The following is a 113,431-nucleotide window of genomic DNA, read 5'->3' on the forward strand; positions in this document are numbered from 1 at the left end:
AGGATGCCCGCCACCATCCAGTGCGCCCCGGTGCGCGGGGACCAGTAGACCGCCCCCCGCTGGAACCAGTTGTGCGAACCCCCGCTCGCGGTGCCCGCCTCGTCGCTGACCGGATAGCCCAGGGCGCCGCGCTGACGGCCCTGCGCGTTCCAGCTCTGGAAGATCCCCGCCACCACCGAGTGCGCGCCGGTGGACGGCGACCAGTAGACGGCGCCGCGCTCGAACTCCTGGAATGCCCCGACGCCGTCGCCCACGGGACGCTCCGGTCCCGCGGGGAGGCCGAGGGCGGAGGCCTGACCGCCGTCCCGGTACCAGGCATCGGCGATGGCCATCCGCACCGGCGCCACGTTGATCATCACGTGCGGCCGGGCGTCGGGCCGCAGCCAGCGCAGGAGGGTCTGCAGGGCCCCGCGCTCGATCGCGACGCAGCCGGCCGTCGGGGCACCGTTGGCCACGTGGAGGAAGATCGCCGACCCGGCGTCCGGGACGCGGTCCAGGTTGTAGCCGATGTTGACCGCGTAGTCGTACACGGCCCCGGCGCGGTACAGGTTCTCGCTGGCTCCCCCGGGGCTCGTGGCCCGGCGCACGTGCGAGTTGTAGGTCGGCGAGGCCGAGTTCCCGTCCCACCAGTCCGAGGTGTCGGACTGGAAGTACGGCATGTCCGTCCCCGGGTCGGCCTGTCGCCCGAAGGCCTCGGTGAGCGGGAAGGTCCCCGCCGGCGTCGTCGCGCGCCCCTCCCGGGCCGCGCCGACGCCGTTGCTGCCGACCCACGCCGGGATCGGGCCCAGCACCAGCCGCCAGCCGCCCGCGCCCCGCTCCCAGGCCCGCAGCACGCCGGTGGTCGCGCCCGGTGAGGACGTCTCCACGGTGACCAGCTGCTGCGTGCCCGCGGGCGGGGGCGTGGCGTGCGCGGGCGTCGGCCGGGACACCGGGACGAGCGCGAGCCCGGCCAGCGCCACGGCGATGACGGCGAGGCGGGCGACCGCGGCAGGGCGACTGGCCGGCCGACGATGACGCCCCGTGGTCCTGCGATACCGATCAGTCACACGACCTCTCTAGCACCGGGTCCACGCCGGCGCCGGGAGCCCCGGCCCCGGCGTCCCCCACGCTCCCCACCGGGCTCGCTGGTCCCGCCCGGCGCAGCGGCGGACCGGCGGGACCGGCCATCCGGCGGCTCGTTACAGTCCGACCGGTCCACGAACGAGGGAGTCGTCGGTGCAGAAGGTCCTCATCGCCAACCGCGGGGAGATCGCGGTCCGGGTCGCCCGCGCGTGCAGGGACGCCGGCCTGACCAGCGTCGCCGTCTACGCCGAGCCCGACCGCGACGCGCTGCACGTGCGCACCGCCGACGAGGCCTTCGCCCTCGGCGGCACCACGCCCGGCGACTCCTACCTGGTCATCGACAAGATCCTCGACGCCGCGAAGCGGTCCGGCGCCGACGCCGTGCACCCCGGCTACGGCTTCCTGTCGGAGAACGCCGGCTTCGCCCAGGCCGTCCTCGACGCCGGGCTGACCTGGATCGGCCCCTCCCCCCAGGCGATCGTCGACCTCGGTGACAAGGTCGCCGCCCGGCACATCGCCACCAAGGCCGGCGCGCCGCTGGTCCCCGGCACGAAGGACCCGGTCGGCGGCGCCGACGAGGTGCTCGCCTTCGCCCGCGAGCACGGCCTGCCGGTGGCCATCAAGGCCGCCTTCGGCGGTGGCGGGCGCGGGCTGAAGGTCGCCCGCACCGAGGAGGAGATCCCGGAGCTGTTCGAGTCCGCCGTGCGCGAGGCCGTGGCCGCGTTCGGGCGCGGCGAGTGCTTCGTGGAGCGGTTCCTCGACAAGCCGCGGCACGTCGAGGCGCAGGTCCTGGCCGACACGCACGGCAACGTGATCGTCGTCGGCACCCGCGACTGCTCGCTGCAGCGGCGCAACCAGAAGCTGGTCGAGGAGGCCCCGGCGCCGTTCCTCACCGACGAGCAGCGGGCGCGCATCCACGAGTCGGCCAAGGCCATCTGCAAGGAGGCCGGCTACCACGGCGCCGGCACCGTCGAGTACCTCGTGGGCACCGACGGCTCGATCTCCTTCCTCGAGGTCAACACCCGCCTTCAGGTGGAGCACCCGGTCTCGGAGGAGACCTCGGGCCTCGACCTGGTGCGCCAGCAGTTCCGCATCGCCGAGGGCCTCCCGCTGGAGACCACCGAGGACCCGGCCCCCCGCGGGCACAGCATCGAGTTCCGGATCAACGCCGAGGACGCCGGCCGCAACTTCATGCCGGCACCCGGCCCGGTGCAGCGCCTGGAGATCCCGCAGGGCCCCGGCGTGCGCTGGGACTCCGGCGTGGAGACCGGCGGCGAGGTGGCCGGCGCCTTCGACTCCATGCTGGCCAAGCTCATCGTCACCGGCGCCAGCCGCGAGGAGGCCCTGCAGCGCGCCCGCCGCGCGCTGGACGAGCTCGTCGTCGAGGGCATGCCCACGGTGATCCCGTTCCACCGTGCCGTCGTCCGCGACGAGGCCTTCACCAGCGAGCCGTTCACCGTGCACACGCGCTGGATCGAGACCGAGTGGGACAACCGGGTCCAGCCGTACTCCGCCGCGCCGGCCGACGCCGACGAGGAGACGCCGCGCCAGACCCTCGTCGTCGAGGTCGGCGGCCGGCGGCTGGAGGTCTCGCTGCCCGCGGGCCTGGCCGCCGCCGGCGGCGGCGCGCCGGCGGCCGGTGGGGCCAAGCCGCGCAAGCGGGGGTCCGGGCACGGCGGCTCCGGGGCGTCAGGCGACTCCCTCGCCTCGCCGATGCAGGGCACGATCGTCAAGGTCGCCGTCGCCGACGGCGACCCGGTCGGGGCCGGTGACCTCGTCGTCGTCCTCGAGGCGATGAAGATGGAGCAGCCGATCACCGCGCACAAGGCGGGCACCGTGACCGGCCTGTCGGCCGAGGTCGGCGCCACCGTCACCAGCGGCGCGGTGCTCTGCACCATCGTCGACGCCGGGTGACGGCGGGCCGGGGTGCGGGAACGCCGCCCCCCGGCCCCACCGTCAGGACAGGACGACCCGTCCGGAGCGTGGATCGACCGTCAGCGTGCCGCCCTGGAAGCGCTGGACCGTGCCCGCCGGACCGGCCGAGGCGCCGGTGACGGGATAACCCAGCAGGCCCTGCTCCCAGCGCTGCGCGGCGAAGGCACCGGCCACCGCGCCGGTCACCGCGTGCGCACCCGAACCCGGCGACCAGTACACCGTGCCGCCCTGGAAGGACTGCAGGCACCCGCCGTCGCGCAGCCCGCACAGCTGGGTCCCTGCCGGGTAGCCCAGCGGACCCTGCTCCCAGCGCTGCCCGGCGAAGGCACCGGCCACCGCGCCGGTCACCGCGTGCGCACCCGAACCCGGCGACCAGTACACCGTGCCGCCCTGGAAGGACTGCAGGCACCCGCCGTCGCGCAGCCCGCACACCTCGGCCGCCGCGGCCGCGCCGAGCGGGCCGCCGCTCCCCCCGAGCGAGCGCCAGAGGACGGTGATCGGGCTGTCGGCGGGAGGACCGTCGGCCGGCGTCGTCACCGAGACGGTCGCACCGGTGCCCGACGCGGCGACCACGCGGACGGTCAGCGACCCGCCCAGCGTGACCTGGCCGCCTGCCGGCAGCACCGTCTGGACGTCGGCGTCCCACTGCGCCCGGGGCGACGGCGTGCCGTCGAGCAGCAGCGACGTGTCGCTGCGCGTGCCCGGGCCCGCCCGGTGCACCAGCACCCCGGTCTGCAGGCCGCGGTTGCGCCGCGGGTCGCCCAGCCAGCCGTCCTGGCCGACCGCGGTGCGGTGCTCGACCCAGTACCGGGTGCCGTCGGCGGCGGTCAGCGCGAGCACCCGGGTACCGGTGCGCCCGCCCAGCGGAGCGAGCGTCCACGTGCCGCCGGGGGTCGAGGCGCTCACCGGCACCTGCGCGGAGGCGGGCAGCAGGCCCAGCCGGTCGGCCTGCGGCGCGTTGAGCGAGCCGACCTGGCCCCAGGAGTAGCCCATGACGTCGTAGAGGTCGGCGTAGGCGTCGGTCTCGCACGGCTCGGTCTCGGGCGAGGCGTCGCACTGCACCGCCGAGGAGTGGCCCAGGCCGAAGTTGTGGCCGAACTCGTGCGCGAGCACCCCGGTGTCGACGGCGCGGACGTAGAGGGAGCCGCCGGCACCCCGCGAGCCGCCGATCGTCGCCAGGCCGTACGCGCAGTCCGGCATGCCGGCCGGGTAGCCGGGGACGTAGAGGAGCAGGTGCCTGCCGGGCCCGGGGGTCCACGACGTCAGCTGCCGGTCGACGTCGTTCCAGAGGGACGACGTCGAGGTGCACGGCACGTCGCTGGTGAGCCACCCCTCCTGGGCGGCGGTGGCGTGGATGCGCACCGCGCCGTCGCTCTGGGCCTCCCAGAAGTCGGCGACCGGCCCGTTCACCTGGTCGACCAGCTGCTGCACGGTCGTGGCGTCCGGGGACGTGCCGCTGGGTGCGACCAGCACCGCGGTGACCTCGTTCGTGTACGGCGCCGAGGCCGGCGCCGGGGGGACGGTCTCCGCGGGCGCGACGACGTCGGCCTCGAGGACCTCGCGGGCCGGCTCGTCGCTCCCCGCCGCCCCGGGCTCGTCGGGCACCTCGGCCCCGAGGGTGACCTCGACGGTGGCACCGACCGGGACGTCGGCGACCCCCTCGCTGTCCACCCGGACGCTGGTGCCGTCCTCGGTGCTGACCCAGCTGAGCAGCGCGTCGTCGGCGTGCGCGGCCGCCTCGTCGGCGTCGGCGTGCTCGGCCCAGGCCTGGACGAGCTCGCCGACGACGGTGTCGCCGGCGGCGGGCTCGTCGTCGGCCATCGCCGGGGTCAGGGCCGGCCCGCTCCCCAGCAGGGGGACGAGGACGGCGGTGAGGACCACGACGGCGAGGGACCGCGGGCGGGAGGCGAGGTGCACGGACTTCTCCTGGTCAGGGGCCGCAGACGAGCGGCACTGCTCCCTCATCGGCGCGTCCGGGTGCGGACTGGACCCTCCCTGCGAGGGAGTCAGCCGCGGCGCAGGAGCGGGAGGACCCGCCTGCCGGCCAGCACGGTCCCGCCCAGGCCGACCACGCCGCCGGCGGCCAGCGCCGGGGTGGTCCAGCCGCTGCCGGCCGGCTGCGGAGCGGCGGCCTCGGCCGGCGCGGCGGCGACCGGTGCGGGCTGCCCGGCCGCGGGGACGGGAGCGACCGGAGCCGCCTCGGCGGGGACCGACGGCGCGGCCGGGGCGGCGGCGGGCGCCGGGGAGGTCGCGGTGCCGCCGGTGCCCGGGAGGACCGCGGGCGCGGGGGCGGCCGGGGCCGGGGCGGGGACGGCGGCGGTCCGGGGCGTGCGGACGACGGTGACCGTGGCGCCGGCCGGCGTGACGGCGCCGACGGTGACGGTGAGCTCGCCGCCGGCCACGGTCACCGGCACGCCCGGCCGCAGGGCGGTCTGCAGGTCGGCCTCCCAGCGGCCGGGCGCCGACGGGCTGCCGTCGAGCAGCAGCGAGGTGTCGGGCAGGTCGCCGGCGCGGTGCAGCAGCACGCCGCTGTCGAGCCGGTAGCGGTTGTCCGAGGCCAGCCAGGCGTCCCGGCCGACGGCGGTGCGGTACTCGAGCCAGTAGTCGGTGCCGGCCGCGTCGGTCATCCGCAGCGCGCGGGCGCCGCCCCCGGCGCCGACGGGCGCGAGCGTGGCCGTCGTCGTCCCGGCGCCGGCGGTCTGCGTGGCCGCGGCGGGCAGCACGCCGAGCCGCTGCGCCTGCGCCGCGGTGAGCGTGCCCATGCGGTCCCAGGAGACGCCCATGACGTCGTAGAAGTCGCGGTAGGCGGCGGTGCGGCAGGCGCCGTCCCCGACGGATCCCTCGACCGTGCCGTCGCACTGCAGGCCGCTGGAGTGACCCAGGCCGAAGTTGTGGCCGAGCTCGTGGGCGATGAGGGAGGCCAGGTCGTCGCGGACGTAGAGCCGCCCGCCCGACGCGGTCCCGGTGCCGACCTGGCCGAGGGCGTAGGAGCAGCCGGGCAGGTCCCGCGGCTGGCTGCTGACGTAGAGCAGCAGGTGGCGGCCGGGGCCGGGCTCGAAGCCCACCCGCGTGGCGACCTCGTCCCACAGGGCGGTGGGGTCGGCGCAGCCGGCGGCGGTGGTCAGCCAGTCGTGGGCGGCGGTCACGCCGACGGTCACCGCGCCGCCGGTCTGCTCGGACCAGAACGCCGCGACGTCGTCGTTCACCGTGTCGACGACGTCGGCCAGCCCGGTCCCGTCCGGGACCCCGCCCAGCGGCGCCACCATCGCGACGGTGACCTGGTTGGTGACCGAGCCGGCGGGCACGGTGGCCGCCGGCCGGGCGGCCCGGACGACCTGCGTGTCGAGCACCTCGACGGCCGGCACGTAGCCGTCCGCGGCGGCGTCGTCGTCGGTGCTGTCGCCGTCGGTGCTGTCGCCGGCGGTGCTCCCGAGGGTCACCTCGACGGTGCTGCCGACGTCGATGCCCGCGACGGCCGACGCCGGGACGCGCACCGAGGTGCCGTCGGCGCCCTCGACGAAGGTCAGCGGCTCCTCGTGCGACTCCCCCGCGTGCTGGCCCTCGAGCGAGGTCTCCGGCCAGGCCTGCACCAGCTCCCCGACCACCGTCGTGGCGGCGTCCTCGGCGTGCGCCACGCCCACCGGGCCGGCGCACAGCGCGGCGACGGCACCGGCGAGGGCCAGTGCCCGCGAGAGGGACCGCGACGGGACTCGGCAGGTGTGCATCCCTCCCGGCATCGGCGGTCCGGGATCCCAGGTGCACCACCCGGGAACCCTCCCGTTCCAGCCGTCACAGGGGCCCCGTCCCGCCCGCCCCGGGCGTCACACCCGTCAGGCGAGCGCGTCTGCCCTCATCAGCCTCCGGCCGGCCTCGGTGATCGAGCCCGACATCGACGGGTAGATGGCGAAGGTCTGCGCGAGGTCGCTCACGGTCAGGCCCTTGGTGACCGCCAGCGCGATCGGCAGGATCAGCTCGCTCGCGCCGGGCGCCACCACCACTCCCCCGACGACGACGCCGGTGGCCCGGCGGGCGAACAGCTTCACGAAGCCGGCGTGCAGGTCGCTCATCTTGGCCCGCGCGTTGGTGGCCAGCGGCAGCCGGACGACGTCGAGGTCGTGGCCCTCGGGCAGCGTCTTCTCCTGGACGCCGACCGTCGCGATCTCCGGGTGCGTGAAGACGTTGGCCGAGACGGTCTTGAGCCGGATCGGCTGCACGGCCTCGCCGAGCGCGTGCCACATGGCGATGCGGCCCTGCATGGCCGCGACGCTGGCGAGCTGGAAGACGCCGGTCACGTCGCCGGCGGCATAGACGCCCGGCACGTTGGTGCGCGAGACCCGGTCGACGACGACGTGGCCGGACTCGCTCAGCTCCACGCCGCACGCCTCCAGGTTGAGGCCGTCGGTGTTCGGCACGGTGCCCACCGTCATGAGCGCGTGCGAGCCCTCGACGGTGCGCCCGTCGGTGAGCTCGACCAGCACGCCCTTCTCGGTGCGCGTGACGCCGGCGGCCCGGCTGCGCTCGGCGATCCGCCCGCCGCGGGCCTGGAAGACCTCCTCGAGGACCTCGGCGGCGTCGGCGTCCTCGCCGGGCAGCACCTGGTCGCGGGAGGACACCAGCGTCACCGGCACGCCGGCCTCCAGGTAGCCGGAAGCGAATTCCGCACCGGTCACGCCCGACCCGACGACGACGAGGTGCTCGGGCAGCTCGTCGAGGTCGTAGAGCTGGCGCCAGTCGAGGATGCGCTCGCCGTCGGGCTCGCTGCCCGGCAGGACGCGGGGGTCGGCGCCGGTGGCGACGAGGACGACGTCGCACTCCAGCGTCTCCTGCACCCCGCCGTCGCGGTCGAGGACCTCGACGCGGTGCTGCACCAGCCCGCGGACGTCGTCGGCGAGCCGGCCCTGCCCGGAGACGAGGCGCACGCCCTCGGCCTCCAGGCGGGCGTGGATGTCGGCCGACTGCGCCACGGCCAGGCCCTTGACCCGGGCGTTCACCGTGGCGAGGTCCAGGCCGACCGTGGCGAGGTCCGTGCCGCGCAGGCCCAGGACGCTGGAGTCGCGGACCGACGTCATCGTGCCGGCGGCGGCGATGAGGGTCTTCGAGGGCACGCAGTCGGTCAGGACGCTGGCCCCGCCGAGGCCGTCGCGTTCGACGACGGTGACCTGCGCGCCGAGCGAGGAGGCCACCAGCGCGGCCTCGTAGCCGGCCGGGCCGCCGCCGATGATGACGATGCGGGTCATGGGGTCTCCTGCGTCGTGGTGCGGATGCAGACCCATCCTCCCAGGCCGGGGGCGCTGTGTCGGCAGGCTCACGGGTCGCACCGGCCACACCGCCCGTAGGCTCGGGCGGCGATGGTCCTCTACGCCGCCTACGGGTCCAACATGGACCCTGCCCAGATGCTGCGCCGCTGCCCGGCGTCGCCGCACGTGGGCACCGGCTGGATCCGCGGCTGGCGGCTCGCCTTCGGTGGCGAGGAGTACGGCTGGGAGGGCGCGCTGGCCACCCTCGTGCCGGCCGAGGACCGCGAGGCGCCCGGCGTCTTCGCCGCGCTCTACGACCTCACGCCCGCCGACGAGCGGGAGCTCGACGCGTGGGAGGGCGCCGACCGCGACCTGTACCGCAAGCTCAACCTGCGGGTGCACACCCTCGGCGGCGACGTCGTCGCCTACGTCTACGCGCTGGACGCCTTCGAGGGCGGGCTGCCGTCGGCCCGGCACCTGGGCGCGATCGCCGACGCCGCCGAGGCCGCCGGCGCCCCCGACGACTACCTCGCCGAGCTGCGCGCCCGCGACTGCCGCTCCGCCTTCTGACGCCCCTCTTGCCCGCGATCATGGCGCGGTGACTCCCGCGGGGCCCCTGAGGTGGTCACGGCGCCGTGATCACGCGGCGAGGGACGTTGCCGAGGTGGCGCTGCACCGTCGCCACCATGCGCTCGTGCTGCCGGAAGACGTCGACCGCCGTGAAGTGCAGCAGGCACCACCCGCGCTCGGTGACCCAGTCGTGCCGGTCGCGGTCGGCCGCCGGCTGGGACCGCGTCGTGTGCGCCTCGAGACCGTCGAACTCCGCGCCGACGCGCTGGTCCTCCCAGCCGAGGTCCAGGCGGTGCCGGCGTCCGCCGTCGCGGAGCTCCACCTGGACGCGCGGGACCGGGAGCCCGGCGACGAGGAACCGCCAGCGCATGCGTGACTCCATGGGGGACTCCGTTCCGGGATCGGCGAGCGGCACCAGGCCGGTGAGCCGGGTCCTGCGCGTCGGACACCTCCGGGCCCGGGTCGAACGGCGCCGCGTCGGTGACGGTGCCGCCGGCCGGCGCGGCCTGCGCCGCGGCGAGGTGCTCCTCGAGGTACGTCCGCGCGGTCGACCACTCGGCGGCGACGTCGGCCGCGGGGTCGGACTGCTGCAGCGGCGTCAGCCTCTCCCCGAGGCGGTGACCAGGTCCTCCTCGGAAGATGCCGCCTGCACCGGCCCGAAGCCGGCACCGGTCGCGCCGGCCGCCCGCAGCTGCCCGCAGGTGGCGCCCTCCACCGCGGGCTCGTCCCCGGCCGGCGACGAGCCCGCGGACGACGCCCCGGTGGACGACGCCGCCTCCCCGGAGGACCCGCAGCCGGCGAGCAGCAGGGCACCGGCGGTCGCGGCGAGCAGCGGACGGAGGGCGGGCGGGCGGGCGAGGGGGGCAGACGCACCGGGCGAGGTCAGTCAGCCGCCGCGGCGTCCCCGAGGAAGGCCTCCAGCAGCCGGCGCGCCGCCAGCGCGGGGGTCAGCTCCCCGGCCAGCACCGCCTTCTCCAGCTCCGGAGCCGACGACCGGACCGCCGGGTGCGCCCGCAGCCGGTGCTCGAGCCCGTCGCGCACCAGCTGCCAGGTCCAGCGCACCTGCTGCGTGCGGCGGCGCTCGTCGAACGCACCGGAGGCGCGCGCCCGGTCCTGGTGCTCGACCAGCTTCGCCCACACCTCGGCCAGCCCCTCGCCGGTCAGCCCGGCACAGGTCAGCACCGGCACGTCCCACTCGGAGTGCCCGCGCAGCATCCGGATCGCCCCGGCCAGCTCGCGGGCGGCCTTGCGCGCGTCGCCGGCGGCGGGCCCGTCGGCCTTGTTGACGGCGATGACGTCGGCGATCTCGAGGATGCCGCGCTTGATGCCCTGCAGCTGGTCGCCGGTGCGGGCCAGCGTGAGGAACAGGAACGAGTCGACCATCTCCGCGACGGTGACCTCGGACTGCCCCACGCCGACGGTCTCCACCAGCACGACGTCGTGGCCGGCCGCCTCGACCACGACCATCGACTCGCGCGTCGCCTGCGCGACCCCGCCGAGCGTGCCCGACGTCGGCGAGGGCCGGATGAACGCGGCGGGGTCCACCGCCAGCCGCGCCATGCGGGTCTTGTCGCCGAGGATCGACCCGCCCGAGCGCGCCGAGGACGGGTCGACGGCGAGCACCGCGACCCGGTGGCCGGCCGCCGTGAGGTCCACGCCGAGCTGGTCGATGAACGTCGACTTGCCCACGCCCGGCACGCCGCTGATGCCCACGCGCCGCGCCGCCCCTGCGTGCGGCAGCAGCTCGACCAGCAGCTCCTGCGCCCGCTCGCGGTGGTCGCCCCGGCGGGACTCGACCAGCGTGATCGCCCGGGCCAGCGACCGGCGGTCCCCGCCGAGCACCCCCTCCACCAGCGCGGGGACGTCCGGAGCCGCCATCAGACGGCTCCGGAGGCGGCAGGAACGGCCATCCCTGCCGTCGTGAGCAGGGGCATCAGTGGCCGAGGCGCTGCGACAGCGTCCGCAGCAGCTCCTGCGCCGCCTCGGCGATGACCGTGCCCGGCGGGAACACCGCGGCCGCGCCCATCTCCTTGAGCGTCGGGACGTCGTCGGGCGGGATCACGCCGCCCACCACGACCAGGACGTCGTCGGCACCGAGCTCGGCGAGCGCGTCGCGCAGCGCGGGCACCAGCGTGAGGTGGCCGGCGGCCAGCGACGAGACGCCGACGACGTGCACGTCGGCCTCGACCGCCTGCCGCGCCACCTCCTCCGGCGTCTGGAACAGCGGGCCGACGTCGACGTCGAAGCCGAGGTCGGCGAACGCGGTGGCGATGACCTTCTGCCCGCGGTCGTGGCCGTCCTGGCCCATCTTGGCGACCAGGATCCGGGGACGCCTTCCCTCGGCCTCCGCGAACGCCTCGGTGAGGCGGCGGGTCTCCTCCACCGGCCCGGAGCGGCCGGCCTCGTCGCGGTACACACCGGAGATGGTGCGCACCTGGCCGGCGTGCCGCCCGTAGACCTCCTCGAGCGCGTCGGAGATCTCGCCGACCGTCGCCTCGGCCCGCGCGGCGTCGACGGCCAGCTTGAGCAGGTTGGAGTCCAGCGAGCGGTCCCGCCGTCCCTCGGCCGCCGCGCGGGCGGCGTCGGTGAGCCGGCGCAGCGCCTCGGTCACCGCCCCGGCGTCCCGGGACGCGCGCAGCTGCGCCAGGCGCGCCTTCTGCTGGGCGAGGACGTCGGCGTTGTCGACGCGCAGCACCTCGATCGCCTCGTCGGCCTCCACCCTGTACTTGTTGACGCCGATCACCGGCTGGCGGCCGGAGTCGATGCGCGCCTGGGTGCGGGCGGCGGCCTCCTCGATGCGCAGCTTCGGGATGCCGTCGTCGATGGCCTGCGCCATCCCGCCGTGCTCGGCGACCTCCTGGATGTGCGCCCAGGCACGGCGGGCCAGGTCGTAGGTCAGCTTCTCCACGTACGCCGAGCCGCCCCACGGGTCGATCACCCGCGTCGTCCCGGACTCCTGCTGCAGCAGCAGCTGGGTGTTGCGGGCGATCCGCGCGGAGAAGTCGGTGGGCAGTGCCAGCGCCTCGTCGAGGGCGTTGGTGTGCAGCGACTGGGTGTGCCCCTGGGTGGCGGCCATCGCCTCCAGGCAGGTGCGGACGACGTTGTTGTAGACGTCCTGCGCGGTCAGCGACCAGCCAGAGGTCTGCGAGTGGGTGCGCAGCGAGAGCGACTTGTCCTCCTGCGCACCCGCCTCCTTCACCAGGCGTGCCCACAGCAGCCGCCCGGCACGGAGCTTGGCGACCTCCATGAAGAAGTTCATGCCGATGGCCCAGAAGAACGACAGCCGCGGCGCGAACGCGTCGACGTCCATCCCGGCGTCCTTGCCGGCGTTCAGGTACTCGACGCCGTCGGCCAGCGTGTAGGCCAGCTCCAGGTCGGCCGTCGCCCCGGCCTCCTGGATGTGGTAGCCGGAGATGGAGATCGAGTTGTAGCGGGGCATCTCCGCCGAGGTGAAGGCGAAGATGTCGCTGATGATCTGCATCGACGGCTTCGGCGGGTAGATGTAGGTGTTGCGGACCATGAACTCCTTGAGGATGTCGTTCTGGATGGTCCCCGTGAGCCGGTCCGGCGTCACCCCCTGCTCCTCGGCCGCCAGGACGTAGAGCGCCAGCACGGGCAGCACCGCGCCGTTCATGGTCATCGAGACGCTCATCCGGTCCAGCGGGATGCCGTCGAAGAGCTGCCGCATGTCCAGGATCGAGTCGATCGCCACCCCGGCCATGCCGACGTCGCCGACGACGCGCGGGTGGTCGGAGTCGTAGCCGCGGTGGGTGGGCAGGTCGAAGGCGACCGACAGCCCCTTCTGCCCGGCGGCGAGGTTGCGCCGGTAGAAGGCGTTGGACTCCGCCGCGGTGGAGAAGCCCGCGTACTGGCGGACCGTCCAGGGCTGGGTCGTGTACATCGTCGGGTAGGGGCCGCGCAGGTAGGGCGGCAGGCCGGGATAGGTCCGCAGGAAGTCCAGCCCGGCGAGGTCGGCCGGGGTGGCCAGCGGCGGGACGGCGATGCCCTCGGGGGTCTCCCAGGTCGCCTCCTCGACGCCGCGCCCCGTCGTCTCCTTGAACGCCTCGGCCCAGTCGTCGGCCGTCGTCCGTGCGGCCGGGCGGCCCAGCTCGACGCCGCCGAAGTCGGGGATCCCGCTCATGCCCGCTCCTCCTGCTGTGAGCCGTCAGCGCGATGGAGGCCGTCCGGGACGGCGAGTTGGTCGTGCACCGTGCGGAGCACGTCGAGCGCGTCGCATCCGGCGTACACGTACCCGTCGACGCCGTCCACACCCAGTGCCGGCTTCCCGGCCAGCCACACGTGTTCGGCACCCGCCGCCCGCAGCTCCGCGGCCAGCGCGGCCGCCGACTCCGCGTAGTCGCCGTCGGTGCCGCAGATGCAGGCGACCGTCGACCCGGCGGCGGCGAACCCGGTGGCGCCGTCGCCGGCCGGGGTGGCCACGCCGCCGGCCTGGAACAGGTTGCCGGCGAAGGAGGCCCGCGCGGTGTGCCGCGCGGCGGAGCCGATCGTCGCCAGGTACACCTGCGGCCGCTCTCCGCCGTTCGATGCCATGGCGGCGTCGGCGTGGTCGCGCAGCACCTCGTACTCCTGCGCGGCCCGCACGCGCGGCAGCCCGCCGACGGGGTGCAGGTCGGCGGCCGGCTGCCGCGCGGGCAGCTTCTCGGCCAGGTGGGGGAACTCGCTGACGCCGGTGATCGCGTCGGCGCGCGTGGCCAGCCGCCGCGCGCGGGCGTCCCAGGCGGCGGCCAGCCGGTCGCGGACCAGCCCCGACGACAGCGCCGCGGCCAGCCCGCCGCCGCGCTCGATCTCGGTGAACCGAGCCCAGGCGGCCTGCGCGAGGTCCTCGGTCAGCGACTCGACGTACCAGGAGCCGCCGGCCGGGTCGAGGACGCGGGCGAGGTGCCCCTCCTCGACCAGCAGGCTCTGCGTGTTGCGCGCGATCCGGCGGGAGAACGCGTCGGGCAGGCCGAGCGCGGCGTCGAAGGGCTGCACCGTGACGACGTCGGCGCCGCCCACGCCCGCGGCGAAGCAGGCCACGGTGGTCCGCAGCATGTTGACCCACGGGTCGCGCTTCGTCGTCATCACCGACGACGTCACCGCGTGCTGGCGTGGGGCACGGGCGTCGGGCGAGGCGCCGCTGACCGCGCCGACCCGGTCCCACAGCCGGCGCGCCGCGCGCAGCGCGGCGATCGTCGTGAACTGGTCGGCGCTGGCCGAGTAGCGGAACTCCATCGCGGCGAACGCCTCGTCGACCGACAGCCCGCCGTCGGTGAGCGCGCGCAGGTAGGCCACCCCGGCGGCGAGGGAGCAGCCCAGCTCCTCGACCGCGCTGGCCCCCGCGTCGGCGTACACGGTGGCGTCGACGACGACGGTGCGCCAGCCCGCGGGGGCCCGCCGCGCGACGCCGGCCAGCCCGGAGAGGTCCTGCTCCTCCCCCGAGGCGGCGTGCACGCCCAGCGGGTCCAGCCCCAGCGAGCCGCCCGGCGCGAGGTCGGTGCGGTCGCCGGCCAGCGACAGCAGCGCCTCGGCGGCCGGGAACCCACCGGAGACCGCGACCGGCGCGAGGTCGAGGTAGACGTCGGCCAGCACGTCGGGCAGCGACTCCACCGGCACCGCGCCCTCGCCGAGGACCAGCCACAGCGAGGTGACGCCGTTCTCCAGGTCGGCCGCGATCGCCTCGCGCGTGGTGGCGACGTCGGGGTGCGCGTGCCGCTGCCGGACGTCCCAGCCGGCCGGCACGCCGCGCTCGGGAGCGGCACCCGCGTGGGCGCCGCGCACGAACGGCGGCAGCCCGGGCACGCCGACCGCCGCGGGCAGGTCGCCGGCGTCGTCGGCGGTGTACAGCGGCGCGACGTCGACGCCGGTGGCCACCGTGCGGCGCAGGGCGTCCTCGACCGGGTCGGGCAGCTCCTCGCGGCCGGCCTTCCGCAGGACGCCGGCCACCAGTTCGCGCCACCGGTCGCGGTCGACGGGCGCGAAGTCGCCGGCCAGCGACAGCTGGTCGGGCACGGCGTGCTCGGCGGGGACCTCGTCCTCGCCTGGCGAGGCGGTGCCCGTGTCGGTGGCGCTCATCGGTGAACTCCTCCCAGTCGAGGACCGTTCTACCGGCGCTCTCCCTGCCGCGGACGCGCGGGGTGGCCCGCGGCGGGCGCACCGGCGGCGGGCGCGGAGGTGCCGGCGTCGGCGGCCAGCGCCTGCAGCGCGGTGCGCACCATGAGCCGGACGCCGACCCCGATGGCCCGCTCGTCGACGTCGAAGGTGCCGCGGTGCAGGTCGAGCGGGGGGCCGCCGCCGTGCGTGCCCAGCCGGGCCAGCGCGATCGGCAGGACGTCGGCGAACCAGCCGAAGTCCTCCCCGCCCATGCTCTGCGGCGACTGCCGGACGTTCTCGCTGCCCACCGTCTGCAGCGCCGCGGTGCGCAGCAGCGCCACCGCCCGCGGGTCGTTGACCACCGGCGGGACGCCGGGCACGTACTCGACCTCGACGCCGGCGCCGGTGGGCGCCACCACCTGCTCGACCAGCCGGCGCAGCAGGTCCTCGGCACGCTTCCACTCGTCGCGGTCGAGCACCCGCACGGTGCCGCGCAGCGTGCCCCGCTGCGGGATGGCGTTGGCCGCGACACCGGCGTTGACCGCGCCCCACACCAGCGAGAACCCGGCGCGCGGGTCGACCTGCCGCGACAGCAGCCCGGGCAGCCCGGTGACCAGGCGACCGAGCGCGTCGACCAGGTCGACGGTCAGCTGCGGGCGGGCGGTGTGCCCGCCGGGGCCGGTGAGCGTGACGTCGATGCGGTCGCAGGCCGCGGTGATGGAGCCGGTGCGCAGGCCGACCGTGCCCACCGGGATCGCCGGGTCGCAGTGCAGCGCGAACGCCCGGGACGCGCCGTCCAGCACACCGGCCGCGAGCACGTGCGTGGCGCCGCCGGGCACGGTCTCCTCGGCCGGCTGGAACACGCAGCGCACGGTGCCGGGCAGGTCGTCCATGCCGGCCAGCGCCAGCACCGAGCCGAGCGCGACGGTGGTGTGCACGTCGTGGCCGCAGGCGTGGCACATGCCCTCGCGGGTGGAGGCGTACGGCACGTCCTTGAGGTCGGCCAGCGGCAGCGCGTCGATGTCGGCGCGCAGCACCACGGTCGGCGACCCGGACCCCACCTCCACCACCAGCCCGGTGCCGCTGGGCAGCCGGTGCGGCGCGAGCCCGGCCTCGGTGAGCCGCTGCTCCAGGTAGGCCGTCGTCTCCACCTCGGCGTAGGCCAGCTCCGGGTGCATGTGCAGGTGGCGGCGGACGTCGACCAGCTCGGGGAGGTGCTCCTCGACCCAGGCGTCGAGCCCGGCGGCCAGCTCCTCGGGGGTCCGCGTCATGCGGCGTGCCCGCCGGCACACGCCGCCGGGCCGGGCACGGGACCGTCGGGACCGGCGGCCGGCCCGGAGGTGGGGAGGCCGTTCCGCAGCTCGGCCAGGAGGGAGTCGACGACGGCGCGCAGGTCGCCGCCGGACGCCAGCGCCGCGGCACGCTGCCGCTGGTAGGAGGCACCGACGGCGAGCACCCGCTCCACCCCGGCGAGCTCCGCCTCGCAGCCCAGCCGCCGGGCCGTGGGCGTGAGGTCCTCGGCGAGGTCGAGCAGCGCCTGCCGCACCGGCCGCACGGTGCCCTTCTCGTCGACGACGACGTCGGCGTCGAGGCCGTAGCGGGCGGCCCGCCACTTGTTCTCCCGCAGGATCCAGCTGGGCGGGGTGGGCAGCGTGTAGCCGCGGTCGAGCTGGGTGTCGAACTGCTCGACCAGGCACTGCGAGAACGCGGCGACGACGCCGATCTCCTCGAGGGTGGGCAGGCCGTCGCAGATCCGCAGTTCCACGGTGCCGAAGCCCGGGTGCGGGCGGATGTCCCACCACACCTCGCGCACGCTCTCGATCGACCCGGTGGAGATCAGCGTCTCCATGTAGGTCTCGAAGCCGGCCCAGTCGGGCAGCTGGGTCGGCAGTCCCGCCGTCGGCATGGCCTCGAAGACCTTGCTGCGCGAGGAGGCCAGCCCGGTGTCGCAGCCGACCCAGAACGGCGAGGACGCCGACAGCGCCAGGAAGTGCGGGACGTACTGGGTGAGCGCGTTGACGATCGGCATCGCCTTGTCCGGCGAGCGGACGCCGACGTGCACGTGGACGCCGAAGATCTGCAGCCGCCGGGCCAGCCACTGCATCCGCTCGACCAGCTGCAGGTAGCGCTCCTTGGGCGAGATCAGCTGCGTCTGCCAGTCGGTGAACGGGTGGGTGCCGGCGCACAGCAGGCCCAGGCCGCGGCGGTCGGCGGCGGCGGCCACCTCGGCGACCGTGCCGGCGAGGTCGGCGGTGGCCTCCTCGACCGTGGTGCACACGCCGGTGATGACCTCGATGGTCGACTGCAGCAGCTCGTGCTTGGCCTTCGGGTGCTCCTCGGCGCCGTCGGGGCGCATCTCCTCGAGGATCTCGATCGCGCCGGCGGTCAGCTCCCGCGTCTCGCGGTCGACGAGTTGCAGCTCCCACTCCACACCCAGGCTGGAGCGCTCGGAGGAGGAGAAGGGGATCTGCACGCTGTCGAGGATAGGGAGATCGCGCGCTCCCCACCCCTCAGAGCGGCACCGTCCACCCGTTCAGACCGCGGCGTACTCCGGCGCCTCGCTGGCGGGCCGGCCCAGCAGCGTGGCGGCCGGGGCGCGCTCGAGCACGGCTGCGACCGCGCGGGAGCCGTAGCGGTCGGGGTGTACGCGCACGCAGCACAGGTCGCGGCCGACCACCGAGATCCCGCGGCCGTCGTCGGTGGGCACCACGGCCTCGACCCGCGACCAGGGGATGCCGTGCACGTCGCCGTCGGCGTCGGCGTGCGCGAGGCCGTCGTCGGAGACCACCAGCGCCACCCGCGCCGACGCGTCGAACAGCCGGCGGACCAGCGACGGGCGGAACAGCGTGCCCTCCGGCAGCTCCGGGAGGGTGCCGCACAGCGGGCGGCGGGCGACGCCGGCCGGGCCGTCCCAGGGCGCGGTGTCGGGGACGGCGAGGACGGCGGTCGGCTCGGCCCGGCGCAGCGCCGCGGTGACCTGCTCCGGCGTGACCGCGCGCCAGGCGGCGAGGGTGTCGGCGGCCGGGCGGTACGACAGCCCGGTGGCCGCGCAGTAGGCGGCGTCGGCCAGTTCGGCGCCGACGGCGTCCTCGTCGTCGAGCTCGGCCGCGAGGCCGTCGACGGCGTGCGCGACCTCCGCCGGCGTCGGCCCGGCGGCGCACAGCTCGGCGAAGACGTCCCACAGCAGGCCGGCCACCTCGGCGTCGTGACCGGTCCGGGCGTCGACGACGACGGCCACCTCCCGCCGGGTGGGGGCCAGGTCGAGGGAGAGCGAGTCGACGGCGTAGGACAGCCCGCGGTCGTGCCGGGCGCGCTCGCGCAGCCGCTCCTGCACGACGTCGACGCCGACGGCCAGCGCGGCGTCGGCGGGGACGTCGCTGGTCAGCAGCAGGCCGACGCCGGGTGCGTCGGTGTGCGTCCAGACCGGCCCGTCCTGCGGGCGCGGGCGCGGCACCCGGCGCACCGGGCGCGGCCCGTCGGGCAGCGGCAGCCGCAGCCCCTCCGGCAGCGGGCCGTGGCACCACAGCGCGGCGTTGGAGCGGACGAACCAGCGTGCCGCGTGCGCCCGGACGGTCTCCTCGTCCAGGTACTCCGCCCCCGGCCCGGCCGAGACGGTCAGCCCCGGCCCGGTCAGCCCGTAGCGGGCCGCCCACAGCGCGCTGACCGTGGAGGAGCCGCTGCCGCAGCCCTCGGCCTGCAGGACGCCGGCCTCGGCGGCCATCCGCTCGGTGGGCAGGTCGGCCAGGGCGCGGCAGACCCCCTCGAGGAAGGCGCCGACGGCGGCCGGGCGCCCGGTGGCGAAGAAGGCGGTGCTGTCGACGTCGGTGACGGCGTTGCAGCGCAGGTGCGTGCGCGGCAGGGCGGCCATCGCCAGGTGCTCGACGAGGTGGGTGACCTCGATGGTCGCGAACGTCTCGTCGCGCAGGCCCACGCCGAACACCAGCGCGGCCGTCGCCCGCTCCCGCCCGCCGGCGGTGAAGACCGGGACGCCGTCGATCCGCGTTCGCTGCACCGCGCCATGGTCGGGGAGCGCGCAGCCGCCGTCCCCGGCCGACACGCGGCCGGGGACGGCTGGGACGGGTGGGTCAGCGGGCGGGGGGACCGCCGCGCTGCGTTAGCGTCGCCGGGTGAGCGCACCCGATCCCGCGGCCACCGCCGCCGCCGCAGCAGCCGCCCTGACCGCAGCCGTCGGCGACGGCCACGACGTCGCCGTCGTCATGGGCTCGGGATGGGCGCCCGCCGCCGACGCCTTCGGCGAGCCGGGAGCCTCCGTCGGCATCGGCGACCTGCCCGGCTTCGCGGCCCCCACGGCGGTGGGCCACGGCGGCCAGGTGCGCTCGGTGCGCGTGGGCGAGCGGAAGGTGCTGCTCTTCCTCGGCCGCACCCATCTCTACGAGGGCCGCGGCGTCGAGCCGGTGGTGCACGGCATCCGCACCGCCGCCGCGGCCGGTGTGCGCACCGTCGTCCTCACCAATGCCGCCGGCGGGCTGGCGCCGGAGCACCGGGTCGGCCAGGCGGTGCTGGTCAGCGACCACCTCAACCTCACCGCCCGCTCCCCGCTGGTCGGGGCCACGTTCGTCGACCTCACCGACCTCTACTCCGCGCGGCTGCGTGAGCTGGCCCGGTCGATCGAGCCGGACCTGACCGAGGGCGTCTACGCCGCGCTGCCCGGCCCGCACTACGAGACGCCGGCCGAGATCCGCATGCTGCGCACCCTCGGCGCCGACCTCGTGGGCATGTCCACCGCGCTCGAGGCGATCGCCGCCCGCGCCGCCGGCCTCGAGGTGCTCGGCCTGTCCATGGTCACCAACGCCGCGGCGGGCATCACCGGCGAGAAGCTCGACCACGAGGAGGTGCTCGCGGCGGGCAGGGCCGCGGCGGGCCGGCTGGGCGAGTTCCTCGTGCAGTTCATCGGGCGGCTCCCGTGAGCGGTCCGGTCCTCCTGACCGGAGCGGCCGGCCAGATCGGCACGGTGCTGCGCGAGGGGCTGCCCGAGCGCGGCTGGCCGGTCCGCAGCCTCGACCGCGTGGAGGTGGGCGAGCCCCGGCCCGGCGAGGAGGTGCTCGTCGCCGACGTCACCGACCTCGACGCCCTCACCGCCGCGGCGCGCGGTGCCGCCGCCGTCGTCCACCTCGCGGGCATCCCGAGCGAGTCGGACTGGGCCGCCATCGCGCACGCCAACGTGGAGGGCACCTACTGCGTGCTCGAGGCCGCCCGCCGGGCCGGCCTCGGCCGCGTCGTGCTGGCCAGCAGCAACCACGCCACCGGGTTCACGGAGCGCCCGGCGGCCGGACTGCTGCGCGAGGACGACGGCCCGCCGCGGCCCGACACCTACTACGGGGTGTCCAAGGTGACGCTCGAGGCGCTCGGCTCGCTGTACGCCGACCGCTACGGCCTCGACGTCGTCTGCCTGCGCATCGGCACCCACGCCCCCGAGCCGCCGGACCTGCGCGCCCTGGCCACCTGGCTGTCGCCGCGCGACACCGTGGCCCTGGTCGACGCCGCGCTGCGCGCGCCCGCTCCCGGCTTCCGCGTGGTGTGGGGCGTCTCGGCCAACACCCGCGGCTGGTGGGACCTCAGTGCAGCCCGGTCGCTGGGTTACGACCCGCAGGACGACGCCGAGGCGTACGCCGACGCGCTGGGAGCCGCGCACGGCGAGGCCGACCCCGCCGACCCGGTGCACGCGCGGGTGGGCGGCCCGTACACGCTGCCCGGGTACGACGCCGAGGGAGCCCGCCCGTGACCGTGACCGACAGCCTCCTGGACACCGCCCGCGCCTGGGCCGCCGCCGACCCGCACCCCGGCGACCGCGCCGAGATCGAGGCGCTGGTCGCGGCCGGCGACACCGCGGAGCTCGGGCGCCGCTTCGCCGGGCCGCTGACCTTCGGCACCGCCGGGCTGCGCGGGCCGCTGCGCGCCGGGCCGGCCGGGATGAACGCCGCCGTCGTCACCCGCGCCGCCGCGGGTCTCGGCGCGTGGCTGACCGGGGCCGGGCACGGCGGGGGCGGCGTCGTCGTCGGCTTCGACGCCCGGCACCGCTCCGACGAGTTCGCGCGGGTCACCGCGTCGGTGCTCGCCGCCGCCGGGTTCGTGGTGCAGGTGCTCCCCCGGCCGCTGCCCACGCCGGTGCTGTCCTCGGCCGTCCGGTCGCTCGGCTGCGCGGCCGGCGTGATGGTCACCGCCAGCCACAACCCGCCGCAGGACAACGGCTACAAGGTCTACCTGGCCGACGGCGCGCAGCTCGTGCCGCCGGCCGACCGGGAGATCGAGGCCGCGATCGCCGCCGTCGGCCCGGCGCGGGACGTGCCGACCTCCGGCGACTGGACCACCCTCGGCGACGACGTCGAGGCCGGCTACGTGGCCGCCGTGGTGCGGGCGCTGCAGCCCCACCGGGTGCCGGCCGCCGACCGCGCCGCCGTGACGGTGGCCTACACGGCGATGCACGGCGTCGGCGCGGCCACGACGCGGGCGGTGTTCGCCGCCGCCGGGTTCGCCCCGCCGGTGAGCGTGCCCGAGCAGGACGCGCCCGACCCGGCGTTCCCGACGGTCGCGTTCCCCAACCCGGAGGAGCCCGGCGCGGTCGACCTGCTGCTGGCCCTGGCCGAGCGCAGCGGCGCCGACGTCGCCGTCGCCGAGGACCCCGACGCCGACCGCTGCTCGGTGGTCTGCGACGGGCGGCAGCTCACCGGCGACGAGGTCGGCGCGCTGCTCGCCGACTGGCTGCTGCGCCGCGGCGCCCGGGGCACGTACGCGTCCTCGCTGGTCAGCGGCTCGCTGCTGCACGCGCTCACCCAGGCGCACGGCGTGCGGTTCGCCGAGACGCCCACCGGGTTCAAGTGGATCATCCGCGCCGGCACCGACGCCGAGCCGCTGGTGTTCGGCTACGAGGAGGCGCTCGGCTACGCGGTCACCCCCGAGGTCGCCCGCGACAAGGACGGCATCTCCGCCGCCCTCGCCGTCGCCCTGCTGACCGCGGAGCTCAAGGCCACCGGCCGCACGCTGGTCGACCGGCTCGACGAGCTCGCCCGCGAGCACGGGCTGTTCGCCACCGGCCAGCTGTCGGCGCGGGTGGAGGACCTCACGCTGATCTCCGACGCGATGCGGCGGCTGCGCGCCGACCCGCCGTCGCGGCTGCTCGGCCGCCCGGTCACCGCCACCGACCTGCTCACCGAGGACCCGCCGGTCGACGCCGTCCGGCTGCTCGGCGACGGCGTCCGCGTGGTGGTGCGGCCCAGCGGCACCGAGCCCAAGCTCAAGGCCTACCTGGAGACGGTCGTCCCGGTGCACGACGACGCCGGGGTGATCGCCGCCCGCGGCCGCGGCGAGGACGAGCTCGACCAGCTGCGCGGCGAGATGGCGCACGCCCTGGGGTTGTAGTGGACGTCGGCGCGCTGGTCCTCGACGTCTTCGGCACCGTCGTCGACTGGCGCGCCGGCGTGGCCCGCGAGGCGGCGCGGCTGCTCGGCCCCGACGTCGACGCCGCCGCGTTCGCCGACGCCTGGCGGAGCCGCTACCAGCCGTCGATGGAGCGCGTGCGCAGCGGCGGGCGGCCGTTCGTGCCGCTCGACGTGCTGCACCGCGAGTCGCTGCCCCCTGCGCTCGCCGAGGTGGGGGCCGACGCGGTCCCGGACGACGTCGCCGCGGAGCTCGTCCTGGCCTGGCACCGGCTCGACCCGTGGCCGGACACGGTGCCCGGCCTGACCCGGCTGCGGAGCCGGTTCGTCCTCGCGCCGCTGTCCAACGGGGGCGTCCGGCTGCAGGTCGACCTGGCGCGGCGGGCCGGGCTGCCGTGGGACCTGGTGCTCGGCGCCGAGGTCGTGCGCCGCTACAAGCCCGACCCCGAGGTCTACGACTCCGCGCCGCGGCTGCTCGGACTGCCGCCGCCGCGGGTGCTGATGGTCGCCGCGCACGTCGAGGACCTGGCCGCCGCGCGGGCGCGGGGACTGCGGACGGCGTACGTGCACCGGACGCTGGAGTTCGGCGGGGACCCCGCGCCGCCGGAGACCGACCCCGGCGCCGACCTGTCGGTCGGTTCCCTCGAGGAGCTCGCGGCCGCGCTCGGCTGCTGAGGTCAGCGCCCGTGCCGGGGCCGTTGCCGCGGCACGCCGCGCCGGGCGGCGGCCACCGAGAGCACGGCGGCGGCCAGGGCGGTGAGCAGCCAGCCGATCCCCGCGAAGAGCCCGCCCTGTCCTCCGACCGCGCCGGGGCCGGCGTCCAGGGACCGGACCCAGGTGACGGCGGCCGCGGTGCCGGCCAGCCACAGCAGCACCGGCAGCGGCCGCCACCGCCGCAGGTCGGCCATCACGACGACGGGCGCCAGCACCACGGCCCCGACCAGCACGATGATCACGCCCGGAGTGTGCCCGACGGGCCTCTCACCTGCGGCGTCGCCCCGGGCGGGCCGGCGGGGGGCGCCACTGCACGGTCCACGTCTCCCCCACCGGCAGGGCCCGCCACCGCCGCCCGGCGTCGGCCAGCGCGGCCGCGGCGTCGGCGAGCCGCGCGGGCGCCAGGTCGAGCGCGGCGGCCTCGCCGGGCAGCACCGTGGCCCCGCGCGCCGACCGGGAGACCAGGTCGGCCACGCCCTCCGCCCGCTGGATGGCCGCCGCCCGCTCCCTCTTCAGCCGGGCCGAGCGCTCGGCGGCGTGCGGGGGCTGCCGGCCGGAGACGTGCCGCATCGTCGTCCAGACGACGCCGTCGGCGATGCAGCCCCAGATGCCGTCGGTCATGCCGAGCTCGGTCTCGACGAGCGCGTGCACCAGGTCGTGCGGCAGGTCGGCCCCGCCGCCGGCGCCGCGGAGGGAGAAGACGACCCCGTCGTCGCGCTCGACGCGCGTCTCCACCGGACGCCGGTCGGCCAGCCGGGAGAAGGTCATCCGCACCCCTCCAGGCTGACCCGTCCGGTCAACCGCTTTCCCCGGGTCCGGGCCGCCGCGGTGCGGTCGCGGTCGGCTCAGGCCGGGACGGACTCCCGGCAGCCCGAGGCCAGGGCCCGCTCGGCGGTCGCCAGCACGACGACGACGTCGCGTCCGAAGCCGACGTCGCACGGGTGGGCGCCGCCGGTGAGCGCCGCGGCGCCGAGCTCGTCGACCGCCGCGGACAGCGACTCGACCGGGCTCTCGGTGTCGGGCAGGAGCACCAGCCGGCCGGCGTCCCCGTGCACGCTGAACTCGACGCCCGTGGCCAGCGGCGCGACGGTGTGCGACAGCGTCAGCGTGGAGGCGACGCCGGGGGTGGCGTGCTGGAGCACCAGGTGCACGGTGTCGCCCGCGCCCGCGCCGGCCTGCACGGAGACCACCGGGCCCAGGGCCGGGACCAGCAGCGACAGCGCGTGCGGGCCGATGTCCCACAGCGCGCCGTGCCGGCGGCGCCAGGCCGAGTCGAAGGGGCTGCCGGCCAGCGCGGACAGCCACGAGCCGGCGCCGCCGGCCAGCCGGGTCCGGGCGGCCTGGGTCAGCCAGGTCGTCGTCGCGGCCTGGAAGCGGAAGGTGAAGAAGACGACCGAGGCGACGCCCGTGGACCGCACCGCGCCCACCACCCGGTCGGCCTCGGCGACGGTCAGGCCGATCGGCTTCTCCAGCAGCAGGTGCCGGCCGGCGGCGGCCGCCTGCTCGGCGAGGGGCACCTGGACGTCGGGCGGGACGGCGACCGACACCGCGTCGACCTGCTCGAGCAGCGCGGCGAGGTCGTCGGTCCCGGGGACGTCGAACTCCGCCCCGACCTCGGCGGCCTTGGCGGCGTCGCGGCCCCAGATCCCGGCCAGCTCGGCGGTGGGGTGCGCGGCGATCGCCGCGGCGTGCACGGTGCGGGCCCAGTGACCGGTGCCCAGGACCGCGAAGCGCACGGTCAGACCGCGCCGAACTGGCGGTCGCCGGCGTCGCCGAGGCCGGGGACGATGTAGGCCTGCTCGTCGAGCCCCTCGTCGACGCTGGCGGTGAAGACCCGCAGTGGCAGCCCGCTCTGCTCGAGGCGCTCGAGCCCGGCCGGCGCGGCCAGGGCGCAGAGCACGGTGATCTCGGTGGCGCCGCGCCCGGTGAGCAGGGTGCAGCAGTGCACCAGCGACCCGCCGGTGGCCAGCATCGGGTCGAGGACGAACACGTGCCGACCGACCAGCGTCTCGGGCAGGGAGGCCATGTAGGCCTCGGGCTGGAAGGTCGTCTCGTTGCGCGCCAGGCCGACGAAGCCCATCTGCGACTCCGGCAGCATCCCGTGCGCGGTGTCGGCCATGCCCAGCCCCGCGCGGAGCACCGGCACGATCAGCGGCGGCGCGGCCAGCCGGTAGCCGGTCGTCGTCGTCACCGGGGTGGTGATCGGCTCCTCGGCGACGGCGAGGTCGCGGGTGGCCTCGTAGACCAGCATCTGGGTCAGCTCGCGCAGCGCGGCCCGGAAGGCGGCGTTGTCGGTGCGCTCGTCGCGCATGCGCGACAGCCGGGCACGGGCGAGCGGGTGGTCCACCACGGTCAACTGCACGCGCGACACCGTAGCGGTCGCCCCGCCCGGCCCAGGGTGCGACGGCCAGGGTGCGACGGCGGGGAGGGGGAACCGGGAGAATGGCCGGCATGACCCACGTGCTCGACCCCGGGACCCTCGAGGCCGGGACCCGGCCCGCCCCCGGGTCCGGAGCGCCGTTCGACGACGTGACCCGCTCGGACGCCGCCCTCCGCGCCTTCCTGCACGGCCTGCCCGGTGTCGACCAGGTGGGCGCCGAGCAGCGCGCCGCCACCCTCGGAACCCGCTCGATCAAGACCACGGCCAAGGCCTGGGCGATCGACACCGCCATCTCGATGGTCGACCTGACCACGCTCGAGGGCGCCGACACCCCGGGCAAGGTCCGCTCGCTGGCCGCCAAGGCCCGCCGTCCCGACCCGACCGACACCACCGCCCCCGCGGTCGCCGCCGTCTGCGTCTACGGCGACCTCGCCGGCGTCGCGGTGGAGGCGCTCGAGGGCTCGGGCATCCACGTCGCCGCCGTCGCCACGGCCTTCCCCAGCGGCCGCGCCAGCCGGGAGGTCAAGCTCGCCGACGTCCGCGACGCCGTGGGCAACGGCGCCGACGAGATCGACATGGTCATCGACCGCGGCGCCTTCCTCTCCGGCCGCTACCTCGAGGTGTTCGACGAGATCGTCGCGGTGAAGCGGGAGTGCGGGGACGCGCACCTGAAGGTCATCCTCGAGACCGGCGAGCTGGTCACCTACGACAACGCCCGCCGCGCCTCCTGGCTGGCGATGCTCGCCGGCGCGGACTTCATCAAGACCTCCACCGGCAAGGTCTCCCCCGCCGCCACGCTGCCGGTCTGCCTGGTGATGCTCGAGGCGGTCCGCGACTTCCGCGCCGCCACCGGCCGCCAGGTCGGCGTCAAGCCGGCCGGCGGCATCCGCACCACCAAGGACGCGCTCAAGCACCTGGTGCTGGTCAACGAGACCGTCGGCGCCGACTGGCTGTCCCCCGACTGGTTCCGCTTCGGCGCCTCCAGCCTCCTCAACGACCTGCTCCTGCAGCGGCAGAAGCTGCGCACCGGCCACTACGGCGGCCCCGACCACGTGAGCATCGACTGATGGGCACCGACTGATCATGACCAGCCTGTTCGAGTACGCCCCCGCCCCCGAGTCCCGCTCGATCGTCGACGTCGCGCCGTCCTACGGGCTGTTCGTCGACGGCGAGTTCGTCGACGGCTCCGGCGAGCCGATGAAGACGGTCAACCCGGCCACCGAGGAGGTGCTCAGCGAGATCGCGGTGGGCACCGAGGCCGACGTCGACCGCGCCGTGCGGGCCGCCCGCCGGGCCTCCACCCGCGTGTGGGGGCCGATGCGCCCCGCCGACCGCGGCAAGTACCTGTTCCGGATCGCGCGGATCCTGCAGGAGCGGGCCCGCGAGTTCGCCGTCCTGGAGTCGCTGGACAACGGCAAGCCGATCCGGGAGTCCCGCGACGTCGACGTGCCCCTGGCCGCGGCGCACTTCTTCTACCACGCGGGCTGGGCCGACAAGCTCGGCCATGCGGGCCTGGGCCCCGACCCGCGCCCGCACGGCGTGGCCGGCCAGGTCATCCCGTGGAACTTCCCGCTGCTGATGCTGGCGTGGAAGGTCGCCCCGGCGCTGGCCACCGGCAACACCGTCGTCCTCAAGCCCGCCGAGACCACCCCGCTGACCGCGCTGCTGTTCGCCGAGGTGTGCCGCCAGGCCGACCTCCCGCCCGGCGTGGTCAACATCGTCACCGGGGCCGGCGACACCGGCCGCGCCGTCGTCGAGCACGAGGACGTCGACAAGGTCGCCTTCACCGGCTCGACCGAGGTGGGCCGCTCCATCGCCCGCGCCGTCGCCGGGACCCGCAAGGTGCTCACCCTGGAGCTCGGCGGCAAGGCGGCCAACATCGTCTTCGACGACGCCCCGATCGACCAGGCCGTCGAGGGCATCGTGCGCGGCATCTTCTTCAACCAGGGCCACGTGTGCTGCGCGGGCTCGCGGCTGCTGGTGCAGGAGTCGGTGCACGACGAGGTCATCGCCTCGCTGCAGCGGCGCATCGGCACGCTGCGGGTGGGCGACCCGCTGGACAAGAACACCGACATCGGGGCGATCAACTCCGCCGAGCAGCTCGCCCGGATCCGGGAGCTGTCCGACGTCGGCGAGGCCGAGGGCGCGCACCGCTGGCAGCCGGTCTGCGAGCTGCCCGAGCGCGGCTTCTGGTTCCCGCCGACGGTGTTCACCGACGTCTCCCCCGCGCACCGCATCGCCCGCGACGAGGTGTTCGGCCCGGTGCTGTCGGTGCTCACCTTCCGCACGCCCGACGAGGCGGTGGCCAAGGCGAACAACACGACCTACGGGCTGTCGGCCGGCATCTGGACGGAGAAGGGCTCGCGGATCCTCGCGATCGCCGACCGGCTGCGCGCCGGCGTGGTCTGGGCCAACACGTTCAACCAGTTCGACCCGACGTCGCCCTTCGGCGGCTACAAGCAGTCCGGCTACGGCCGGGAGGGCGGCCGGCACGGGCTCGCCGCCTACCTGAAGGAGAGCTCCTGATGTCGGACCGGCTGGCCGTCCGCAAGACCTACAAGCTGTACGTGAACGGGGCCTTCCCGCGCTCGGAGTCCGGCCGCACGTACGAGGTGACCGACGCCCGCGGGGCCTTCCTCGCCAACGCCGCGCACGCCTCCCGCAAGGACGCCCGCGACGCCGTCGTCGCCGCGCGGGGTGCGTTCGGGAAGTGGTCGGGGACCACCGCCTACAACCGCGGGCAGGTGCTCTACCGGGTCGCGGAGGTCATGGAGGGCCGGCACGCGCAGTTCTGCGAGGAGGTCGCCGCGGGCGAGGGCCTGTCGGCCGGGCGTGCGCGGGCCGTCGTCGACGCCGCCGTCGACCGGTGGGTCTGGTACGCCGGGTGGACCGACAAGCTCGCGGCGGTCCTGGGCAGCGCCAACCCGGTGGCCGGGCCGTACTTCGACTTCTCGCTGCCCGAGCCCACCGGCGTCGTCGCGGTGCTGGCGCCGCAGCGCTCGTCGCTGCTCGGCCTGGTCAGCGTGCTGGCGCCGGTGCTGGCCGGCGGCAACACCGCCGTCGTCGTCACGTCGAGGGAGCGGCCGCTCCCGGCGATCACCCTCGGGGAGGTGCTGGCCACCAGCGACGTCCCCGGCGGCGTGGTCAACCTGCTCACCGGTGACGCCGGCGAGATCGGCCCCTGGCTGGCCGAGCACGACGACGTCGACGCCATCGACCTCACCGGCGCCCCCGCCGGCCGCGCCCTGGAGCTCGAGCGGCTGGCGGCCGGCAGCATCAAGCGGGTGCTGCGCCCGCCGGCGGAGGAGCCGGACTGGACCGCCGACCCCGGCACCGGCCGGATGACGCGGTTCCTCGAGACCAAGACGGTGTGGCACCCGATCGGACTGTGAGCCGGCGGGTGCCCCGGCCCTCCGCGAGGAGGCCCGGCGCACCCGCCCGGCTCAGGCCAGGCAGGTCAGCCGTCGGCCGCCGTTGTAGGTGACCATGTCGCCGAGTGCGGCCTCGAGGTCGATCGGCGCACCGCGCTCGGCACCGTCGAGCTCGGCGTAGGCCCGGTGCAGGTTGCCGACGATGCGCTCGGCGTCCGACCACTCCGCGTACTCCCCGAGGTCGCACTGCCGTGCGGCCTCCAGCGGTGACAGGCCCGCGTCGCGCCCCTCCCGCGCGGTCCGCTCCAGGAAGCGGAGGTAGCCGAGGATCTGCGGTACCAGGGAGCCGTCCGCGACCGGCCCGTGCCCGGGCACGATCGTCGTCGCCTCGAGCGGGGCCACGACCTTCTCCATGACCTCCAGCGACCCCGACAGCGACCCCATCAGCAGGAACGGCGTGCCGCCGTTGAAGAGCAGGTCGCCGGCGAAGAGCGTCGACCGCTCCGGGATCCACACGATCGAGTCGTTCGTCGTGTGGGCGGGCGTGCCCACGTGGCGGACCTCGCAGCGCAGGTCTCCCGACCAGAGCGTGACCCGGTCGGTGAAGGTGAGGAACGGAGGAGCGAGCTCCAGGGCGCCGGTGTCGAAGTGCGTCCAGTACGGCAGCGGCCCTTCCGGACCGGGGACGCCGGTCTCGATGACCGCCTCCCGGGTGAGCTCGTGCCCGACGATCGTCGCGTCGGGGAGCAGGTAGTTGCCGTGCGTGTGGTCGCCGTGGTGGTGGGTGTTGACCAGCGTCCGCACCGGGCGGGTGGTCACCGTCCGCACCGCGTCGAGGAACTCGCGGGTGCGCCGCTCCGTCGCGCACGTGTCGATGGAGACGGCGCCCCGGTCGTCGACCAGCAGGCCCGTGTTGTTGATCCACCAGCTGCCGTCGGGCTGGATGTAGGCGAAGACGCCGTCGTTCACCTCCTCGAGGCGCGACGGTCCGAGGTCGTGGTCGCCGTGGGACGAGCTCATGGGGGGTTCCTCTCCGGTCGGGGCGCGACGATGCGCCGGTGGGGGCCGGGATCCGGCCGGTCCCCCTCAGCGGGCAGGGGGCACGCGTGGTGCGGCGGGGACGGGGACGTGGGCGGTGCCGAGCTGGCGCTTGAGCACCTTGCCGACGGCGTTGCGCGGCAGTGCGGGGACGGCGACGACCCGCTCGGGGACCTTGTGGGCGGCGAGCCGGTCACCCGCCCACGCCAGGACCTCCGCCTCCGTCGCGTCGTCCTCCGGGCGCAGGACGACGAAGCCGACGATGTGCTCCTCCCGCTCCGGGGTGCTGACGCCGACGACCGCCGCGTCGAGCACCGAGACGTGCTCGAGCAGGACGCGCTCCACCTCGGCGGCCGAGACGTTGTCGACGCCGGGCTTGAGGACGTCCTCGGCACGCCCGAGGAACTCCAGCGACCCGTCGGGCAGGGCGCGCAGGTGGTCGCCCGTGGCGAGCCAGCCGTCGCGGAGGATCCGGCGGGTGTCCTCCTCGCGTCCCAGGTAGCCGGCCATGAGCGAGTGGCCGGGCACCCCCTGCACGAGCAGCTCCCCCGCCCGGCCCGGTGGCACCTCGACGCCGTCGGTGTCCACCAGGCGGGTGTGTACCCAGGGTGTGGGCCGGCCGACGGTCCCCGGCACGGCCGGCCCGTGGACCGGGTCGGACAGCGTGGGCGCGAGGGTCTCGGTCAGCCCGTACACCTGCACCAGCCGGGTCGCGAAGCGTTCCTCGAACACCGCCCGCTCGTGCTCGGTCAGGTGCTGGGCGAAGAGGGTGAGCCGCAGGCCGCTGGTGTCGACGCCGCCGGGGCTGGCCCCCAGGACCGCCCGCACGTGCACGGCGAACAGGCTGGCCACGGTCGCCGAGACGTCCCGCGTCTGCTCCGCCCAGCGGGCGGGGTCGAACGCCGGCACGAGGGCGGCGGACGCGCCGGTGACGAAGGCCGACATCACCGAGTAGAGCAGCGCGTTGGCGTGCGAGAGCGGCAGCGTGACCAGCCAGCGGTCCTCGGCCCGCAGGCGGACGAGCTGGGCGACCGCCTCACCGGCGAAGAGCAGGTTGCCGTGGGTGAGCATCACGCCCTTGGGCCACCCGCTGCTGCCGGAGGTGTAGAGGACGGCGAGCAGGTCCCGGGGCCCCGGACGCGCGTCCGGCAGCTCCCCCTCGGACAGGCCCGGACGGACCTCCTCCCAGCAGACCGCGCCGTCGGCCGCTCCGCCGACGGTCACGACCTGGGCGAGCTCGGGGACCATCTCCGCGGCGGCGGCCACCACCGGCATCCGGTCCAGGGCCGTCACGCTGACCCGGCAGCCCGCGTGCGACATCACGTAGGCGACGTCGTCGACGGTCGACGACGGGTGCGTCGGCACGAGCACGGCGCCGAGGTGCGCGACGGCGAACAGGCACACCAGCAGCTCGGGCACGTTGCCGAGCTGGACGTGGACCGTGTCGCCCCGGCGCACGCCGAGCTGGGTGAGCAGGCGCGCCATGGCGCGGGACTCCAGCCACACGTCCCGGTAGGAGAGGACGGTCTGCTGCCCGCCGGGGCCCACCCGCACGAGGAAGGGCCGGCGCGGGTCGACCCCGGCCTGCCAGGTGAGCCTGTCGCCGACCGACCCCGACCGCCCCGGGGGGCTCATCCCCGCGCTCCCGGCGCCACCGCTGCCTCCGGTTCCGCGGTCATGTCCAGGCCGACCGACTCGTAGGCCACGATCTCCCGCTCGATGGCGGTCCGGACCTCGGCGGGCCGTCCCGCCAGCAGTGCGCCGACCAGCGACCGGTGCACAGTGGCCAGCTCCTCCCGGTCCAGGCCGTCGCTCACCGCCAGCCGGTAGCGCGACGCCTGGTCGCGGACGACCCGGGACATGTTCCGCAGCCGCGTCGAGGGACAGCCGCCGGCCGCCGCCTCGTAGAAGGCGCGGTAGGCGAGCTCGCGGGCCACGGGGGTGGCGGTGGCCTGCTCCAGGGTCGCCAGCAGGGTCCCCGACGTCGCCTCGACGAGCGCCCGCCACTCGGGGCCGCCGTGCCGTGCGGCCTGGGCCGCCGTCTCCGGCTCCAGGAGCTTCCGGAGCTCGGCCAGCTCGTCCCGGTCGCGGGCCGACAGCGGCGTGACCCGCGCACCCCGCTGCGCCGCGAACTCGACCAGGCCCTCCCCCGCCAGCCGCTGCAGTGCCTCCCGCAGGGGCGTCGGGCTCACCGAGAAGCGCTCCGAGAGGGTGGCGGTGATCAGGCGCTCGCCGGGGGCGAGCTCGCCGTCGAGGATGGCCTGCCTGATCTGGGCCTCGACCCAGTCGATCCGCGTCAGTGGAACGTCGTTCACGGGCACCGGACTGAACCCTCGCGTCTCGCGACATCCTTCACACCCGCCTCGCGACTCTCGGGACCGCGTCGAGCAGTGCCCGGGTGTAGTCCTCCTGCGGGTCGGACCACACCCGGTCGGCGTCGCCGGTCTCGACGATCGCGCCGCCGCGCATGACGGCGACGCGGTGGCTGACGTGGCGGACGACCGCCAGGTCGTGGGAGATGAACAGGTAACTGACCCCGAGCTCGCGCTGGAGGTCCTCGAGCAGCGTGATGATCGACGCCTGGGTCGAGACGTCGAGGGCCGACACCGCCTCGTCGCAGATGATCAGCCGGGGGTTCAGCGCCAGGGCACGCGCGATGGCCAGCCGCTGGCGCTGCCCTCCGGAGAACTCGTACGGGTAGCGCATCGCCGCCCGCCGGTCCAGGCCCACCTGGTCCAGCAGCTCGGCGGCCCGCCGGTGTCGCTCCCGGCGGCCGAGCCCGGAGTGGTACCGGAGCGGCTCGGCGATGACGTCGGCGACGATCCAGGACGGGTCGAGGGAGGAGTAGGGGTCCTGGAAGACCATCGCGACGTCGCGGCGCAGCTCGCGCAGTTCCTCCCGGCCGGCGGCCGTGACGTCGCGGCCGCCGAGGACCACGGTGCCGGCGTCGGGCTCGATCAGCCGGGCGATCAGGCGGCCGGTCGTGCTCTTCCCGGAGCCGGACTCGCCGACGAGACCGAGGGTCCGGCCGGCGGCGAGCTCGAAGGAGACCGCGTCGACGGCGGTCAGCCGCTCCCGCGGCCGCCCGAGCGGGTCCCGCCGCGTGACGAAGGTCTTCGTGAGGTCCCGGACGACCAGGAGCGGTTCCGGGGACGCCGGTTCCGCGACGACCTGCAGCGGCTCGGACATCAGGAGATCCCCCGCAGCTCGATGTCCCGCGCCAGCAGGCAGCGGGTGTGGTGCCCGGCCAGGACCTCGTCGAGGCCCGGCGGGGTGACGTCGCACACGCCCGCACGGGCGTGGTGGCACCGCGGGTGGAACCGGCAGCCGCCGGGGAGGTCGAGCGGACCCGGCACCAGCCCGGGGATGCCACGCAGCCGCTCCCGTCCGTGCTCGGCGGGCAGGCAGGCGAGCAGGCCCTCCGTGTAGGGGTGCTGCGGATGCCAGAAGACCTCCTCCGTCGACGCCTGTTCCACGACCTGCCCGGCGTACATGACGACGACGCGGTCGCTGATCTGCGAGATGACGCCCATGTCGTGCGTGACGAACAGGACCCCCATGCCCAGGCGCTCCTGCAGGCCGGCGAGGAGCTCGAGGATCTGCTTCTGCACCGTGACGTCGAGCGCCGTGGTGGGCTCGTCCGCGATGAGCAGGTCCGGCTCGCACGCCAGGGCGATCGCGATCATCACGCGCTGCCGCATGCCGCCGGAGAAGGTGTGCGGGTAGTCGTCCACCCGCCGGGCCGCGTCGGGGATGCCGACCAGGTCGAGCAGCTCGACGGCCCGCCGGCGCGCTGCGCTGCGCGAGGCGCCGCGGTGGCGGCGCAGGACCGCGGAGATCTGCTCGCCCACCCGGAACGCGGGGTCCAGGCTCGTCATGGGTTCCTGGAAGATCATCGAGACGGCGTTGCCGCGGACGTCGCTGAGCTCGGACTCCGACAGTCCCCGCAGCTCGCGGCCGTCGAGCCGGATGGAGCCCGCGGCGATGCGGGACGACCGGGGCGGCAGCAGCCCCATGACCGCCAGCGAGGTCACCGACTTCCCGCAGCCGGACTCGCCCAGCAGGCCCAGGGTCTCCCCGCGCCCGATGGTGAAGGACACGTCGTCGACCACCCGGGCCCAGCCCTGGGCCGTCGCGAACTCCACCGCGAGGCCCTCCACCTCCAGCAGCGCGCCGGTCCCCGAGCCGGTCCCCGAGCCGGTCCCTGCGGCGGTCACTGCGCCGGTTCCCGCGTCGGTCACTGCGTCGGCCTCCTGATCTCCCGGCCGAGGGAGTCCCGGACGCCGTCGCCGATCACGTTGAAGGCGAGGACCGTCACGAGGATCGCCAGGCCGGGGATGAGCACCAGGTGCGGGCTCTGCTCGAAGAAACGGGTCGACCGGCCGAGCATCGAGCCCCACGAGGAGTCGGGCGGCTGCACGCCCAGGCCCAGGAAGCTGATGCTCGCCTCGAAGAGGATGGCGAAGCCCATGGCCAGGGAGATCTGCACGACGAGCGGCGACAGCGCGTTGGGCAGCACGTGGCCGGTGATGATCGCGCGCGACGTGCCACCCACGCTCCGGGCCGCCTCGATGAAGGTCTCCTCGCGGACCGCGAGCGTGCTGGCCCGGGTGAGCCGGAAGAACTGGGGCGCGTAGACGACCCCGATCGCGATCATCGCGCTGGTGAGGTCCGGCTCCAGGATGCCGACGATCGCGAGGGCCAGCAGGAGCGCGGGGATGCTCATGACCGCGTCGGCGATCCGGCTGAGCACCACGTCCACCCAGCCCCGGAGGTACCCGGCGGCCAGGCCGAGGGGGACGCCGAGGGCGATCCCGATGGCCGTCGCCTGCACGGCCGCGAGCAGCGAGATCCGGCCGGCGTAGAGCAGCCGCGAGTACACGTCCCGGCCGAGGTCGTCGGTGCCGAACCAGTGCTCCCCGTTGGGCGCCTGCAGGCGGTCGGACAGCACCTGGGTGTCGGGGTCGTGCGTGGCCAGGAGCGGTGCCAGCAGGGCGGCCAGGGCGATGAGCACGACCACCACGAGGGCGACGACGGCGGGGCGTTCCCGGCGGAACCGGCGGACGAACCGCTGCCGCGGCGACTCGGGCCGGTCGGTCAGCGGTTGCTCCTGCGCCCCGGGCGCGGCCGTCGGCCGGATGGTCGTCACTGCACACGCACCTTCGGGTTGACCAGGCCGTAGCTGACGTCCACGACGAGGTTGACCAGCAGCACGATCACCGTGATGAGGAGGACGCAGCCCTGGATGACCGGGATGTCCCGGTCGAAGACCGCGTCCACGGCGAGGGCACCGACCCCGTTGAGGTTGAAGATGATCTCGACGATGGTGGCCAGGCCGAACAGGCGGGCGATCTGGAGCCCCGCCACGGTGATGACGGGCATGGCCGCGTTCTTCAGGGCGTACCGGCGGACGATGGTCGCCGGCCGGAGGCCCTTGGCCCGGTGGGTCCGGATGAAGTCCCGCTCCAGGACGTCGGACATGCTGGCGCGCATCTGCCGGGCGAGCTCGGCGGCCACGGCCGTGGCCAGCGTGACGGCCGGCAGGGTGATGCTGCGCAGCCACCCCGCCGGGTCCTCCGTGAAGGGCACGTACCCGCCGGAGGGGAACCACTCGAGCTTGAGCGCGAAGAAGGTGACCAGCAGCAGGCCCAGCCAGAAGTTCGGCACCGCCAGGCCCACCGACGTCGTGACGGTGAGGATCCGGTCGGTCAGGCGCCCCTTCTGGTTCGCCGCGAGCATGCCGATCGCCGTGCCCACGACGACGGCCAGGGCGAAGGAGACGAAGACCAGCGACAACGTCACCGGCAGCCGGTCGGCGAGGGCGTCGGTGACCGAGTAGCTGGTGTACAGCGACGTCCCCAGGTCGCCCTGGACCGCGGCGGCCAGCCAGCGCCCGTACCGCACCGGCACCGGGTCGTCGAGCCCCAGGTCCTCCCGGATGGCCTCGACCTGCTCGGGCGTCGCGGAGTCACCCGCGATCGCCAGGGCCTGGTCCCCCGGGATGACGAGGACCAGCCCCCAGACCACCAGGGTCACGAGGAAGACCAGCGGGACGAGGGCGAGGAGCCTCCTCGCCACCAGGCGGATCATGCGCTCACCGTCACCCCGCGGAAGTCGAACAGCCCGGTCAGCGTCGACTCCAGGCCGGAGACCTGCTCGGTGTGGACGAAGGTGTTCGTGGCGTTGCAGACGACGATCTGGGTGGCGTCCTCGACCATGACCTCGGACAGCTCCTGGTAGGACGGCGCCCGGTCCTCCTGCGTGGTGGCCGACAGCCCCTCCACCGCCAGGCGGTCGATCTCCGGGTTGCTGTACCCGCCGGGGTTCAGCGTGCCCTGCGGCGAGAGGAGCGTCGCCACGGTCTTGGCCGGGTCGGTCGCGCCGGGCCAGTTGCTGAAGTACATGTCCGCCTCGCCGCCGACGAAGCGCGACAGCAGCTCGGTGGGCTCCAGCGACGTGACGGTCAGGTCGACGCCCACCTCCGCCAGCTGGGCCTGGATGGCCTCCAGCTGCGCCGTGTAGAAGGGCACGTTGATCACGACGGCGTTCAGGGCCAGGTCCTGCTGTCCCGCCTCGGCGAGCAGCTCCCGGGCGCGGTCGGGGTCGTACTCGGGGGCCTCGATGTCGGGGTTGTGCGCCCAGTAGTCCTCGGGGAACAGCTGCGTGCTCGGCGTGCACCGGCCCGCCTGCAGCGCGTCGCTGATGCCCTGGCGGTCGATGGCCAGGCTGATGGCCTCGCGCACGCGCTGGTCCGACAGCGCCGGGCCGCTCTTGTTCAGGAACAGGGTGAAGGACCCCAGCGACGGCGCGGACTCCACCGTGATCCCCGGCCCCTCCGCCGCCTCGACCTGGTCGGGGTTGAGCTGGGTGGCGTCGGCCTGACCCCCGCTGACGGCGCGCAGCCGCACCTCGGGGTCGAGCTGCATCTGGATCTCCAGGCCACCGAGGGTCTGCACGTCCGGGGCCCAGTAGTCCGCGGACCGCTCGTACCGGATGACGACGCCGGGCTGGTGCTCGGTCACGCGGTAGGGGCCCGTCCCCACCGGCTGCAGGTCGAGGTCCGGGTTCCCGAAGGCGGCGGGGCTGACCATCATCCCGGCGCGGTCGGCCAGGAGCGCCGGCAGGGAGCCGGCGGGGGCGCCCAGCCGCAGGTCGACGGTCCGCTCGTCGACGACCACCACCTCGGTCACCGCCGCGAGGTCGGCCTTGAGCGAGGAGTTCGGGAGGCTCTTGGCGCGGTCGACGTTGGCCTTGACCGCCTCGGCGTCGAACGGCGTGCCGTCGTGGAAGACGACGCCCTCGCGCAGGGTGAGCCGCAGCGTCCGGTCGCCGTCGGTGAACTCCCAGGACTCGGCGAGCATGGGCTGGAGCTCGCCCTCGGGCGTCACGTCGACCAGCCGGTCGTAGACCGGGTAGAGGTAGACGTTCACGAACTGGTTGGTCGTGGTCGCGGGGTCGTAGTTGCTCCCCGCCGGCGTGCCGAACGAGAAGCGCAGGACCGCGTCCTCGTCCGCCGGGCCGGCCGACGACCCCGAGCCCCCTCCGGCGGTGGAGCCGCCGTCCGATCCGCCGCACGCGGCGGTCACGAGGGCGGTGGCCATCACCACGGCGAGCATCCGGATGCGCATCTCGTCTCCCTTGACAGGTGTGATCCAGGCCATGTTTATATTCAATTGATTGTGGAGGCAAGACCTTCTTCACCGCCCGGTCCACACACCCCGGGGAGTCCTCACCGTGCAGCCACGAGAGCCGAGCCGGCCGTCCTTCGCCGGCCTGTGGTCACGGGCCGTGCGCGACCACGCGGCCCGGCCCTTCCTCGTCTTCGAGACCGAGGGGGGCTCCGCCGTCACGTGGACGTACGCGGAGTTCGACGCGGTGGTCGGCAGGACGGCGTCCGGACTCGCCGCCCGCGGGGTCGGCCCGGGCGACCGGGTGCTGCTCGTCCTGCCCAACTCGGTGGCCTTCGTGGCCGTCTGGCTGGCCTGCTCGGTCCTGGGGGCGACGTTCAGCAGCAGCGACCCGCGGGCACGCGCGCCGGAGCTCGCGCACCAGCACGGACGCCTGCGGCCGCGGCTGGTCGTGTGCGGGACCGAGCAGGCGGACCGGGTCCCAAGCGGGGCACTGGACGGCCGGACGGTCGTCGTGTCCTCCGGCGCCGACGCGACGGTGGGCGGCCTGGCCCGGGACGGCGACCCGCCCGCGCCGGCGGTCACCGCCGAGGACGTCCTGAGCGTGCTCTTCACGTCCGGCACCACCTCGGCCCCGAAGGGGGTGGTCGTCAGCCAGGGGGTCTACGCGCACACCGGCCTGGTCATGGCCGAGGCCGCCCGGCTCGAGTCGCGGTCCCGCTTCCTCGTCGCGCTGCCCCTGTTCCACGCCAACGCCCAGTACTACTGCTTCGCGGCGGCCATCGCGGTCGGCGCCTCCGTCGCCCTGGTGCCCGCCTTCTCCGCGACGAGGTACCTGTCGCAGCTCGAGCGCCTCGAGGCCACGCACGCCTCGCTGTTCGCGGCGCCGCTGCGGATGGTCCTGGCCCGGGGCGGGGACCGTCCGCTGCGTCGTCCGCTGGAGCACCTGTGGTTCGCGCAGGACCTCACCGCCGACGAGTACGCCCGGGTGACGCGGCTGGTCGGCTGCCGGCCACGGCAGCTCTACGGCATGACGGAGACCGGCCCCGCGGTGCTCAGCCAGCCACCCGGGGGAGCCGGCCCGGCCGGCCTCGGGGGCGTCACGCCGGGCTGCCTCGTCCGCCTCGGCGACCTGCGCTCCGGCGCTCCCCTCACCCCGCCCGGCCACGGCGAGATCCAGGTCGGGGGCCTCCCCGGCCGCACCGTCTTCACCGGCTACCTCGACGACCGCCGCGCCAGCGACGGGGTGGTCGCGGCGCGGGAGCCCGACGGGGGGATCTGGTTCCGCACCGGTGACCGGGCCACCGTGGCCGCCGACGGCACGTGGTCCTTCGCCGGACGGAGCAGCGAGCAGCTGAAGGTGGCCGGCGAGAACGTCTCGGCCGTCGAGATCGAGCAGGTCGTCGCCCGGCACCCCGGCGTCTTCGAGGTCGCGGTCACCGCGCGCCCGGACCCGATCCGCACCGAGGTCCCGGTGGCCCACGTGGTGCCGGCCGGCGTGCCGGCACCCGACCTCGTCGAGTCGGTCCTCGCCTGGTGCGCCGCGAACCTCTCCCCCGCCAAGCGGCCGCACGAGGTCCACCTCGTCGAGGAGCTCCCCCGGACCTCGGTCGGCAAGATCCGCAAGTTCCTGCTCACGGCCGACCGTCGGCCGGAGCCCGGACCCCAGGAGGCACAGCCATGAGATGGGTGACCTACGACGCCGACGGCACCGACCGCGTCGGCCTGGTCGTCGACGACCGGATCCACGGGCTCGAGCCGGGGACCACCCTGGTCGACCTGCTCGGGGACGACGGATCGCGACTGCAGGCGGCGGCCGAGCGCGCCACGTCCGCACCCCAGGACACCCGCCCGTTCCAGGGCGCCGTCCTGCGGGCGCCGCTGCAGCCGCCGGCCATGCGGGACTTCCTGTGCTTCCTGCAGCACATGCGCAACTGCCGCGCCGGACTCGGTGCCGCGGCCCAGCTGGATCCCGAGTGGGAGCAGATCCCGGCCTTCTACTTCACCAACCCCGTCGCGGTGGTCGGCCCGCACGACCCCGTGCCGGTGCCCCCGGGCTGCGGGCGCTTCGACTTCGAGCTGGAGGTGGCGGCCGTGATCGGCCGGGCCGGCTCCGACCTGGACCCGGCCACCGCGGCCGACCACGTCGCCGGGTACACGATCTTCAACGACTGGAGCGCCCGGGACCTGCAGGCCCGCGAGATGCGGCTGAACCTCGGCCCGGCCAAGGGCAAGGACAGCTCGACGACGCTGGGGCCGGTGTTCGTCACGGCCGACGAGCTGGCGCCGCACGCCAGCGGCAACTCCTTCGCCCTCGACATGCGTGTCTGGGTCAACGACGAGGAGGTCGGCGGGGGCTCCATGGACCAGATGGACTGGTCGTGGGGAGAGATCGTCGCCTACGCCTCCCGCGGGACGACGCTGCGCCCGGGCGACGTGCTCGGATCCGGCACCGTCCCCACCGGCTGCCTGTTCGAGCACTTCTCGATGAGCGGTGGTGACGCCGGTCAGGGCTTCCGGGGGTGGCTGCAGCCGGGGGACCGGGTGCGCATGCGCGTCGAGGGGATCGGTGAGATCGAGAACGAGGTGGTGCCCGGTCCGGCCGTGCACCCCCTGCGGACCGGGTTCTGAGGCGGCGGCGATGGCCGACCTGGAGTTCACCCGCGGGCTGCACCACCTCGCCGACGGCTGCCACGCCTGGCTCGAGCCGGACGGGAGCTGGGGCTGGAGCAACGCCGGCCTCGTCGTGGGCTCGGACGAGTCGCTGCTCTTCGACACGCTCTTCGACGTCCCCATGACCCGGTCGATGGTCGAGGGGATGGCGGAGGTGACGGCGTCCGCGCCGATCCGGACGGTCGTGAACAGCCACTCCAACGGCGACCACTGGTTCGGCAACCAGGTGTTCCCCGACGCGCGGATCGTCGCCTCGTCGGCGACCGCGCAGGAGATGCAGCACGCGGGGCCGGACCTGATCATGGGCCTCCGGGACGCGCCGGGCGGTCCGGGCCGCTTCGCCCGGGAGATCTTCGCGCCGTTCGACTGGAGCGACTGCAGTCCGCGCCGGCCCACCGAGACCTTCGACGGGCGGCAGGTCCTCGACGTGGGCGGGGTCGAGGTGCAGCTCCTGGAGCTCGGACCGGCGCACACCGCCGGCGACAGCGTCGCGTGGGTCCCCTCGGCCGGGGTGCTGTACACCGGGGACCTGCTCTTCATCGGGGGGACGCCGATCATCTGGGCCGGGCCGCTGCGCAACTGGGTCCGGGCCTGCGACACGATGCTCGGGCTCGAACCGGTGCACGTCGTCCCCGGACACGGGCCGGTGACCGACACCTCCGGGATCCGGCAGGTCCGGGACTACCTCCTCTTCGTCGAGGAGGAGGCCACGGAACGGTTCCGGGCCGGGATGAGCCCGACCGAGGCGATGCACGACATCGCACTCGGGCGCTTCGCCGAGTGGGCGGAGTCCGGACGCATCGCGCAGAACGTCATGGCGGTGTACCTGGAGCTCGACCCGTCGCTCGAGCGCCCCGACACCCGGGAGATCTTCGCCCGGGTGGCCGCCCTCGAGGGCTACCGGGACTGAGCTCCGGCTCCGCCTGCACCGGCGGCAGCCCCGGGACCGGCGGGACCTCCAGGGACTGCCGGCCCCCGGGACTCACCGTCCCCGGGGACGTCCGTCGGAGCGGTCGCGGGCGTGCAGCAGCTGCGCGGCGGTCGTCGCGACCACCAGCTGCTCGTGCGACGCCGGGTCGTCGACCGGCCGGCCGAGCAGCGTCTCGATGCGGGCCAGCCGCTGGTACAACGACTGGCGGTGCACGTGCAGCGCCGCCGCCGTGCGGGTCCGGCTGCCGCCGCCGCGCAGGTGCACCGCCAGGGTGTGCACCAGGTCGCTGCCGGTGGCGGCGTCCCAGGCGGTGAGCGGGGCGAGCGCGTCCTCGACCAGCCGCCGCAGCGCGCGGTCGTCCAGCCCGGCGAGCAGCTGCGGCAGGGTCAGCTCCCGGGTGGGCACGGTCCCGCGGCCCAGCAGCGTGGCGGTCGGCAGGGCCGCGTGCGCCTGCCGCAGGGAGTGCCCGGCCTCGGGCAGCGGCACCGCCGGCCCCACCGTCGTGACCGTCCCCGTCGCGGGCAGCAGGCCGGTCAGCCACCCGACGGGATCCGTGCGGTCGGGTGACCCCGGGACGGCGACCAGCCCCAGCGCCTCCCCCCGCACCCGTCCCGCCAGCAGTTCCAGCCCCTCGCCGTGGGTGGCCCGCGCCCACCCCGCCAGGACCGGGCGCGGGTCGGGGGCGCTGGCGGCCAGGCCGACCACCGCGGCACCCGGAGCCGGGTGGAAGTCCGCCAGCCCCGCCCGCAGCAGCAGCTCCCTCGTCCCGGGCACGGTGTCGGTGAGCAGGTCCGCCAGGAGGGTGGCAGCCGGGTCACCCGCCGAGCCGGCCCCCGACTGACCCACCGCCACCGCGGCCACGCGGGCCAGCCGCGGCGCGAGCAGGTCCAGGCCGGCGGAGTCGGTCGCCGAGCCCGTGCCCAGCGCCACCGCGCCCCAGTCGACGTCCCAGACCCGGACGGGTGCCGCCGCGGCCGGTCGGCGCAGCAGCCGGTCGGTGGCCCGCTCGTCACGGACCCCGGCCGCCGCGACCACCCGGCCCGACCGGGTCACCAGTGCCACCGGGCCACCGGTGACGGCCGCGGCGGCGGTGACCAGGGCCGGCGTCCCGCCACCGGCGGCCAGCGCCGCGTGCACGTCGGCGAGGACGGCGTCGACCATCCGGATCCGCCGCGCGTCGGCGTCGAGGATCACCGCGTTGGCCTCCCGGCAGACCCGGATGAAGGGCACCACCTGGCGCAGCACGTACAACGGCAGCCCGCGACGGCGCGCCTCGTCGAGCAGCTCCCCCGGCAGGTCGGGCAGCGAACGGCCCAGCTCCACGGCGACGGCCGTGACCCCGCGGCCGGCCAGCTCCCGCACCCAGTGGCGGCGGGCCCCGGCATCCACGCCGGCCAGTCCCAGGCCCGTCGTCAGCAACAGGTCGCCGGCCGACAACAGCGGACCGATCTCGTAGATCTCGCTGGAGTGCACCCACCGGACCGACGTCTGCGGCGAGGACGGCGCGACGGCCTCCTCGGGAGCCGCGTCCCGCACGGCGGGGAGCGCGAGGAACTCGGCGATGGTGAGCACCCGACCTCCTTCCCGGCCTGACACGACGGCGTGGATCCCCGCGCCGATCCCTGACGGATTGATCGTTGCGCACGCCGGGCCGCTCGCCCAGCCTCGACCGCAGCCGTCGCCGCGGCACCGGTCGCGGCCCGAGTCGCGAGGAGGCCGTCGATGGCCGCTCCCCTGACACCGCTGGACCCCGCCACCGCGCGGGCCTGGCTCGCCGTCGCGCTCGAGGAGGCCCGGGCCGGGGGCGCTGCCGGCGGCATCCCCATCGGTGCGGCCCTCGTCGGCCGCGACGGCGAGGTGCTCGGTCGCGGGCACAACCGGCGGGTCCAGGACGACGACCCCTCCGTGCACGCCGAGACCGCGGCCTTCCGGGCTGCCGGCCGGCAGCGCTCCTACCGCGGGACCACCATGGTCACCACCCTGTCGCCGTGCTGGTACTGCAGCGGGCTGGTGCGCCAGTTCGGCATCTCCCGCCTGGTGGTGGGCGAGGCCCGGACCTTCTCCGGAGGCCACGACTGGCTGGCCGAACACGGCGTCGAGGTGGTCGTGCTCGACGACCCGGAGTGCGCCGAGACGATGAGCGACTTCATCGCCGCCCAGCCGCAGCTGTGGCACGAGGACATCGGCACCGACGAGCAGGACGCGCAGGTGCGGGCATGAGCAGCGCCCCGGCCCGGAACGACGCGACCGCGCCGGAGGTCGTCGACCCTGATTACCCGATCGACCCGGTACCCGCGGCGGCGCGCCGGTCACTGTTCTCGCTGGCGATCGTGCTGCTGGGGTTCACCTTCTTCACTCCGACCATGCTCGCCGGCGCGCAGATCGGGGAGGCGTTCCCGGCGACCACGCTGTTCTGGGTGCTGCTGCTGGGCAGCGCCGTCCTCGGCGTCTACGTCGCGGTGATCGGCGGGATCGGGGCCCGCACCGGCCTGACCACCGTCATGATGTGCCGCTACACGCTGGGCCGGAGGGGGGCCAAGCTCGCCTCACTGCTGCTCGGCGGCACGCAGGTGGGGTGGTACGGGGTCACCGTGGCGACCCTGGCCGCACTCACGGCCAGCGCGCTGGGCTGGGAGGGCCGCGGCCCGGAGGTCGCGCTGATGCTCGTGGGCGGCGCGGTCATGGGCGTGACCGCCTACTACGGCTACAAGGGCATGTACGCCCTCTCCCTCGTGTCGGTGCCGCTGATGCTGGTGCTCGCCGGCTGGGTGACCTGGCGCTCCCTCGAGGAGGTGGGCGGCTGGAGCGGTCTGACCGGCATCGAGCCGTCCGGGTCGATGACCGTGGCGGTCGCCGTGACCGTCGTCGTCGGCACCTTCGCCTCCGGCGGGACGCAGGCGCCCAACTGGACCCGCTTCGCCCGCACCCCGCGCGCCGGCTTCTGGGCCTGCGTGATCGCGTTCCTGATCGGCGAGCTGCTCATGCTCGGCTTCGGCGCCATCGGTGCGCTGGCGTTCGGTGAGGGGGACTTCGTCCTCGTCCTCTACCAGCTCGGGCTGGTGGGCTGGGGGCTGGTGTTCCTCGTCGCGAACCTGTGGACCACGAACGACAACACCGCCTACAACGTCGGCGTCGCCGGGGCGGAGATCGCCGACTCGCCGTCCAAGAAGCCGTTCGTGATCGGCGGCGTGGTGCTCGGGACGCTGCTGGCGGTCACGGGCATCTACGACAACCTCATCGACTACCTGGTCTGGCTGGGGATCCTGATCCCGCCGCTGGGCGGCGTGGTCATCGGCGACCACCTGGCCCGCTGGCGCGGCGGCATGAGCGGCGGTACCCAGCACCTGCCCCCGGTCGAGTGGCGCAACGTCGCGGTCTACGGGGTCGCCGCGGTCGCCGCCTGGTGGAGCAACGAGGTGCAGTGGTTCATCCCGCCGGTGGTCGGCGTCCTGGTCGCCGTCGCCGGCGTGCTGGTCGTCCAGCGGGGCCGGCGTCCGGCGACCCGGGCCGCCGGCTGACGCCCGGGAACGCACCCCGGAGCACGACCGCCCCGGGGTGCGTTCCCAGGCGGACCGGGCAGGATGGGCCCGTGGCCAGGCCCAGCATCGTCCCGATCGCGCTCACCGTCGACGACCGAACCGGCTACACCCTGTGGGCCCCGCCGTGGGAGGAGGACGGCGAGGAGTGGCAGGCCTTCCTCGGGACCTCCGAGGGCGAGACCGCCTCGGTGCACCTGTTCCCCACTCCGGCGGCCCTCGCGGCGTTCTGCCGCACCAGCACCGACCACGACCTCGCCGACCACCCGGTGTGGCCGGTCGTGGCCGGTCTCGGCGCGGAGGACCTGACCCCCGACGACGACCACCGCTACGACCTCGACGGCGTCTACGACATCGCCGCCGAGAACCCCGACCGGTGGGCCGTCGAGGAGCTCGCCGCCACCCTCGACATCGTCAGCCGGCTGGCCGAGTGCCTGGACACCGCCGGCGTCGAGGACGAGGACGGCGCGACCCCGGCCCGGTCCGCCGACGACGACACGGACGACGCGGACGACGACGCGGACGCGGTGGCGGACGAGGACGCCGACGAGGACCTGACCGACGACGACGAGACCGAGTTCCCCGCGCTCGCCGAGCTCGTGGCCCGGCCCGAGATCGGGTCGCTGGGCCTCGGCGTGGAGGCGTTCGTCGGGCGCTCCGGCGAGGACGCGTGGATCGGCGTCGGCGGGGCGCTGGACGACCTCTGGGAGGACGTCATCGAGGAGCTGTCGGTGCACCTGGACTGGACCGGCGCCGGCACGACCACCCTCGAGGCCTACCCCTCGGGGAGCGACGAGGACGACGCCGACGAGGACGCCGACGCCGACGCCGACGAGGACCCGGCCGGGCGGACGGCCGTCCCCGTCGGCGCCCCTGCCCGCGGCGCGGAGGCCACCGTCGCGCGCGGCTCGGACGGCTCGGGCAACCGGCCGGCCGCGGGATCCACGGCGGCCGCGCCGGAGGAGGCGGCGACCGCCGGGGTGAGCACCATCCGCGGCGGCAGCCGGATCACCGCGACCCCGGCCGCCGTGGCCGCGGCGGCGGAGTTCTGGGAGGCCGTCGGCATCCTGCCGGTGGAGCTGGTCGTCCCCGAGGGCTCCGGCGTCACCCTGCGCTGCTACGTCGACGACGTCGCCCGCTTCCTCGGCCGCGACGGCGAGGTGTACCTGTTCGACACCCCGGCCGACCTCGCCCGCTTCTGCGCCGGCGACGAGCAGCACGACCTCACCGAGATCGCGTCCTGGCCGGAGGTCGCCGACACCGACACGATGCCGCTGCCGGCCGAGCAGGACCGCTACGACCTCACCGAGCTGTCGGAGGTGCTCACCGAGGTCGCCGACGGCGCGGCGGGCCTGGTCGGCCACCGGGCGTTCGCCCAGCCCGTCGAGGGTGTGCGCGACGTCGCCGAGTACGCGGGCCTCACCCGGGTCGACGAGCTGCTGGCGCCCACGGAGCCGCTGGGCCGCACGGTGGCCCGCGCCGAGCGCGAGCCCGAGGCCACGCTGCGCGCCGAGGACGCCGCTCCGCTGCGGGCGGCCTGGGACGAGGTCGTGGCGCAGGTCAGCGGAGCGCTGGTCTTCCGGTCCTGACGCCCGTGCCCTGCCCACAGCCATGGGCAGGGCACGAGCGGGCACGCACGACGACGGCGGCCGGCCCCGGGAGTCCCGGGACCGGCCGCCGTCGTCTGTCAGGCCCCGTCCCGGGCCCCACCCCGAGCATGCGAAGGGTGGGGAGGACGGGGTCCCTGCTCAGTCGCGCGCAGGTGCCGGACGGTCGCCCCGCCCGCCGCGCGAGCCCTCACCGGGGCCGCGGTGGCGGTCACGGTCGCCGGAGGGCCGACGGGGACGCTCGCCCTCCCGGCGGGGACGGTCGCCACCCTCGCCGTAGGACCGGCGGGGACGGTCGCCGTCGCGGCGCGGACGCCGGCCGGCGGGACCGCCGTGCGGACGGCGCGACTCGCGGGCCGGCCGCTCGATCGGCTCGACCGCCACGCCCGTGGCCACCAGGTCGGTGATCGGGGCGTCGCCGGGGCGGATGCGGTCGACGCTGGGGTCGACCTTCGCCTGCCGGAACCGCCGCTTGGCCTGACCGACCTGGTCGGGCAGCAGCAGCGAGACCACGACACCGGCGGCGCCGGCGCGGGCCGTGCGGCCCGAGCGGTGCAGGTAGGTCTTGTGGTCGGCCGGCGGGTCGTAGTGCAGGACCAGCGAGACGTCGTCGACGTGGATGCCGCGGGCGGCGACGTCGGTGGCCACGAGGACCGGGCTGCGGGCGTCCATGAACGCCTCGAGCGCCCGCCGCCGGGCCGACTGCGGCAGCCCGCCGTGGATCGCCTCGGCCTTGATGCCGACGGCCTGCAGGTTCTCGGTCAGCCGGTCGACGCCGAGCTGGGTGCGGGCGAACACGATCGTCCGGCCGGGACGCGCGGCCAGCTCCTGGGTCACCGGCACCTTGTCGCGGAAGGCGACGGTGTAGGCGAGGTGCTCGGCGGGCGGGGCGTCGTCGCCGGCCCGCTTGACCTCGTGGCGCGCCGGGTCCTTGAGGTAGCGGCGGACCAGGCTGTCGACCTCGCCGTCCAGCGTGGCCGAGAACAGCAGCCGCTGGGCGTCGGGGCGGGTCTGGTCGAGCAGCTCCTTGACGACGGGCAGGAAGCCGAGGTCGGACATGAAGTCGGCCTCGTCGACGACGCTGACCTCGACCTCGGCGAGGGTGGCCTCGCCCTGGCTGATCAGGTCCTGCAGCCGGCCGGGGGTGGCGACGACGACGTCGACGCCGCGGCGCAGCTGGGTGATCTGGCGGTACATCGAGGCGCCGCCGTAGACGGTGGCGAACTGGACGCCCATGGCCTGGCCGAGCGGCGCCAGGGCGTCGGAGACCTGCTGGGCCAGCTCGCGCGTGGGCACGAGGACCAGCGCGCGGGGAGCGCGCGGGCCGCGGCGGGCGGTGAGGCCCAGGCGGGCCAGCATCGGCAGGCCGAAGGCCAGCGTCTTGCCCGAGCCGGTGGCGGCCTTGCCCAGCACGTCACGCCCGGCGAGCGCGTCGGGCAGGACGGAGGTCTGGATGGCGAAGGGCGCCCGGATGTCGCGCCGCTCCAGAGCGGTCACGAGCGGCTGGGGAAGGCCCAGCTGGGCGAAGGTGGGGCCGGTCGGCTCGGGAGCCGGCGGGGGGGTGCTCTCGAGGTCGAGCTGGGTGTCGAGCTGGGTGTCGAGGACGTCGACGGGGTCGATCAAGGACATGCGGGTGTGGGACTCCGATACAGCTCGGGCGCGTCCCGTGGTGATGGGCGGGCGCCGTCGATCGGCGTCCTCACGGCGGCCACCGGCCCGGACGGGGCGGTCGGCCTGCACGGATGCGCTCATGCCCGGACGGACCGTCCGGGAGGATGACCGGCGAGTGCCGGCACACTGACGATAACAGCGGTGGTCACCGCGCCGTTCCGGCTCCCGCGGTGGCCGTGCTCACCCCGCGCGCAGCGCGTCGTATCCCGGCCGCACGACCTCGGTGAGCAGCCGGGTCCGCGCGACGTCGTCGAGGAAGGCCGCGGCCAGCGCCCGCTCGGTGACCGTCTGCACGTCGTCCCACCCCCAGCCGTGGACGGCGGCGACGTCGGCCACCTCGCTGGTGACCGAGACGCCGCTCATCAGCCGGTTGTCGGTGTTGACCGTGACCGTGAAGCCGAGGGCGTGCAGCCGGGCGATCGGGTGGGCGGCCAGCGAGGCGTAGGCGCCGGTCTGCACGTTCGACGACGGCGCGACCTCCAGCGGCACGCCCTCGTCGAGGACCCGCTGCGCGACGGGGCCGAGCGGGCCGTCGTCGGGCACCTCGTCGGCGATCCGGATGCCGTGGCCCAGCCGCTCGGCGCGGGCACCGTCGAGGGCGGCGCGGATGCTGTCGATGCCGGCGGCCTCCCCCGCGTGGATGGTGCGGTGCGCGCCGGCCCGGTCGAGCAGCGCGATGGCCTCGGGGTGCCGGTCGGGCGGGAAGCCGATCTCCGGCCCGGCCAGGTCGAAGCCGACGACGCCGGCGTCCCGGTACCGCACGACGAGGCCGGCGACCTCCTCCCAGCGGTCGTCCTGCCGCATCGCGCACAGCAGCGCGCCGACGGTGACGGGCGTGCCCGCGGCGGCGGCCTCGGCGCTGCCCGCGGCGAACCCGTCGAGGATCGCCTCCACGGCCTCCTCGATCGGCGTCCCGCCCGCGGTGAGCAGCTCGGGCGCCATGCGGACCTCGGCGTACACGACGCCGTCGGCGGCGAGGTCGAGCGCGCACTCGCGGGCCACCCGGCGCACGGCCTCGGGCCGCTGCATCACGCCGACGGTGTGCGCGAACGTCTCCAGGTAGCGCACCAGCGAGCCGGAGTCGGCGGCCTCCTGGAACCAGGTGCCCAGCTTCGCCGCGTCCCCGGCCGGCAGGTCGCGGTAGCCCGCCTCGTCGGCGAGCTCGACCACCGTCTGCGGCCGCAGCCCGCCGTCGAGGTGGTCGTGCAGGAGGACCTTGGGAGCGCGGCGGATCGAGTCGGGCGTCAGCTGTGCAGGCACGCCGCGACGGTATACAGCCACCGCTCCGGAACCGGGGACGGCTGGCGACCGGGACACGGGGAGGGATCCAGCGCAGGAGGGGGCCGGCACCTGGCCGCGATCGGAGCCCGGAGGGCGACCGTGCTACCGCGTGCCGCGTTCCTGCCAGCGGAAGGTCAGGACGCACAGCACCAGCCCGGCCAGGCACCAGGCGCCCAGCACCAGGGCGACCCGGCCGAGCTCCCAGGTCCCCGCGGGCTCCTGCGCGGCGAGCGCGTCGGGGAGGAACACCGAGCGCAGGCCCTGCGCCATCCACTTGAGCGGGAAGAGCGAGGCGACCGTCTGCATCCAGACCGGCACCTGGCTGAACTGGAAGAAGACGCCGGAGATGAACTGCAGCACCAGCGCGATCGGCGTGACCGTGGCCGACGCCGACCGGCCGTTGCGCGCCAGGCTCGACACCGCGATGCCCAGCAGCGTGCACGCCGCGGCACCGAGCGCGGTGACCCAGGCGAAGGTCAGCCAGTCCGCCCCGGAGGGGAGCTGGACGTCGTAGAACACGGCACCGACGAGCAGCAGGATCGCGATGATCAGCACCGTGACGGCGAGGACCTGCACGACCTTGCCGACGAAGTAGGCGCTGCGCGGCATCGGCGTGCCGTAGAGCGACTTCAGCGTGCCGTCGGCGCGCTCGGTGGCGATGGAGATCGCCATGTTCTGCAGGCTCGCGCCGAGGATGCCCGCGGCGATGACACCGGCGACGAAGTACTGGGTGAAGCTCACCCCGCTGCCGAGGTCGTAGTCGAGCACCGCCCCGAACACGACGAGCAGCAGTACGGGGAACACGAGGGTGAAGACCACCGACTCGCGCTGCCGGAAGAACTCCTTGAGCTCCACCCCGGCGCGGGAGCGGTAGACGGCCGCCAGGGAGGGCAGCGCCGTCCCGGGCCGGGTCGTCGTCCCCGTGGTCTCGGTCGTCGGCACGGCACTCACGCGCGGTCCTCCCCGATCATCTGCAGGTACACGTCCTCGAGGGTCGGCCGGGCCACCGCCAGGTCCGGCACCTCACCGGGGAAGCGCGCAGCGAGGTCGCGGACGAACGCCGTGGGGGTCGCGGTGGCCTGGGAGCGCCGGGCGCCGTCCTCGGACCAGGTGACCACCGCCGGTGCCCGGCCCCGCCCGCCGAGCTCCGCGGGGACGGCGACCTCCGCGAGCCGGCCGCGGGCGATGACGCCGACGCGGTCGGCCAGCGCCTCGGCCTCGTCGAGGTAGTGGGTGGTCAGCAGCATCGTGGTGCCGAGGTCGCGCAGCGAGCGGATCAGCGACCAGAACTGCCGGCGGGCCTCGGGGTCGAAGCCGGTCGTCGGCTCGTCGAGGAACAGCAGGGTGGGTCGGCCGACGATGCCCAGCGCGACGTCGAGCCGGCGGCGCTGGCCACCCGACAGCGACCGGCCGCGCGAGCGGGCCTTCTCCGTCAGGCCGACCAGCTCGAGCACCTCGTCGGGGTCGCGCGGGTCGGGGAAGTAGGACGCCTGGGCGCGGAGCAGCTCGCGGCAGGTCAGCTGGCTGTCGCCGGCACCGGACTGCAGCACGATGCCCAACTGGGCCTTCCAGCGGCGCCCGCCCGAGGCCGGGTCGGTGCCCAGCACGCGCACCTCGCCGCCGTCCCGGTCGCGGAAGCCCTCGCAGATCTCGACCGTCGTCGTCTTGCCGGCGCCGTTGGGGCCCAGCAGCGCGAAGATCTCCCCGCGCCGGATGTCGAGGTCCAGGCCGTCGACGGCGGCCGCGGCGCCGTAGCGCTTCACCAGCCCGCGGACGGAGATGGCCGCGTCCGGGTCCGGCTCTCCCCCGGGTACCGCCGCGAGCTCGCGAGGGGTGGGGAGGAGGGAGTCCTGCTGCACGAGGATCCAGTGTCCTCCCCGGTTGCGGACCGGCGCCGACCGCCCCGATGACCGCGCACGTCCGCGGAGATGACCGCGGCATCTCCGCGGACGCGCACGGGTGGGGTCAGACGGAGATGCGGTCGACCAGCAGCGGCAGCGGCTCGTCGCCGGTGTCGACGCCGACCGCATCCTCCAGCGCCTCCAGCGCCCGCGGGATGCGCGCGGCGTCGTCGGTGTGCAGTTCCAGGAGCGGCTGCCCCTCGGTCACCTGCTCCCCCACCGTCGCCGTCCAGGTGACACCGGCGGCGGCCGAGACCGGGTCCTCCTTGCGCGCCCGGCCGGCACCCAGCCGCCAGGCGGCCACCCCGAGGGCGTAGGCGTCCAGGCGGGTGAGCGTGCCGGTGGCCGGGGCGGTCACCACGTGCCGCTCGGCCGGCTGCGGCAGCGGCGCGTCGGGGTCCCCGCCCTGGGCGGCGATCATCCGGCGCCACACGTCCATCGCCCGGCCGTCGCGCAGGGCGTCGGCGGGGTCGACGTCGGGCCGCCCGGCGCCGGTGAGCATCTCCCGCGCCAGGGCCAGGGTGAGCTCGACGACGTCGGCCGGCCCGCCCCCGGCCAGCACCTCGACCGACTCGGCCACCTCGACGGCGTTGCCCGCGGCCCGGCCGAGCGGGCGGTCCATCGCGGTCACGAGCGCCACGGTGGTGACGCCGGCCGCCTCGCCGAGCCCGACCATCGTGCGGGCCAGCTCGCGGGAGGCCTCGGCGTCCTTCATGAACGCCCCGGACCCGGTCTTGACGTCGAGCACCAGCGCGTCGGCGCCCTCGGCGATCTTCTTGCTCATGATCGAGCTGGCGATCAGCGGGATCGACTCGACCGTCGCGGTCACGTCGCGCAGCGCGTAGAGCTTCTTGTCCGCCGGCGCGAGGTCGTGCCCGGCCGCGCAGATGACCGCGCCCACCTCGGCCAGCTGCCGCAGGTAGGCCTCCTCGTGCACGTCGGCGCGCCAGCCCGGGATGGCCTCGAGCTTGTCCAGCGTGCCGCCGGTGTGGCCCAGACCCCGGCCCGACAGCTGCGGGACCGCCACCCCGCACGCGGCGACCAGCGGCGCGAGCGGCAGCGTGGTCTTGTCGCCCACCCCGCCCGTGGAGTGCTTGTCCGCCGTCGGCCGGCCCAGCGAGGACAGGTCCTTGCGCTCGCCGGAGTCGATCATCGCCTGGGTCCAGACGGCGAGCTCGCCGCTGTCCATCCCGCGGAAGAACACCGCCATGAGCAGCGCGCTCATCTGCTCGTCGGGGACGGTGCCGTCGGTGTAGGCGCCGATCACCCAGCGGATCTGCTCGTCGGTCAGCCGCTGCCCGTCACGCTTGGCGCGCAGCACGTCGATGGCGTCCATGCTCACCCCTGCCCCCGCCCGGCCGCGGCCACGAGGTCCTCGGGGCCGAACGCGTCGGGCAGCACCTCGCGCATCGGCACGATGCCGAGCGACACCGTCTCGATGAGCATCCCGGCGCCGCCGTGCTCCCACAGCAGCTGGCGGCAGCGCCCGCACGGCATGAGCGGCTGCCCGTCGCCGCCCACGCACGCCACCGCGACCAGCCGGCCGCCGCCGGTGCGGGCGAGGTCGCTGACCATCCCGCACTCGGCGCACAGGCCCAGCCCGTAGCTGGCGTTCTCGACGTTGCACCCGGTGACCACCCGGCCGTCGTCGACGAGCCCGGCCACCCCGACGGGGAACCGCGAGTAGGGCGCGTAGGCGTGCGTCATGGCCTCCCGGGCCGCCGCCCGCAGGGCCTCCCAGTCGACGTCCTCCACTAGTGCTCCCCTCGTCGGTAGACCAGTCCGTCGGCCTTCGGCATCCGCAGCCGCTGCGAGGCCAGCGAGAGCACCAGCAGCGTCGTGAGGTGCGGCGTGAAGGACACCAGGCCCGGCGGCAGCTCCTCGACGGTCAGGAACCCGACGAGAGCGGCCGCGGCGACGACGGCGGCGATCCCCGCCGGCAGCAGCTTCCCGCGGCGGGCCTGGACGACGGCGATCACGGCCAGCCCGATCGCGACGAGCAGGAACAGCGCGACGACGGCCGACCGGCTGCGCAGCTGCAGGGCGTCGGTGTAGCCGAACAGCAGGGCACCGGAGGCGAGCCCGCCGGGCCGCCAGTTGCCGAAGATCAGCGCGGCGAGGCCGATGAACCCGCGGCCGTTGACCTGCCCCTCGCGGTAGATCCCGGCGATGAAGACCAGGAACACCCCGCCGAGGCCGGCCAGCGCGCCGGAGATCAGGACGGCGACGTACTTGAGCCGGTACACGGGCACGCCGAGCGAGTCGGCGGCGGCCGGGTTCTCGCCGCACGAGCGGAGCCGCAGGCCGAACGCCGTCCGCCACAGCAGCAGGTAGGACGCCGGGACCAGCAGGACCGCGACGAGCGTCAGCAGGCCGATGCCGCTGGTGAGCCCGCGCAGGATGCCGGCGAGGTCGCTGACGAGGAACCAGTGCTGCCGCTCCAGCGAGCCGAGCAGGTCGGGGCCGGAGGACAGCACCGGGACGGAGAACGACGGCGGTGTGCCGGCGACCGGCGGGGACTGGGTGACGCCACCCCCGGCGGGGTTGTCGGTGTAGACCAGCTCGGAGAGGAACCGCACGACGCCGCCGGCGAGGATGTTGATCGCCACACCGGAGACGACGTGGTCCACGCCGAAGGTCACCGTGGCCACCGCGTGCAGCAGCCCGCCGATCGCGCCGAACAGCAGCCCGCCGATCACGGCGGCACCCCAGCCCCACTGGTAGCCGGCGAACCCGGCGCCCCAGGTGCCGAGGGTCATCATGCCGTCGAGGCCGATGTTGACCACGCCCGCGCGCTCGGAGAACAGGCCGCCCAGCGCGGCCAGGCCGATCGGGACCGCGAGGAGCAGCGTCGCGGCGATGGTCGAGGAGCTGGTGAGTGCCTGCTCGCCGCTGATGACCCGCACCACCGAGAACAGCACCAGGACGCCGACGAGGATCCAGGTGAGCCGGCGCGCCCGGCCGCCGCCGGTGAACAGGTCGGTCAGCGGGCCGCGGCCGGGCCGGGTGCCACTGCCCGGAGAGGTCGCCACGGAGCTCATGCGCCGGTCTCCTGCCGCTCGTCGCTTCGCTGTCCGGCGCCGGTGGTCCGGCTCACGCCGGCCCCGGTGCCCTCGCCGCCGTCCGCCGCGCCGCCGGGGGAGGCGGCGCCGGAGGCCGCCTGCCCGGGCCCGGTGCTGCCGTCGCCGGCGACCGCGGGGCCCGTGGCCGAGCCGCGCTCGGCCGAGCGGCGGGCCACCCGGCGGGCGACCTCGTTGGCGACGACCACGGCGAGCACGATCGTGCCCTGGATGATCGTGACCACCGAGGCGGGGAAGTCCTGGATCTGCAGCGGGACCAGGGACCGGTCGAGGAAGGCGAACAGCAGCGCGCCGAGCGCGATCCCGACCGGCTTGTTGCGGCCGAGCAGGGCGACGGCGATGCCGAGGAAGCCCAGCCCGGTGGTGAAGTCGGTGCTGTAGGCGTGCGTCGAGCCCAGGAGGTCGGGCATCCCGACCAGCCCGGCGACGGCGCCGGAGAGCAGCATCGTCTTGATGACCATGCCGCGGGCGTCGACGCCGCTGGCGCTGGCCGCCGACGGCGACAGACCGGCGGCCCGGAGGTCGAAGCCGAAGCGGGTGCGGTTGAGCAGCACCGCGATCAGCACGCCGACGACGACCGCGACGACGAGGAACCCGAACAGCTGGCGCGGTGGGTTGGCCAGGCCGAGCAGGCCGAAGACGCCGTTGAGGCTGGGCATCCACCCGGACTCGGGGATCTCCGCGGTGCTGACGATCAGCGCCCCCTCGGGGCTCCCCCGGAGCGGGCCGGTCAGCAGGTAGGAGGCGATGCCCAGCGCGATGACGTTGAGCATGATCGAGCTGATGACCTCGCTGACGCCGCGGGTCACCTTGAGCACGGCCACGATCCCGGCCCAGATCGCCGCGACGGCCATCGCCACGACGACGATGAGCAGCACGTGCAGCGGCCCGGGCAGCGCCACGGCGGCCCCGACCGCAGCGGCGAGGATGGTCGCCAGCCGGTACTGGCCCTCGACGCCGATGTTGAACAGGCCCATCCGGAAGGCGATGGCGACCGCCAGGCCGGCGAGGAACAGCGGCACCGCCCGGTTGAGGACCACGACCAGCGCGGTGACCTGCTGGGACGGGGTGTCGCCGAAGTCGACCATGACCGCGAACACCCGGAACGGGTCCACCTGCAGGGCGGCCATGACCGCCGAGGAGATGACGAGCGCGACGACGACGGCGAGGACCGGCGCGAACAGCGCGAAGCCGATCCGGCGGAGGACGGTCACGCCGCACCCGCCGTCGTCCGGGCCCCGGTCATGTACCCGCCGAGCTCCTCGGGGGTGACCGCGGAGGGGTCGAGGGTGGCGACCAGCCGGCCGCGCAGCATGACGTGCAGCGTGTCCGACAGGCCGATGAGCTCGTCGAGGTCCGCCGAGATCAGCAGGATCCCCATCCCCTCCGCGCGGGCCTCCTCGAGCAGCCGCCAGATGGCACCCTGGGCGCCGACGTCGACGCCGCGGGTCGGGTGGGCGGCGAGCAGCAGCCGCGGCGCGGCGCTCATCTCCCGGCCCACGATCAGCTTCTGCTGGTTGCCGCCCGACAGCGCGACGGCCAGCGTGTCCGGGCCGGGCGCGCGGACGTCGTAGTCGCGCATGATCCGGGCGGTGTCGGTGCGGGCGGCGCGGCGGTCGATGAAGGGGCCCTTCACCGCCGGCGGGCGGGTCTGGTGTCCCAGGATCCGGTTCTCCCAGAGCGGCGCCTCGAGCAGCATGCCCTGGCGGTGCCGGTCCTCCGGGATGAAACCGAGGCCGGCCTCGCGGCGGGCCCGGGTGCTCCAGGCGGTGACGTCGTCCCCGGCCAGCAGCACGGTGCCGGCGGCCAGCGCGCGCAGCCCCATGACGGCGTCGACGAGCTCGGCCTGGCCGTTGCCCTCCACGCCGGCGATCCCGACGACCTCGCCCTCGCGGACGGTGAGGGTGACGTCGTCGACCGGGGGGCGGCCGGTGGGCGCGGCGACGGTGACCTCGCGCAGCTGCAGCACGGGCGTCTCGCGGACCGTCGAGGTGCGGATCTCCGGCGAGGGCAGCTCGGAGCCGACCATCATCTCGGCGAGCTGGTGGGCCGTCGTCGTCTTCGGGTCGGCGGTGCCGACGGTGGTGCCGCGGCGGATGACGGTGATCGAGTCGGCCACCTTCCGCACCTCGTCGAGCTTGTGTGAGATGAAGATGACCGTCAGGCCCTCGCGCTTGAGCTCGGCGAGGTTGCCGAACAGCTCGTCGACCTCCTGCGGCACGAGGACCGCGGTCGGCTCGTCGAGGATCAGCGTCGTGGCGCCGCGGTAGAGCACCTTGGCGATCTCGACCCGCTGCCGGTCGCCGACGCCGAGGTCCTCGACGAGGACGTCGGGGTCGAGGCCCAGGGCGTAGGCGTCGGAGATCTCCCGGATGCGGCGGCGGGCCTCGGCGCGGTCCAGGCGGCCGCCCCTCGTCGGCTCGCTGCCCAGGACCACGTTCTCCAGCACGGTGAAGTTGTCGGCGAGCATGAAGTGCTGGTGCACCATGCCGATCCCCGCGGCGATCGCGTCGGCCGGGCTGCGGAAGTGCACCTCGCGCCCGTGCAGCAGGATCTGGCCCTCGTCGGGGCGGTGCATGCCGTAGAGGGTCTTCATCAGCGTCGACTTGCCGGCGCCGTTCTCCCCCACGATCGCGTGCACCTCGCCACGCCGGACGCGCAGCTCGATGTCCTTGTTCGCGACCACGCCGGGGAACCGCTTGGTGATGCCGCGCAGCTCCACGGCCAGCGGCGCGCTGCCGCCGTCCGGACCGCCGCCGTCCTCCGTCAGGCCGGTCGGCACGGGACCGTCCGAGGTGCCTGCTGTGGCCATGGTGGGCCCTTCCTGCGTCGCTGCGGTCCGCGGGTGCGCGGGCTCGCGTCCACTCTGCTGCACCGGGGCCGCGGGATCGACCGTGACCCGGTGTCGTGCCCCGGGTGGGTGCACCGCCGCCGGGCCCGTGCGGGCCGGCGCCGGTCAGGCATTCTCCCCGGCGCCGTCGACGGCCGGGTGTCCCCCCTCACGACGACGGCGGGCCCGGGGGCGTGTGCTCCCCCCGGACCCGCCGTCTGCGTGTGCTCCGCGGTCAGCCGGCGCGGTGGCCGGCCGGCGTCACGGGGTGGTCGGGACCTCGATCTCGCCGTCGACGATCTGCTGGCGGTAGTCGTCGATCGTGTCCTGGATGTCGTCGATGAAGCCGCCCGAGGTGGCCAGGCCGACGCCGTCCTGCTCCAGGTCGTAGGTGATGTCCGTACCGCCCTCGACGCTGCCGTCGACGTAGGAGTCGATGAACGACGACACCGCGGTGTCGACGCGCTTGAGCATCGAGGTCAGGATGACCGCCTGCAGCGCCGGGTCGTCGACCGTCTGGTACTGGTCGGAGTCGACGCCGATGGCCCGCTTGCCGGCCGCCGCGGCCGCCTGGAAGACGCCCTGACCCGAGCCGCCCGCCGCGTGGTAGACGATGTCGGCGCCGGCCTCGTACATGCCCTGCGCCACGAGCAGGCCGCGGTCGGGGGCGTTGAAGCCGGAGAAGTCACCCTCGGGGGAGATGTACTGCCGGTCGATGATGACGTCCGGCTTCACGGCCTGGGCGCCGGCCACGTAGCCGGCCTCGAACTTCTGGATCAGCGTGGACTGCACCCCGCCGACGAAGCCGATGTGGCCGGTCTCGGACTTCGTCGCCGCCGCGACGCCGGCGAGGAAGGAGCCCTGCTCCTCGCTGAACAGCAGGCCGGTGAGGTTGTCGGCGCCGACGGCCTCCGCCGAGGAGTCGATGATGGCGAACGTCGTGTCGGGGTACTGCTCGACGACGTCGCCGATGACCTCGCCGTAGGCGAAGCCGACCGCGATGATCGGGTTGTAGCCCTCGTCGGCCAGCTGGGTCAGCAGGTCGGCGCGGTTGGAGGCGTCGGCGTTGGGGCTGAGGTCCTGGAACTCGCCGCCGTGCTCCTCGACGGCGGCCTCCAGGCCGACGACCGCCGCGTCGTTGAACGAGCGGTCACCGCGGCCGCCGGTGTCGAAGGCCAGGCCGATGCGCAGTTCCTCGGCGCTGCCGCCGCCGCCCTCGCCGCCACCGCCGCCGCCGCTGGGCTCGTCACTGGCACAGGCCGCCAGGGCCATGCTGCCGGCCAGCAGCAGCGCTGCGGCCTTCATCTTCCGCGCTCGGCGCAAGACGATCTCCTCTCTGGAGGGAGCTGCCCGCACAGACGCGGTGGGCGCTCCCGTGGGTCCTGGTCGCGGCCGCCCGGAGGCGCCCGCCCGGACGTGGACGACTCGGGCACGCTAACCGCGCTCCCCGGCCGGGCTGCCCTCCGTGCGGCGGACCGAGACGCGATCGTTGCGAACCGGCGCACCGCGGCGCCCCGCGTCGCGGCCTCCGACCGCCCCGCCGGCTGCGCTCCCGGCCGCGCGGCTACCGTCCCGGACCGTGCGGCGACGAGGGGGTGCGCGGCGCGTCCTGCTGGCCGCGCTGGTGCTCCTGCTCGCCGTCCTCGGGGCCGTTCCGGCGGCCGCCGCGCCGGGCACGCCGCGCCCCACGGTCGACCCCGCGGCCCCGACCCCGACCGCTCCGCTCCCGGGCGGGCCGCCGCAGGGCTCCGGCCCCGGTGGGGTCACCGTCGGCGGGGAGGGTCTCGACACCCGCGGCACGGTCGTCGTCGACGGCGCCCCGCCGGTGCCCGACGGCGTCGTCGCGGCCGGCTGGCTGGTGGCCGACGCCGGCACCGGCGACGTGCTGGCCGCCCGCGACCCGCACGGCCGCTACTACCCGGCCAGCACGCTCAAGACGCTGACGCTGCTCACCCTGGCCCACCGGCTCGACCCCGCGCTGGTCGTCGAGGGCACCTCCGAGGACGAGCAGGTGGAGGGCAGCCGGGTCGGGATGGTCACCGGCGGCCGCTACCCGGTGTCGCTGCTGTTCCAGGCGCTGGTGCTGCAGTCGGGCAACGACGCCGCCAACGCCCTCGCCCGGGCCTTCGGCGGCACGCAGGCCACCGTGCAGGCGATGAACGCCACCGCGCTGGAGATGGGCGCCTTCGACACGGTCGTGGGGACGCCGTCGGGCCTCGACGTCGCCGGGCAGTCCTCCTCGCCCTACGACCTGGCGCTGTTCTTCCGCGCGCTGGTCGCCGATCCGCTCACCGCGGGGATCCTGGCCACGCCGCTCGCGGAGATGCCCGGCGTCGAGGGCCGGTCCGCCGGCTTCCAGATCCAGAACCAGAACCCGCTGGCCGGCTACCCCGGCGGCCTGGGCGGCAAGACCGGCTTCACCGACGCCGCCCGGCACACCTTCGTCACGGCCGCCGAGCGCGACGGCCGCCGGCTCGTCGTCAGCCTGATGGGCACCGAGAACGTGCCGCTGCGCGCCGCCGACCAGGCCGCGCTGCTGCTCGACTGGGGTTTCGCCGTCCCGCCGTCGCAGGGCGGGGTGGGCACGCTGGTGGGCTCCGCGGCCGACGTGGCACCGCCCGCGCCGACGCCGTCCGCCGCCCCCTCGCCCGCTGGCCCCGCCGACGTCGCCGCCGGCCCGCCCGCGCCGTCGCCCCCCGCCTCCGACGGCCCGCCGGCCCTCGGCGCGGTGGCGCTGGGCGCGGCGGCGGTCGCCGTGGTGGCCGCGACCGTCATCGGCCAACGGCGGGCGATGCGCCCGAGGCCGCGCCCGACCGTGCGCCCGCCCGTGCCCCCGACCCGGCCGGCACCGGGGGCTCCTCCTCCGGGGCGCCGGGGACCACCGGCTGGAGGGACGGGAGGGTCGCCGTCCACGCGGCCGTGAAGAACGCGAAGCGGATGACGAGGTTGATCCAGACCAGGATGCCGACCGCTCCGCCGAAGGCCGACGAGGTGACGCTGCCGGAGATGAGCGAGAGGTAGAGGCTGCCCAGCAGCTTCATCACCTCGAAGCCGGCCGCGCCGAACACGGCGCCGGGCAGCAGCCGCCGCAGCGGGTGCGACGTCGAGGGCACCACGCGCAGGAGCCACAGGAAGACCACGACGTCGCCGACGAAGGCCACCGCGATGCCGAGCAGGTTGGTGGCGACCGCCCAGCCGCCCGCGTCCCGGATCCCGAACAGCGACAGCACGCCCGCGGTCGCCTGGGTGGCGAACCCGGTCAGCCCGATGCTGGCCAGGCCGGCGGCGCCGAGGGCGACCAGCGCGACGACGTCGGCGACGTTGTCCTTCCAGAACTCCGGCTCGTCGGCCGCCCCCTTCCAGGTGCGCTCCATGCCGATGCGGAGCTTGTCCATCGCGCGCAGCCCGGCGTAGAGGAAGCCCGCCGCCCCGAGCAGCCCGGTGAGACCGGCCGCGCCGACCGTGGAGCGCAGCTCCTCGACGATCTGCCGGCCGGTCGAGCCGGGGAAGGCCTCGCGGATCGCGGTGTAGAGCTCCTTCTGCAGCAGCGCGTCCCCGGACAGGACCAGCGCGATGATCGACGCGACCAGCAGCAGCACGGGAAAGAGCCCGAGGAAGACGAAGTAGGTGACCCCGGCGGCCATGAGGTCGCCCTGCGTGCGGGTGTAACGGCCCCCGGCGCGGGCCAGGTGGTCGAACCACGGCCACAGGCGGCGCAGTGCGTCGACGGCGTCGGTGACCCGGGTGCCGAGCCCGGTGATGCGGGTCCACGGCGTGCGGACGGCGTCGCCGGTCGCCTCGGCCGCGCGCGGCCGGTCCTCCCTCGGTGCACCCACCGCTCCGAGTCTCGTCCCTGCGCGTGGACGCCGCGCGAGGTCACCGGTGCGGCGGCCCCGTCAGCGGGTACTCGCGGGCGACCGCCCAGGTGCCGGTGGGCGTCTGCTCGAACTCGGTGAACGAGGTGACGCGGAACTCGGCGGAGAGGTCGCCCAGGCCGGTGTAGGCCAGCTCGAGCATGTCCCGCGGCACGTCGTGGGCCACGGTCACGTGCGGGTGGTACGGGAAGGACAGCGTGCGGGCCAGCGGGCCGGAGCGGACGTCGTTGGCCAGCAGCTCGCAGTTGCCGATGCCCCGCGCGACGGCGACGAAGACGACGTCGGAGACCGGCATGAACGTGCCGGTGCCCGACAGGTGCATGTCGAAGGGCGGGTGGCCGGCGGCGACCCGGGTCAGGTGCTCGGTGATGCCGTCCCGGTCGGCGCGCGGCACCTCGGTGGGCGGCAGGAGCGTCACGTGCGGTGGCACGAGGGTGGCCTGCTGGTCGCCCACCTTCGAGCGCCAGTCGACCAGCAGCTGCGCCCACGGCTCGGGCACCGGCACCAGCACCCCGACGACGGAGGTCTGCGGCGGCGTCGTCCGGCTGCGCGGGACGAAGGTGTCGTCGTTCACGAGACCGTCACCGGTGGCAGGAAGCCGACCTTCTCGTGGACCGTGCGGACGGTCTGCCCGGCGACCTCGCGGGCCCGGGCGGCACCGGCGGCCAGCAGCCGCTCCAGCTCGGCACGGTCGTCGAGCAGCTCCTGCGTGCGCTCGCGGACCGGGGTGACGAACTCGGTGACGACCTCGGCGAGCTCCTTCTTCAGGTCGCCGTAGCCGCGGCCGGCGAAGTGCTCCTCGAGCTCGGCCGCCGATCGGCCCGACAGCGCGCCGTGGATGGCCAGCAGGTTGGTGACGCCCGGCTTGCCCACCGGGTCGGCCACCACCTCGCGGCCGGTGTCGGTGACCGCCGAGCGGATCTTCTTCGCCGTCACCTTCGGGTCGTCGAGCAGGAACACGCAGCCGGCCGGCGGCAGGCTCTTGCTCATCTTCTTCTCGGGCGACTGCAGGTCGAGGACCTTCGCCGCGCCCTGCGGGATCCGCGCGGCGGGCAGGGTGAAGGTGTCGCCGAAGCGGCCGTTGAACCGGGTGGCGAGGTCGCGGGTGAGCTCGAGGTGCTGGCGCTGGTCCTCGCCCACGGGCACCTCGTCGGCCTGGTAGACGAGGATGTCGGCGGCCTGCAGCACCGGGTAGGTGAACAGCCCGACCGACGAGCCGCCGGCGCCCTCCCGCTGGCTCTTGTCCTTGAACTGCGTCATCCGGCTGGCCTCGCCGAAGCGGGCGATGCACTCGAGCACCCAGGACAGCTGGACGTGCTCGGGGACGTGGCTCTGCACGAACAGCGTGCTGCGCTGCGGGTCCACCCCGAGGGCCAGCAGCTGGGCCGCCGAGACCAGGGTGTTCCGGCGCAGCGCGTCGGGGTCCCAGTCCATCGTGATCGCGTGCTGGTCGACCACGCAGTAGAACGCCTCGGCGGTGTCCTGCAGGGCGACCCACTGCCGCAGCGCACCGAGGTAGTTCCCGAGGTGGAAGGAGCCCGCCGTCGGCTGGATGCCGGAGAGGACACGGGGCCGGGACGTGGAGGGCGGTGGCACGACGGCCATCAAACCAGCCGCGGGTCAGCCGACCGGTGCGCCGGGGCGCACGTCGTCCGGCCGGGCGTCGGGCTCGCCGGGCGCGTCCGCGCCGAGGACGTCGTCGAGCGCCGCGAGGAAGACGTCGTCCTCCTCGGGCGTGCCGACGGTGACCCGGATGCCCTCCCCGGCGAAGGGCCGGGTGATGACCCCGCGGGCCTCCAGTGCCGCCGCGACGCCGGCGGCCGGCTCCCCCAGCGGCAGCCACACGAAGTTGGCCTGGCTGTCGGGCACCTCCAGGCCGCGCCCGCGCAGCGCCGTGGAGAGCCGGTCGCGCTCGGCGACGACGGCGGCCACCCGGCGGCCGACCTCCTCCTCGCTGGCCAGCGCGGCGACCGCGGCGGCCTGGGCCAGCATCGAGACGCTGAACGGCACGTGGGTGCGGCGGACCGCGTCGGCGACGGCGGGGTCCTCGGCCACCAGGTAGCCCACGCGCAGGCCCGCCAGGCCCCACGCCTTGGAGAACGTGCGCAGCACCGCGACGTTCGGCCGCCCGCGCATGAGCTGCAGGCCGTCGGGGACGTCGGGGTCGGTGACGAACTCGCGGTAGGCCTCGTCGAGCACCACCAGCACCGTCGCGGGGACCCGGTCGAGGAAGCGCTCGAGCTCCGCCCGGCGCACCGCCGTCGACGTGGGGTTGTTCGGGTTGCAGACGAACACCAGCCGGGTGTCGTCGTCGACCGCCGCGGCCAGCGCGTCGAGGTCGTGGGTGTCGGGGCTGCCACCGGGGAGCGACGGCACCAGCGGCACCTGCAGGCTCCGGGCGCCGGCCACCTGCGCGAGCAGGGGGTACATCTCGAAGGAGCGCCAGGCGAACGCGATCGCCGTCCCGGGGTCGTTGAACGACTGCGCGAGCTGCTGGCAGAGCATGACCGCGCCGCAGCCCGGGACCACCTGCGCCGGGTCGACGCCGTAGCGCTCGGCCAGCGCGGCGGTGAGGACGGCGGCGCCGTTGTCGGGGTAGCGGTGCGTCTCCCCCGCCGTCTCCGCCAGCGCCCGGACGACCGCCGGCAGCGGCGGGAACGGCACCTCGTTGCTGGCCAGCTTGACCGCGCGGTCCACGCCGAGCTCACGGGCGAGGTCGGCGGGGTTGCGGCCGGGCCGGTAGGCGGGCAACGCCTGGACGGCCGGACGGGCACTCACCACGGGTTCGTCCTCCGGCGCCCGGTCCCGGGCGCGACTCCTAGGGTGGCCCCATGCGCGTACTCGTCGCCGGTGGGGCCGGCTACATCGGCAGCGTAGTCACCGCCGCCCTCCTCGAGGGCGGCCACGAGGTCACCGTGCTCGACGACCTCTCGACCGGGCACGCCGACGCCGTGCCCGAGGGCGCCCGGTTCGTGCAGGCCACGCTGCAGGCCTCCGCGCCGGTGCTGGCCGACGTCCGGCCGGAGGCCGTGCTGCACTTCGCGGCCAAGAGCCTGGTGGGCGAGTCGCAGGTCAGGCCGGAGGTCTACTGGGAGCACAACGTCGGCGGTTCGCTGGCGCTGCTCGAGGCGATGCGGGCGGTCGACTGCCGGCGGATCGTCTTCTCCTCCACCGCCGCCACCTACGGCGAGCCCGACCAGGTGCCGATCCGCGAGGACGCGCGCACGCAGCCGACCAACACCTACGGCGCCACCAAGCTCGCGGTCGACGCGATGCTCACCTCGTACGCCACCGCCTACGACTTCGCCGCGGTCAGCCTGCGCTACTTCAACGTGGCCGGGGCGGCGTACGGCCGGGGCGAGCGGCACACCACCGAGACCCACCTCATCCCGATCGCCCTGCAGGTCGCCGCCGGCGAGCGCGAGGCGATGACGGTCTACGGCGAGGACTACCCGACGCCGGACGGCACCTGCATCCGCGACTACATCCACGTCGCCGACCTCGCCGACGCGCACCTGCTCGCGCTCACGGCACCGCAGCCGGGCGAGCACCGGGTCTACAACCTGGGCAACGGCACCGGGTTCTCCGTGCAGCAGGTCGTCGACGCCGTCCGCGAGGTCACCGGCCACCCGGTGCCGGTGCAGGTGGGCGAGCGGCGGGCCGGCGACCCGGCGCAGCTGGTGGCCTCCAGCGACCGGATCCGCGCCGACCTGGGCTGGAGCCCGCGGCACACCGACATGGCCGGGATCGTGCGCGACGCGTGGGAGGTCGCGCAGGAGCGCGGCCGGGCATAGGAAGCTCCCCGCACGTCCTGCGGCCGGGGACGTGCGGAGAGCCTCCTATGCCTCGTCGTCGGCGGTCGCCGGCGCCGCGTCGGGCGCCGGCGTGACCGACAGCCGCGCGATCCGCCGTCCGTCGAGCTCGAGGACGGTGAGCGTGCGGCCCTCGGCCGCGACGGCGTCCCCCACGACCGGCAGCCGGCCGAGCTCGGCGAGCACGTAGCCGGCGACCGTCTCGTACGGACCCTCGGGCAGCCGCAGGCCGGTGACCTGCGCGAAGTCGTCGAGGTTGAGCAGCCCGTCGACCTCGTGCGGCCCGCCGGGCTCGTCGTCGGCCTCGGGGGCGACGTCGTCGTCGTACTCGTCGTAGATCTCGCCGATGACCTCCTCGATGAGGTCCTCGAGCGTGACGATCCCGTCGGTGCCGCCGTACTCGTCGACGACGACGGCCAGGTGCTGGTTCTCCCTGCGCATCTCCGACAGGGCCGTGAGCACCCCGGCGGTGCCGGGCAGCCGCTTCACCTCGCGGGCCAGGTCGCCCACGGTCGCCGCGCGCCCGGCGGGGTGGGTGGGGAGCAGCAGGTCGCGGACGTGCACGAAGCCGACGACGTCGTCCTGGTCGCGGCCGGCGACCGGGTAGCGGGAGTGGCTGGAGTCGTGGACCTGCTTGGCCGCGCGGCTGGCGGTCATCGACGCCTCGAGGAAGTCGACCTCCGTGCGCGGGGTCATGACCTCGCGCACCTCGCGGTCACCGGCGCGGAAGACCTCGTCGATGAGCCGGCGCTCGTCGCTGCTCAGCGACTCGTGCGCGGCCACCAGGTCGCGCAGCTCCTCCTGGCTGATCGCCTCGCCGCTGGCCTTCGGGTCGCCGCCGAGCAGGCGCACCAGCACGTTGGTGGACGCCGAGAGCAGCCAGATCACCGGGCGGGACAGCCGCGCGACGGCGTTCAGCGGCCGGGCGACGAACAGCGCGAAGCCCTCGGCGCGCTGCAGCGCGAGCCGCTTGGGCGTCAGCTCGCCCACGACCAGCGACACGTAGCTGATCGCGACGGTGACCAGCACGAGGGCCAGCGGGTCGGCGACGCCCTCCCCCACGCCGCGGCGCACGAGCCAGTCGCTGAACGGCTCGGCCAGCGTGCTGGCGCCGAACGCGGCGGACAGGAACCCGGCCAGCGTGACGCCGACCTGCACCGCCGCGAGGAACCGGTTGGGGTCGCCGAGCAGCCGGGCCAGCGCGCGGCCGCGTCGCCCGCGCTCCGACAGCACCCGGACCTGGGCCTCCCGGAGGGACACCAGCGCGATCTCCGCGCCGGCGAAGAAACCGCCGACGAGCACGAAGACGACGACCAGGACGATGTCGAGCCAGACGTCGCTCACCGGCGGCGCGCTCCTCGCTCAGGGGGTGGTGGTCGGTGCCCATGCTGCCGGGGTCGCCGCCGGCACTCGCCGCCGGGCGGCTCGGCCGTGGGATGTGTGACGTCGGTCACGTCACCCTCGCGGGTGATCTCTGACTACGGCTAGTCTCCACAAAGTCACGCTCCGCTGTTGTCGAGTCCTTGAGGACGTCCGCTCGTGCGCCACCGCCGGTCTTCCCCGCCGCCGTCCGCCCGCCTCACCCGCGGCATCCGGCTGCCGTCCACGCCCCTGCGCCGGGGCCGCGTCCGCCGCCTGCTGCCCGTCCTGCTGGTGGTCCTCACCGTCGGCGGCATCGCGCTGCTGGTCCCGCTCATGGCGGCCGGGCGGGGGGCGCTGGCGACTGCCGAGTCCTCGTCGACCTCGACCACCGGCGACGTCGTCGAGGCGTCCCCCGAGCGCACCGGCGTGGTGACGATGGGCGTGGACGGCGCCCCGGTCGCCCCCGGGACGGAGCCCGGCGCTCCCTCCGCGCCCGGCTCCTCCGCCCCGGGCAGCACCGCGCCGGGCACCACCGCGCCGGGGACCGTGGACGCGAGCAGTCCGGCACCCGGCTCCTCCACCGCGGCGGGGTCCTCGACGGCGGGGTCCTGGACGTCCGGGTCCTCGACGGCGGGGTCCTCGACGTCCGGGTCCTCGACGTCCGGGTCCTCGACGTCCGGGTCCTCGACGTCCGGGTCCTCGGCGTCCGGGTCCTCGGCGTCCGGGTCCTCGAGCGCGGGTTCGCCGAGCGCCGCGTCGTCCTCGGCCTCGACGTCGGCCTCGACGGGGTCGTCCTCGTCCTCGGCGTCGGCCTCGGCGTCCTCGCCCTCGGCGGGCACCTCGTCGGCGGCGCCCCGGTCGTCGACTCCGGCCTCTGCCTCCGGCGGCAGCGCCTCGTCGGCCGCCCCGTCGTCCGCGGGGGCGTCCTCGGCCGGCCCGACCACGCAGACGCCGACCCCGTCGTCGCAGGCCGCGCCCGCACCGGTGGCGAGTGCGGCAGCCGCTCCGGCCCCCTCGACGGAGGGGGCGGTGCTGGCGCTGGTCAACCGGGAGCGCGCCGCCGCCGGGTGCGCGCCGGTCGCGGCCGACGCCGGGCTGGCGGGCGTCGCGCGGGCGCACAGCGCCGACATGCGCGACCGCGGCTACTTCTCGCACACCACGCCCGAGGGGCTCGGCCCCTTCGACCGGGCGCGCGCTGCCGGCGTCGGCTACGCGCGGGCGGAGAACATCGCCCAGGGCCAGGCCGACCCCGCCGCGGTCATGCGGTCGTGGATGGACAGCCCCGGGCACCGCGCCAACATCCTCGACTGCTCGCTGACGAGGCTCGGCGTGGGCGTGGCCGAGGGCTCCCGCGGCCCCTGGTGGACGCAGCTCTTCGGCTGACCCGCCGGAGGCGTCGAACACACGTCGGACGCCCGCTCACCGTCGAGCAAGGGGTGCTCAGCGTGTGCTCGTCTCGATGAGGCGGCGGGCCAGGAGTGCCCGGATGCGGGCGACGAGCCGCTCCGGGCGCCGGAGGTCGTCGACGGTCACGTGCAGGACCAGCCACCCCGCGGCGTTGAGCCGGTTGAGCCGGCGCCGGTCGTCGAGGAAGGCCCGGCGCTCGCCGTGCCACAGCCCGTCGTACTCGACGGCCAGCCGCAGGTCCGGACAAGCGGAGTCCATCCGGGCGACGAAGCCCTCGTCGTCGAACACCTGGTGCTGGGCCACCGGTGGGATCCCGGCCCGGTGGAGCAGCAGCCGCAGCCGGGTCTCCTGCACCGACTCCGCCAGCCCGTCGGCCAGACGGGCGGCCAGCCGGGCCTGCGCGCTCCCCCGGCACGGAGGGAGCAGCGCCGCGGTCTCGCGGACGTCGTGCAGTGACGCCAGGCCTGCGCCGACCAGCCGGTCGAGCAGTGCGACGGCCTCGTCCGGATCGCCAGAGCGGACCAGATCGACCGCCGTGTCGGCGCGAGGGAGACAGCACCAGGCGCCGCACCGCACCAGCTCCTGGCCGGGGAGCAGGGTGCGGACCCGGACGCCGGTGCCGGCGTTCCAGCGCCGCCCGGCGGGCAGGACGACCTCGACGGGGTGGTCGGGACCAGCGATGTCCGGTACGCCCCAGAGCACCGCAGCGCTGCGCCCGGTGAACCCCGCGCCCGGCGGCGCCGTCAGGCCGACCGCGCTGACGAGCAGGCGGTGCGTGACGGGCAGCGAGGCGTCGGCGTAGACGTCCTGTCGCAACCGCACCCATGCCGAGCTGCGCAACTGCTTCGGCGTGAGCAGCCAGTGCCGCACGACGGAGCTGCCCCGGAAGACGCGCCCCTGGAGGCGAGCCGGGCGCGTGGGCTGGATCGGCACGAGGCGACCCTGCCGCGCTCAGCTGCCATGGTCCGCGCTGTCCACAGGTCCAGGACACGGCAGTGGCCCCCTCGGGCGCGCCGAGAGGGCCACTGGCGTGTGCTCGTCACCTCACGGCGACGAGCGGAGAGCGTCCCACCTCAGGCCATGGCCTTCTGGAGGTTGCCGTCGATGGCCGCCAGGAAGTCCTGGGTGGTCAGCCAGGGCTGGTCCTTGCCGATCAGCAGCGCGAGGTCCTTGGTCATCTGACCGCCCTCGACGGTGTCGATGCAGACCTTCTCCAGGGTCTCGGCGAACCGGGTGACCTCGGGGGTGCCGTCGAGCTTGCCGCGGTGGGCCAGGCCCCGGGTCCAGGCGAAGATCGACGCGATCGGGTTGGTCGACGTCTCCTTGCCCTGCTGGTGCTGCCGGTAGTGCCGGGTCACCGTGCCGTGGGCGGCCTCGGCCTCGACCGTGCGGCCGTCCGGGGTGGCCAGCACCGAGGTCATGAGGCCCAGCGAGCCGAAGCCCTGCGCCACGGTGTCGGACTGGACGTCGCCGTCGTAGTTCTTGCACGCCCAGACGTAGCCGCCCTCCCACTTGAGGGACGCGGCGACCATGTCGTCGATGAGCCGGTGCTCGTAGGTGATCCCGGCGGCGGCGAACTTCTCCTTGAAGTCGGCCTCGAAGACCTCCTCGAAGATGTCCTTGAAGCGGCCGTCGTAGGCCTTGAGGATCGTGTTCTTCGTGGACAGGTAGACCGGGTAGCCGCGGTCGAGGCCGTAGTTCAGCGACGCGTAGGCGAAGTCGCGGATCGAGGCGTCGAGGTTGTACATCGACAGCGAGACCCCGGCACCGGGGGCCTGGAACACCTCGTGCTCGATCGGCTGCGAGCCGTCGTCCGGGGTGAAGGTGACCGTCAGCTTGCCCGCGGACGGGAACTTGAAGTCGGTCGCGCGGTACTGGTCCCCGTAGGCGTGCCGGCCGACGATGATCGGCTTGGTCCAGCCCGGGACCAGCCGCGGCACGTTCTGCATGATGATCGGCTCGCGGAAGATGACGCCGCCGAGGATGTTGCGGATCGTGCCGTTCGGCGAGCGCCACATCTTCTTGAGGCCGAACTCCTCGACCCGCGCCTCGTCCGGCGTGATGGTGGCGCACTTGACGCCGACCCCGTGCTCCTTGATCGCGTTCGCGGAGTCGACGGTGACCTGGTCGTCGGTGGCGTCGCGGTGCTCGATGCCCAGGTCGTAGTACTCCAGGTTGACGTCGAGGTACGGCAGGATCAACTGGTCCTTGATGAACTGCCAGATGATCCGGGTCATCTCGTCGCCGTCGAGTTCGACGACGGTGCCCTCGACCTTGATCTTGCTCACGTCAGACATTCCCTCTCTGCAGCCCCGGCCCCTCGGGCCGGGAGTCGGTCAGTCGCGGTGCCGAGGACTACAGCTCCGCGACGTCGGCCTGCTTGGCGCGCACGGCCTCCGCCGCCTCGCGCAGCCCGGCCAGTTCGCTCTCGGTCAGATCCCCCTCGACCACCCGGCGCACACCCTGGCGGCCGATCTCGGCCTCGACGCCGAGGTAGACCCCCGAGATGCCGTACTCGCCGTCGACCCACGCGCACACGGGCATGACGGCACCGGAGTCCTCCATGACGGCGCGGGCCATGCGGGCCGCGGCCGCCGACGGCGCGTAGTACGCCGACCCGGTCTTGAGCAGCGCGACGACCTCGGCCCCGCCGTTGCGGGTGCGCTGCACCAGGTGCTCGATGCGGTCGGCCGCCATGACGTCGGCCAGCGGCTTGCCGTCGACGGTGCAGCGCGAGGGCACCGGCACCATCGTGTCGCCGTGCGAGCCGAGGGTCAGGGTCCGCACCGAGCCGACCGGGACGCCGAGCTCCTCGGCGACGTTGTTGCTGAACCGGGCGGTGTCGAGCATCCCGGCCTGGCCCATCACCCGCTGCTTCGGGAAGCCCGTGGCGATCTGCGCCAGGGCGGTCATCTCGTCCAGCGGGTTGGACACCACGATGACGACGGCGTCGGGCGAGGTCGCGGCGACGTTCTCGGCGACCTGGCGGACGATGCCCGCGTTGGTCTCGATGAGGTCCATCCGGCTCATGCCCGGCTTGCGGGGCAGGCCCGCGGTGATCACGACGACGTCGGACCCCTCGGTGCCCTCGTACGAGCCGCCGCCGACGCCGACGACCCTCGTCTCGAAGCCCTCGATCGGGCGGGACTGGTTCATGTCGAGGGCCAGGCCCTCGGGCTTGCCCTCGACGATGTCGGTGAGCACGACCGTCTCGAAGACGTCGTACTCCGCGAGCCGGAGGGCGGTGGTGGAGCCGTAGAAGCCGGCACCGACGACGGTGACCTTGCCGTTCCTGGGCTGCTCTGCCATGGGCGTCAACCTAGACCCGGCACCCGGCGCGCCGCCTGCGGGCCGGCGGTCTCAACTGCCCGGGACGGCGATCGCCAGCGCCGACAGCGCGATCCCCACCCCCGCCATGAGGACGACGTCGACCGGGCGGCTGCGGACGGCGAGGAAGCCGACCCGGCGCACCGGCAGGACCAGCCGCAGCACCCCGGCGCCCACCAGCGCCAGCGCGACCACCAGCAGGCCGCGCCGCCAGTGCTCGAGGGCGACCATCCCGAGCCCGACCGCGACCGCCACCAGCACCGCCAGCAGCGGCAGCTGGCGCAGCAGCCCGGCCAGGAACGGCCGGCGCAGGTGCAGCGGCGGGCGGGTCATCAGGCGGTCAGCGCCTCCACCGCGGCGGCCCGCTCGGCGGCCAGCACCACGTTCTGCAGCAGCATCGCCCGGGTCATCGGCCCGACACCGCCGGGGTTGGGTGCCACGTGCCCGGCCACCGCGACGACGTCCTGAGCGACGTCGCCGGCGATCTTCCCGTCCACCCGGCTCACGCCGACGTCGAGGACCGCGGCGCCCGGCTTGACGAGGTCGGCGCTGATCAGGCCCGGGACGCCGGCCGCGGCGACGACGACGTCGGCGGTGCGGACGTGCGCGGCGAGGTCGCGGGTGCCGGTGTGGCAGAGCGTCACCGTGGCGTTCTCGGTGCGGCGGGTCAGCAGCAGCCCGAGCGGGCGGCCGACGGTGATCCCGCGGCCGACGACGACGACCTCGGCACCGGCCACCGGGACGTCGTGGCGGCGCAGCAGTTCGACGATGCCCACGGGGGTGCACGGCAGCGGCCCGTCGACGCCGAGCACCAGCCGGCCCAGGTTGACCGGGTGCAGCCCGTCGGCGTCCTTGGCCGGGTCCATCGCCTCGAGGACGGCGTACTCGTCGACCTGGCGCGGCAGCGGCAGCTGGACGATGTACCCGGTGCACGACGGGTCGGCGTTGAGCTCCTCGACCACGGCGAGCACGTCGGCGAGCGTGGCCGTGGCCGGCAGCTCGCGCTGGATGCTGGCGATGCCGACCTGCGCGCAGTCGGAGTGCTTGGCGTCGACGTACCAGCGGCTGCCCGGGTCGTCGCCGACCAGCAGCGTGCCCAGGCCCGGCCGGTGCCCGGCGGCGGTCAGCGCCGCGACGCGGCCGGCCAGCTCCTGACGGATGGTCGCTGCGGTCGCCTTGCCGTCCAGGATCGTCGCGGGCACCCCGACAGTGTGCCGGAGGTGCCCCCGCGCCGACCCCCGCGGTCCTACCCTCGCGGGGAGCCCCCGCACGGCCGATCCCTCGAGGAGAGCTGATGACCGAGCGCGACCCCTCGACCCGGCAGACGGCGCCCGGCCTGGACCTGGTGACCGGCTCCTCCGCGGCGGGCGCCGGCGCGTACGGCTCCCCGGGCGGGTACTCCTCGACGACGCCGGACTACTCGAACGAGCCGGTGGCGGTGCGCGGGCCGGAGTCGCTGGGCGGCCTGCTGCTCATCCTCGCCGGCATCGCCGCGGCGGTCAGCCTGGCGCTGCGCTGGGTGACCGGTACCGGCGACACCGGCTGGCGCCTGGTCCGCCGGGGCTTCGACGAGATCGGCGGCGGGTTCGGCGGCCTGCTCGACACCGGCTTCTGGCAGCCGCTGGCCGTCGTCCTCGGGGGCGGCGTGCTGTTCGTGCTCGGCATCCTGCTGTGGCTGCCCGCGCGGACGCACCGCTTCCTCGGCTTCCTCGCCCTGCTGGTCAGCGGGCTGGCGGTCGCCGCGGTGGTCGTGCCCCTCGTCGCGGAGGACTGGCAGCCCTCGGCCTTCGGCCTCGGGTTCTGGTTCGCCTGCGCCGTCGGCGTCCTCGGCGTGCTCGGCGCCCTCAAGGCCCTGCTCACGGGACGCCGCTACCGGTGAACCCCCGTGCACTCCTGCGGAAGTGCACGGGTCAGCCCTCGACGAGAGCGCCGTAGGCGGTCGCGACCTGGACGGCCTGGACGAGGTCGAGCCGGACGCCGGTGAGCTCCAGCGCCCGCCACGGCACCGCCTCGGTGGCGGCGCCCCGCAGGTCGCTGCCGCGCAGCTTCGTGCCCTGCATGCGGACCCGGTCGAGGTCGGCGCCGGTGAGGTCGCACTCGCGCAGGTCGGTGTCGGTCAGGTCGGCCTCTCGGAAGCGCTGGCCGGACAGGTCGCTGCCCGACAGGTCGACGCCGCGCAGCGACGTCCAGCTCCAGTCGCTGTCGGTGCTGGTCAGCGGCCGCAGCACGGCGCCGGGGAACTGCGAGCCGGTGAGCTTGCAGCCGTCCCAGACGACGTCGATGAGCCGCGCCCGGTCGAACCGGCAGGACAGGAACGCGCTGCCCGAGTGCCGCGAGCCGCCCATCCGCACGCCGGTGAGGACGCAGGAGTCGAAGACGCAGCGGCGGGTGACCACCTCGGTGAGGTCGGCGTCGTCGAAGCGGCAGCGGGTGAAGGTGACGCCGTCGAGCTCGGCGCCCCACCAGTCGACGCGGGCGAGGTCGGCGTCCTCGACCTCCTCCCCCGGCTCGGGCGGACGGAGGTGCGGACGTGGCCCCGTGCGGGGGCCCGCGCCGAGCTCGCGAGGGGTGGGGGGCACGGGGTCCTCTCTCAGTGGGCGAAGTGGCGGGTCCCGGTCAGGTACAGCGGGACGCCGGCCACGCGCGCCGCGGCGACGACCTCCTCGTCGCGCACCGACCCGCCCGGCTGCACCACCGCCCGCACACCGGCGTCGAGCAGCACCTGCAGGCCGTCGGCGAAGGGGAAGAACGCATCGGAGGCGGCCACCGACCCCGCCGTCCGCTCCCCCGCCCGCGTCACCGCGAGGCGGGCGGCGTCGACGCGGTTGACCTGGCCCATCCCGACGCCGACGGTCGCCTTGTCGTGGGCGAGCAGGATGGCGTTGCTGCGCACCGCGCGGACGCTGCGCCAGGCGAAGACGAGGTCGTCGAGGCCGGCGGCGTCCAGCGGCTCCCCGCAGGCCAGCGTCCAGGTGGTCGGGTCGTCCCCGGCGGCGTCGACGCGGTCCACGGTCTGCACGAGCATCCCGCCGCTGACCGGCCGGAACTCCACCGCGTCGGCCTCGTCGGCAGCCACCCGCAGCAGCCGGACGTTCTTCTTCGCGGTCAGCGCGGCGAGCGCGTCCTCGGTGAACGACGGTGCGACGACGACCTCGGTGAACACCCCGGCCACCTGCTCGGCCATCGCGAGGTCGACCTCGCGGTTGGCGGCGATGACCCCGCCGAAGGCGGAGACCGGGTCGCACGCGTGCGCCTTGCGGTGGGCCGAGGCGATGTCGGCACCGACGGCGATCCCGCAGGGGTTCGCGTGCTTGATGATCGCCACGCACGGGTCGCGGTGGTCGTGGGCGGCCCGCCAGGCGGCGTCGGTGTCGACGTAGTTGTTGTAGGACATCTGCTTGCCGTGCAGCTGCTCGGCGTGCGCCAGACCCGGCCGCCCGTGCCGGTAGAGCGCCGCCCGCTGGTGCGGGTTCTCGCCGTAGCGCAGCACGTCGGCCCGCTCCCAGGACGCGCCCACCCACGAGGGGAAGCCGGTCTCGTCGTCGGGGGCGAGGACGCTGCCCATCCAGGAGGCGACGGCGACGTCGTAGCTCGCGGTGTGCCGGAACGCGGCCGCGGCCAGCCGCTGGCGCTCGGCGAGGGTGAACCCGCCGGCGGTGACCGCGGCGAGCACGTCGCCGTAGCGGGACGGGTCGACGACGACGGCGACCGACGGGTGGTTCTTCGCCGCGGCGCGCACCATCGCCGGGCCGCCGATGTCGATCTGCTCGACGCACTCGTCCGGCGTCGCGCCCGAGGCCACCGTCTCGCTGAACGGGTAGAGGTTGACCACCACGAGGTCGAAGGCGGCGATCCCGAGCTCCTCGAGCTGGCCGACGTGGTCGGGCTTGCGGCGGTCGGCGAGGATGCCCGCGTGCACGGCCGGGTGCAGCGTCTTCACCCGCCCGTCGAGACACTCGGGGAAGCCGGTGACCTCCTCGACCGGGGTGACCGGGACGCCGGCGTCGGCGATCCGCCGGGCGGTCGCGCCGGTGCTCACCAGCTCGACGCCGGCGTCGGCCAGCCCGCGGGCGAGGTCCTCGATCCCCGCCTTGTCGTAGACGCCCAGCAGCGCGCGGCGGATCGGGGTGCGGTCGCTCATCGGGGGCTCTCCTCCGTCGTACCGGTGACGAGTCGCGCCACCGTGTCCACCAGGAGCGTGCGCTCCACGGCCTTGATCCGTTCGTGCAGGCGGTCCTCGTCGTCACCGGGCAGCACCGGCACCTCGCGCCGGGCCAGCACCGGCCCGGTGTCCACGCCGGCGTCGACCAGGTGCACCGTGCTGCCGCTGACCTCCACGCCCGCGGCCAGCGCGTCGCGGACGGCGTGCGCGCCGGGGAAGGCCGGCAGCAGGGCGGGGTGGGTGTTGACCAGCCGCCCCTCGTAGCGGGCCAGGACCGCGGGACCGACGATCTTCATGAACCCGGCGGACACCACCAGGTCGGGCGCGTGTGCGGCGATCGCGTCGGCCAGCGCGGCGTCCCAGGCGGCCCGGTCGGGGAAGTCGCGCAGCCGCACGGTGAAGGCCGGCAGGCCGCGGCGGCGGGCGTGCTCCAGGCCGGGGGCCTCGCGGTCCGCGCCGACGGCGACCACCCGCGCCGGGTACCCGGCGTCGTCGGCGGCCTCGAGCAGCGCCGCGCACAGCGACCCGGTGCCGGAGAGCAGGACGACGACCCGCGCCCGCGGCGGAGACTCGGGGCCGGGCACGACCGCGACCCTATCGACGCGGGGTGCGGGCCTCAGCCGAGGGACCGCCAGCGGGCGGCGGCCGCCCCGACCGCCGCGGCGATGCCGGCCTGCGCGGCGACCATCAGGGCGGTGGCCACCGGCGGGGCGCCGACGTCGGCCAGCGCGCCGTCGCCGAGGGACCCGCCCGCCACCGCGACGAGGACGCCGGCGGCGACGCCGAGCAGCAGCCCGGTCAGCACGCCCCACAGGCCCGCGACCACCGAGCCGCCGTCGTCGTCGGCCATGCGGCGGCCGAGGACCGCGCCGGCCACCAGCCCGGCCAGCGCCGGGACCGCCTGCGAGACGAAGGCCAGCAGCGGCACCGCCTGGGTGTCGGGCAGCGCGGCCAGCAGCGGGAGGGCCGGGACCGCCCCCAGGCTGACCCCGTGCACCGAGACGACGGTGCCGGTGCCGACCGCGAACCCGGGTCCGGCGGCCACCCCGAGCGCCGCCGCGGCGGCGTTGGGCAGCAGCACCGCCCCGAGCGCGAGCAGCCCGACCGCGCCGGCACCGGAGCCGCCGAGGGCGTCCTCGACGGCGGCGTACCCGGCGGCGTCGGAGGCCACGGCGACGGCCACCACCGCGCACCCCAGCCCGACCGCGGTGAGCAGCCCGGCGAGCACTGCGGGCAGCAGCGGCCGGACCGGACCGGGCAGCCGGTCCAGCGCGGCGTCGGGCAGGTCGCCCTCGCGCAGCACGCCCCAGCCGACGGCGACCAGGGCGAGGACGGCGGCGCCGACGGCGCACCGGACCAGGTCGGCGCGCGCACCGGGCCCGTCGACGGCGAGCGCCAGCAGCACGGCCAGCAGCGTGTGCACCGCCACACCGGCCCCCACGACACCCGCCGCGGCGCGCGGCCCGGCCGGCTCGACGAGGCGCGCCACACCCCGGCCGGCCCGGGACAGTCCCCAGGCGACGGCGAGGGTGAGCAGCAGCGGCGCGAGCACCAGCGGGCCGGAGTCGAGGTCGATGCGGCCGCCGTTGGCGAGCAGCCACAGCTGCCCGCCGACCCGGGCCGCGCCCCCCGCCGACAGGCCGCCGGCCGGGTCGAGCGTCTCCACGACGACGACCGCCAGGCCCAGGCCGAGCAGCCCGAGCAGCGTCACCGCGGCGGTGGCGGCGGCGGTGAGAGCGGCGGGGTACCAGGGGCGTCCCGCACCGGGGCCGCGCTGTCCCGGGACGGGCAGGCGTGCCAGCAGGGAGACCACGCCCCCACTCTCGCAAGCGCGACCGCCGTCTGTCCGCCGCACGCGCCGGTACCCGGCCGCAGCGCGGTCCCGGACGCCGACGGGGGCCGGCGGCAGGTGCCGCCGGCCCCCGTCGGGACGTCGATGCCCCTCGCGGGGCGGGAGGTCAGGACTGGCCGTGACCCGAAGCCGAGGAGCCCCCGGGCCGGCCGTGCTGACCGGAGGACTGCTGACCGGGGTCGGTCGCCGGGGACGGGCTGTACGGCTGCCCGTACCCCTGCGGCGCCTGCCCCTGGGGAGCCTGCCCCGGCTGGCCGTACTGGCCGTACTGGCCGTACTGGCCGTACTGACCCGGCTGCCCGTACTGACCCGGCTGCCCGTACTGGCCGGGCTGGCCGTACTGGCCCGGGCGCCCGCCCTGGCCGGCGCCGGAGTCCGGCGCCTGCTGGTCGGCCCACTGGGCGGCACCGGCGAAGGCGCCGGGCAGGGCCGGCCTGTTCCGCATCTCCGGCAGCAGCCGGAGGACGGCGAAGGCCGTGACGGCCGCGGTCACGAGGAGGGCGAGCAGGCCGACGAGGCTGAACTCCCACTCGAAGGTCTGGATCCAGGCGATCAGCGTGAGCAGCAGGGCCAGGGCGGCGAGGCCCACGGTGATCCAGCTGCGCGGGAAGCCCAGACGGACCTCGGTCACCGCCGGCAGGAGCGCCCAGACGGCGGCGGCCAGCAGCAGGACGAAGCTGAAGGTGACCAGGCCGCTGAAGGAGAACCCGCTGACGTTGTAGTCGTCCGAGAAGTAGATCTCGTCGAAGTCGATCCAGGTCAGGAGCGCGAGGACGAGGTACGCGATCGCGCCGGCGCCGACGACGTAGTCGGCCAGCTTCAGCCGCTTGAGGTCGAACCCGGCGCCGCCGGGGTGACCGGGGCCCTGCCCGAACGGCGACGGTGCGCCGTAGGGCTGGCCGTAGGGGGGCTGCTGGGCGTACGGCTGCCCGTAGGGCTGCTGCGCGCCGTGGGGCTGGCCGTAGGTCTGCTGACCGGGAGCCGGCTGACCGTAGGGCTGCTGGCCGTAGGGCGCCTGGCCCTGCGGTGCGTCGTACGGCGGCGGGGAGGCCGGGGGCTGCCCGTACCCCGGCTGCCCGCCCGGGCCCGGCTGCCCGGGGACCCCGGGCTGCTGGGGCGGCTGGCTGGAAGTCATCGTTCGGCTACCTCTCGTCACTACAGGTACGGCACCGCGGATGCTCTCCCCCGCCGCGGCACGGGACAACCGCGCCACGCACGCGTCTCACCACCTCGGGCGAGATCGTGACCCCGTCGCGACCCGGGCTGCTCGACGCCGCTGCCCCGGCCCCCGCGGACGGGGACCGGGGCTGCGGGACGTCGTCACCGGCCTACGCGCCGACGATCTCCCGCATGAGGCGGGCGGTCTCCGACGGCGTCTTGCCGACCCTGACCCCGGCGGCCTCGAGGGCCTCCTTCTTGGCCTGCGCGGTGCCGGCCGAGCCGGACACGATGGCGCCGGCGTGGCCCATCGTCTTGCCCTCGGGCGCGGTGAACCCGGCCACGTAACCGACGACGGGCTTGGTGACGTTGGCCTCGACGAAGTCGGCCGCGCGCTCCTCGGCGTCGCCACCGATCTCACCGATCATGACGATGGCCTCGGTCTCCGGGTCGTCCTGGAACGCCTGGAGGGCATCGATGTGCGTGGTGCCGATCACCGGGTCGCCGCCGATGCCGATCGCGGTGGAGAAACCGATGTCCCGCAGCTCGTACATCATCTGGTAGGTCAGCGTGCCCGACTTGCTGACCAGGCCGATCTTGCCCTGCTTGGTGATGTTGGCCGGGATGATGCCGGCGTTGGAGCGCCCGGGGCTGATCAGGCCGGGGCAGTTCGGGCCGATGATCCGGGTGGAGCCACCCTGGGCGTGCGCCCAGAAGTAGGTCGAGTCGTGCACCGGGATGCCCTCGGTGATGACGACGGCGAGGCCGATCTGGGCGTCGACGGCCTCGATGACCGCGCCCTTCGCACCGGCCGGCGGCACGAAGATGACGCTGACGTCGGCTCCGGTCTCCTTCATCGCGTCGGACACGCTGCCGAACACCGGCACGCTGGCGCCGTCGAAGTCGACGCTCTCGCCCGCCTTCTTCGGGTTGACGCCGCCGACGATGGCGGTGCCGGAGGCGAGCATGCGCTGGGTGTGCTTGCGCCCCTCCGAGCCGGTCATGCCCTGGACGATGACCTTGCTGTTCTCGTTGAGGAAGATCGACATCTCTTCGGGTCCTGTCGGTAGCGGGCGGTCAGGCGGCGGCGAGCTCGGCGGCCCGGCGCGCGGCGCCGTCCATCGTGTCCACCACGGTCACCAGCGGGTGGTTCGCCTCGGCGAGGATCCGGCGGCCCTCCTCGACGTTGTTGCCGTCGAGCCGGACGACCAGCGGCTTGGTCGCCTCGTCGCCGAGGATGCCCAGGGCGCTGACGATGCCGTTGGCGACGGCGTCGCAGGCGGTGATCCCGCCGAAGACGTTGACGAAGACGCTCCTCACGGCCGGGTCGCCCAGGATGATGTGCAGGCCGTTGGCCATGACCTCGGCGGAGGCGCCGCCGCCGATGTCGAGGAAGTTGGCCGGCTTGACGCCGCCGAACTCCTCGCCGGCGTAGGCGACGACGTCGAGGGTGCTCATGACCAGGCCGGCACCGTTGCCGATGATCCCGACCTCGCCGTCGAGCTTGACGTAGTTGAGGTCCTTCTCCTTGGCCGCGGCCTCGAGCGGGTCGGCGGAGGCGGCGTCCTCGAGCGCGGCGTGCTCGGGCTGGCGGAAGGAGGCGTTCTCGTCGAGGGTCACCTTCGCGTCGAGCGCGAGCACGGTGCCGTCGGGCGCCTTGGCCAGCGGGTTGACCTCGACGAGGGTGGCGTCCTCCTCGGAGAAGACCTCCCACAGCTGCACGGCGATGGCGATGACCTGGTCGCGGACCTCGGCGGGGAAGCCGGCGGCGTCGACGATCTCGGCGGCCTTGGCCTCGTCGACGCCCTTGCTGGCGTCGACCGGGATGCGGGCCAGCGCCTCGGGCCGCTCGACGGCGAGCTGCTCGATCTCCATGCCGCCCTCCTTCGAGGCCATGGCCAGGAAGGTGCGGTTCCCCCGGTCGAGCAGGTAGGAGAAGTAGTACTCCTCGGCGATGTCGCTGGCCTGGGCCACCATCACCTTGTGGGTGACGTGTCCCTTGATGTCCAGGCCGAGGATGTCCTGGGCGCGCGCTCTGGCGTCCTCGGGATCGTCGGCGAGCTTGACGCCGCCGGCCTTGCCGCGGCCGCCGGTCTTCACCTGCGCCTTGACGACGACGGTCTGCCCGATCTCGCGGGCGATCGCCTCGGCCTGGTCGGGTGTCTCGGCCACGCCGCCGGGCAGCACGGGGACGCCGTGCGAGGCCAGCAGGTCACGCGCCTGGTACTCGAAGAGATCCACGAACAGGGACCGTAAACCTCACGCCATCCGGCCGCCGCACCGGCACCGGGCGGCGTGCCCGGGCTCACAGCGCGCCGGCGGCCTCGCGCAGTGCGGCGACGACGTCGTCGGGTGCGGCGTCGTCGCCGAACCCGCGGACGCCCTCCGGGAGCCCCACGGTCGCGCCCAGGACGAACGCGGTGACGTCCTCGACGCCCGCGGCGGACAAGCGGTCGAGCACCTCGGCGAGCAGGTCCGGCGGCGCCCCGGCCACCCCGACCGCGTCGGCGTCCTCCTGGACGACGGTCGCGGCCAGCCGGCCGGCCGAGCCGACCTCCCCGGTCAGCACCACCTCGGCGCCGCTGTCGCGCAGCGCGCGGGCGAGGGCGACCGCCCGCGGGTCGGCCGGCCCGTCGGGGCCGGCGACGACCACGCGCAGCCGCTCGCCCGCCGTCACGAGGGGGTGCGGCGCAGCCGCCAGGCGAGGACCGTGAGCAGGCCGTAGGCCAGCCCGGCGGCGAGCAGGCCGGCGCCCGGGACGGTCCAGTCCAGCTCGTCGGAGGCGACGGCGTCGCGCAGCCCGCCCAGCCCGGCGGCGAGCACGGCCACCGCGACGGCGAGGAAGCCGCCGACCACGGCCAGCCGCGGCCGCAGCGAGGGGGCGAGCACCGACCCGAGCAGCACGGCACCGGCCAGCAGCATCCCGCCGAGCAGCGCCAGGCCGGGCCGCTCGAGCAGGGCCTGCGGGCCCTGCTGCTCGACCACGACCTCCAGGCCGGTGGACGGGTCGGTGACGATCCGGTCGGGGACGTCGGCGGCTGGGAGCGCCAGGCAGAGCACCGTGAGGACGCCGAGCACGACGGCGGCGCCGGCCAGTCCGGGGCGGGCCGGGTCGAGCGCGCCCCGGTCCTCCATCACCGTGCGGTTCCACGCCGACGCGGCGAGGACCCCCGCGACGACGGTCAGCGCCAGCGCGGCGACCTGCAGCCACCACCCCCCACCGGCCTGCACGGAACTGGTGAGCACGCGCTCACCGGCGAGCACCTCGATGCCCGGGCGGACGGTGGAGGTGCTGCCGCGGTAGACCTCGATGAACAGCGAGCCGAGGGCCAGCGCGCCGCCGACGCCGGCGTAGGCCAGCCCGAAGCGGGGCACCCGCCCGGCCGCCAGCCCCGCCCCCACCACTCCCGCGGTCAGCGGGACGACGAGGCCGACCAGCGCGCCGCCGGGACCACCGGCCAGCGCGAGCTCCCGGCCGCCGACGACGAGGTAGGTCGGGAGGAGCGCGGCCACCCCCGCGAGGCCGGCGAGCACGAGCAGGACGCCGACGGCGCGGGCGGCGCCGGGCAGGTCCCCGACGACCAGGCCGTCGCCCGGGACGGGGGCGGCGCCGGTGCGGGGCGGTCGCCGGTCACCGGCCGGACGGACGCCGGTCCGCCGGTCACCGGCCCGGGGCGATCCGGTCCTGCGCGCACCGGCGGTCGTGGTCCGGCGGGCGCCCCCCGGACCGAGGGGCCGGTCGTCGCGGGCTGAGCTCTCGCGGCCGGCCACGGGTCCCCCTTCGTCGCAATGTGTCGCAATCCGGTCTCGATCTCGTCGAGATCCCCGCACCGCCCGTGTGACGGTGGCCACACCCGGGCATTACCGTCCCGTGAACAGAGCACCACGCGGGTGCTCGGCCACGACGGACCCGGGTCCCGGGACACCGCCGCGGCCGCCGAACGGGGAGGACGTCCATGCGCGCGAGCGGCGACCCCGGGTGCCGTCCAGGGTGGCACACCGACGAGCTCTCCCCGGGCACGCCACGGGACGCCCTGCGCTCCCTGGTCACCCCCGTCGCCGTCGCCGGCGGGCTCACCGAGCTGGCCTGGGTCGGCGCGCACGCGCTGCTCTATCCGCTGGGCACCCGCAGGGAGCCGCTCCGGCTGGACCCGCGCTGCCGGCCGGGTGAGCAGCCGCCGAGCGTGCGCGCACTGTTCGCCGCCGACCCGCTCGCTGCGCGCATCCCCGTGCTGCTCGTCCACGGGCTCATCGACAACCGGTCGATCTTCACCGTGATGCGGCGCGGACTGCGCCGGCGCGGCTTCGCCCAGGTCTGCACCTGGAACTACAGCCCGCTGCTCGGTGACGTCGCCGAAGGCGCCCGCGCCCTCGGCGAGCACGTCGAGCGCATCTGCGCCCAGACCGGTCACGACCGCGTGCACCTGGTCGGCCACAGCCTCGGCGGGCTCATCTCGCGGCACTACGTGCAGCGGCAGGGCGGCGGCCGGCGGGTCGAGTCGCTGGTCACCCTGGGCACGCCGCACGGCGGCTCGGTGCTGGCCCACCTGCTGCCGACGCCGATGGTGCGCCAGCTGCGGCCGGGGTCCGCGCTGCTGCAGGAGCTCGCCGAGCCCGCGCCGGACTGGTCGACGCCGACGACCGCCGTCTACAGCAACCTCGACCAGCTCGTCGTCCCGACGCGGCTCGGCCGCTGCGACCACCCGGACCTGCGGGCGCGCAACGTCCTCGTGCGGGGCGTGGGGCACATGTCGCTGCCGTTCCACCGCGGCGTCGTCGACGAGGTGGCCGCCACGCTGGCCGGGCTGCGCCCCGCCGCCTCCGCACCGATCGCCTCCGCCGCCGCCTGACCGGCTCCCCAGTCCCGGAGACATGGCGACACGCAGCGTCGCCTCCCGCGGTCAGCCCTGACGCAACGTTACGGTCCGATCACGGTGCCGGTACCCACCGGCGGGCGTCCTCCCGGGCGTCTCCACCGCCGTCGCTCCCCCGACGGGCCGCTCCGTGCGGTCGTCCCGGGTGCGTGGACGAAGGGTGTCGGCGTGACCTCGCTCCTCGAGCCCGCTGCGCCCGGCCGCCGGGCGGCCGAGCCCGAGGCGACCGGTCGCATCTCCGCCGGCCCGCTGGGGCGGCAGGGCCTGCCCCCGCTCCGCCGGCCCGCGGTCCCGTCCGTGCCCGCTCCCCGCAGTGCCGTCGAGGACTCCCCGGCCGTCGAGGACTCCCCCGCCGCCGAGGACGCGGTCGAGACGTCCGCCGAGCAGCCCACCGCGGCGTCCACCGAACAGGCCATCGAGGCCACCGGGACGCCGGCGCGCCGTTCGGTCCGCCGTCCCCCCGGCCGCCGCGGGCCGCTGTGGCTGGGCGCACTCGTCGCCGGGGCGCTCGTCGCCGGCGTCCCCGCCCTCTCCGGCGCGGCGCCGGCCCCGCCCGCGTCGGTCAGCGCCGCCGACTACGGGCTCGGCGCCGCCGACATCGGGCTGACCGGCGAGATGGAGGACGCCGGCGTCCGGCAGGGCATCACCCAGGCCGAGGCCGCCGTCCGGCTGTCCGAGTTGGCCGCCTCCCGCGCCGCCCGAGAGCCGCAGACCGTCCTGCCGACGTCGGGCCGCCTCACCACCTGCTTCTGCATGCGCTGGGGCTCGATGCACTACGGCATCGACCTCGCCGGCCCGCTCGGCACGCCGATCTACTCGGCCACCGACGGCGTCGTGCTGCGCGCCGGCCGGGCCTCCGGCTACGGCAACGCCGTCTACGTCCAGGACGCCGACGGGAACGTGCACGTCTACGGGCACATGCGCTACTACGACGTCGAGGCCGGCCAGATCGTGCACGCCGGCGACGAGATCGCCACGATCGGCAACGAGGGCCAGTCCACCGGGCCGCACCTGCACTACGAGATCCACCGCGGCGGCATGACCGGCCGGCCGATCGACCCCGAGGACTGGCTCGCCGACCACGGCGTCACCGTCTGAGCCCTCGCTCCTGGAGTGCAGCCCGCGCTCCTCGGGCGCTGCGGGACCCCAGCAGCTCGCGCTCGACCCCTGGAGCGGTCGGCGCTAGAGCTTGACCAGGGGGGCGTAGCGCAGGACGAGGCGCTTCGTGCCGCCGGAGCCGAAGTCGACCGTGGCCTGGGCCTTGTCCCCCGCCCCGTTGACCTCGACCACCGTGCCGAGACCGAACGCGTCGTGGCTGACCCGGTCGCCGACCTCGACGGAGATGACCGGCCGGTTCCCCGCGCCGCCGCGCAGCCCGCCGGTGGACAGCCCGGTGGCCGCGACCCGCGACTGGGCCGACCCGTAGCCGGTGCTCGGCGCCGGCGTCGGGTCCGTGCGCGCCCAGTGGACGGTGTCCGACGGCAGCTCGTCGAGGAACCGCGACGGCGGGTTGTAGGCCGGCTGCCCCCAGCTGGTGCGCACCGTGGCGCGGGACAGGAACAGCCGCTGCCGGGCGCGGGTGATGCCGACGTAGGCCAGCCGCCGCTCCTCCTCCAGCTCGCGCGGGTCGCCGAGGGCGCGCAGGTGCGGGAACACGCCGTCCTCGAGGCCGGTCAGGAACACGACCGGGAACTCCAGGCCCTTGGCGGTGTGCAGCGTCATCAGCGTGACGACGCCGGCGTCGTCGCCGGTCACGGGGATCTGGTCGGCGTCGGCCACCAGCGAGACCTGCTCGAGGAAGTCGGTGACCGTGCCGCCGGGGTTGGCGGCCTCGAACTCGGCGGCCACCGAGACGAGCTCGTTGAGGTTGTCGACGCGGCCCTCGTCCTGCGGGTCGGTGCTGGCCTCGAGCTCGGCGAGGTAGCCGGTGCGGTCGAGGATGCTCTCCAGCAGCGCGGCCGGGCCCGAGCCGGTCTCGACCAGCTGCTCGAACTCCTCCAGCAGCGCCACGAACTCCTCGAGCGCCTTCCGCGACCGGGGCGCCAGGGTGGTGATCTCCGGGCAGCGGCGCAGCGCGGTGGCGAAGGCGATCCGCTCGCGGTCGGCGAACTGCTCGATGCAGGACTCGGCCTTGTCGCCGATGCCGCGCTTGGGCGTGTTGATCACCCGGCGCAGGCTGACGACGTCAGCCGGGTTGGCGACCACCTTGAGGTAGGCCAGCGCGTCGCGGACCTCCTTGCGCTCGTAGAAGCGCACTCCGCCGACGACCTTGTAGGGCATGCCGACGCGGATGAACACCTCCTCGAACACCCGGGAGGCGTTGTTGGTCCGGTAGAAGACGGCGATGTCCTTGGGGGCCGCCGTGCCCTCGTCGACCAGCGCGTCGATCTGCTCGGCCACCCACGCGGCCTCGTCGTGCTCGTTCTCGGCGACGTAGCCCTCGATCAGCTCGCCGTCGCCGGCGTCGGTCCACAGGCTCTTGGGACGGCGGCTGGTGTTCTTCGCGATGACGGTGTTGGCCGCCTTGAGGATCCGCTGCGTGGAGCGGTAGTTCTGCTCCAGCAGGATCGTCGTGGCCTGCGGGTAGTCCCGCTCGAACTCGTCGATGTTGCGGATGGTCGCGCCGCGGAAGGCGTAGATCGACTGGTCGGCGTCGCCGACGACGCACAACTCGGCCGGCGGCACGGGGCCCTCCCCGGTGCCGACCAGCTCGCGCACCAGCACGTACTGCGCGTGGTTCGTGTCCTGGTACTCGTCGACCAGCACGTGCCGGAACCGGCGGCGGTAGTGCTCGGCGACGTCGGGGAACGCCTGCAGCAGGTTCACCGTCGTCATGATCAGGTCGTCGAAGTCCATCGCGTGCGCCTGGCGCAGCCGCTGCTGGTAGAGCCGGTAGGCCTCCGCGAGCACCTTCTCCGGCGCCGTCTGCGGGACGTAGGCCTCCTCGTCGACCAGCTCGTTCTTCAGGTTCGACACCTGCGCGGCGAGGCTGCGGCCCGGGTAGCGCTTGGCGTCGAGGTCGAGGTCGCGCGCGACCATCGTCATGAGCCGCACGGAGTCGCCCTGGTCGTAGATCGTGAACGACGACTTCATGCCCAGCTTGGACGCCTCCGCGCGCAGGATGCGCACGCACATCGAGTGGAACGTGGACACCCACATGGCCCGGGCGCGCGGCCCGACCAGCTGGGCGACCCGCTCCTTCATCTCACCGGCGGCCTTGTTGGTGAAGGTGATCGCCAGGACCTCGCCCGGCTGCACCCCGCGGGCGCCGAGCAGGTAGGCGACGCGGTGGGTGAGGACGCGGGTCTTGCCCGATCCGGCGCCGGCCACGATGAGCAGCGGCCCGCCCTCGTGGACGACGGCCGAGCGCTGGGGACCGTTGAGTCCGGCCAGCATGCGGTCCAGTTCCCGGCCGGCCGAGCCGGGAGCGGAACGCTGGAGCGCGGCGGTTCCGGGGAGGGCCTGCTGCACGCTGCTCATAGACACACCACTGTAGTTCGGAGGAGCGACAGGGCCGTCCCACGCCGGGGCGGCCGTGGAGACTCCCGGCCGTGCTGTGGCACACTCTGCGCCGTGCTGCTCGCCACCTCCGTCTTTTCCTACGGGCACCGGGTCCCGGTGTCCGTCGCCGCTGGCTGAGCAGCCGCCGCAACGAACGCCCCGGGCCCGAGGAGCCCGGGGCGTTCCTCGTTCCCGGGGTCCGACGGCCACCGTCCCGTCCCGGAGGAACCGATGACCAGCGCCCTTCCCAGCAGCGCCGCCCTTCCGACCACACCCGCCGCCGACCAGCGCATCGCCGAGCTGCGGACCGAGATCGACGCCTGCGACGCCGAGATCATCCGGCTCGTGCAGCGCCGCCTGAGCGTGTCCGCCGAGATCGGGCAGCTGCGCCGCGCCTCCGGCGGCACCCGCCTGTCGCTGTCGCGCGAGCAGCAGGTGCTCGCCCGCTTCCAGGACGCGCTCGGTCCCGACGGCGCCACGCTGGGCCTGATGCTGCTGCGCCACGGCCGGGGCCGCCTGTAGCCGCGGTGTCACGGAGCGGGCGGCTGCGTCGTCTGCATGGCATCCCCGTCGGAGAGGACGCCGTCATGACCCTCGGCAGCACCGCCCGCATCCCGCTCGACCCGCCGCGCACCCTCGTCACCCGCGCCGTCGACTGGTACTCGCGCCGCACCTTCGGCGCGACGCTGGAACCGGCCGCCGCGATGGGGCACCACCCCCGGCTGCTGGTGACGCAGCTCCGCCACGAGCAGGCCCTGGCGAGGTGGAAGCGGCTCGACCCCACGCTCAAGTCGCTGGCCGTCATGTCGGCCGCGGTGACGGTCGGCTGCTCGTGGTGCGTCGACTTCGGCTACTGGATCGGCGCCTCGCACGAGGGCGTCGACCCGGCGAAGCTGCGCGCCGTCCCCACCTGGCGCGACGGCGACGCGCTCACCGACCTCGAGCGGCGGGTCGTCGAGTACGCCGAGGCCATGAGCACCACGCCGATGGGCGTCACCGACGAGATGGTCGCCGGCCTGCGGCGCGACCTCGACGACGCCGCCCTCGTCGAGCTGACCACGATGGTCGCCGTGGAGAACTCCCGGGCCCGCGCCAACAGCGCCCTCGGTCTGCACAGCCAGGGCTTCCGCGACCGCTGCGAGCTCCCGGCCCGGGCATGACCGACGTCCTGGCGGCGTTCGACGCTCACCGGCGGCTGTTGTTCACCGTCGCCTACCAGATGCTGGGCAGCGTCGCCGACGCCGAGGACGTCGTCCAGGACGCCTGGCTGCGCTGGTCGGCGGCCGACCGGGACGACGTCGCCGACCCGCGCGCCTACCTGGTGCGGGTCGCCACCCGGCTGGCGCTGGACCGGCTCGACTCCGCCCGCGCCCGCCGGGAGACCTACGTCGGCCCCTGGCTGCCCGAGCCGCTGCTCACCGGGGGTGCCGGCGACCCGGCCGACGACGCCGTGCTGGGCGACGAGGTCTCGCTGGCGCTGCTCGTCGTCCTCGAGACCCTCTCCCCCGCCGAGCGCGCCGTCTTCGTCCTCCGCGAGGTCTTCGGGGTGCCGGCCGGCGAGGTGGCCGCGGTGCTCGGCCGGTCGGAGGCCGCCGTCCGGCAGCTCGGCCACCGCGCCCGGGAACACGTGGCCGCCCGCCGGCCGCGGTTCGACGCCGACCCGCAGGCCCACCGGGAGGTCACCGAGCGGTTCCTGGCCGCGACCACGGGCGGTGACGTCGACGCGCTGCTGGCCGCGCTGGCCCCCGGCGCGGTGCTGGTGACCGACGGCGGAGGCAGGACCAAGGCGGCGCTGCGGCCGATCACCGGCGCGGCCAAGGTGGCCCGCTTCCTGACCGCGGTGGCGTCGGACGGCGCCTCGCTGCCGGGGCTGCGGATCGGCCTGGCGGAGGTCAACGGCCTGCCCGGCGTGGCGGCGTGGACCGACGCCGGCCCGTTCGTCGCGGTGTCGCTGGTGGTCGCCGACGGGCTGGTGCAGCAGGTCTTCGTGGTGCTCAACCCGGACAAGCTGGCCGGTCTGCGGCGGGACGGAGGGTCTTCTAGGCTCCGCCGGTGACCGCGCCCCCACCTGCCCGACCCGCCGAGCACGTGGAGCGCGCCCTCTGCGTGCTCGCCCATCCCGACGACGTCGACTTCGGCAGCGCCGGGACGGTGGCGAGCTGGACCGCGGCCGGCACCGAGGTCACCTACTGCATCGTCACCGACGGCGACGCCGGCGGCTTCGACGAGACGCCGCGCGAGCAGATGGGGCCGCTGCGGCGGGACGAGCAGCGTGCCGCGGCCGCCGCCGTCGGCGTCACCGACGTGCACTTCCTCGGCCATCCCGACGGCCGGCTCGAGCTGACCCTCGACCTGCGCCGGGACATCAGCCGGGTCATCCGCCGGGTCCGGCCGCAACGGGTGCTCACCAGCTCGCCGGAGCGCTGGTACGAGCGGGTCGGCGCCAGCCACCCCGACCACATGACCGTGGGCGAGTCGACCCTGCGCGCGGTCTACCCCGACGCCCGCAACCCGTTCGCCTTCCCCGAGCTGCTGGCCGACGAGGGCCTGGAGGCGTGGACGGTGAACGAGGTGTGGCTGGGCGCCAGCCCGCGGGCCGACCACGCCGTCGACGTCACCGACGTCGTCGAGCTGAAGTTCGCGGCGCTGAAGAGCCACGTGACCCAGGTCGGCCACCTCGACGACCTCGAGGCCTTCGTCACCGGCTGGATGGCGCAGACCGCCCGCCGCTTCGGCCTCCCCGACGGGCGCCTCGCCGAGGCCTTCCACGTCGTCCACACCGCCTGATCCCCGCGCACGCGACGGCGGGGCCGGCCCCGCAGGACCGGCCCCGCCGCCGAGGTGTCAGGCGTCGTGGTGGTGGCCCAGCCCGCCGTCCTCCCCTGCGAACGTGCCCTCGGGGCCGGCCGGCGCCGGCAGCTCGAAGGGCCGACCCGGGACCGCCTCGCCCGGCACGCCGTTCACGGACTCCGTGGAGTACGCGAACGTCAGCATGGCGAAGGCGATCAGGTCGCTGTCGACCTCGAGGGCGTGCGGATCGATGTTCCCGATGGTGTCGCAGGCCTCGTGGTAGCACGGGTCGAACTGCTCCCCGGCCGTGCCGCCCCAGATCGCCGCCTGCTCCTCGGTCTTGATCACCTCGGCACCGGTGAACAGGCCACCGGACGGGATGTCGGCGAGGATGAACGCCTCGTAGTCGCTCCGCCCGGAGAACTCGGTGTCGTCGTAGGGCTCACCGACGTGGGTGTAGTACGACTCGTAGAGGTCCTCGATCGCGATCGAGCCCTGCGGGATCGTCACGCCCTCGGGCGCCGGGAACGTCGACTGGTCGGAGTCGTAGACCATGAAGACGTAGTTCGGCGACCCGACCATGTCGTAGTTCATGTAGAGCGCGATGCGGTCCCGCTCGGCCTGCGACAGCCCCGCGACGTAGTCCGCCGAGCCGACCAGGCCCTGCTCCTCGGCGGCCCACCAGGCGAACCGCAGCGTGTTCTGCGGGGAGGAGTCGGCCATCATCAGGGCCGTCTCGAGGATCGCCGCCGAGCCGGAGCCGTTGTCGTTGATGCCCGGCCCCTCGGTGACGCTGTCGAGGTGCGCGCCGGCCATGACCACGTTGTCGGGGTCCTTCCCCGGCAGTTCGGCGATGACGTTGTGGTCGGTGCGCGTCTCGGCGGGCAGCACCTGGACGTGGGCGGTGGACCCCGCGGCGGTCAGGGCGATGCCGTCCTGGGAGCTCGCGCCGACCACGGGGATGCCGTGGGTGACCGGTCCGGGCGCCCCGGGGATCGGCGGGTCCACGCTCGTGGCGTCGGCCACGATCAGCTCCTCGCGGTCCGGGGTGTTGCCCTGGTTCATGACGACGACCGCCTCGGCGCCGGCCTGCTGGGCGTAGTGGGCCTTGGTCCCGAAGAAGCAGGTGCCGCGCTGCACGAGCGCGATGTCGGCGGGGCCGCTCCAGTCGAGACCGGTGAAGTCCGCGGCCTCACAGCCGCTGGTCGAGACAGCGTCGACGCCCGTGGCCAGGCTGATGTCGACCGGGACGACCCGGCCCTCGACCGTGCCGGAGCCGCTGCCCGTGAAGACACCGGTCTCGTACTCGGCCGCGGTCGGGGTGAGCTGGCGGAGCACGGCCGGGAAGTGGAACGTGATCTCGACCGGGTCGAGCGTGACCTGGTAGCCGGCCTCCTCGAGCAGGTCGCTCACGTACTCGACGCTGTCCGCGTAGCCGTCGGTGCCGGCCGCCCGGGTCCCGGGGTAGACCGGGTCCGTGCTGTTGTCGGCGATCTTCTGGAACTCCTCCAGGTGCTCCGTGACGCCCTCGAGCGTCACGCACTCGAGGAGCTCGTGGTACGTGTCGTTGCTGCGGTGCTCGCACCCGTGACCATCCGGCGCCGCGACCGCCGTGGCCGCCGGCAGCGAGAGGGCCACCAGCAACCCGCCCGCGCCTGCTGCGACGGCCCTTCCGGACCTCGTCCGACGATGTGCCATCCCGTTCCCCCTCGTCAGGTCCGCCGGGCTGCGATGACCGACGGACTCGTTCCGGTGCCCGTGCGGGCGAGGATGGCCTCGGGGAGACGGGAGGTACAGGGGCCGCCGTCGACCGCCTCGGGCCCGCGTCGGCACCGGCGGAGTCACCCGACCGCTCCGGGAGACGGCCGAGAGCCTGCTGAGGGGCGCACCGCTGCCGAGGCGCGACGGAGTGTGACGTAGGACACGCCTGGGGTCAGGGCTGACGCTCGGTCACCTGTCCACGACCGCCAGTCACTCAGAGCAGGCGGTTGGTGGCCGCCCACCGGGTGAGCTCGTTGCGGTTGGACAGCTGGAGCTTGCGCAGCACGTTCGACGCGTGCGACTCCACGGTCTTGACCGAGATGAACAACCGCGAGCCGATCTCCCGGTAGGTGTAGCCGCGGGCCAGCAGCTGCATGACCTCGCGCTCGCGGGCGCTGAGCAGGTCCAGACCGGGGTCGGTGGCCGGGTCCTCGGCCGGTGCCGACGGCGCGCTCGCGGCGAAGGCGTCGAGCACGAAGCCGGCCAGCCGGGGGCTGAAGACGACGTCGCCCTCGGCCACGCGCTGCACCGCCGACCGCAGGTCCGGCCCGGAGATGGTCTTGGTGACGTAGCCGCGGGCGCCGGCGCGGATGACCGCGATCACGTCCTCGGCGGCGTCGGACACCGACAGCGCCAGCCAGCGCACCTCGGGCAGCTCCGTGCGCAGCGCCTCGAGCACCGCCCGGCCCCCGCCCCCGGGCAGGTGCACGTCGAGCAGCACGACGTCGGGACGGGCCGCCCGGATGCCGGCGATCGCGGCGTCGGCGTCGGCGGCCTCACCGACGACGGAGACGGAGTCGCCGAGCTCGGCGCGGACGCCGGCGCGGACCATCGCGTGGTCGTCGACGAGGAAGACGCGGGTGCTCACGCGGCCGCCCCGCGCGGCAGCACGAGCTCGACCTCGGTGCCCTCGCCGGGCGCCGAGCGCACCGTCGCCGTCCCGCCCAGGCGGGCCAGCCGGCCGGTCACCGAGTCGCGCAGGCCGCGGCGGTCGGCCGGGACGGTCGCCGGGTCGAACCCGGCGCCGCGGTCGCGGACGTACACCGACACCGACTGCGCACCCACCTCGGTGTAGAGGTCGGCCGAGGTGACCCCGGCGTGCTTGGCGGCGTTGAACAGCGCCTCCCGGGTGGCCGCGCCGAGGGCGGCCAGTGCGTCGTCGACCGGGGCGTCGCCGACGACCACCGGGTCGACGGTCAGCGCGTGGTCGCCCTCCACCTCGGCGACCACCTGCGAGACCAGCCCCGCCCACGTGCCGCCGCCGGCCGACGCCGCCGGCTCGTACAGCCAGCTGCGCAGCTCGCGCTCCTGGCTGCGGGCCAGCCGCGCGACGGCCTGGTGGTCGTCGGCGTTCCGCTGGATGAGCGCGAGGGTCTGCAGCACCGAGTCGTGCAGGTGGGCGGCGACCGCGGCCCGCTCCTCGGAGCGGACGCGCGCGGTGCGCTCGGCCTCGCGCGAGTCGAGCAGCCGCCGCCAGAACGGCGCGGTGGCCAGCACGACGCCGACCAGGATGACGATGGTGGCGACGAAGCCGTTGCGGGCGGCGGCGAGCTGGCCGGTGGTGGCCAGCAGCAGCACCAGGCCGAGCGCGGCGAGCACCGCGCCGCCGGCGAGCACCCACCGGACGCCGGGGCGGGCCAGCGTGCTGTCGGTGTCCAGCTGCCGCCAGATGACGGCGAGCCCGCCGCCGACCAACAGCAGCGGGGCGATGAGGTCGTTGTTGCCCCAGGTGGCCAGGTTGGTGACCAGCACGAGCGCGCCGAGACCGAAGAAGGCCAGCCCGACGGTCTGCCGGCGGCTCGGCCGGGCGGTCGCCTCGGGGGCCACCTCGCCCAGCGGCACGAAGAACCACAGCACCGCGTAGGCGACGACGCCGATGCCGGTCACCGCGAGGACGACGAACACCGCGCGGACGACGAGCGGGTCGGTGCGCAGGTGCGCCGCCGTCCCCGCCGCGACCCCGGCCAGCAGCCGTCCCGACCGGGGCCGCACCAGCGGCGGGCGGGTGTCCGCGGCCGCGGTCGCGATGGCGGTCGCTCCCGCGGCCACGAGGGCGCCCCCGGTCGGCACGGAGGTGCCGCCCGGGGGCGCCGGGGCTGCCGTGGGCACGGCGACGGGACCGGCCGGCGGTCGGGCACCGGCCGGCGTCCCGCCCGGAGTGGGCGCGGTCGTCGTCACGGCACCGATCGTCGCACCGCGGCCGCCCGGCCCGGTACCGGGAAGACCCCGGACGGGCAGGACCAGGGTCGGATGGGGGCCTTCCCCGATGTCGCACCGGACGCCGGATGGGGACGCTCTGTGCCATGACCGCCCCGTTCCCTCCTCCGGCTCCGTCCCTCGAGCCCCCGCCACCCGTCCGGCCCACGCTCCGGCGAAGCCGCAGCGACAAGATGGTCGGCGGCGTCGCCGGCGGGCTGGCCGAGTACAGCGGCGTCGACCCCCTGCTGTGGCGCGTCGGCTTCGTCGCCCTGACCCTCGCGGGCGGCACCGGCGTCCTCGTCTACGTGCTGCTCCTGCTGCTCATGCCGCGGGCGCCGCGCCACACCGCCGTCGGCGGTGCACCCGCCGCGCCGCCCGGGCCGCGCTCGCCCGTCGCCGGGCTGACCGTGGCGGGCCTGCTCATCGCCGTCGGGCTGATGGTCCTGGTGACCCGCTACACCGACCTCGAGCCCGGGCCCCGCGGCTTCCTCGCCACCGCCCTGCTCGTCGTCGGCCTGGGGCTGGTCGCCACGGCCCTGACCCGCGGCCGCGCCCCGCGTGGCGGGCTGATCGCGCTCGGCTCGGTGCTGTCGCTGGCGCTGCTGTTCACCTCGTCGATCCCCGCGGGGACCGAGGACGGCGGCTTCGGGGACCGGACCCACCGGCCGGCCACCGCCGCGGACGTCCGGGACGCGTACCGCCTGGGTGCCGGCGACATGGAGGTCGACCTCTCCCGGATCGACGTCGACGACGTCGACGAGCCGATCGAGGTCCTCTTCGAGATGGGCGCCGGCGACCTCGACGTGGTCGTCCCCGCCGACGCCGACGTCCGGATCGAGGTGGAGCACGGCATCGGCGAGACCGAGGTGTTCGGGGACAGCTCCGGCGAGGGGTACCACCGGGCGCCGGGTGGCGACGACGACCCCGAGTTCGTCCTGAGCTTCGACCACGGATTCGGTGACCTGGAGGTGTCCCGTGCCTGACTACAGCGAGTTCCCCACCACCCCGACGGCCTGGCAGGAGCGCGCGCTGGCCGAGGAGTGGCAGCACGGCTCCACCCTCCTGCCGGTCGAGCAGCCGCCCCGGCGCCGCGTCGACCTGGTGGCCCTGGTGCCCGGCGTCGCCTTCGTCGTCCTGGCGCTGGTCTTCCTCGCCGGGGTGACCGTGCCGCTCGGCTTCCTCGCCGACGGCGGGCTGCTGTGGCTGGTCCTGGTCGGCGTCGGCGTGGCGCTGATGGTGAGCGAGCTGCGGAGGGTGCGCCGCAGGCGCGGCTGACCGCACGGGGCGGGGACGACGAGGGCCCGGGGAGCGACCAGCTCCCCGGGCCCTCGCGCGTCCTCAGCCGGCGACCCGGTCGACGAAGGCCAACGCCTCGCGCCACAGCCGCTCGGTGGCCGCCGCGTCGTACTCCGCGGGCAGGCCCGGGTCGGTGAACAGGTGGCCGCCGGCCGGGTACTCGAGCACCTCCAGCTCCCCGCCGGCCGCGGCCACGTCGGCGGCGAAGGCCCGGTCCCACTCCTCGGAGCGGAAGGGGTCGCCGGCCGCCCGGTGCAGCTGCGCCGGCAGCCCGGCCGGCCAGGACGGCGCCCCGAGGACCGCCATCGGCAGCGCCCCGGAGACCAGCAGCACGCCGCTGACCCGCCGCTGCGTGGCCACGAACTCGGCCATCCCGGCACCGTTGGAGAAGCCGGCGGCCACGAACCCGTCGGGGAGGTCACGGACGGCGCCGGCCGCCGCGGCCATCAGCGCCGGGAAGCCGACCCCCTCGACGTACGCGCCGGCGGCGCCGTAGTCGTCGAAGACCCGCCCGTCGTACTGGTCGACGACGAGGACCTCGTGCCCGGCGGCCCGCAGCCGGGCGGCGGAATCGGTGACGCCCTCGCGGACGCCGAGGACGGAGTGGAAGAGCGCGACGGTGGCCATGCACCCACGGTGACGGAGGGCCGGTGACACCGTCCTGTCACCGTCTCCTGCGAGGATCCGGAGCGTGAACCGCACCGACCGGTTGCACGCGCTGACCGAGGAGCTGCGCCGGGCCGGACCGCGCGGGCGCACGGCGCAGCGGCTGGCGGCGTGGCTGGAGGTCTCCCCACGCACCGTCAAACGCGACGTCGGCGCGCTGCAGCAGGCCGGCGTCCCGATCTGGGCGAGCGCCGGTCCCGGGGGCGGCTACGTGCTCGACGCGGCGGCCACGCTCCCGCCGGTCAACCTCACGCCGGCGCAGGCCGTCGCGGTCGCCGTGGCGCTGGCCGGGGCGTCGGACGCGCCGTTCGCCGTCGACGGCCGCGCGGCGCTGGAGAAGGTGCTCGACGTGCTCGGCCCGCAGGCCCGCGCGGAGGCCGAGCGGCTCGGCGGGCGGGTGTGGGTGCGGTCGCGCGCGGACGGCCGCCCCGACCCGGCGCCGGTGGTGGAGCAGGCGCTGGCCGGCCGCCGCGTCGTCGCGATCACCTACCGCGACCGCGGGGGGACGACGTCGCGCCGGCGGGTGGAGCCGCACCTGTTGGTCCGCACCGGCGACCGCTGGTACCTGGTCGGCTGGTGCCGCGAGCGCGACGCCCCGCGCTGGTTCCGGTGGGACCGCATCGAGGCGGCCGCCCTCACCCCGGAGGCCGCACCCGAACGCGACGCCGCCGCCTACGGCACCCCGCCCCCCGACGCCCACGCCGTCCGCCAGGCGGACGGCGAGTGGGCCGTCATTCCCACTCGATGGTGCCGGGCGGCTTGCTCGTGACGTCGAGGACGACCCTGTTGACCTCGGGCACCTCGTTGGTGATGCGGGTGGAGATCCGCGCCAGGACGTCGTAGGGCAGCCGGGTCCAGTCGGCGGTCATCGCGTCCTCGCTGGACACCGGCCGCAGCACCACGGGGTGGCCGTAGGTGCGGCCGTCGCCCTGGACGCCGACCGAGCGGACGTCGGCGAGCAGCACCACCGGGCACTGCCAGATCTCGGTGTCCGACTTCGCCGCGGTGAGCTCCTCGCGGGCGATCGCGTCGGCCCTCCGCAGCACGTCGAGCCGCTCGCGGGTGACCTCGCCGACGATGCGGATGCCGAGCCCCGGGCCGGGGAACGGCTGGCGCTGCACCAGCCGGTCGGGCAGGCCGAGCTGCCGGCCCACCTCGCGCACCTCGTCCTTGAACAGCGTCCGCAGCGGCTCGACGAGGGTGAACTGCAGGTCCTCGGGCAGGCCGCCGACGTTGTGGTGGCTCTTGATGTTCGCCGTCCCGGTGCCGCCGCCGGACTCGACGACGTCGGGGTAGAGCGTCCCCTGCACCAGGAAGTCGACGGTCTCGCCGTGCGCCTGGGCGTCGGCGACGACGTCGGTCGCGGCCTGCTCGAACACCCGGATGAACTCGCGGCCGATGATCTTGCGCTTCTGCTCCGGGTCGCTGACGCCGGCCAGCGCGGACAGGAACTGCCCGCTGGCGTCGACCACCCGCAGGTCCGCGCCGGTGACCTCGGCGAAGTCCCGCTCGATCTGCTCGGTCTCGCCCTCGCGCATGAGCCCGTGGTCGACGTACACGCAGGTGAGCCGGTCGCCGATGGCCCGCTGCACGAGCGCGGCGGCCACCGCGGAGTCGACACCGCCCGACAGCGCGCACAGCGCCCGGCGGTCCCCGATCCGCTCCCGGATCGCGGCCACCTGCTCGTCGACGACGTTGCTCATCGTCCAGGTCGGCACGAGGCCGGCGATGTCGAAGAGGAAGTGCTCGAGCACGGTCTGCCCGTGCGCGGTGTGCCGCACCTCCGGGTGGAACTGCACGCCGGCCAGCCGCCGGTCGACGTCCTCGAACGCCGCGACCGGCGCACCGGTGGAGGTGGCGGTGACGGTGAACCCGGGCGGCGGGGTGCTGACGGCGTCGCCGTGGCTCATCCACACCGACTGCTGCACGGGCAGGTCACCGAACAGCCGGCCGCCGGTGGTGACCGTCAGCGGCGTGCCGCCGTACTCGCGGTCGCCGGTGTGCGCCACGGTGCCGCCGAGCGACTGGGCCATGGCCTGGAAGCCGTAGCAGATGCCGAAGGCGGGGACGCCGCCCTCGAACAGCGCCGGGTCGACCTGCGGGGCGCCCTCGGCGTAGACGCTGGACGGGCCGCCGGAGAGCACGATCGCCGCGGGCTCGCGGGCGATGACCTGCTCGGCCGGCACGCTCGACGGGACGATCTCGGAGTAGACGCCGGCCTCGCGGATGCGCCGGGCGATGAGCTGGGCGTACTGCGCGCCGAAGTCGACGACGAGGACGGTCGGGAAGTCCATCAGCCGGCGTCGGGGGAGGTCGACCGGCCGCCGATCACCAGGTCCACGCGCTGGAACTCCTTGAGGTCGCGGTAGCCGGTCTTGGCCATGGTGCGGCGCAGCGCGCCGAAGAGGTTGGTGCGCCCGTCGGAGGTCTCCGCGGGGCCGAGCAGCAGCTGCTCCAGCGACCCCCGGGCCGGCACCGGCGCCGACGTCCCGCCGCGGGGCAGCCGCGGGTGCGCGGCCACCGAGTCCCACCAGACGCCGCCGGCCGGGGCCTCCTTCGCCGAGCGCAGCGGCTCGCCGAGCTGGACGGCGTCGGCACCGCAGGCCAGCGCCCGGGCGATCGCGCCGCTGGTCTCGATCCGGCCGTTGGCGATGACGTGCACGTACCGGCCGCCGGTCTCGTCGAGGTAGTCCCGGCGTGCGGCCGCGGCGTCGGCGATCGCGCTGGCCAGCGGCACGCGGATGCCCATGACGGCGTCGCCGGTGGAGAAGCTGTCGGCGCCCACGCCGACGACCACGCCGGCCGCGCCGGTGCGCATGAGGTGCAGCGCCGTCGTGTAGTTCGCCGCCCCACCCACGATCACCGGCACGTCGAGGTCGGCGATGAAGGACTTGAGGTTGAGCGCCGCGCCCTGGGTGGTCACGTGCTCGGCGGAGACGATCGTGCCCTGGATGACCAGCAGGTCGACGCCGGCGGCGAGCACGGCCGGCGCGAGCTGCTCGGTGTGCTGCGGCGAGACCCGCACCGCGGTGGTCCCGCCGGCGTCGCGCATCTCCTTGATCCGGGCGGTGATGAGGTCCGGCTTCACCGGCTCCGCGTAGACCTGCTGCAGGAGCGCCACCGGCGGCGGCGCCTCGGCGGCGGCGTCCCGGAGCTGCCGGTAGACCGGCAGCGGGTCGTCGTAGCGGGTCCAGAGCCCCTCGGCGTTGAGCACCCCGAGGCCGCCGGCCTGCCCGACGGCGATCGCCGTCGCCGGGCTGACGACGGCGTCGCTGGGGCTGGTGACCAGCGGGATGTCGAAGCGGAAGGCGTCGATCTGCCAGGCCGTGGAGACGTCGTCGACGTCGCGGGTGCGGCGGGAGGGGACGATCGAGACCTCGTCGAGGTCGTAGCCCCGGCGGGCGAAGCGGTTGAGGCCGATCTCGACGGTGTCGCGGGCGGGCATCGTCAGCGTCCTCGGTAGTTCGGGGCCTCGACGGTCATCTGGATGTCGTGCGGGTGGCTCTCGGTCAGCCCGGCCGACGTGATGCGCGTGAGCCGGCCGCGCTCCTGCAGGTCGGCGACGGTGGCCGCGCCCGCGTAGCCCATCGAGGCGCGCAGGCCGCCGACGAGCTGGTGGGCGACCGTGGCCAGCAGGCCGCGGTAGGGCACCTGGCCCTCGATGCCCTCGGGGACGAGCTTGTCGTCGGAGAGGACGTCGTCGGCGAAGTACCGGTCCCGGCTGAAGGACTGGTCGCCGCGCTTCTGCATGGCCCCGAGGGACCCCATGCCGCGGTAGGTCTTGAACTGCTTGCCGTTCATGAAGACCAGCTCGCCCGGGGCCTCCTCGACCCCGGCGAACAGGCCGCCGATCATCACGGTGTCGGCGCCGGCGACCAGGGCCTTGGCGATGTCGCCGGAGTACTGCAGGCCGCCGTCGGCGATGACCGGCACACCGGCCGGCCTGCACGCGAGGCTCGCCTCGTAGATGGCGCTGATCTGCGGGACGCCGACCCCGGCGACCACGCGGGTGGTGCAGATCGAGCCCGGGCCGACGCCGACCTTCACCGCGTCGGCGCCGGCGTCGACCAGCGCCTGCGCCCCGGCGCGGGTGGCCACGTTGCCGCCGACCACCTGCACACCGCCGTCGCCGCCGAAGTCCTTCCTCACCCGGGCGACCATGTCGAGCACCGCGCGCTGGTGACCGTGCGCGGTGTCGACGACGAGCACGTCGACCCCGGCGTCGACCAGCAGCCCGGCTCGCTTGTAGGCGTCCTCACCGACGCCGAGCGCCGCGCCCACGACCAGCCGGCCGTCGGCGTCCTTGGTGGCGTCCGGGTACTGGTCGCGCTTGACGAAGTCCTTGACCGTGATGAGGCCGCGCAGCCGCCCGGCGTCGTCGACGATCGGCAGCTTCTCGATCTTGTGCTGGGACAGCAGCCGCAGCGCGGTGTCGGCGTCGACGCCCACCGGGGCGGTGACCAGCGGCATCTTCGTCATGACGTCGCGGACCAGCCGGTGCGGGTCGGTCTCGAAGCGCATGTCGCGGTTGGTGACGATGCCGATGAGCACGCCCTCGTCGTCGACCACCGGGGCGCCGGAGATGCGGTACCGCCCGGACAGCGCGTCGACCTCGGCGAGGGTGTTGTCCGGCGAGCAGGTGACCGGGTTGGTGACCATGCCGGCCTCGGAGCGCTTGACCAGGTCGACCTGCCCGGCCTGCTCCTCGGCGGCGAGGTTGCGGTGCAGCACGCCGACGCCGCCGACCCGCGCCATGGCGATGGCCATGCGGGCCTCGGTGACGGTGTCCATCGCGCTGGACAGCAGCGGGACGGCGATCCGGATGCCGCGGGTCAGCCGGCTGCTGGTGTCGACCTCCGCCGGGACGACGTCGGACTCGCCGGGGATGAGCAGCACGTCGTCGTAGGTGAGGCCGAGCGGGGCGAACTTCGCCGGCAGCTCGGAGATCCGGTCGTCGGGCTGCATGATCGCCGCCACCCTCTCCGTCGGGTCAGCCCCCGGCAGAGGTGCGGGAACCGTCCCCGATCGTAGGCCGGGCACTCCTGCGGCCGGACGCCGCCGGGCGCTGGGCGTGGGAACCGTCGGCGGAGGCGGTTACCGTGGTCCTCCGGACGCGCGAGCCCGCGGGTCCGGGCCGGGACGACCGCGCCGCCAGTCCCGAGGCAGGAGGCACCCGTGAGCCCGTTCGACGACGACGCCCCGGGGCCCGACTTCGACGCACCGTCGGACCCGCCACCGCTGTCGATGGAGGAGCGGGCCGGCGTCCTCGACGACCTGGCCGAGCTCGAGGTCTTCCGCACGCTGCTCGAGCCCACCGGCATCAAGGGCATCGTCGTCGACTGCCCCGACTGCGACGAGGAGCACCACGTCGACTGGGCGCTGATGCAGGCCAACCTGCGCCAGCTGCTGGAGGAGGGGCAGACCGGCCGGCACGAGCCGCCGTTCGACCCCGACCCCGACGACTACGTCAGCTGGGACTACGCCAGCGGCTACGCCGACGGGGTGGCCGCGGTGGCCGAGCGCGAGGAGCCCGGCTCCGGCCGGAGCGGCCGCCACGCCCGCGAGGACTGAGTCAACGCGGTCCTACCGGACCGCACCGCGGCCGGGTGCCGTCCCGACCTGCGCCGAGCCGCTCCCGCAGGGCCACCCCCCTCGGGAACGCGCCGAGGGGCCCCTCCGGATCCCGGAAGGGCCCCTCGGTGCGTCCTCGTCGAGCTCAGGTCATCATGCCGCGGCGGAACCCCGTCGCGACCGCCTCGGCACGGTCCTTGGCGCCGAGCTTGCGGAACAGCCGGCGGGCGTGGGTCTTGATGGTGTCCTCGGAGAGGTAGAGCTCCCGGCCGATCTGGGCGTTGCTCTTGCCCTGGCTCATGCCGGTGAGCACCTGCATCTCGCGCATGGACAGGGTGACGGCCGGCGGGGCCTCGCGGACGGTCGTGCTGACCGCGCGCGGCCCGGTGCCGTTGAGCGGCGTGGCCCAGGCCGGGGCGGGCGCGCCGACCGAGGCCAGCGGCACCGGCGAGGGCTGCGGCGGGCGGCCGTCGGCGCGCAGGCCGACCCGGGACAGGCCCAGGCCCATCTCGAGGGCGCTGGCGTCCCAGCGGAGGTACCCGCGGGCCCCGACGGCGACCGCCGCGCGCACCGTCTCGGCGTCGTCGGGCGCACCCAGCACGAGCACCGGGACGCGGGGGTGGTTCCGGATGACCTGGCTGGCAACGGTGAGGCCGGTGTCCACGGCGCGCTGCGTGCCGACCAGCAGCACGTCCGGCTGCCGGGTGGCCAGGCGCTGCACGAGCGCGGCGGCGTCCCCGACGACCTCGACCCGGCCCACGAAGGGCAGGGCCACCAGGCGGCCGGCGACGTCGTCACGGACCCGACGGCGCTCGTCGTACACCCACACGGTCGTAGTCCCCTGACCCGGACCGCGCATCCTGTCGTCGATCACGCTGTGCTCCTCGTCTCCCCCGGCCGTGGAGGGCACCCGGGTCGTCCCGAGACCCGGAACGGCTCCGGCCTGGAAACCACCATGACCGGCTGTGACCGAGGGGAACACCCGTGATCACCCTGCGGAGGGAGACGGGGACCGGGAAAATGCTCGATCCCGGTGTGTTTGACCTCCGTGACCCTCGGGCACCGGCACCCTGCGACCGGACCGCCCCCTCCGGCTCGCACTGAGCCGAGGAGGACCGACATGGCCGACATCCGCCGTCTCCCGACGCCCGTCGCCGAGGTGTGGGACTGGCAGCTGCACGGCTCCTGCCGTGGTGAGAGCACCGCGCTGTTCTTCCACCCCGACGGCGAGCGCGGCCCCGCCCGTGCGCGTCGCCAGGCCGCCGCCAAGGCCGTCTGCGGCAAGTGCCCGGTCGTCGAGGCCTGCCTGAAGCACGCGCTGAGCGTCCGGGAGCCCTACGGCGTGTGGGGCGGCATGAGCGAGGAGGAGCGGGCCCGGCTGATCGCCGCGGAGCCCGCCGCCGTCGCCGCGGGGGTCTGAGCACCCCCTGAAGACCCCGGGAGGGCCGGTCCAGCAGCCGCTGGACCGGCCCTCCCGTCGTTCGTGCGGGGTCAGGCCGTGCGGTGCGCCCTCATCACCTCGTCGTGCACCCACGTGCGCCCCGCGTCGTGCGAGGTCTCGGCCGACCAGGTGAAGGCGTCGGGCCCGACGTCGGAGAAGCGCCAGCGCAGCCACGGCTCCTCGTCGTCGCTGAGCAGGACCACCCCGCCGTCGCCGGTGGGCCGCCCGGTGAAGCGGCGGACCCGCCCGTTGACCGGGTCCATCCAGGTGGAGCGCCACGTACCGGGCCGGTGCGGATCGGGGAAGCGGACCGTCGTCCCGTGGAAGGCGCGCGGGGGGACGCCGGCGCCCGGCTCCCCCGGGCCGGGCACGATCCACACGTCCTGCACCGCCCGGCCGCCGAGGACCCGCCCCACGTGCAGCTCCCCCACCGCCGTCGACCAGGTGCCGTCCGGCTCGAGGCCGGACCAGGACAGCCGCCAGGCGCCGGTCAACCCGCCGAACGGCGCCAGGTCGTCGTCGGTGCCGGCCGGCTCCGGTGTGTGCAGGACGTCGTACAGCACGGTGCCCTCCTCCGTCAGCCTGCTGTCCAGCTGACAGTAGGCTGTCATCATGACCGACGTCCAGGAGGCCTATCGGCTGCTCGTCGCCGACGTCTACGAGCTGGCCGGGGTCTCCCGCCGCACCAGCGAGGCGATCGCCGCGACGACCGGCCAGACCACCGCGCGGTGGCACGTGCTCAGCGTGCTGTCCGGGGCGCCGGCGACGGTGGCGACGGTGGCGCGCCGGCTCGGCCTGACCCGCCAGTCGGTGCAGCGGGTCGCCGACGACCTGCTCACCGACGGCCTGGTGAGCCGGGCGGCCAACCCCGACCACCGCACCGCCCCCCTGCTGGCGGTCACCGACCCGGGACGGCAGGTCCTGGCCACCCTGGTCGGGCGGGGTGACGCCGACCGGGTCCGCGTGCTGGACGCGGCGGGCACCTCCGCGGAGGAGCTGCTGGCCTGCCGCGAGGTGCTCCGGCGGCTGCTCGCGGCGCTCGACGGGACTCCCCCGGCCTGACACGCCGAGAGGGCCGGCCCGGCAGACGCCGGACCGGCCCTCTCGTCAGCCCCTGGCCGGGGGCCTCCCTCAGTGGCTGTGGCCGTGACCGTGCGAGTGGCCGTGCGTGTGGTGCCCGGCCCCCGCGTGGTCGTGCTCCTCCTCCGGCGCCTCGACGACGGCGGAGTCGGTGGTGAGGATCATCGCGGCGATCGACACCGCGTTGCCCAGCGCGGCCTTGGTGACCTTGACCGGGTCGATGACGCCCTGGGCGGCCAGGTCGCCGTACTCGCCGGTGGCGGCGTTGAAGCCGTTGCCGACCCCGAGGTCGCGGACCCTGCTGACGACGACGCGGCCCTCGAGGCCGGCGTTGTCGGCGATGCGGGCCAGCGGGGCCTCCAGTGCGCGCCGCACGGCGCGCGCGCCGGTCAGCTCGTCACCGGAGAGGTCCAGCGCGTCGATCGCGGCGGCGGCGTGCACGAGCGCCGAGCCACCCCCGGGGACGACGCCCTCCTCCACCGCGGCGCGGGTGGCGGCGATGGCGTCCTCGATGCGGTGCTTGCGCTCCTTGAGCTCGACCTCGGTGGCCGCGCCGACCCGGATGACGCCGATCCCGCCGGCGAGCTTGGCCAGCCGCTCCTGCAGCTTCTCGCGGTCCCAGTCGGAGTCGGTGTCCTCGATCTCGCGGCGGATCTGGGCGACCCGGTCGGAGATCGCGCCGGCCGTGCCGCCGCCGTCGACGACCGTGGTCGTGTCCTTGGTGACGGTGACGCGCCGGGCGGTGCCGAGCACCTCGAGGCCGACCTGGTCGAGCTTGAGGCCGACGTCCTCGCTGACGACCTGGCCGCCGGTGACGATGGCGAGGTCGGTCATGAACGCCTTGCGGCGGTCGCCGAAGTAGGGCGACTTGACCGCGACGACGCGGATCGTCTTGCGGATCGAGTTGACGACGAGGGTGGACAGCGCCTCGCCCTCGACGTCCTCGGCGACGATCAGCAGCGGACGGGCGCCCGAGCCGAGGACCTTCTCCAGCAGCGGCAGCAGGTCGGCCAGCGAGCTGACCTTGCCCTGCACCAGCAGCACGAGGGTGTCCTCCAGGACGGCCTCCATGGCCTCCTGGTCGGTGACGAAGTAGGGCGAGAGGTAGCCCTTGTCGAACTGCAGGCCCTCGGTGACGTCGAGCTCGGTGGAGAGGGTGTTGCTCTCCTCGACGGTGATGACGCCGTCCTTGCCGACCTTCTCCATCGCCTCGCCGATCAGCTGACCGACCTCGGCGTCCTGTGCGGAGACGGTCGCGACGCCGGCGATGGCCGACTGGTCGTCGACCGGGATGGCGACCTCGTCGAGGGCCTTGCTGACCGCGTCGACGGCGGCGCGCATGCCGCGGCCGAGCTCCATCGGGTTGGCGCCGGCGGCGACGTTGCGCATGCCCTCCTTGACGAGGGCCTGGGCCAGCACGGTGGCGGTGGTGGTGCCGTCACCGGCGACGTCGTTGGTCTTGGTGGCGACGTTCTTGGCCAGCTGCGCGCCGAGGTTCTCGTACGGGTCCTCGAGCTCGACCTCGCGGGCGATGGTGACGCCGTCGTTGGTGATGGTCGGGGCGCCGAACTTCTTGTCGAGGACGACGTTGCGCCCGCGCGGGCCGAGCGTCACCTTGACGGTGTCGGCGAGCTTGTCCACGCCGCGCTCGAGCGCGCGGCGGGCATCCTCGTTGAACTTGATGATCTTGGCCATGGGGCCCTTCCGATCAGGATCTCTACGGGGGAGGACGACGACCGCCCCGGGACCCGGTCAGTACGGGTCGCCGGGGCGGTCGGGGAGATCTAGCGGGGAAGTGGGGTCACTTCTCCACGACGGCGAGCAGGTCGCGGGCGGAGAGCACGAGGTACTCCTCGCCGGCGTACTTGACCTCGGTGCCGCCGTACTTCGAGTAGATGACGACGTCACCGACGTTGACGTCGAGCGGGACGCGGTTGCCGTTGTCGTCGATGCGGCCGGGGCCCACGGCGATGACCGTGCCCTCCTGCGGCTTCTCCTTGGCGGTGTCCGGGATGACCAGGCCGGAGGCGGTGGTGGTCTCGGCCTCGTTGGCCTGGACGACGACGCGGTCCTCGAGCGGCTTGATGTTGACCTTGGTAGCGGTCGTCACGAGGTGACGCCCCCTTCGGGATCGGACGGCGGGTGGTTTCGCATGCTGTGGCACGGGGGCCGGGCCTGCCGTCGCGGGGGTCAGGCACCTGCCCGTGTCGATTGGCACTCTACCCATGAGAGTGCCAGCCGCTCAACCGGGTCGCCGGTCCGGTGGAGCGCTGTCTGCGGGAGGCTGAGCGCGTGCCCGACCAGCCCGCCGACACGGCCGTCCTCGCGCTGCTCCGCGGGCCCGAGGGGAGCGCGGCGACGGCGCGTGCCGCGGCCCTGCTCGCCGAGGGCGCCGACGTGCTGACCGGGGTGGCGCGGCTGCGCACGGAGGTCGGCCCGGAGCTGGCCGGCCCGGCGTGGGAGCTGGCCCGGCTGCGGGAGCGGGCCCGGCCGGCGTTCGGCGCCGACGCCGACCGGCTGTTCCTCACCGCCGACACCCTCGAGCAGGCCGGCCGCCCCGAGCTCGCCGCCCGCCGCGCCGCCCGGCTGCTCGCCGACGGCACCGACTCCGCCGCCGACCTCGGCTGCGCGGCCGGCACGGACACCGTGGCCCTCGCCCGGGCCGGCGCGCGGGTGCTCGCCGTCGACCGCGACCCGGTGGCCCGGGAGCTGACCGCCGCCAACACCGCCGCCCTCGGGGTGGACGACGACGTGTGGGTGGTCGCCGGCGACGTCGTCGAGCTGGTGGCGGCCGCCCGCGGCGGGGAGGTGGCCGGCTGCGGCGCCGCCGTCCTCGACCCCGCCCGGCGGGCCGGCGGGAGGCGGCAGCTCGACCCCGACCGCTGGTCGCCGCCGTGGTCCACGGTGACCGCGCTGCTCGACCGGGTCCCGCGCGCGGTGGTCAAGGTGGCGCCGGGCCTGGACCACGATCGCATCCCCGAGGGCGTCGAGGCCGAGTGGGTGTCGGTGCGCGGGTCGATCGTCGAGGCGTTGCTGTGGGGCCGCGCGGTGTCGGCGACGTGGCGGCGGGCGACCGTCGTCCGCGAGGGGACGGCGCACGAGCTGACCGCCGACGCCGATCCCGGCCCCGCCGACGCCGGCCCGGTGCGCGCCTGGCTGCACGAGCCCGACCCCGCCGTCATCCGCTCGGGACTGGTGTCCCTGGTGGCCGCGGAGCTCGGCGCCACGCTGGTCGACCCGACGATCGCCTACCTGACCTCCGACGAGCGGGCCGGGAGCCCGTGGGTGAGCTCGTACCGGGTCGACGAGGTGCTGCCGTTCAACCTCAAGAAGCTCAAGGCGCTGCTGCGGGACCGCGGCGTCGGCCGCGTGGTGGTCAAGAAGCGCGGGTCGGCGATCGAGCCCGAGTCCCTCGCCCGGCAGCTGCGCGGCCCGGGCGCGGGGACGGCGACCGTCGTCGTCACCCGCGTGGCCGGCGCGCCCACCGCCCTCGTGTGCGCCATCAACCCAGGTTGACGAATCCGGCGCATCAACCTAGGTTGATGCCCGTGGCAGGCGGACCGGTGACGGTGCCGGGTCCCGAGGACCCGGAGGCGGCGCTCGCCGCCGTCGTCGCCCTGCGCCGGCTCGCGAGCCGGCTCGAGGTGGAGGCGGTGGCCGAGGCGGTCGGCCGGGGCTGGACGTGGGCCCAGGTCGGCGAGGCCCTCGGCATCAGCGCGCAGGCCGCCCACAAGAGGTTCGCCACCGAGGTCCGCGCGCGGCGCGGGCACCGACCGGAGAGGACTGGCTGATGGGGATCGTCACCGCGCTACGGGACCTGCGCACGGTGCGGGCACTGCTGACCGGCGCCGAGGCCGAGGCGCGCAGCAGTGGCGAGCGGACGCCGGGGCCCGAGCACCTGCTGCTGGCCGCCACCGCGCTGCCCGACGGCACGGCGTCCGCCGCCCTCGCCCGGGTCGGCGTCGACGCCGACCGGCTGCGGGCGGCCGTCGAGACCGCCCACGCGACCGCGCTCGCGTCGGTCGGCGTCGGGGCGGACGCCGGTGAGCCCGCGCTGCGCGGCCCGGCCACCGGGCCCATGCGCTCGACGCCGCAGGCCCAGCAGGTCTTCCGCGAGGCCGTGGCGGCGGCCGAGGCGGCCCGCTCCCCGCTGCGCGGCGCGCACGTCGTCGCCGCGGTGTGCGACCTCGAGCGCGGCACCGCCGCCCGGGCACTGTCGGCCCTCGGCGTCGACCGCGAGCGGCTCCGCGACGCCGCCCACGACGCCGCCCACGACGTCGGCTAGGCGGCAGGAACGGCCATCTCTGCCGCTATCGGCTGACGACGTCGATCGGCAGGGAGCTGTCGGCACCGAGATCGGGGGCCGACGGCGCGACGCCGGCGGCGACCAGTCGCGAGCCGAGCGCGGCGACCATCGCGCCGTTGTCGGTGCACAGCCGCGGGCTGGGCACCCGCAGCACGATCCCGGCCGCGGCGCAGCGCTCCTCGGCCAGCGCGCGCAGCCGCGAGTTGGCCGCCACTCCCCCGCCGAGCACCAGGTGGTCCACGCCGTGGTCGCGGCAGGCGCGCACCGCCTTGGCGGTCAGCACGTCGGCCACCGCCTCCTGGAACGACGCCGCGACGTCGGCCACCGGCACCGGCTCGCCGGCCCTCCGCCGGGCCTCGACCCAGCGCGCCACGGCGGTCTTCAGGCCGGAGAAGCTGAAGTCGTAGGGCGCGTCGCGGGGGCCGGTGAGCCCGCGGGGGAAGCCGATGGCCGACCGGTCGCCCTCGCGGGCGGCGCGGTCGATCGGCGGGCCGCCGGGGAAGGGCAGGCCGAGCACGCGGGCGACCTTGTCGAAGGCCTCGCCGGCGGCGTCGTCGATCGTGCGGCCCAGTGAGGTCACCTCCTGCGCGAGGTCGGGCACCAGCAGCAGCGAGCTGTGCCCGCCGGAGACCAGGAGCGCCAGCGACGGCTCGGCCAGCGGCCCGTGCTGCAGCTCGTCGACGGCGACGTGCGCGGCCAGGTGGTTGACCCCGTACAGCGGCTTGTCGAGCGCCAGCGCGTACGCCTTCGCGGCGGCCAGCCCGACCAGCAGCGCCCCGGTGAGCCCGGGCCCCGCGGTGACGGCGACGGCGTCGACGTCGGAGGCGGACACCCCCGCCTCGGCCAGCGCGCGGTGCACGGTCGGCACCATCGCCTCCAGGTGCGCCCGCGAGGCGATCTCGGGCACCACGCCGCCGAAGCGCTCGTGCTCGGCCATCGAGGTGGCGAGCGCGTCGGCCAGCAGCGTGTGCCCGCGGACGATCCCGACGCCGGTCTCGTCGCACGAGGTCTCGAACCCGATGACCAGGGGCTCATCAGCCATGCAGCACCTCCCGCCTCATCACGACCGCGTCGGTGTTGCTCGGCTGGTAGTAGCCGCGCCGCCGGCCGATCTCGGTGAACCCGCGCCGCCGGTAGAGGCCCTGGGCGAGCTCGTTGTCGGCCCGCACCTCGAGCAGCACCACGGGGCTGCGCCGGTCGGCCTCGGCCAGCAGCGCGTCGAGCAGCCGCGCGCCGATGCCCTCCCCCTGCCGGCCGGTGGCGACGCCGATGGTGGCCACGTGCGCCTCGTCGTCGTAGGCGATCAGCCCGGCGTAGCCGACGACCGTCCCCTCGTCCTCGGCGACCAGGTAGTGCCGGGTGTCGGTGCGGGCGAGCTCGTCGCGGTACATCGCGCGGGTCCAGGTGTCGGGCGCGAAGAGCTCCTCCTCCAGCGCCAGGACGGCGTCGAGGTCGGCCAGCCGCATCGGCCGCAGCCGCGCGCTCACGACGTCGTCACCGGCTTGAACGACGTCGGCGGGACGGCGTCGGGCCGGCGCAGGTACAGCGGCACCAGCGGCCCGGCGGACGACGGGTCGTCGAGCAGGGCCGCCGCGGCACGCAGCAGCCCGGCCGTGGTCACCTCGGCGGCCTCCACCGGCGCCCCGATCCGCTCGGCGAACCGCGGGTCGCCGACCAGCGGGCCGGTCAGCCGCGCGTCCTCGGGGCGGACGACGCCGGGGCCGTCCACCCGTGCGCCGTCGGCGTCGTAGGCGGCCCAGTAGACCTCCTTGCGGCGGGCGTCGGTGACCACGGTGCGCGCCCCCGAGCCGACCGCGTCGAGCGAGCAGACGCCGACGGCGGGGACGCCGCGCGCGTCGGCGAGGGCCGCGGCGGTGACGACGCCGACCCGCAGGCCGGTGAACGGCCCGGGGCCGAGGCCCGCGACGACGGCGTCGACGTCGGCGAGGGCCAGGCCGGCCGCGGCGAGGGCCTCCCGCACGGCGGGGACCAGCAGCTCGGCGTGCCGGTTGCCCGAGGGGACCGCCCGCTCGGCGAGCACCTCGACGTCGGTGCCCGACCGGCGGGCGACCCCGGCGACCAGCGTCGGGGTCGCGGTGTCGAGGGCGAGGACGAGCACGGGACGCCAGGTTAGTCCGCGGCCGCGCCGGGCCCGACCAGCCGCTGCACCAGGCCCACGTAGGACGGGTGCGCCAGGCGCAGCCCGCGCACCTCGGCCGCCGAGACCCAGCGCAGCTCGTCGTGCTCCTCGGGCTCGGCGTTGCGCGGCTCCCCCTCCCAGGCGCGCACGGCGTGGACCGTCAGCGACAGCCCGCCGTCCTCGACCCGCAGCACCGGCTCGTCGTCCACCTCGGTCGCCTCGACGCCGATCTCCTCGCGCAGTTCGCGGAGCAGGGCGGTCCGCTCGTCCTCCCCCGGCTCGACGTGCCCGCCGACGACGTCCCACACGTCGGGGTACCAGCGGCGCGACGGCGACCGGTGGCCCAGCAGCACCCGGTCGTCCCGGACGAGCACGCCCGCGACGACGCGGTGCACGGTCACACGTCCAGCTCGTACACGGTCTCGAGGCCGTCGACCTCGTCGACCTCCTCCCCCACCGCGCGGAAGCCGAACGGCCGCGCCACCGCCAGTGAGGCCACGTTGCCCGGGGCGATCGACAGACGGACCACCCGCACGTCCGGCGCCCGGCGGGCGCGGTCCAGCAGCACCGCCAGGGCGGCGCGGGCGTAACCGCGGCGCCGGTGCTCGGGCAGCACGGCGTAGCCGATCTCGACCATGCCGCGGGCGTCGGGTGGGCCGTGGAAACCGGCGCGGCCGACCACCAGCCCGCTGTCGGCGTCGCGCACCACGCCGGTCACCCACGCGGCGACGCGGGGGTCGGCGGCCACCTGCTCCGCCCGCATCCGCCAGACCGGCGCCCAGTCGTGGTCGGCGAAGGCCGGCGGGAGCGGCACCGGGGCGGCGGCGTCCGCAGCGGCGAGGTCGCCGTCGGCAAGCGCGGTGAACACCGGCTGCGACAGCGCGAGGACCTCGACCCGGACGCTCATACGCGTCGCCGCGCCCAGCGCAGCACCTCGACGTCGGGACCGAGTTCCGCCCGCAGCCTCGCCAGGTCCCGCGGCGAGGGGTCGACCACGTGCGGGACGCGCGCGGCGCGCAGCAACGGCAGGTCCGAGGCACTGTCGGAGTAGGCGTGGTCCAGCGGCAGCGGCACACCGGCGGCACACAGCGCCTGCACCTTGCCCTCCCCCCGTGCCGGGACCGTGCGCGCCGGGGGCCCCCACCGGGTCCGCCGCAGGTCGGAGGCCACCAGCTCGACGTCCTCGAGCCCGATCACCCGGCACACCTCGGTCGCCAGCGGCAGGGCACAGGCGGTGGCCACGACCACCCGGTCGCCGCGGCCGGCGTGGTCGCGGAGCCGGGTGACCGCGGCCTCCGCGGTCCGCCCGCCGGCCGCACCCGCGTGGTCGGCGGCGAACGCCTGCGCCGCCGCGGCGAACCGGTCGGCGTCGAGGCCCACGGTGGCCAGCCAGACCAGCCAGCGCTCGGCGGGGACGCGCAGGCGGCCGACGGCGAGGGCAGGTCCCCAGGCCGGCGCGGTGAGCAGCGCCACGACCAGGCGGGCCGGCCGCCGGGTGAGCAGGTGCCGGAGGAAGCCGCCGAAGGAGTCCCCGGCGACGAGGGTCCCGTCCAGGTCGAAGACGGCGACCGCCCGCCGGTCCGGGGAGCTCACGGGTCCAGCCGGGCCACCCAGCCCGGCCCGTGGGGCACCAGCACGGCCGTCCGGACGTCGTCGTCGTCGCGGCGGTCGAGCCGGACCTCCAGGTGCTCGTCGGCCAGCCGCTCGACCAGCCCGGCACCCCACTCGACCACGGTCACCGACTCCTCGGTCGAGGCATCGAGGTCCAGGTCGTCGACGTCGGCGACGCTGCCGAGCCGGTAGGCGTCCACGTGCACGAGCGGCAGCCGCCCGCCGCGGTGCACGCGGGCGATGACGAACGTCGGCGAGGTGACCGGCTCACCGACGCCGAGCGCCGCGCCGAGCCCCTGGGTCAGCGCGGTCTTGCCGGCACCCAGCGGACCGGTGAGCACGACCAGGTCCCCCGGCGCGACGACGCCGGCCAGCGCCGCTCCCAGCGCCCGGGTGTCGTCGACGGTGGGCAGCACGTGCTCGCGCCTCACGGCGCCAGGCTCCGCGCCACCGACGTCAGGTCCTCCAGCAGCCCGGCCCGCGGCGCCCCGGCCGGGCCGAACCGGATGGCCGCCGACGGGTGGTAGGTGGCCCAGACCGCCCGGCCGCCCACGTCGTGCGGCCGGCCGCGGGCCTCGCCCAGCTTGGTCCGCGGCCCGAGGAACCACTTGGCCGACGACAGCCCGAGCGCGACGACGACGGGCGGGTCGAGCAGCTCGAGCTGGCGGCGCAGCCAGCCGCTGCAGCGGGCCACCTCCGGCGTCTTGGGGGTGCGGTTGCCCGGCGGGCGGCACTTCACGATGTTGAGCACCGCGGCCTCGGCGCGGTCGAGGCCGGCCTCGGCGAGCAGCAGGTCCAGCAGCTGCCCCGACTTCCCCACGAAGGGCCGGCCGGTGTCGTCCTCGGTCGCGCCGGGAGCCTCCCCGATCAGCGCGAACCGCGCCCGCCCCCCGCGCGGGGGATCACCGACGACGACGTGCTGCCGGGTGGCGGCGAGCTCGGGGCAGGCCACGCAGGGCGTGGCGGCCGCGGCGAGGGCGGGCCAGTCGGCGGCCGCCGCGGCGGTGGCAGCGACCTCCTCGGCCGCGGCATCGACGCGGGGCGGACGGGGAGCGGCCACGCGCCGACCCTACGGCGGCCGATCGGACGCGGCCCGCGGGCTTCCCCTCCCCGCCGCGGCCTGTCACCGTTGACCCGCGGGGCCCGACCGGGAGGAGCCGCCATGACGCAGCCGGACGTGTACGACGTCGCGTGTCTCGCAGGAGGCCCGCACCGGGTGGTCGACACGGCGCTGGTGGCGCTGGTGGTCACCGGCCGCGTCCGCGCGGTCGCCCCCGGGGAGCTGCAGGTGGTCGAGCCGCGGCGCCGGCACCCGGTCGAGGCCGCGGTCCTCGACGCGGTCGGCGCCCGCGGGCGGCGCTCGGTGGAGACGGTGCACTGGCGCGCCGAGGCCGACGAGCGGATCGCCGGGATGGTCCGGCAGCTGCGCGCCGAGCGCCTGCTCGGCCGGTTCCTCGGTCCCACCGCTGCGGGCCGCCAGGTGCTCGAGCGCGCCCGGGCCGCCGACGTCGGGCCCGTGCTGCACGCCGCGCTCCTGGGGCCGGGGCACCTCACCGACCCGGCGCTGCGCGCGGCGGTCCTGGAGCCACCGCGGCGGCCGGTGCTCCCGGACAGCGGCGTGTCGCCGTGGGTGCTGTCCTTCGCCGACGGCTGCGAGGTCGCGCAGCGGACCCGCGACGAGTTGCTCGGCCGGTCGGTCGACGCCCGGGGCTGAGCCTCAGTCGCGGACGCGCGCGGTCGTGGCGGCGACCCGGCGGAGCAGGCCGGCCAGCGCGCGGGTGACCTCCTCGGGCCGCTCCAGCGGGACCAGGTGGCCGGCCTGCGGGACGACCACGAACTCGACCATCGGCCCCTCCCCGCCGAGCAGCTCCACGAGGGTGTCGCTGTGCTCCCGGGGGATCATCCGGTCCGTGTCGCCGGTGAGCACCAGCGTCGGGACGCGCCGCAGCGGCGGCAGCGCGCCGGTCTCGTCGAGGCCGGCCAGCGCCGGGTAGAACTCCGCGATCACGTCGACCGGGGTGCCGCCGATCATCGAGTCCACGTAGCGACCCAGCCGCGGGTCGACGTCGGTCGAGGCGAAGGACAGCGAGCGGGTGGCGGCCGAGACGACGTCGGCGGCCAGCCGGCGGGTGCGCTCGGCGAACGCCGGGCGGCGGCGCATGGTGAACGCGGCGATCGGCAGCACCGCGGCCCGCACGCGGGTGAGGAACTCGGGCATGCCGAAGCTGAGGTCGGCGAGGTTGCCGCTCGACGTGGACACCAGCGCGACGCCGACGACCTTCGTGCCGAACAGCTCCGGGGCGACGTCGGC

At 75.3% G+C, this 113,431-nt stretch carries 109 protein-coding genes and 1 pseudogene (1 of these 110 cut by a window edge); 35 read left to right on the forward strand and 75 right to left on the reverse strand.

Features of this window, described 5'->3' with window-relative positions; all coding sequences use genetic code 11:
* On the reverse strand, positions 1-959 hold a 959-nt coding region (locus HLV61_RS16980; protein ID WP_369257518.1), incomplete at its 3' end, for a L,D-transpeptidase family protein.
* Positions 960-1,215: 256 nt separating this feature from the next.
* Between HLV61_RS16980 and HLV61_RS16985 the strand changes: the two genes are divergently transcribed.
* Positions 1,216-2,976 carry an acetyl/propionyl/methylcrotonyl-CoA carboxylase subunit alpha gene (locus HLV61_RS16985; RefSeq protein ID WP_369257520.1) on the forward strand — a complete coding sequence of 587 codons (1,761 nt, stop codon included), beginning with the start codon at positions 1,216-1,218 and terminating at the stop codon, positions 2,974-2,976.
* Positions 2,977-3,018: 42 nt separating this feature from the next.
* Here the strand turns inward: HLV61_RS16985 and HLV61_RS16990 are convergent, their stop codons facing one another.
* The 3 genes from HLV61_RS16990 to HLV61_RS17000 form a co-directional block, all read right to left on the reverse strand.
* The gene (locus HLV61_RS16990) at positions 3,019-4,914 is read right to left on the reverse strand and encodes a reprolysin-like metallopeptidase (protein WP_369257522.1); all 1,896 of its coding nucleotides are present in this window, start codon (positions 4,912-4,914) and stop codon (positions 3,019-3,021) included.
* An 89-nt stretch (positions 4,915-5,003) separates the two neighbouring features.
* Positions 5,004-6,722: a reprolysin-like metallopeptidase gene (locus HLV61_RS16995; RefSeq protein ID WP_369257524.1), complete on the reverse strand. Its 1,719-nt coding sequence runs from the start codon at positions 6,720-6,722 to the stop codon at positions 5,004-5,006.
* A gap of 105 nt (positions 6,723-6,827) precedes the next feature.
* Positions 6,828-8,234 (reverse strand): NAD(P)H-quinone dehydrogenase, encoded by a 1,407-nt coding sequence (locus HLV61_RS17000; RefSeq protein ID WP_369257526.1) that lies wholly within the window; start codon positions 8,232-8,234, stop codon positions 6,828-6,830.
* Between the two features lie 111 nt (positions 8,235-8,345).
* On the opposite strand from HLV61_RS17000, the gene HLV61_RS17005 reads away from it, so the two are divergent.
* On the forward strand, positions 8,346-8,804 hold the full coding sequence (locus HLV61_RS17005; protein WP_369257528.1) for a gamma-glutamylcyclotransferase family protein: 459 nt from the start codon (positions 8,346-8,348) through the stop codon (positions 8,802-8,804).
* Positions 8,805-8,859: 55 nt separating this feature from the next.
* On the opposite strand, the gene HLV61_RS17010 is transcribed toward HLV61_RS17005, so the two are convergent.
* The 7 genes from HLV61_RS17010 to HLV61_RS17040 all read right to left on the reverse strand — a co-directional run bounded on the left by HLV61_RS17010 (position 8,860) and on the right by HLV61_RS17040 (position 18,906).
* Complete coding sequence (locus HLV61_RS17010) at positions 8,860-9,186, reverse strand: hypothetical protein (RefSeq protein ID WP_369257530.1); 327 nt, start codon at positions 9,184-9,186, stop codon at positions 8,860-8,862.
* A 500-nt stretch (positions 9,187-9,686) separates the two neighbouring features.
* Positions 9,687-10,682, reverse strand: coding sequence for a methylmalonyl Co-A mutase-associated GTPase MeaB (gene meaB / locus HLV61_RS17015; protein ID WP_369257532.1), 996 nt, complete (start codon positions 10,680-10,682; stop codon positions 9,687-9,689).
* A gap of 55 nt (positions 10,683-10,737) precedes the next feature.
* On the reverse strand, positions 10,738-12,945 hold the full coding sequence (gene scpA / locus HLV61_RS17020; protein ID WP_369257534.1) for a methylmalonyl-CoA mutase: 2,208 nt from the start codon (positions 12,943-12,945) through the stop codon (positions 10,738-10,740).
* On the reverse strand, positions 12,942-14,876 hold the full coding sequence (locus HLV61_RS17025; RefSeq protein WP_369257536.1) for a methylmalonyl-CoA mutase family protein: 1,935 nt from the start codon (positions 14,874-14,876) through the stop codon (positions 12,942-12,944). The genes scpA and HLV61_RS17025 overlap by 4 nt, the downstream gene beginning before the upstream one ends.
* A 29-nt stretch (positions 14,877-14,905) precedes the next feature.
* A complete protein-coding gene (locus HLV61_RS17030) occupies positions 14,906-16,165 on the reverse strand; it encodes an amidohydrolase (RefSeq protein WP_369257538.1) in 1,260 nt (419 codons plus the stop codon).
* Positions 16,162-17,367, reverse strand: a complete 1,206-nt coding sequence (locus HLV61_RS17035) for a glutamate--cysteine ligase (RefSeq protein ID WP_369257539.1) — start codon at positions 17,365-17,367, stop codon at positions 16,162-16,164. Before HLV61_RS17035 ends, HLV61_RS17030 begins: the two co-directional genes overlap by 4 nt.
* Before the next feature lie 60 nt (positions 17,368-17,427).
* A complete protein-coding gene (locus HLV61_RS17040) occupies positions 17,428-18,906 on the reverse strand; it encodes a hypothetical protein (RefSeq protein ID WP_369257541.1) in 1,479 nt (492 codons plus the stop codon).
* Between the two features lie 115 nt (positions 18,907-19,021).
* Between HLV61_RS17040 and HLV61_RS17045 the strand changes: the two genes are divergently transcribed.
* Genes HLV61_RS17045 through HLV61_RS17060 form a run of 4 tightly spaced genes read left to right on the forward strand, consistent with a single transcriptional unit; the run spans position 19,022 to position 22,963 of the window.
* The gene (locus tag HLV61_RS17045; protein ID WP_369257543.1) at positions 19,022-19,822 is read left to right on the forward strand and encodes a purine-nucleoside phosphorylase; all 801 of its coding nucleotides are present in this window, start codon (positions 19,022-19,024) and stop codon (positions 19,820-19,822) included.
* The gene (locus HLV61_RS17050; RefSeq protein ID WP_369257545.1) at positions 19,819-20,637 is read left to right on the forward strand and encodes an NAD-dependent epimerase/dehydratase family protein; all 819 of its coding nucleotides are present in this window, start codon (positions 19,819-19,821) and stop codon (positions 20,635-20,637) included. The genes HLV61_RS17045 and HLV61_RS17050 overlap by 4 nt, the downstream gene beginning before the upstream one ends.
* Positions 20,634-22,271, forward strand: a complete 1,638-nt coding sequence (locus HLV61_RS17055; RefSeq protein ID WP_369257547.1) for a phospho-sugar mutase — start codon at positions 20,634-20,636, stop codon at positions 22,269-22,271. The genes HLV61_RS17050 and HLV61_RS17055 overlap by 4 nt, the downstream gene beginning before the upstream one ends.
* A complete protein-coding gene (locus HLV61_RS17060; protein WP_369257549.1) occupies positions 22,271-22,963 on the forward strand; it encodes a haloacid dehalogenase type II in 693 nt (230 codons plus the stop codon). Before HLV61_RS17055 ends, HLV61_RS17060 begins: the two co-directional genes overlap by 1 nt.
* A gap of 2 nt (positions 22,964-22,965) precedes the next feature.
* Here HLV61_RS17060 and HLV61_RS17065 read toward each other — a convergent pair whose 3' ends face one another.
* The 4 genes from HLV61_RS17065 to upp all read right to left on the reverse strand — a co-directional run bounded on the left by HLV61_RS17065 (position 22,966) and on the right by upp (position 25,364).
* The gene (locus HLV61_RS17065) at positions 22,966-23,244 is read right to left on the reverse strand and encodes a hypothetical protein (RefSeq protein ID WP_369257551.1); all 279 of its coding nucleotides are present in this window, start codon (positions 23,242-23,244) and stop codon (positions 22,966-22,968) included.
* A gap of 25 nt (positions 23,245-23,269) precedes the next feature.
* Positions 23,270-23,770 carry a hypothetical protein gene (locus HLV61_RS17070; RefSeq protein ID WP_369257553.1) on the reverse strand — a complete coding sequence of 167 codons (501 nt, stop codon included), beginning with the start codon at positions 23,768-23,770 and terminating at the stop codon, positions 23,270-23,272.
* Between the two features lie 77 nt (positions 23,771-23,847).
* The gene (locus HLV61_RS17075) at positions 23,848-24,738 is read right to left on the reverse strand and encodes a Gfo/Idh/MocA family protein (RefSeq protein WP_369257555.1); all 891 of its coding nucleotides are present in this window, start codon (positions 24,736-24,738) and stop codon (positions 23,848-23,850) included.
* A gap of 2 nt (positions 24,739-24,740) precedes the next feature.
* Entirely contained in the window at positions 24,741-25,364 is a 624-nt protein-coding gene (gene upp, locus HLV61_RS17080; protein ID WP_369257557.1) for a uracil phosphoribosyltransferase, read from the reverse strand.
* An 89-nt stretch (positions 25,365-25,453) separates the two neighbouring features.
* Between upp and deoC the strand changes: the two genes are divergently transcribed.
* The 3 genes from deoC to HLV61_RS17095 are packed head-to-tail and all read left to right on the forward strand — an operon-like array spanning position 25,454 to position 28,774.
* Positions 25,454-26,449: a deoxyribose-phosphate aldolase gene (gene deoC, locus HLV61_RS17085; protein WP_369257559.1), complete on the forward strand. Its 996-nt coding sequence runs from the start codon at positions 25,454-25,456 to the stop codon at positions 26,447-26,449.
* A 16-nt stretch (positions 26,450-26,465) separates the two neighbouring features.
* Positions 26,466-27,908: an aldehyde dehydrogenase family protein gene (locus HLV61_RS17090; RefSeq protein ID WP_369257560.1), complete on the forward strand. Its 1,443-nt coding sequence runs from the start codon at positions 26,466-26,468 to the stop codon at positions 27,906-27,908.
* Positions 27,908-28,774: an aldehyde dehydrogenase family protein gene (locus tag HLV61_RS17095; RefSeq protein ID WP_369257562.1), complete on the forward strand. Its 867-nt coding sequence runs from the start codon at positions 27,908-27,910 to the stop codon at positions 28,772-28,774. Before HLV61_RS17090 ends, HLV61_RS17095 begins: the two co-directional genes overlap by 1 nt.
* 51 nt (positions 28,775-28,825) lie before the next feature.
* Here the strand turns inward: HLV61_RS17095 and HLV61_RS17100 are convergent, their stop codons facing one another.
* The 8 genes from HLV61_RS17100 to HLV61_RS17135 form a co-directional block, all read right to left on the reverse strand.
* On the reverse strand, positions 28,826-29,773 hold the full coding sequence (locus HLV61_RS17100; protein ID WP_369257564.1) for an MBL fold metallo-hydrolase: 948 nt from the start codon (positions 29,771-29,773) through the stop codon (positions 28,826-28,828).
* 66 nt (positions 29,774-29,839) lie between these two features.
* Positions 29,840-31,426 carry a class I adenylate-forming enzyme family protein gene (locus HLV61_RS17105; protein ID WP_369257566.1) on the reverse strand — a complete coding sequence of 529 codons (1,587 nt, stop codon included), beginning with the start codon at positions 31,424-31,426 and terminating at the stop codon, positions 29,840-29,842.
* On the reverse strand, positions 31,423-32,106 hold the full coding sequence (locus tag HLV61_RS17110) for a GntR family transcriptional regulator (RefSeq protein ID WP_369257568.1): 684 nt from the start codon (positions 32,104-32,106) through the stop codon (positions 31,423-31,425). The genes HLV61_RS17105 and HLV61_RS17110 overlap by 4 nt, the downstream gene beginning before the upstream one ends.
* Before the next feature lie 37 nt (positions 32,107-32,143).
* Positions 32,144-32,980, reverse strand: a complete 837-nt coding sequence (locus tag HLV61_RS17115) for an ATP-binding cassette domain-containing protein (protein WP_369257570.1) — start codon at positions 32,978-32,980, stop codon at positions 32,144-32,146.
* The gene (locus tag HLV61_RS17120) at positions 32,980-34,032 is read right to left on the reverse strand and encodes an ABC transporter ATP-binding protein (RefSeq protein WP_369257572.1); all 1,053 of its coding nucleotides are present in this window, start codon (positions 34,030-34,032) and stop codon (positions 32,980-32,982) included. The genes HLV61_RS17115 and HLV61_RS17120 overlap by 1 nt, the downstream gene beginning before the upstream one ends.
* Positions 34,029-34,940 (reverse strand): ABC transporter permease, encoded by a 912-nt coding sequence (locus HLV61_RS17125; RefSeq protein WP_369257574.1) that lies wholly within the window; start codon positions 34,938-34,940, stop codon positions 34,029-34,031. Before HLV61_RS17125 ends, HLV61_RS17120 begins: the two co-directional genes overlap by 4 nt.
* The gene (locus HLV61_RS17130; protein ID WP_369257576.1) at positions 34,937-35,881 is read right to left on the reverse strand and encodes an ABC transporter permease; all 945 of its coding nucleotides are present in this window, start codon (positions 35,879-35,881) and stop codon (positions 34,937-34,939) included. The genes HLV61_RS17125 and HLV61_RS17130 overlap by 4 nt, the downstream gene beginning before the upstream one ends.
* A complete protein-coding gene (locus HLV61_RS17135; protein ID WP_369257578.1) occupies positions 35,878-37,419 on the reverse strand; it encodes an ABC transporter substrate-binding protein in 1,542 nt (513 codons plus the stop codon). The genes HLV61_RS17130 and HLV61_RS17135 overlap by 4 nt, the downstream gene beginning before the upstream one ends.
* 106 nt (positions 37,420-37,525) lie before the next feature.
* Between HLV61_RS17135 and HLV61_RS17140 the strand changes: the two genes are divergently transcribed.
* Genes HLV61_RS17140 through HLV61_RS17150 form a run of 3 tightly spaced genes read left to right on the forward strand, consistent with a single transcriptional unit; the run spans position 37,526 to position 41,002 of the window.
* On the forward strand, positions 37,526-39,103 hold the full coding sequence (locus HLV61_RS17140) for a class I adenylate-forming enzyme family protein (protein ID WP_369257580.1): 1,578 nt from the start codon (positions 37,526-37,528) through the stop codon (positions 39,101-39,103).
* The gene (locus tag HLV61_RS17145) at positions 39,100-40,050 is read left to right on the forward strand and encodes a fumarylacetoacetate hydrolase family protein (RefSeq protein ID WP_369257582.1); all 951 of its coding nucleotides are present in this window, start codon (positions 39,100-39,102) and stop codon (positions 40,048-40,050) included. Before HLV61_RS17140 ends, HLV61_RS17145 begins: the two co-directional genes overlap by 4 nt.
* Positions 40,051-40,060: 10 nt before the next feature.
* Positions 40,061-41,002, forward strand: a complete 942-nt coding sequence (locus tag HLV61_RS17150; RefSeq protein WP_369257584.1) for an MBL fold metallo-hydrolase — start codon at positions 40,061-40,063, stop codon at positions 41,000-41,002.
* 72 nt (positions 41,003-41,074) lie between these two features.
* On the opposite strand, the gene HLV61_RS17155 is transcribed toward HLV61_RS17150, so the two are convergent.
* Positions 41,075-42,595, reverse strand: coding sequence for a PucR family transcriptional regulator ligand-binding domain-containing protein (locus HLV61_RS17155; RefSeq protein WP_369257586.1), 1,521 nt, complete (start codon positions 42,593-42,595; stop codon positions 41,075-41,077).
* 150 nt (positions 42,596-42,745) lie between these two features.
* On the opposite strand from HLV61_RS17155, the gene HLV61_RS17160 reads away from it, so the two are divergent.
* From HLV61_RS17160 to HLV61_RS17170, 3 genes are all read left to right on the forward strand, one after another.
* Positions 42,746-43,243, forward strand: a complete 498-nt coding sequence (locus HLV61_RS17160; protein WP_369257588.1) for a nucleoside deaminase — start codon at positions 42,746-42,748, stop codon at positions 43,241-43,243.
* Positions 43,240-44,541 carry a cytosine permease gene (gene codB / locus HLV61_RS17165; protein WP_369257590.1) on the forward strand — a complete coding sequence of 434 codons (1,302 nt, stop codon included), beginning with the start codon at positions 43,240-43,242 and terminating at the stop codon, positions 44,539-44,541. The genes HLV61_RS17160 and codB overlap by 4 nt, the downstream gene beginning before the upstream one ends.
* Positions 44,542-44,612: 71 nt before the next feature.
* Positions 44,613-46,148 (forward strand): hypothetical protein, encoded by a 1,536-nt coding sequence (locus tag HLV61_RS17170; protein WP_369257592.1) that lies wholly within the window; start codon positions 44,613-44,615, stop codon positions 46,146-46,148.
* Positions 46,149-46,307: 159 nt separating this feature from the next.
* Here HLV61_RS17170 and HLV61_RS17175 read toward each other — a convergent pair whose 3' ends face one another.
* The 10 genes from HLV61_RS17175 to HLV61_RS17220 all read right to left on the reverse strand — a co-directional run bounded on the left by HLV61_RS17175 (position 46,308) and on the right by HLV61_RS17220 (position 58,252).
* Positions 46,308-47,795 carry a DEAD/DEAH box helicase gene (locus HLV61_RS17175; RefSeq protein WP_369257594.1) on the reverse strand — a complete coding sequence of 496 codons (1,488 nt, stop codon included), beginning with the start codon at positions 47,793-47,795 and terminating at the stop codon, positions 46,308-46,310.
* A gap of 222 nt (positions 47,796-48,017) precedes the next feature.
* Positions 48,018-49,097 carry an adenosine deaminase gene (locus HLV61_RS17180; protein WP_369257596.1) on the reverse strand — a complete coding sequence of 360 codons (1,080 nt, stop codon included), beginning with the start codon at positions 49,095-49,097 and terminating at the stop codon, positions 48,018-48,020.
* A 123-nt stretch (positions 49,098-49,220) separates the two neighbouring features.
* Positions 49,221-50,069 carry an ABC transporter permease gene (locus HLV61_RS17185; RefSeq protein ID WP_369257598.1) on the reverse strand — a complete coding sequence of 283 codons (849 nt, stop codon included), beginning with the start codon at positions 50,067-50,069 and terminating at the stop codon, positions 49,221-49,223.
* Positions 50,066-50,977 (reverse strand): ABC transporter ATP-binding protein, encoded by a 912-nt coding sequence (locus HLV61_RS17190; protein WP_369257600.1) that lies wholly within the window; start codon positions 50,975-50,977, stop codon positions 50,066-50,068. Before HLV61_RS17190 ends, HLV61_RS17185 begins: the two co-directional genes overlap by 4 nt.
* Positions 50,978-51,083: 106 nt before the next feature.
* A complete protein-coding gene (locus tag HLV61_RS17195) occupies positions 51,084-52,355 on the reverse strand; it encodes a thymidine phosphorylase (protein ID WP_369257602.1) in 1,272 nt (423 codons plus the stop codon).
* Between the two features lie 2 nt (positions 52,356-52,357).
* Positions 52,358-52,774 (reverse strand): cytidine deaminase, encoded by a 417-nt coding sequence (locus HLV61_RS17200; RefSeq protein ID WP_369257604.1) that lies wholly within the window; start codon positions 52,772-52,774, stop codon positions 52,358-52,360.
* The gene (locus HLV61_RS17205) at positions 52,774-54,060 is read right to left on the reverse strand and encodes an ABC transporter permease (protein WP_369257606.1); all 1,287 of its coding nucleotides are present in this window, start codon (positions 54,058-54,060) and stop codon (positions 52,774-52,776) included. The genes HLV61_RS17200 and HLV61_RS17205 overlap by 1 nt, the downstream gene beginning before the upstream one ends.
* Positions 54,057-55,313 carry an ABC transporter permease gene (locus HLV61_RS17210; RefSeq protein ID WP_369257608.1) on the reverse strand — a complete coding sequence of 419 codons (1,257 nt, stop codon included), beginning with the start codon at positions 55,311-55,313 and terminating at the stop codon, positions 54,057-54,059. Before HLV61_RS17210 ends, HLV61_RS17205 begins: the two co-directional genes overlap by 4 nt.
* Positions 55,310-56,911 carry an ABC transporter ATP-binding protein gene (locus HLV61_RS17215; RefSeq protein ID WP_369257610.1) on the reverse strand — a complete coding sequence of 534 codons (1,602 nt, stop codon included), beginning with the start codon at positions 56,909-56,911 and terminating at the stop codon, positions 55,310-55,312. The genes HLV61_RS17210 and HLV61_RS17215 overlap by 4 nt, the downstream gene beginning before the upstream one ends.
* A 279-nt stretch (positions 56,912-57,190) precedes the next feature.
* Positions 57,191-58,252, reverse strand: a complete 1,062-nt coding sequence (locus tag HLV61_RS17220; RefSeq protein WP_369257612.1) for a BMP family lipoprotein — start codon at positions 58,250-58,252, stop codon at positions 57,191-57,193.
* 256 nt (positions 58,253-58,508) lie between these two features.
* Here HLV61_RS17220 and HLV61_RS17225 point away from each other — a divergent pair, with 256 nt between their 5' ends.
* Positions 58,509-59,852 carry a D-alanyl-D-alanine carboxypeptidase family protein gene (locus HLV61_RS17225; RefSeq protein WP_369257614.1) on the forward strand — a complete coding sequence of 448 codons (1,344 nt, stop codon included), beginning with the start codon at positions 58,509-58,511 and terminating at the stop codon, positions 59,850-59,852.
* Between the two features lie 31 nt (positions 59,853-59,883).
* Here HLV61_RS17225 and HLV61_RS17230 read toward each other — a convergent pair.
* The 4 genes and pseudogenes from HLV61_RS17230 to hisC form a co-directional block, all read right to left on the reverse strand.
* Positions 59,884-60,573, reverse strand: a pseudogene (locus HLV61_RS17230) (YihY/virulence factor BrkB family protein); the annotation flags it as partial.
* 232 nt (positions 60,574-60,805) lie between these two features.
* Complete coding sequence (locus tag HLV61_RS17235; protein ID WP_369257616.1) at positions 60,806-61,378, reverse strand: 2'-5' RNA ligase family protein; 573 nt, start codon at positions 61,376-61,378, stop codon at positions 60,806-60,808.
* Positions 61,375-62,400, reverse strand: a complete 1,026-nt coding sequence (gene trpS, locus HLV61_RS17240) for a tryptophan--tRNA ligase (protein WP_369257618.1) — start codon at positions 62,398-62,400, stop codon at positions 61,375-61,377. Before trpS ends, HLV61_RS17235 begins: the two co-directional genes overlap by 4 nt.
* Positions 62,401-62,424: 24 nt before the next feature.
* On the reverse strand, positions 62,425-63,582 hold the full coding sequence (hisC, locus tag HLV61_RS17245) for a histidinol-phosphate transaminase (RefSeq protein WP_369257620.1): 1,158 nt from the start codon (positions 63,580-63,582) through the stop codon (positions 62,425-62,427).
* 53 nt (positions 63,583-63,635) lie between these two features.
* On the opposite strand from hisC, the gene galE reads away from it, so the two are divergent.
* The gene (gene galE, locus HLV61_RS17250; RefSeq protein ID WP_369257621.1) at positions 63,636-64,598 is read left to right on the forward strand and encodes a UDP-glucose 4-epimerase GalE; all 963 of its coding nucleotides are present in this window, start codon (positions 63,636-63,638) and stop codon (positions 64,596-64,598) included.
* Between the two features lie 45 nt (positions 64,599-64,643).
* On the opposite strand, the gene HLV61_RS17255 is transcribed toward galE, so the two are convergent.
* Both HLV61_RS17255 and HLV61_RS17260 read right to left on the reverse strand, forming a co-directional pair.
* Positions 64,644-65,960, reverse strand: a complete 1,317-nt coding sequence (locus tag HLV61_RS17255; RefSeq protein WP_369257623.1) for a hemolysin family protein — start codon at positions 65,958-65,960, stop codon at positions 64,644-64,646.
* A gap of 155 nt (positions 65,961-66,115) precedes the next feature.
* Positions 66,116-67,024, reverse strand: a complete 909-nt coding sequence (locus HLV61_RS17260; protein WP_369257625.1) for a hypothetical protein — start codon at positions 67,022-67,024, stop codon at positions 66,116-66,118.
* Between HLV61_RS17260 and HLV61_RS17265 the strand changes: the two genes are divergently transcribed.
* A complete protein-coding gene (locus tag HLV61_RS17265) occupies positions 67,008-67,361 on the forward strand; it encodes a CAP domain-containing protein (RefSeq protein ID WP_369257627.1) in 354 nt (117 codons plus the stop codon). The two genes, HLV61_RS17260 and HLV61_RS17265, sit on opposite strands and share 17 nt — an antisense overlap.
* Before the next feature lie 57 nt (positions 67,362-67,418).
* Here HLV61_RS17265 and HLV61_RS17270 read toward each other — a convergent pair whose 3' ends face one another.
* From HLV61_RS17270 to HLV61_RS17290, 5 genes are all read right to left on the reverse strand, one after another.
* The gene (locus HLV61_RS17270) at positions 67,419-68,318 is read right to left on the reverse strand and encodes an endonuclease domain-containing protein (RefSeq protein ID WP_369257628.1); all 900 of its coding nucleotides are present in this window, start codon (positions 68,316-68,318) and stop codon (positions 67,419-67,421) included.
* A 140-nt stretch (positions 68,319-68,458) separates the two neighbouring features.
* The gene (locus HLV61_RS17275; protein WP_369257630.1) at positions 68,459-69,673 is read right to left on the reverse strand and encodes an NADP-dependent isocitrate dehydrogenase; all 1,215 of its coding nucleotides are present in this window, start codon (positions 69,671-69,673) and stop codon (positions 68,459-68,461) included.
* A gap of 67 nt (positions 69,674-69,740) precedes the next feature.
* Positions 69,741-70,694: a malate dehydrogenase gene (gene mdh, locus HLV61_RS17280; protein WP_110005382.1), complete on the reverse strand. Its 954-nt coding sequence runs from the start codon at positions 70,692-70,694 to the stop codon at positions 69,741-69,743.
* Positions 70,695-70,745: 51 nt separating this feature from the next.
* On the reverse strand, positions 70,746-71,045 hold the full coding sequence (locus HLV61_RS17285; protein WP_369257633.1) for a DUF3017 domain-containing protein: 300 nt from the start codon (positions 71,043-71,045) through the stop codon (positions 70,746-70,748).
* A complete protein-coding gene (locus HLV61_RS17290; protein ID WP_369257635.1) occupies positions 71,045-71,914 on the reverse strand; it encodes a bifunctional methylenetetrahydrofolate dehydrogenase/methenyltetrahydrofolate cyclohydrolase in 870 nt (289 codons plus the stop codon). Before HLV61_RS17290 ends, HLV61_RS17285 begins: the two co-directional genes overlap by 1 nt.
* Before the next feature lie 92 nt (positions 71,915-72,006).
* Between HLV61_RS17290 and HLV61_RS17295 the strand changes: the two genes are divergently transcribed.
* Positions 72,007-72,591 carry a hypothetical protein gene (locus HLV61_RS17295; RefSeq protein WP_369257637.1) on the forward strand — a complete coding sequence of 195 codons (585 nt, stop codon included), beginning with the start codon at positions 72,007-72,009 and terminating at the stop codon, positions 72,589-72,591.
* Between the two features lie 31 nt (positions 72,592-72,622).
* Here the strand turns inward: HLV61_RS17295 and HLV61_RS17300 are convergent, their stop codons facing one another.
* The 9 genes from HLV61_RS17300 to HLV61_RS17340 form a co-directional block, all read right to left on the reverse strand.
* Entirely contained in the window at positions 72,623-73,291 is a 669-nt protein-coding gene (locus HLV61_RS17300) for a pentapeptide repeat-containing protein (RefSeq protein ID WP_369257639.1), read from the reverse strand.
* 11 nt (positions 73,292-73,302) lie between these two features.
* The gene (gene purH / locus HLV61_RS17305; RefSeq protein WP_369257641.1) at positions 73,303-74,853 is read right to left on the reverse strand and encodes a bifunctional phosphoribosylaminoimidazolecarboxamide formyltransferase/IMP cyclohydrolase; all 1,551 of its coding nucleotides are present in this window, start codon (positions 74,851-74,853) and stop codon (positions 73,303-73,305) included.
* Positions 74,850-75,458 carry a phosphoribosylglycinamide formyltransferase gene (gene purN, locus HLV61_RS17310; RefSeq protein WP_369257643.1) on the reverse strand — a complete coding sequence of 203 codons (609 nt, stop codon included), beginning with the start codon at positions 75,456-75,458 and terminating at the stop codon, positions 74,850-74,852. Before purN ends, purH begins: the two co-directional genes overlap by 4 nt.
* 32 nt (positions 75,459-75,490) lie before the next feature.
* Complete coding sequence (locus HLV61_RS17315; protein WP_369257644.1) at positions 75,491-76,687, reverse strand: cell division protein PerM; 1,197 nt, start codon at positions 76,685-76,687, stop codon at positions 75,491-75,493.
* 145 nt (positions 76,688-76,832) lie between these two features.
* Positions 76,833-77,861, reverse strand: a complete 1,029-nt coding sequence (locus tag HLV61_RS17320; RefSeq protein ID WP_369257646.1) for a hypothetical protein — start codon at positions 77,859-77,861, stop codon at positions 76,833-76,835.
* A 193-nt stretch (positions 77,862-78,054) separates the two neighbouring features.
* Positions 78,055-78,933, reverse strand: coding sequence for a succinate--CoA ligase subunit alpha (sucD, locus tag HLV61_RS17325; RefSeq protein WP_369257648.1), 879 nt, complete (start codon positions 78,931-78,933; stop codon positions 78,055-78,057).
* Positions 78,934-78,961: 28 nt separating this feature from the next.
* The gene (gene sucC / locus HLV61_RS17330; protein WP_369257650.1) at positions 78,962-80,125 is read right to left on the reverse strand and encodes an ADP-forming succinate--CoA ligase subunit beta; all 1,164 of its coding nucleotides are present in this window, start codon (positions 80,123-80,125) and stop codon (positions 78,962-78,964) included.
* A gap of 64 nt (positions 80,126-80,189) precedes the next feature.
* Positions 80,190-80,561: a methylmalonyl-CoA mutase gene (locus HLV61_RS17335; protein ID WP_369257652.1), complete on the reverse strand. Its 372-nt coding sequence runs from the start codon at positions 80,559-80,561 to the stop codon at positions 80,190-80,192.
* Positions 80,558-81,655, reverse strand: a complete 1,098-nt coding sequence (locus HLV61_RS17340) for a hypothetical protein (RefSeq protein ID WP_369257654.1) — start codon at positions 81,653-81,655, stop codon at positions 80,558-80,560. The genes HLV61_RS17335 and HLV61_RS17340 overlap by 4 nt, the downstream gene beginning before the upstream one ends.
* A gap of 185 nt (positions 81,656-81,840) precedes the next feature.
* Here HLV61_RS17340 and HLV61_RS17345 point away from each other — a divergent pair, with 185 nt between their 5' ends.
* Together HLV61_RS17345 and HLV61_RS17350 are read left to right on the forward strand one after the other, a co-directional pair.
* Positions 81,841-82,734 (forward strand): esterase/lipase family protein, encoded by an 894-nt coding sequence (locus tag HLV61_RS17345; RefSeq protein ID WP_369257656.1) that lies wholly within the window; start codon positions 81,841-81,843, stop codon positions 82,732-82,734.
* A gap of 192 nt (positions 82,735-82,926) precedes the next feature.
* Positions 82,927-83,856: a M23 family metallopeptidase gene (locus HLV61_RS17350; RefSeq protein ID WP_369257658.1), complete on the forward strand. Its 930-nt coding sequence runs from the start codon at positions 82,927-82,929 to the stop codon at positions 83,854-83,856.
* Positions 83,857-83,940: 84 nt separating this feature from the next.
* Here HLV61_RS17350 and pcrA read toward each other — a convergent pair whose 3' ends face one another.
* Positions 83,941-86,238, reverse strand: coding sequence for a DNA helicase PcrA (gene pcrA, locus HLV61_RS17355; protein WP_369257660.1), 2,298 nt, complete (start codon positions 86,236-86,238; stop codon positions 83,941-83,943).
* A 252-nt stretch (positions 86,239-86,490) separates the two neighbouring features.
* Between pcrA and HLV61_RS17360 the strand changes: the two genes are divergently transcribed.
* The 4 genes from HLV61_RS17360 (at position 86,491) to HLV61_RS17375 (ending at position 89,046) form a co-directional block, all read left to right on the forward strand.
* Complete coding sequence (locus tag HLV61_RS17360; protein ID WP_369257662.1) at positions 86,491-86,781, forward strand: chorismate mutase; 291 nt, start codon at positions 86,491-86,493, stop codon at positions 86,779-86,781.
* 65 nt (positions 86,782-86,846) lie between these two features.
* On the forward strand, positions 86,847-87,419 hold the full coding sequence (locus HLV61_RS17365; RefSeq protein ID WP_369257664.1) for a carboxymuconolactone decarboxylase family protein: 573 nt from the start codon (positions 86,847-86,849) through the stop codon (positions 87,417-87,419).
* Positions 87,416-88,315, forward strand: coding sequence for an RNA polymerase sigma factor SigJ (sigJ, locus tag HLV61_RS17370; RefSeq protein WP_369257665.1), 900 nt, complete (start codon positions 87,416-87,418; stop codon positions 88,313-88,315). The genes HLV61_RS17365 and sigJ overlap by 4 nt, the downstream gene beginning before the upstream one ends.
* On the forward strand, positions 88,312-89,046 hold the full coding sequence (locus HLV61_RS17375; protein ID WP_369257666.1) for a PIG-L deacetylase family protein: 735 nt from the start codon (positions 88,312-88,314) through the stop codon (positions 89,044-89,046). Before sigJ ends, HLV61_RS17375 begins: the two co-directional genes overlap by 4 nt.
* Positions 89,047-89,103: 57 nt before the next feature.
* On the opposite strand, the gene HLV61_RS17380 is transcribed toward HLV61_RS17375, so the two are convergent.
* The 3 genes from HLV61_RS17380 to HLV61_RS17390 all read right to left on the reverse strand — a co-directional run bounded on the left by HLV61_RS17380 (position 89,104) and on the right by HLV61_RS17390 (position 92,988).
* Positions 89,104-90,687, reverse strand: coding sequence for a M28 family metallopeptidase (locus HLV61_RS17380; RefSeq protein ID WP_369257668.1), 1,584 nt, complete (start codon positions 90,685-90,687; stop codon positions 89,104-89,106).
* A gap of 337 nt (positions 90,688-91,024) precedes the next feature.
* Positions 91,025-91,678: a response regulator gene (locus HLV61_RS17385; RefSeq protein WP_369257669.1), complete on the reverse strand. Its 654-nt coding sequence runs from the start codon at positions 91,676-91,678 to the stop codon at positions 91,025-91,027.
* Positions 91,675-92,988 (reverse strand): ATP-binding protein, encoded by a 1,314-nt coding sequence (locus HLV61_RS17390; protein WP_369257671.1) that lies wholly within the window; start codon positions 92,986-92,988, stop codon positions 91,675-91,677. The genes HLV61_RS17385 and HLV61_RS17390 overlap by 4 nt, the downstream gene beginning before the upstream one ends.
* 125 nt (positions 92,989-93,113) lie before the next feature.
* On the opposite strand from HLV61_RS17390, the gene HLV61_RS17395 reads away from it, so the two are divergent.
* Together HLV61_RS17395 and HLV61_RS17400 are read left to right on the forward strand one after the other, a co-directional pair.
* A complete protein-coding gene (locus tag HLV61_RS17395) occupies positions 93,114-93,992 on the forward strand; it encodes a PspC domain-containing protein (protein WP_369257673.1) in 879 nt (292 codons plus the stop codon).
* Positions 93,985-94,284 carry a hypothetical protein gene (locus HLV61_RS17400; protein ID WP_369257675.1) on the forward strand — a complete coding sequence of 100 codons (300 nt, stop codon included), beginning with the start codon at positions 93,985-93,987 and terminating at the stop codon, positions 94,282-94,284. The genes HLV61_RS17395 and HLV61_RS17400 overlap by 8 nt, the downstream gene beginning before the upstream one ends.
* 63 nt (positions 94,285-94,347) lie before the next feature.
* On the opposite strand, the gene HLV61_RS17405 is transcribed toward HLV61_RS17400, so the two are convergent.
* A complete protein-coding gene (locus HLV61_RS17405) occupies positions 94,348-94,932 on the reverse strand; it encodes a dienelactone hydrolase family protein (protein WP_369257677.1) in 585 nt (194 codons plus the stop codon).
* Between the two features lie 64 nt (positions 94,933-94,996).
* Here HLV61_RS17405 and HLV61_RS17410 point away from each other — a divergent pair, with 64 nt between their 5' ends.
* Entirely contained in the window at positions 94,997-95,740 is a 744-nt protein-coding gene (locus HLV61_RS17410; RefSeq protein WP_369257679.1) for a helix-turn-helix transcriptional regulator, read from the forward strand.
* On the opposite strand, the gene guaA is transcribed toward HLV61_RS17410, so the two are convergent.
* The 3 genes from guaA to guaB are packed head-to-tail and all read right to left on the reverse strand — an operon-like array spanning position 95,703 to position 99,936.
* Complete coding sequence (guaA, locus tag HLV61_RS17415; RefSeq protein ID WP_369257681.1) at positions 95,703-97,265, reverse strand: glutamine-hydrolyzing GMP synthase; 1,563 nt, start codon at positions 97,263-97,265, stop codon at positions 95,703-95,705. The genes HLV61_RS17410 and guaA overlap by 38 nt on opposite strands.
* Positions 97,265-98,416, reverse strand: coding sequence for a GuaB3 family IMP dehydrogenase-related protein (locus HLV61_RS17420; protein ID WP_369257683.1), 1,152 nt, complete (start codon positions 98,414-98,416; stop codon positions 97,265-97,267). Before HLV61_RS17420 ends, guaA begins: the two co-directional genes overlap by 1 nt.
* A gap of 2 nt (positions 98,417-98,418) precedes the next feature.
* Positions 98,419-99,936 (reverse strand): IMP dehydrogenase, encoded by a 1,518-nt coding sequence (gene guaB / locus HLV61_RS17425; RefSeq protein ID WP_369257685.1) that lies wholly within the window; start codon positions 99,934-99,936, stop codon positions 98,419-98,421.
* 210 nt (positions 99,937-100,146) lie between these two features.
* Between guaB and HLV61_RS17430 the strand changes: the two genes are divergently transcribed.
* A complete protein-coding gene (locus HLV61_RS17430; protein ID WP_369257687.1) occupies positions 100,147-100,542 on the forward strand; it encodes a DUF5319 family protein in 396 nt (131 codons plus the stop codon).
* A 145-nt stretch (positions 100,543-100,687) separates the two neighbouring features.
* Here HLV61_RS17430 and HLV61_RS17435 read toward each other — a convergent pair whose 3' ends face one another.
* A complete protein-coding gene (locus HLV61_RS17435) occupies positions 100,688-101,416 on the reverse strand; it encodes a response regulator transcription factor (RefSeq protein WP_440284970.1) in 729 nt (242 codons plus the stop codon).
* Between the two features lie 246 nt (positions 101,417-101,662).
* On the opposite strand from HLV61_RS17435, the gene HLV61_RS17440 reads away from it, so the two are divergent.
* Entirely contained in the window at positions 101,663-101,962 is a 300-nt protein-coding gene (locus HLV61_RS17440; protein ID WP_093578148.1) for a WhiB family transcriptional regulator, read from the forward strand.
* A gap of 71 nt (positions 101,963-102,033) precedes the next feature.
* Here the strand turns inward: HLV61_RS17440 and HLV61_RS17445 are convergent, their stop codons facing one another.
* On the reverse strand, positions 102,034-102,546 hold the full coding sequence (locus HLV61_RS17445) for a hypothetical protein (protein WP_369257689.1): 513 nt from the start codon (positions 102,544-102,546) through the stop codon (positions 102,034-102,036).
* Positions 102,547-102,595: 49 nt separating this feature from the next.
* Here HLV61_RS17445 and HLV61_RS17450 point away from each other — a divergent pair, with 49 nt between their 5' ends.
* Positions 102,596-103,045: a MarR family winged helix-turn-helix transcriptional regulator gene (locus tag HLV61_RS17450; RefSeq protein ID WP_369257691.1), complete on the forward strand. Its 450-nt coding sequence runs from the start codon at positions 102,596-102,598 to the stop codon at positions 103,043-103,045.
* A 69-nt stretch (positions 103,046-103,114) separates the two neighbouring features.
* On the opposite strand, the gene groL is transcribed toward HLV61_RS17450, so the two are convergent.
* Positions 103,115-104,758, reverse strand: a complete 1,644-nt coding sequence (groL, locus tag HLV61_RS17455; RefSeq protein ID WP_369257693.1) for a chaperonin GroEL — start codon at positions 104,756-104,758, stop codon at positions 103,115-103,117.
* Between the two features lie 106 nt (positions 104,759-104,864).
* Complete coding sequence (gene groES, locus HLV61_RS17460; protein WP_110005357.1) at positions 104,865-105,173, reverse strand: co-chaperone GroES; 309 nt, start codon at positions 105,171-105,173, stop codon at positions 104,865-104,867.
* 182 nt (positions 105,174-105,355) lie between these two features.
* On the opposite strand from groES, the gene HLV61_RS17465 reads away from it, so the two are divergent.
* The 3 genes from HLV61_RS17465 to HLV61_RS17475 are packed head-to-tail and all read left to right on the forward strand — an operon-like array spanning position 105,356 to position 107,348.
* Positions 105,356-106,579, forward strand: a complete 1,224-nt coding sequence (locus HLV61_RS17465) for a class I SAM-dependent methyltransferase (RefSeq protein ID WP_369257695.1) — start codon at positions 105,356-105,358, stop codon at positions 106,577-106,579.
* 32 nt (positions 106,580-106,611) lie between these two features.
* The gene (locus HLV61_RS17470; RefSeq protein ID WP_369257697.1) at positions 106,612-106,854 is read left to right on the forward strand and encodes an RNA polymerase subunit sigma-70; all 243 of its coding nucleotides are present in this window, start codon (positions 106,612-106,614) and stop codon (positions 106,852-106,854) included.
* Positions 106,854-107,348 (forward strand): Clp protease N-terminal domain-containing protein, encoded by a 495-nt coding sequence (locus HLV61_RS17475; RefSeq protein ID WP_369257699.1) that lies wholly within the window; start codon positions 106,854-106,856, stop codon positions 107,346-107,348. The genes HLV61_RS17470 and HLV61_RS17475 overlap by 1 nt, the downstream gene beginning before the upstream one ends.
* A gap of 25 nt (positions 107,349-107,373) precedes the next feature.
* Here HLV61_RS17475 and tsaD read toward each other — a convergent pair whose 3' ends face one another.
* From tsaD to HLV61_RS17515, 8 genes are read right to left on the reverse strand one after another with little or no spacing between them, the layout of a single operon-like run.
* Complete coding sequence (tsaD, locus tag HLV61_RS17480) at positions 107,374-108,411, reverse strand: tRNA (adenosine(37)-N6)-threonylcarbamoyltransferase complex transferase subunit TsaD (protein ID WP_369257701.1); 1,038 nt, start codon at positions 108,409-108,411, stop codon at positions 107,374-107,376.
* Positions 108,404-108,856, reverse strand: coding sequence for a ribosomal protein S18-alanine N-acetyltransferase (gene rimI / locus HLV61_RS17485; protein WP_369257703.1), 453 nt, complete (start codon positions 108,854-108,856; stop codon positions 108,404-108,406). The genes tsaD and rimI overlap by 8 nt, the downstream gene beginning before the upstream one ends.
* Complete coding sequence (tsaB, locus tag HLV61_RS17490) at positions 108,853-109,488, reverse strand: tRNA (adenosine(37)-N6)-threonylcarbamoyltransferase complex dimerization subunit type 1 TsaB (RefSeq protein ID WP_369257705.1); 636 nt, start codon at positions 109,486-109,488, stop codon at positions 108,853-108,855. Before tsaB ends, rimI begins: the two co-directional genes overlap by 4 nt.
* An 11-nt stretch (positions 109,489-109,499) precedes the next feature.
* Entirely contained in the window at positions 109,500-109,910 is a 411-nt protein-coding gene (locus HLV61_RS17495) for an NUDIX domain-containing protein (protein WP_369257707.1), read from the reverse strand.
* The gene (locus HLV61_RS17500) at positions 109,907-110,416 is read right to left on the reverse strand and encodes a GNAT family N-acetyltransferase (RefSeq protein WP_369257709.1); all 510 of its coding nucleotides are present in this window, start codon (positions 110,414-110,416) and stop codon (positions 109,907-109,909) included. Before HLV61_RS17500 ends, HLV61_RS17495 begins: the two co-directional genes overlap by 4 nt.
* Positions 110,413-111,102, reverse strand: a complete 690-nt coding sequence (locus HLV61_RS17505) for a haloacid dehalogenase-like hydrolase (protein WP_369257711.1) — start codon at positions 111,100-111,102, stop codon at positions 110,413-110,415. The genes HLV61_RS17500 and HLV61_RS17505 overlap by 4 nt, the downstream gene beginning before the upstream one ends.
* Positions 111,099-111,551, reverse strand: coding sequence for a tRNA (adenosine(37)-N6)-threonylcarbamoyltransferase complex ATPase subunit type 1 TsaE (tsaE, locus tag HLV61_RS17510; RefSeq protein WP_369257713.1), 453 nt, complete (start codon positions 111,549-111,551; stop codon positions 111,099-111,101). Before tsaE ends, HLV61_RS17505 begins: the two co-directional genes overlap by 4 nt.
* Positions 111,548-112,180 (reverse strand): uracil-DNA glycosylase, encoded by a 633-nt coding sequence (locus HLV61_RS17515; RefSeq protein ID WP_369257715.1) that lies wholly within the window; start codon positions 112,178-112,180, stop codon positions 111,548-111,550. Before HLV61_RS17515 ends, tsaE begins: the two co-directional genes overlap by 4 nt.
* A gap of 69 nt (positions 112,181-112,249) precedes the next feature.
* Here HLV61_RS17515 and HLV61_RS17520 point away from each other — a divergent pair, with 69 nt between their 5' ends.
* On the forward strand, positions 112,250-112,834 hold the full coding sequence (locus tag HLV61_RS17520; protein WP_369257717.1) for a TIGR04222 domain-containing membrane protein: 585 nt from the start codon (positions 112,250-112,252) through the stop codon (positions 112,832-112,834).
* Positions 112,835-112,837: 3 nt separating this feature from the next.
* Here HLV61_RS17520 and HLV61_RS17525 read toward each other — a convergent pair whose 3' ends face one another.
* Positions 112,838-113,431, reverse strand: the final stretch of a protein-coding gene (locus tag HLV61_RS17525) for an alpha/beta fold hydrolase (protein WP_369257718.1). It continues 609 nt past the right edge of the window; the window shows 594 of its 1,203 coding nt (coding positions 610-1,203); its start codon lies beyond the right edge, outside the window; its stop codon occupies positions 112,838-112,840.

Origin of the sequence: Geodermatophilus amargosae (genome assembly GCF_041028265.1) — a bacterium.
Lineage (GTDB): Bacteria > Actinomycetota > Actinomycetes > Mycobacteriales > Geodermatophilaceae > Geodermatophilus > Geodermatophilus amargosae_A.

Bases quoted from the DNA above. Each gene is read 5' to 3' on its own strand.
- HLV61_RS16995 (WP_369257524.1), bottom strand. From the start codon at position 6,722: ATGCACACCTGCCGAGTCCCGTCGCGGTCCCTCTCGCGGGCACTGGCC.
- HLV61_RS17000 (WP_369257526.1), bottom strand. From the start codon at position 8,234: ATGACCCGCATCGTCATCATCGGCGGCGGCCCGGCCGGCTACGAGGCC.
- HLV61_RS17005 (WP_369257528.1), top strand. From the start codon at position 8,346: ATGGTCCTCTACGCCGCCTACGGGTCCAACATGGACCCTGCCCAGATG.
- HLV61_RS17010 (WP_369257530.1), bottom strand. From the start codon at position 9,186: ATGGAGTCACGCATGCGCTGGCGGTTCCTCGTCGCCGGGCTCCCGGTC.
- meaB (WP_369257532.1), bottom strand. From the start codon at position 10,682: ATGGCGGCTCCGGACGTCCCCGCGCTGGTGGAGGGGGTGCTCGGCGGG.
- scpA (WP_369257534.1), bottom strand. From the start codon at position 12,945: ATGAGCGGGATCCCCGACTTCGGCGGCGTCGAGCTGGGCCGCCCGGCC.
- HLV61_RS17025 (WP_369257536.1), bottom strand. From the start codon at position 14,876: ATGAGCGCCACCGACACGGGCACCGCCTCGCCAGGCGAGGACGAGGTC.
- HLV61_RS17030 (WP_369257538.1), bottom strand. From the start codon at position 16,165: ATGACGCGGACCCCCGAGGAGCTGGCCGCCGGGCTCGACGCCTGGGTC.
- HLV61_RS17070 (WP_369257553.1), bottom strand. From the start codon at position 23,770: ATGACCTTCTCCCGGCTGGCCGACCGGCGTCCGGTGGAGACGCGCGTC.
- deoC (WP_369257559.1), top strand. From the start codon at position 25,454: ATGACCCACGTGCTCGACCCCGGGACCCTCGAGGCCGGGACCCGGCCC.
- HLV61_RS17090 (WP_369257560.1), top strand. From the start codon at position 26,466: ATGACCAGCCTGTTCGAGTACGCCCCCGCCCCCGAGTCCCGCTCGATC.
- HLV61_RS17095 (WP_369257562.1), top strand. From the start codon at position 27,908: ATGTCGGACCGGCTGGCCGTCCGCAAGACCTACAAGCTGTACGTGAAC.
- HLV61_RS17100 (WP_369257564.1), bottom strand. From the start codon at position 29,773: ATGAGCTCGTCCCACGGCGACCACGACCTCGGACCGTCGCGCCTCGAG.
- HLV61_RS17105 (WP_369257566.1), bottom strand. From the start codon at position 31,426: ATGAGCCCCCCGGGGCGGTCGGGGTCGGTCGGCGACAGGCTCACCTGG.
- HLV61_RS17115 (WP_369257570.1), bottom strand. From the start codon at position 32,980: ATGTCCGAGCCGCTGCAGGTCGTCGCGGAACCGGCGTCCCCGGAACCG.
- HLV61_RS17130 (WP_369257576.1), bottom strand. From the start codon at position 35,881: ATGATCCGCCTGGTGGCGAGGAGGCTCCTCGCCCTCGTCCCGCTGGTC.
- HLV61_RS17135 (WP_369257578.1), bottom strand. From the start codon at position 37,419: ATGCGCATCCGGATGCTCGCCGTGGTGATGGCCACCGCCCTCGTGACC.
- HLV61_RS17145 (WP_369257582.1), top strand. From the start codon at position 39,100: ATGAGATGGGTGACCTACGACGCCGACGGCACCGACCGCGTCGGCCTG.
- HLV61_RS17150 (WP_369257584.1), top strand. From the start codon at position 40,061: ATGGCCGACCTGGAGTTCACCCGCGGGCTGCACCACCTCGCCGACGGC.
- HLV61_RS17160 (WP_369257588.1), top strand. From the start codon at position 42,746: ATGGCCGCTCCCCTGACACCGCTGGACCCCGCCACCGCGCGGGCCTGG.
- codB (WP_369257590.1), top strand. From the start codon at position 43,240: ATGAGCAGCGCCCCGGCCCGGAACGACGCGACCGCGCCGGAGGTCGTC.
- HLV61_RS17175 (WP_369257594.1), bottom strand. From the start codon at position 47,795: ATGTCCTTGATCGACCCCGTCGACGTCCTCGACACCCAGCTCGACACC.
- HLV61_RS17195 (WP_369257602.1), bottom strand. From the start codon at position 52,355: ATGGACGCCATCGACGTGCTGCGCGCCAAGCGTGACGGGCAGCGGCTG.
- HLV61_RS17205 (WP_369257606.1), bottom strand. From the start codon at position 54,060: ATGAGCTCCGTGGCGACCTCTCCGGGCAGTGGCACCCGGCCCGGCCGC.
- HLV61_RS17215 (WP_369257610.1), bottom strand. From the start codon at position 56,911: ATGGCCACAGCAGGCACCTCGGACGGTCCCGTGCCGACCGGCCTGACG.
- galE (WP_369257621.1), top strand. From the start codon at position 63,636: ATGCGCGTACTCGTCGCCGGTGGGGCCGGCTACATCGGCAGCGTAGTC.
- mdh (WP_110005382.1), bottom strand. From the start codon at position 70,694: ATGGCAGAGCAGCCCAGGAACGGCAAGGTCACCGTCGTCGGTGCCGGC.
- HLV61_RS17285 (WP_369257633.1), bottom strand. From the start codon at position 71,045: ATGACCCGCCCGCCGCTGCACCTGCGCCGGCCGTTCCTGGCCGGGCTG.
- HLV61_RS17295 (WP_369257637.1), top strand. From the start codon at position 72,007: ATGACCGAGCGCGACCCCTCGACCCGGCAGACGGCGCCCGGCCTGGAC.
- purH (WP_369257641.1), bottom strand. From the start codon at position 74,853: ATGAGCGACCGCACCCCGATCCGCCGCGCGCTGCTGGGCGTCTACGAC.
- HLV61_RS17320 (WP_369257646.1), bottom strand. From the start codon at position 77,861: ATGACTTCCAGCCAGCCGCCCCAGCAGCCCGGGGTCCCCGGGCAGCCG.
- sucD (WP_369257648.1), bottom strand. From the start codon at position 78,933: ATGTCGATCTTCCTCAACGAGAACAGCAAGGTCATCGTCCAGGGCATG.
- HLV61_RS17345 (WP_369257656.1), top strand. From the start codon at position 81,841: ATGCGCGCGAGCGGCGACCCCGGGTGCCGTCCAGGGTGGCACACCGAC.
- pcrA (WP_369257660.1), bottom strand. From the start codon at position 86,238: ATGAGCAGCGTGCAGCAGGCCCTCCCCGGAACCGCCGCGCTCCAGCGT.
- HLV61_RS17360 (WP_369257662.1), top strand. From the start codon at position 86,491: ATGACCAGCGCCCTTCCCAGCAGCGCCGCCCTTCCGACCACACCCGCC.
- HLV61_RS17365 (WP_369257664.1), top strand. From the start codon at position 86,847: ATGACCCTCGGCAGCACCGCCCGCATCCCGCTCGACCCGCCGCGCACC.
- sigJ (WP_369257665.1), top strand. From the start codon at position 87,416: ATGACCGACGTCCTGGCGGCGTTCGACGCTCACCGGCGGCTGTTGTTC.
- HLV61_RS17395 (WP_369257673.1), top strand. From the start codon at position 93,114: ATGACCGCCCCGTTCCCTCCTCCGGCTCCGTCCCTCGAGCCCCCGCCA.
- HLV61_RS17405 (WP_369257677.1), bottom strand. From the start codon at position 94,932: ATGGCCACCGTCGCGCTCTTCCACTCCGTCCTCGGCGTCCGCGAGGGC.
- guaA (WP_369257681.1), bottom strand. From the start codon at position 97,265: ATGGACTTCCCGACCGTCCTCGTCGTCGACTTCGGCGCGCAGTACGCC.
- HLV61_RS17420 (WP_369257683.1), bottom strand. From the start codon at position 98,416: ATGCCCGCCCGCGACACCGTCGAGATCGGCCTCAACCGCTTCGCCCGC.
- guaB (WP_369257685.1), bottom strand. From the start codon at position 99,936: ATGCAGCCCGACGACCGGATCTCCGAGCTGCCGGCGAAGTTCGCCCCG.
- HLV61_RS17440 (WP_093578148.1), top strand. From the start codon at position 101,663: ATGGCCGACATCCGCCGTCTCCCGACGCCCGTCGCCGAGGTGTGGGAC.
- HLV61_RS17450 (WP_369257691.1), top strand. From the start codon at position 102,596: ATGACCGACGTCCAGGAGGCCTATCGGCTGCTCGTCGCCGACGTCTAC.
- groL (WP_369257693.1), bottom strand. From the start codon at position 104,758: ATGGCCAAGATCATCAAGTTCAACGAGGATGCCCGCCGCGCGCTCGAG.
- HLV61_RS17475 (WP_369257699.1), top strand. From the start codon at position 106,854: ATGGGGATCGTCACCGCGCTACGGGACCTGCGCACGGTGCGGGCACTG.
- tsaD (WP_369257701.1), bottom strand. From the start codon at position 108,411: ATGGCTGATGAGCCCCTGGTCATCGGGTTCGAGACCTCGTGCGACGAG.
- HLV61_RS17500 (WP_369257709.1), bottom strand. From the start codon at position 110,416: ATGAGCGTCCGGGTCGAGGTCCTCGCGCTGTCGCAGCCGGTGTTCACC.